Origin of the sequence: Enterococcus raffinosus, assembly GCF_019175485.1 — a bacterium.
Classification (GTDB): domain Bacteria; phylum Bacillota; class Bacilli; order Lactobacillales; family Enterococcaceae; genus Enterococcus_A; species Enterococcus_A raffinosus.
In genome coordinates this window covers 1,442,399-1,557,741 of sequence record NZ_CP072888.1, presented here as the reverse complement: position 1 = coordinate 1,557,741, position 115,343 = coordinate 1,442,399, and the positions used below count along the sequence as shown (strand labels likewise).

The 115,343-nt window shown below is 39.0% G+C and carries 117 protein-coding genes, 1 tRNA gene, 1 other RNA gene, 1 pseudogene and 1 other annotated feature (1 of these 121 cut by a window edge); of the genes and pseudogenes, 31 read left to right on the top strand and 89 right to left on the bottom strand.

The window, feature by feature from the left end:
- Positions 1–35 precede the first annotated feature (35 nt).
- From pyrE to J9537_RS20595, 21 genes are all read right to left on the bottom strand, one after another.
- The gene (gene pyrE / locus J9537_RS07680; protein WP_218255500.1) at positions 36–662 is read right to left on the bottom strand and encodes an orotate phosphoribosyltransferase; all 627 of its coding nucleotides are present in this window, start codon (positions 660–662) and stop codon (positions 36–38) included.
- Complete coding sequence (gene pyrF, locus J9537_RS07675) at positions 663–1,379, bottom strand: orotidine-5'-phosphate decarboxylase (protein ID WP_218255498.1); 717 nt, start codon at positions 1,377–1,379, stop codon at positions 663–665.
- A 133-nt stretch (positions 1,380–1,512) separates the two neighbouring features.
- Positions 1,513–2,439 carry a dihydroorotate dehydrogenase gene (locus J9537_RS07670; RefSeq protein WP_218255496.1) on the bottom strand — a complete coding sequence of 309 codons (927 nt, stop codon included), beginning with the start codon at positions 2,437–2,439 and terminating at the stop codon, positions 1,513–1,515.
- Positions 2,439–3,227 carry a dihydroorotate dehydrogenase electron transfer subunit gene (locus J9537_RS07665; protein WP_425333179.1) on the bottom strand — a complete coding sequence of 263 codons (789 nt, stop codon included), beginning with the start codon at positions 3,225–3,227 and terminating at the stop codon, positions 2,439–2,441. The genes J9537_RS07670 and J9537_RS07665 overlap by 1 nt, the downstream gene beginning before the upstream one ends.
- Before the next feature lie 33 nt (positions 3,228–3,260).
- Positions 3,261–6,443, bottom strand: coding sequence for a carbamoyl-phosphate synthase large subunit (gene carB / locus J9537_RS07660; RefSeq protein WP_218255492.1), 3,183 nt, complete (start codon positions 6,441–6,443; stop codon positions 3,261–3,263).
- Positions 6,444–7,523, bottom strand: coding sequence for a carbamoyl phosphate synthase small subunit (locus J9537_RS07655; protein ID WP_010744830.1), 1,080 nt, complete (start codon positions 7,521–7,523; stop codon positions 6,444–6,446).
- Between the two features lie 4 nt (positions 7,524–7,527).
- Positions 7,528–8,808 carry a dihydroorotase gene (locus J9537_RS07650; protein WP_218255490.1) on the bottom strand — a complete coding sequence of 427 codons (1,281 nt, stop codon included), beginning with the start codon at positions 8,806–8,808 and terminating at the stop codon, positions 7,528–7,530.
- A gap of 13 nt (positions 8,809–8,821) precedes the next feature.
- A complete protein-coding gene (locus tag J9537_RS07645; RefSeq protein WP_218255488.1) occupies positions 8,822–9,748 on the bottom strand; it encodes an aspartate carbamoyltransferase catalytic subunit in 927 nt (308 codons plus the stop codon).
- A gap of 89 nt (positions 9,749–9,837) precedes the next feature.
- The gene (locus tag J9537_RS07640) at positions 9,838–11,109 is read right to left on the bottom strand and encodes a solute carrier family 23 protein (RefSeq protein ID WP_218255486.1); all 1,272 of its coding nucleotides are present in this window, start codon (positions 11,107–11,109) and stop codon (positions 9,838–9,840) included.
- A gap of 32 nt (positions 11,110–11,141) precedes the next feature.
- Entirely contained in the window at positions 11,142–11,684 is a 543-nt protein-coding gene (pyrR, locus tag J9537_RS07635) for a bifunctional pyr operon transcriptional regulator/uracil phosphoribosyltransferase PyrR (RefSeq protein WP_010744826.1), read from the bottom strand.
- A 364-nt stretch (positions 11,685–12,048) separates the two neighbouring features.
- Complete coding sequence (locus J9537_RS07630; RefSeq protein WP_218255484.1) at positions 12,049–12,957, bottom strand: RluA family pseudouridine synthase; 909 nt, start codon at positions 12,955–12,957, stop codon at positions 12,049–12,051.
- A complete protein-coding gene (lspA, locus tag J9537_RS07625) occupies positions 12,950–13,411 on the bottom strand; it encodes a signal peptidase II (protein WP_218255482.1) in 462 nt (153 codons plus the stop codon). Before lspA ends, J9537_RS07630 begins: the two co-directional genes overlap by 8 nt.
- Before the next feature lie 2 nt (positions 13,412–13,413).
- Positions 13,414–14,115: a CBS domain-containing protein gene (locus J9537_RS07620; RefSeq protein ID WP_010744823.1), complete on the bottom strand. Its 702-nt coding sequence runs from the start codon at positions 14,113–14,115 to the stop codon at positions 13,414–13,416.
- A gap of 266 nt (positions 14,116–14,381) precedes the next feature.
- Positions 14,382–14,933: a DUF2922 domain-containing protein gene (locus tag J9537_RS07615; RefSeq protein ID WP_218255480.1), complete on the bottom strand. Its 552-nt coding sequence runs from the start codon at positions 14,931–14,933 to the stop codon at positions 14,382–14,384.
- 45 nt (positions 14,934–14,978) lie between these two features.
- Complete coding sequence (locus tag J9537_RS07610; RefSeq protein ID WP_218255478.1) at positions 14,979–15,365, bottom strand: hypothetical protein; 387 nt, start codon at positions 15,363–15,365, stop codon at positions 14,979–14,981.
- A 359-nt stretch (positions 15,366–15,724) separates the two neighbouring features.
- On the bottom strand, positions 15,725–16,876 hold the full coding sequence (locus J9537_RS07605; RefSeq protein WP_218255477.1) for an acetylornithine transaminase: 1,152 nt from the start codon (positions 16,874–16,876) through the stop codon (positions 15,725–15,727).
- Positions 16,873–17,622: an acetylglutamate kinase gene (argB, locus tag J9537_RS07600; protein ID WP_218255475.1), complete on the bottom strand. Its 750-nt coding sequence runs from the start codon at positions 17,620–17,622 to the stop codon at positions 16,873–16,875. Before argB ends, J9537_RS07605 begins: the two co-directional genes overlap by 4 nt.
- A 32-nt stretch (positions 17,623–17,654) precedes the next feature.
- Entirely contained in the window at positions 17,655–18,848 is a 1,194-nt protein-coding gene (argJ, locus tag J9537_RS07595) for a bifunctional glutamate N-acetyltransferase/amino-acid acetyltransferase ArgJ (protein WP_218255473.1), read from the bottom strand.
- 22 nt (positions 18,849–18,870) lie between these two features.
- Positions 18,871–19,902, bottom strand: a complete 1,032-nt coding sequence (argC, locus tag J9537_RS07590) for an N-acetyl-gamma-glutamyl-phosphate reductase (protein ID WP_010744817.1) — start codon at positions 19,900–19,902, stop codon at positions 18,871–18,873.
- 209 nt (positions 19,903–20,111) lie between these two features.
- Positions 20,112–20,768, bottom strand: a complete 657-nt coding sequence (locus J9537_RS20600; RefSeq protein WP_245001245.1) for a Gfo/Idh/MocA family oxidoreductase — start codon at positions 20,766–20,768, stop codon at positions 20,112–20,114.
- Positions 20,765–21,286: a Gfo/Idh/MocA family protein gene (locus J9537_RS20595; protein WP_245001244.1), complete on the bottom strand. Its 522-nt coding sequence runs from the start codon at positions 21,284–21,286 to the stop codon at positions 20,765–20,767. Before J9537_RS20595 ends, J9537_RS20600 begins: the two co-directional genes overlap by 4 nt.
- 132 nt (positions 21,287–21,418) lie before the next feature.
- On the opposite strand from J9537_RS20595, the gene J9537_RS07580 reads away from it, so the two are divergent.
- A complete protein-coding gene (locus J9537_RS07580) occupies positions 21,419–22,303 on the top strand; it encodes a LysR family transcriptional regulator (protein WP_218255471.1) in 885 nt (294 codons plus the stop codon).
- A gap of 29 nt (positions 22,304–22,332) precedes the next feature.
- On the opposite strand, the gene J9537_RS07575 is transcribed toward J9537_RS07580, so the two are convergent.
- Positions 22,333–24,006: a formate--tetrahydrofolate ligase gene (locus J9537_RS07575; protein WP_218255470.1), complete on the bottom strand. Its 1,674-nt coding sequence runs from the start codon at positions 24,004–24,006 to the stop codon at positions 22,333–22,335.
- 174 nt (positions 24,007–24,180) lie between these two features.
- On the opposite strand from J9537_RS07575, the gene J9537_RS07570 reads away from it, so the two are divergent.
- Positions 24,181–24,381, top strand: coding sequence for a cold-shock protein (locus tag J9537_RS07570; RefSeq protein ID WP_010744813.1), 201 nt, complete (start codon positions 24,181–24,183; stop codon positions 24,379–24,381).
- Between the two features lie 9 nt (positions 24,382–24,390).
- Here the strand turns inward: J9537_RS07570 and J9537_RS07565 are convergent, their stop codons facing one another.
- On the bottom strand, positions 24,391–24,822 hold the full coding sequence (locus J9537_RS07565) for an EbsA family protein (RefSeq protein WP_218255468.1): 432 nt from the start codon (positions 24,820–24,822) through the stop codon (positions 24,391–24,393).
- 35 nt (positions 24,823–24,857) lie between these two features.
- Here J9537_RS07565 and J9537_RS07560 point away from each other — a divergent pair, with 35 nt between their 5' ends.
- On the top strand, positions 24,858–25,244 hold the full coding sequence (locus tag J9537_RS07560) for a ribonuclease HI family protein (protein ID WP_218255466.1): 387 nt from the start codon (positions 24,858–24,860) through the stop codon (positions 25,242–25,244).
- Here J9537_RS07560 and cls read toward each other — a convergent pair.
- The 3 genes from cls to J9537_RS07545 form a co-directional block, all read right to left on the bottom strand.
- Entirely contained in the window at positions 25,239–26,699 is a 1,461-nt protein-coding gene (gene cls, locus J9537_RS07555; RefSeq protein ID WP_218255464.1) for a cardiolipin synthase, read from the bottom strand. The genes J9537_RS07560 and cls overlap by 6 nt on opposite strands.
- Before the next feature lie 145 nt (positions 26,700–26,844).
- Positions 26,845–29,478: an alanine--tRNA ligase gene (gene alaS / locus J9537_RS07550; RefSeq protein WP_218255462.1), complete on the bottom strand. Its 2,634-nt coding sequence runs from the start codon at positions 29,476–29,478 to the stop codon at positions 26,845–26,847.
- A gap of 266 nt (positions 29,479–29,744) precedes the next feature.
- Positions 29,745–30,797 carry a DUF7278 family profilin-like fold-containing protein gene (locus J9537_RS07545; protein WP_010744808.1) on the bottom strand — a complete coding sequence of 351 codons (1,053 nt, stop codon included), beginning with the start codon at positions 30,795–30,797 and terminating at the stop codon, positions 29,745–29,747.
- Between the two features lie 69 nt (positions 30,798–30,866).
- Here J9537_RS07545 and J9537_RS07540 point away from each other — a divergent pair, with 69 nt between their 5' ends.
- Positions 30,867–31,307: a GNAT family N-acetyltransferase gene (locus J9537_RS07540; RefSeq protein ID WP_218255460.1), complete on the top strand. Its 441-nt coding sequence runs from the start codon at positions 30,867–30,869 to the stop codon at positions 31,305–31,307.
- An 18-nt stretch (positions 31,308–31,325) separates the two neighbouring features.
- On the opposite strand, the gene J9537_RS07535 is transcribed toward J9537_RS07540, so the two are convergent.
- Both J9537_RS07535 and J9537_RS07530 read right to left on the bottom strand, forming a co-directional pair.
- The gene (locus tag J9537_RS07535; RefSeq protein WP_218255458.1) at positions 31,326–32,675 is read right to left on the bottom strand and encodes a DEAD/DEAH box helicase; all 1,350 of its coding nucleotides are present in this window, start codon (positions 32,673–32,675) and stop codon (positions 31,326–31,328) included.
- 1 nt (position 32,676) lies between these two features.
- Positions 32,677–33,825: a VanZ family protein gene (locus tag J9537_RS07530; protein ID WP_218255457.1), complete on the bottom strand. Its 1,149-nt coding sequence runs from the start codon at positions 33,823–33,825 to the stop codon at positions 32,677–32,679.
- 120 nt (positions 33,826–33,945) lie between these two features.
- Here J9537_RS07530 and J9537_RS07525 point away from each other — a divergent pair, with 120 nt between their 5' ends.
- Entirely contained in the window at positions 33,946–34,260 is a 315-nt protein-coding gene (locus tag J9537_RS07525; RefSeq protein WP_218255455.1) for a hypothetical protein, read from the top strand.
- A 12-nt stretch (positions 34,261–34,272) separates the two neighbouring features.
- On the opposite strand, the gene J9537_RS07520 is transcribed toward J9537_RS07525, so the two are convergent.
- The 6 genes from J9537_RS07520 to J9537_RS07495 form a co-directional block, all read right to left on the bottom strand.
- Complete coding sequence (locus J9537_RS07520; RefSeq protein WP_010744803.1) at positions 34,273–34,620, bottom strand: hypothetical protein; 348 nt, start codon at positions 34,618–34,620, stop codon at positions 34,273–34,275.
- 112 nt (positions 34,621–34,732) lie between these two features.
- Entirely contained in the window at positions 34,733–35,380 is a 648-nt protein-coding gene (locus J9537_RS07515) for an HD domain-containing protein (protein WP_218255453.1), read from the bottom strand.
- Positions 35,367–36,533: a THUMP domain-containing class I SAM-dependent RNA methyltransferase gene (locus J9537_RS07510; protein ID WP_010744801.1), complete on the bottom strand. Its 1,167-nt coding sequence runs from the start codon at positions 36,531–36,533 to the stop codon at positions 35,367–35,369. The genes J9537_RS07515 and J9537_RS07510 overlap by 14 nt, the downstream gene beginning before the upstream one ends.
- A 129-nt stretch (positions 36,534–36,662) precedes the next feature.
- Positions 36,663–37,035, bottom strand: an RNA gene (gene rnpB / locus J9537_RS07505) — RNase P RNA component class B.
- 14 nt (positions 37,036–37,049) lie between these two features.
- Complete coding sequence (gpsB, locus tag J9537_RS07500) at positions 37,050–37,451, bottom strand: cell division regulator GpsB (protein WP_010744800.1); 402 nt, start codon at positions 37,449–37,451, stop codon at positions 37,050–37,052.
- A gap of 68 nt (positions 37,452–37,519) precedes the next feature.
- On the bottom strand, positions 37,520–38,077 hold the full coding sequence (locus J9537_RS07495) for an SLOG family protein (RefSeq protein ID WP_218255451.1): 558 nt from the start codon (positions 38,075–38,077) through the stop codon (positions 37,520–37,522).
- A gap of 80 nt (positions 38,078–38,157) precedes the next feature.
- Between J9537_RS07495 and recU the strand changes: the two genes are divergently transcribed.
- Both recU and J9537_RS07485 read left to right on the top strand, forming a co-directional pair.
- Positions 38,158–38,763 carry a Holliday junction resolvase RecU gene (gene recU / locus J9537_RS07490; RefSeq protein ID WP_218255450.1) on the top strand — a complete coding sequence of 202 codons (606 nt, stop codon included), beginning with the start codon at positions 38,158–38,160 and terminating at the stop codon, positions 38,761–38,763.
- 4 nt (positions 38,764–38,767) lie between these two features.
- The gene (locus J9537_RS07485) at positions 38,768–41,080 is read left to right on the top strand and encodes a PBP1A family penicillin-binding protein (RefSeq protein ID WP_218255448.1); all 2,313 of its coding nucleotides are present in this window, start codon (positions 38,768–38,770) and stop codon (positions 41,078–41,080) included.
- Positions 41,081–41,095: 15 nt separating this feature from the next.
- On the opposite strand, the gene nth is transcribed toward J9537_RS07485, so the two are convergent.
- From nth to J9537_RS07460, 5 genes are all read right to left on the bottom strand, one after another.
- Positions 41,096–41,749 (bottom strand): endonuclease III, encoded by a 654-nt coding sequence (nth, locus tag J9537_RS07480; RefSeq protein ID WP_218257296.1) that lies wholly within the window; start codon positions 41,747–41,749, stop codon positions 41,096–41,098.
- A complete protein-coding gene (locus tag J9537_RS07475) occupies positions 41,742–42,452 on the bottom strand; it encodes a DnaD domain protein (RefSeq protein ID WP_218257295.1) in 711 nt (236 codons plus the stop codon). Before J9537_RS07475 ends, nth begins: the two co-directional genes overlap by 8 nt.
- Positions 42,453–42,565: 113 nt before the next feature.
- Complete coding sequence (locus tag J9537_RS07470; RefSeq protein WP_218257345.1) at positions 42,566–43,909, bottom strand: NADH oxidase; 1,344 nt, start codon at positions 43,907–43,909, stop codon at positions 42,566–42,568.
- A gap of 231 nt (positions 43,910–44,140) precedes the next feature.
- Positions 44,141–46,135 (bottom strand): transketolase, encoded by a 1,995-nt coding sequence (gene tkt / locus J9537_RS07465; RefSeq protein WP_218257294.1) that lies wholly within the window; start codon positions 46,133–46,135, stop codon positions 44,141–44,143.
- A 92-nt stretch (positions 46,136–46,227) separates the two neighbouring features.
- Positions 46,228–46,470 carry a DUF896 family protein gene (locus tag J9537_RS07460; protein WP_218257293.1) on the bottom strand — a complete coding sequence of 81 codons (243 nt, stop codon included), beginning with the start codon at positions 46,468–46,470 and terminating at the stop codon, positions 46,228–46,230.
- Between the two features lie 132 nt (positions 46,471–46,602).
- Here J9537_RS07460 and lexA point away from each other — a divergent pair, with 132 nt between their 5' ends.
- Together lexA and J9537_RS07450 are read left to right on the top strand one after the other, a co-directional pair.
- A complete protein-coding gene (gene lexA / locus J9537_RS07455; protein WP_010744791.1) occupies positions 46,603–47,226 on the top strand; it encodes a transcriptional repressor LexA in 624 nt (207 codons plus the stop codon).
- Positions 47,227–47,328: 102 nt separating this feature from the next.
- Positions 47,329–47,595 (top strand): hypothetical protein, encoded by a 267-nt coding sequence (locus J9537_RS07450; protein WP_010744790.1) that lies wholly within the window; start codon positions 47,329–47,331, stop codon positions 47,593–47,595.
- Positions 47,596–47,771: 176 nt separating this feature from the next.
- Here J9537_RS07450 and J9537_RS07445 read toward each other — a convergent pair whose 3' ends face one another.
- From J9537_RS07445 to obgE, 8 genes are all read right to left on the bottom strand, one after another.
- Positions 47,772–48,284: an adenine phosphoribosyltransferase gene (locus tag J9537_RS07445; RefSeq protein WP_218257292.1), complete on the bottom strand. Its 513-nt coding sequence runs from the start codon at positions 48,282–48,284 to the stop codon at positions 47,772–47,774.
- A gap of 14 nt (positions 48,285–48,298) precedes the next feature.
- Positions 48,299–50,578 (bottom strand): single-stranded-DNA-specific exonuclease RecJ, encoded by a 2,280-nt coding sequence (gene recJ / locus J9537_RS07440; RefSeq protein ID WP_218257291.1) that lies wholly within the window; start codon positions 50,576–50,578, stop codon positions 48,299–48,301.
- A 90-nt stretch (positions 50,579–50,668) separates the two neighbouring features.
- Complete coding sequence (locus tag J9537_RS07435; protein ID WP_218257290.1) at positions 50,669–51,097, bottom strand: LapA family protein; 429 nt, start codon at positions 51,095–51,097, stop codon at positions 50,669–50,671.
- Positions 51,098–51,105: 8 nt separating this feature from the next.
- Positions 51,106–51,894 carry an SDR family NAD(P)-dependent oxidoreductase gene (locus tag J9537_RS07430; RefSeq protein WP_218257289.1) on the bottom strand — a complete coding sequence of 263 codons (789 nt, stop codon included), beginning with the start codon at positions 51,892–51,894 and terminating at the stop codon, positions 51,106–51,108.
- Between the two features lie 44 nt (positions 51,895–51,938).
- Positions 51,939–52,862: a ribonuclease Z gene (rnz, locus tag J9537_RS07425; RefSeq protein WP_218257288.1), complete on the bottom strand. Its 924-nt coding sequence runs from the start codon at positions 52,860–52,862 to the stop codon at positions 51,939–51,941.
- A 90-nt stretch (positions 52,863–52,952) separates the two neighbouring features.
- Complete coding sequence (locus tag J9537_RS07420; protein WP_010744784.1) at positions 52,953–53,498, bottom strand: DUF456 domain-containing protein; 546 nt, start codon at positions 53,496–53,498, stop codon at positions 52,953–52,955.
- Between the two features lie 225 nt (positions 53,499–53,723).
- Positions 53,724–54,458 (bottom strand): winged helix-turn-helix domain-containing protein, encoded by a 735-nt coding sequence (locus J9537_RS07415; RefSeq protein ID WP_010744783.1) that lies wholly within the window; start codon positions 54,456–54,458, stop codon positions 53,724–53,726.
- Positions 54,459–55,179: 721 nt separating this feature from the next.
- The gene (gene obgE / locus J9537_RS07410; RefSeq protein ID WP_010744782.1) at positions 55,180–56,493 is read right to left on the bottom strand and encodes a GTPase ObgE; all 1,314 of its coding nucleotides are present in this window, start codon (positions 56,491–56,493) and stop codon (positions 55,180–55,182) included.
- A gap of 245 nt (positions 56,494–56,738) precedes the next feature.
- Between obgE and gap the strand changes: the two genes are divergently transcribed.
- Positions 56,739–57,749, top strand: a complete 1,011-nt coding sequence (gene gap, locus J9537_RS07405; RefSeq protein WP_088932521.1) for a type I glyceraldehyde-3-phosphate dehydrogenase — start codon at positions 56,739–56,741, stop codon at positions 57,747–57,749.
- Between the two features lie 154 nt (positions 57,750–57,903).
- Positions 57,904–58,653: a peptidylprolyl isomerase gene (locus J9537_RS07400; protein WP_218257287.1), complete on the top strand. Its 750-nt coding sequence runs from the start codon at positions 57,904–57,906 to the stop codon at positions 58,651–58,653.
- A 59-nt stretch (positions 58,654–58,712) separates the two neighbouring features.
- On the opposite strand, the gene fabZ is transcribed toward J9537_RS07400, so the two are convergent.
- Positions 58,713–59,162 (bottom strand): 3-hydroxyacyl-ACP dehydratase FabZ, encoded by a 450-nt coding sequence (fabZ, locus tag J9537_RS07395; RefSeq protein ID WP_010744779.1) that lies wholly within the window; start codon positions 59,160–59,162, stop codon positions 58,713–58,715.
- A gap of 162 nt (positions 59,163–59,324) precedes the next feature.
- On the opposite strand from fabZ, the gene fabI reads away from it, so the two are divergent.
- Positions 59,325–60,080 (top strand): enoyl-ACP reductase FabI, encoded by a 756-nt coding sequence (fabI, locus tag J9537_RS07390; RefSeq protein WP_218257286.1) that lies wholly within the window; start codon positions 59,325–59,327, stop codon positions 60,078–60,080.
- Between the two features lie 270 nt (positions 60,081–60,350).
- Here the strand turns inward: fabI and J9537_RS07385 are convergent, their stop codons facing one another.
- The gene (locus J9537_RS07385; RefSeq protein WP_218257285.1) at positions 60,351–61,364 is read right to left on the bottom strand and encodes a branched-chain amino acid aminotransferase; all 1,014 of its coding nucleotides are present in this window, start codon (positions 61,362–61,364) and stop codon (positions 60,351–60,353) included.
- A gap of 154 nt (positions 61,365–61,518) precedes the next feature.
- Between J9537_RS07385 and J9537_RS07380 the strand changes: the two genes are divergently transcribed.
- A complete protein-coding gene (locus J9537_RS07380) occupies positions 61,519–62,433 on the top strand; it encodes a mechanosensitive ion channel family protein (protein WP_218257284.1) in 915 nt (304 codons plus the stop codon).
- Positions 62,434–62,471: 38 nt separating this feature from the next.
- Here J9537_RS07380 and J9537_RS07375 read toward each other — a convergent pair whose 3' ends face one another.
- The 6 genes from J9537_RS07375 to racE all read right to left on the bottom strand — a co-directional run bounded on the left by J9537_RS07375 (position 62,472) and on the right by racE (position 66,837).
- On the bottom strand, positions 62,472–63,062 hold the full coding sequence (locus J9537_RS07375) for a DJ-1/PfpI family protein (protein ID WP_218257283.1): 591 nt from the start codon (positions 63,060–63,062) through the stop codon (positions 62,472–62,474).
- Positions 63,063–63,151: 89 nt separating this feature from the next.
- Positions 63,152–63,421 (bottom strand): 30S ribosomal protein S14, encoded by a 270-nt coding sequence (gene rpsN / locus J9537_RS07370; RefSeq protein WP_218257282.1) that lies wholly within the window; start codon positions 63,419–63,421, stop codon positions 63,152–63,154.
- Positions 63,422–63,593: 172 nt separating this feature from the next.
- Positions 63,594–64,076: a cyclic-di-AMP-binding protein CbpB gene (cbpB, locus tag J9537_RS07365; RefSeq protein ID WP_218257281.1), complete on the bottom strand. Its 483-nt coding sequence runs from the start codon at positions 64,074–64,076 to the stop codon at positions 63,594–63,596.
- Between the two features lie 91 nt (positions 64,077–64,167).
- A complete protein-coding gene (locus J9537_RS07360) occupies positions 64,168–64,680 on the bottom strand; it encodes a metallophosphoesterase (RefSeq protein ID WP_218257280.1) in 513 nt (170 codons plus the stop codon).
- Positions 64,677–66,014, bottom strand: a complete 1,338-nt coding sequence (gene rph, locus J9537_RS07355; protein WP_218257279.1) for a ribonuclease PH — start codon at positions 66,012–66,014, stop codon at positions 64,677–64,679. Before rph ends, J9537_RS07360 begins: the two co-directional genes overlap by 4 nt.
- Position 66,015: 1 nt before the next feature.
- Positions 66,016–66,837: a glutamate racemase gene (gene racE / locus J9537_RS07350; RefSeq protein WP_278758400.1), complete on the bottom strand. Its 822-nt coding sequence runs from the start codon at positions 66,835–66,837 to the stop codon at positions 66,016–66,018.
- A gap of 143 nt (positions 66,838–66,980) precedes the next feature.
- Here racE and J9537_RS07345 point away from each other — a divergent pair, with 143 nt between their 5' ends.
- Positions 66,981–67,211, top strand: a complete 231-nt coding sequence (locus tag J9537_RS07345) for a hypothetical protein (protein ID WP_010744768.1) — start codon at positions 66,981–66,983, stop codon at positions 67,209–67,211.
- Between the two features lie 110 nt (positions 67,212–67,321).
- Here J9537_RS07345 and J9537_RS07340 read toward each other — a convergent pair whose 3' ends face one another.
- The 4 genes from J9537_RS07340 to J9537_RS07325 are packed head-to-tail and all read right to left on the bottom strand — an operon-like array spanning position 67,322 to position 70,218.
- Positions 67,322–67,972 (bottom strand): amino acid ABC transporter permease, encoded by a 651-nt coding sequence (locus tag J9537_RS07340; protein ID WP_010744767.1) that lies wholly within the window; start codon positions 67,970–67,972, stop codon positions 67,322–67,324.
- A gap of 19 nt (positions 67,973–67,991) precedes the next feature.
- Positions 67,992–68,636, bottom strand: a complete 645-nt coding sequence (locus J9537_RS07335; RefSeq protein ID WP_218257278.1) for an amino acid ABC transporter permease — start codon at positions 68,634–68,636, stop codon at positions 67,992–67,994.
- Positions 68,636–69,469, bottom strand: a complete 834-nt coding sequence (locus J9537_RS07330; protein ID WP_218257277.1) for a transporter substrate-binding domain-containing protein — start codon at positions 69,467–69,469, stop codon at positions 68,636–68,638. The genes J9537_RS07335 and J9537_RS07330 overlap by 1 nt, the downstream gene beginning before the upstream one ends.
- Before the next feature lie 11 nt (positions 69,470–69,480).
- Entirely contained in the window at positions 69,481–70,218 is a 738-nt protein-coding gene (locus J9537_RS07325) for an amino acid ABC transporter ATP-binding protein (RefSeq protein ID WP_010744764.1), read from the bottom strand.
- A gap of 260 nt (positions 70,219–70,478) precedes the next feature.
- Here J9537_RS07325 and trpS point away from each other — a divergent pair, with 260 nt between their 5' ends.
- Entirely contained in the window at positions 70,479–71,489 is a 1,011-nt protein-coding gene (gene trpS / locus J9537_RS07320; protein ID WP_218257276.1) for a tryptophan--tRNA ligase, read from the top strand.
- A 70-nt stretch (positions 71,490–71,559) separates the two neighbouring features.
- On the opposite strand, the gene J9537_RS07315 is transcribed toward trpS, so the two are convergent.
- Entirely contained in the window at positions 71,560–72,768 is a 1,209-nt protein-coding gene (locus J9537_RS07315) for an NAD(P)/FAD-dependent oxidoreductase (protein WP_218257275.1), read from the bottom strand.
- Positions 72,769–72,782: 14 nt separating this feature from the next.
- Positions 72,783–73,685: a prenyltransferase gene (locus J9537_RS07310; RefSeq protein WP_218257274.1), complete on the bottom strand. Its 903-nt coding sequence runs from the start codon at positions 73,683–73,685 to the stop codon at positions 72,783–72,785.
- A gap of 181 nt (positions 73,686–73,866) precedes the next feature.
- Between J9537_RS07310 and J9537_RS07305 the strand changes: the two genes are divergently transcribed.
- From J9537_RS07305 to J9537_RS07285, 5 genes are all read left to right on the top strand, one after another.
- Positions 73,867–74,841, top strand: a complete 975-nt coding sequence (locus J9537_RS07305) for a polyprenyl synthetase family protein (protein WP_218257273.1) — start codon at positions 73,867–73,869, stop codon at positions 74,839–74,841.
- A gap of 169 nt (positions 74,842–75,010) precedes the next feature.
- Positions 75,011–75,580 carry a glycerol-3-phosphate responsive antiterminator gene (locus J9537_RS07300; protein WP_010744759.1) on the top strand — a complete coding sequence of 190 codons (570 nt, stop codon included), beginning with the start codon at positions 75,011–75,013 and terminating at the stop codon, positions 75,578–75,580.
- 176 nt (positions 75,581–75,756) lie between these two features.
- Positions 75,757–77,205 carry an NAD(P)/FAD-dependent oxidoreductase gene (locus J9537_RS07295; RefSeq protein ID WP_218257272.1) on the top strand — a complete coding sequence of 483 codons (1,449 nt, stop codon included), beginning with the start codon at positions 75,757–75,759 and terminating at the stop codon, positions 77,203–77,205.
- A gap of 1 nt (position 77,206) precedes the next feature.
- Positions 77,207–78,469, top strand: a complete 1,263-nt coding sequence (locus tag J9537_RS07290; protein ID WP_218257271.1) for an NAD(P)/FAD-dependent oxidoreductase — start codon at positions 77,207–77,209, stop codon at positions 78,467–78,469.
- On the top strand, positions 78,466–78,819 hold the full coding sequence (locus tag J9537_RS07285) for a DUF1667 domain-containing protein (RefSeq protein ID WP_218257270.1): 354 nt from the start codon (positions 78,466–78,468) through the stop codon (positions 78,817–78,819). The genes J9537_RS07290 and J9537_RS07285 overlap by 4 nt, the downstream gene beginning before the upstream one ends.
- Before the next feature lie 143 nt (positions 78,820–78,962).
- On the opposite strand, the gene pheT is transcribed toward J9537_RS07285, so the two are convergent.
- The 6 genes from pheT to lepB all read right to left on the bottom strand — a co-directional run bounded on the left by pheT (position 78,963) and on the right by lepB (position 91,070).
- Positions 78,963–81,380, bottom strand: coding sequence for a phenylalanine--tRNA ligase subunit beta (gene pheT / locus J9537_RS07280; protein WP_218257269.1), 2,418 nt, complete (start codon positions 81,378–81,380; stop codon positions 78,963–78,965).
- Between the two features lie 6 nt (positions 81,381–81,386).
- Complete coding sequence (gene pheS / locus J9537_RS07275) at positions 81,387–82,430, bottom strand: phenylalanine--tRNA ligase subunit alpha (RefSeq protein ID WP_218257268.1); 1,044 nt, start codon at positions 82,428–82,430, stop codon at positions 81,387–81,389.
- Between the two features lie 161 nt (positions 82,431–82,591).
- Positions 82,592–82,796 (bottom strand) — a binding site (T-box leader).
- Between the two features lie 47 nt (positions 82,797–82,843).
- Positions 82,844–83,188: a winged helix-turn-helix transcriptional regulator gene (locus tag J9537_RS07270; RefSeq protein ID WP_010744753.1), complete on the bottom strand. Its 345-nt coding sequence runs from the start codon at positions 83,186–83,188 to the stop codon at positions 82,844–82,846.
- 66 nt (positions 83,189–83,254) lie between these two features.
- Positions 83,255–86,938 (bottom strand): helicase-exonuclease AddAB subunit AddA, encoded by a 3,684-nt coding sequence (addA, locus tag J9537_RS07265; RefSeq protein WP_218257267.1) that lies wholly within the window; start codon positions 86,936–86,938, stop codon positions 83,255–83,257.
- Complete coding sequence (locus J9537_RS07260) at positions 86,928–90,410, bottom strand: PD-(D/E)XK nuclease family protein (protein WP_218257266.1); 3,483 nt, start codon at positions 90,408–90,410, stop codon at positions 86,928–86,930. The genes addA and J9537_RS07260 overlap by 11 nt, the downstream gene beginning before the upstream one ends.
- A gap of 117 nt (positions 90,411–90,527) precedes the next feature.
- Complete coding sequence (gene lepB / locus J9537_RS07255) at positions 90,528–91,070, bottom strand: signal peptidase I (RefSeq protein WP_010744750.1); 543 nt, start codon at positions 91,068–91,070, stop codon at positions 90,528–90,530.
- A 184-nt stretch (positions 91,071–91,254) separates the two neighbouring features.
- Between lepB and J9537_RS07250 the strand changes: the two genes are divergently transcribed.
- Positions 91,255–91,851, top strand: coding sequence for a nitroreductase family protein (locus J9537_RS07250; protein WP_218257265.1), 597 nt, complete (start codon positions 91,255–91,257; stop codon positions 91,849–91,851).
- 79 nt (positions 91,852–91,930) lie between these two features.
- Here the strand turns inward: J9537_RS07250 and J9537_RS07245 are convergent, their stop codons facing one another.
- Together J9537_RS07245 and J9537_RS07240 are read right to left on the bottom strand one after the other, a co-directional pair.
- Positions 91,931–92,425 carry a hypothetical protein gene (locus tag J9537_RS07245; protein WP_010744748.1) on the bottom strand — a complete coding sequence of 165 codons (495 nt, stop codon included), beginning with the start codon at positions 92,423–92,425 and terminating at the stop codon, positions 91,931–91,933.
- Positions 92,426–92,437: 12 nt separating this feature from the next.
- The gene (locus J9537_RS07240) at positions 92,438–92,641 is read right to left on the bottom strand and encodes a hypothetical protein (RefSeq protein ID WP_010744747.1); all 204 of its coding nucleotides are present in this window, start codon (positions 92,639–92,641) and stop codon (positions 92,438–92,440) included.
- Positions 92,642–92,803: 162 nt separating this feature from the next.
- Between J9537_RS07240 and J9537_RS07235 the strand changes: the two genes are divergently transcribed.
- The 3 genes from J9537_RS07235 (at position 92,804) to J9537_RS07225 (ending at position 93,919) form a co-directional block, all read left to right on the top strand.
- Complete coding sequence (locus J9537_RS07235; protein ID WP_218257264.1) at positions 92,804–93,331, top strand: HdeD family acid-resistance protein; 528 nt, start codon at positions 92,804–92,806, stop codon at positions 93,329–93,331.
- A 61-nt stretch (positions 93,332–93,392) separates the two neighbouring features.
- Entirely contained in the window at positions 93,393–93,788 is a 396-nt protein-coding gene (locus J9537_RS07230; protein ID WP_010744745.1) for a hypothetical protein, read from the top strand.
- Positions 93,789–93,846: 58 nt separating this feature from the next.
- Positions 93,847–93,919, top strand: a tRNA-Gln gene (locus J9537_RS07225).
- A gap of 66 nt (positions 93,920–93,985) precedes the next feature.
- Here the strand turns inward: J9537_RS07225 and J9537_RS07220 are convergent.
- Entirely contained in the window at positions 93,986–94,417 is a 432-nt protein-coding gene (locus J9537_RS07220; protein WP_218257263.1) for a universal stress protein, read from the bottom strand.
- Between the two features lie 282 nt (positions 94,418–94,699).
- Here J9537_RS07220 and J9537_RS07215 point away from each other — a divergent pair, with 282 nt between their 5' ends.
- The 3 genes from J9537_RS07215 (at position 94,700) to J9537_RS07205 (ending at position 96,029) form a co-directional block, all read left to right on the top strand.
- Positions 94,700–95,410: an AzlC family ABC transporter permease gene (locus tag J9537_RS07215; protein ID WP_218257262.1), complete on the top strand. Its 711-nt coding sequence runs from the start codon at positions 94,700–94,702 to the stop codon at positions 95,408–95,410.
- The gene (locus J9537_RS07210; protein ID WP_218257261.1) at positions 95,403–95,723 is read left to right on the top strand and encodes an AzlD domain-containing protein; all 321 of its coding nucleotides are present in this window, start codon (positions 95,403–95,405) and stop codon (positions 95,721–95,723) included. Before J9537_RS07215 ends, J9537_RS07210 begins: the two co-directional genes overlap by 8 nt.
- An 87-nt stretch (positions 95,724–95,810) precedes the next feature.
- Positions 95,811–96,029, top strand: coding sequence for a hypothetical protein (locus tag J9537_RS07205; RefSeq protein ID WP_010744741.1), 219 nt, complete (start codon positions 95,811–95,813; stop codon positions 96,027–96,029).
- 112 nt (positions 96,030–96,141) lie between these two features.
- On the opposite strand, the gene J9537_RS07200 is transcribed toward J9537_RS07205, so the two are convergent.
- On the bottom strand, positions 96,142–97,437 hold the full coding sequence (locus J9537_RS07200; protein WP_218257260.1) for a glycoside hydrolase family 73 protein: 1,296 nt from the start codon (positions 97,435–97,437) through the stop codon (positions 96,142–96,144).
- Between the two features lie 339 nt (positions 97,438–97,776).
- On the opposite strand from J9537_RS07200, the gene J9537_RS07195 reads away from it, so the two are divergent.
- Positions 97,777–98,046, top strand: a complete 270-nt coding sequence (locus tag J9537_RS07195; RefSeq protein ID WP_218257259.1) for a hypothetical protein — start codon at positions 97,777–97,779, stop codon at positions 98,044–98,046.
- Between the two features lie 100 nt (positions 98,047–98,146).
- Positions 98,147–98,464 carry a hypothetical protein gene (locus J9537_RS07190; protein ID WP_218257258.1) on the top strand — a complete coding sequence of 106 codons (318 nt, stop codon included), beginning with the start codon at positions 98,147–98,149 and terminating at the stop codon, positions 98,462–98,464.
- Between the two features lie 259 nt (positions 98,465–98,723).
- Here the strand turns inward: J9537_RS07190 and J9537_RS07185 are convergent, their stop codons facing one another.
- The 16 genes from J9537_RS07185 to J9537_RS07110 form a co-directional block, all read right to left on the bottom strand.
- On the bottom strand, positions 98,724–99,488 hold the full coding sequence (locus J9537_RS07185) for an ABC transporter permease (RefSeq protein WP_218257257.1): 765 nt from the start codon (positions 99,486–99,488) through the stop codon (positions 98,724–98,726).
- Entirely contained in the window at positions 99,485–100,420 is a 936-nt protein-coding gene (locus J9537_RS07180) for an ABC transporter ATP-binding protein (protein WP_218257256.1), read from the bottom strand. The genes J9537_RS07185 and J9537_RS07180 overlap by 4 nt, the downstream gene beginning before the upstream one ends.
- Positions 100,417–100,629 carry a PLD nuclease N-terminal domain-containing protein gene (locus J9537_RS07175; protein ID WP_218257255.1) on the bottom strand — a complete coding sequence of 71 codons (213 nt, stop codon included), beginning with the start codon at positions 100,627–100,629 and terminating at the stop codon, positions 100,417–100,419. Before J9537_RS07175 ends, J9537_RS07180 begins: the two co-directional genes overlap by 4 nt.
- Positions 100,622–101,749 carry a helix-turn-helix domain-containing protein gene (locus tag J9537_RS07170; RefSeq protein WP_218257254.1) on the bottom strand — a complete coding sequence of 376 codons (1,128 nt, stop codon included), beginning with the start codon at positions 101,747–101,749 and terminating at the stop codon, positions 100,622–100,624. The genes J9537_RS07175 and J9537_RS07170 overlap by 8 nt, the downstream gene beginning before the upstream one ends.
- A gap of 135 nt (positions 101,750–101,884) precedes the next feature.
- Positions 101,885–102,559 carry a TVP38/TMEM64 family protein gene (locus tag J9537_RS07165; protein WP_218257253.1) on the bottom strand — a complete coding sequence of 225 codons (675 nt, stop codon included), beginning with the start codon at positions 102,557–102,559 and terminating at the stop codon, positions 101,885–101,887.
- Positions 102,560–102,585: 26 nt separating this feature from the next.
- Positions 102,586–103,458 carry a nucleoside hydrolase gene (locus J9537_RS07160; RefSeq protein ID WP_218257252.1) on the bottom strand — a complete coding sequence of 291 codons (873 nt, stop codon included), beginning with the start codon at positions 103,456–103,458 and terminating at the stop codon, positions 102,586–102,588.
- On the bottom strand, positions 103,455–104,120 hold the full coding sequence (locus J9537_RS07155) for a TIGR04282 family arsenosugar biosynthesis glycosyltransferase (protein WP_218257251.1): 666 nt from the start codon (positions 104,118–104,120) through the stop codon (positions 103,455–103,457). Before J9537_RS07155 ends, J9537_RS07160 begins: the two co-directional genes overlap by 4 nt.
- The gene (locus tag J9537_RS07150) at positions 104,113–105,108 is read right to left on the bottom strand and encodes an aminoglycoside phosphotransferase family protein (RefSeq protein WP_218257250.1); all 996 of its coding nucleotides are present in this window, start codon (positions 105,106–105,108) and stop codon (positions 104,113–104,115) included. The genes J9537_RS07155 and J9537_RS07150 overlap by 8 nt, the downstream gene beginning before the upstream one ends.
- Positions 105,109–105,121: 13 nt before the next feature.
- Complete coding sequence (locus J9537_RS07145) at positions 105,122–105,802, bottom strand: TIGR04283 family arsenosugar biosynthesis glycosyltransferase (RefSeq protein WP_218257249.1); 681 nt, start codon at positions 105,800–105,802, stop codon at positions 105,122–105,124.
- Positions 105,799–106,794: an ABC transporter ATP-binding protein gene (locus J9537_RS07140; RefSeq protein ID WP_218257248.1), complete on the bottom strand. Its 996-nt coding sequence runs from the start codon at positions 106,792–106,794 to the stop codon at positions 105,799–105,801. Before J9537_RS07140 ends, J9537_RS07145 begins: the two co-directional genes overlap by 4 nt.
- Positions 106,778–107,572, bottom strand: a complete 795-nt coding sequence (locus J9537_RS07135; protein ID WP_218257247.1) for an ABC transporter permease — start codon at positions 107,570–107,572, stop codon at positions 106,778–106,780. The genes J9537_RS07140 and J9537_RS07135 overlap by 17 nt, the downstream gene beginning before the upstream one ends.
- Entirely contained in the window at positions 107,566–108,423 is an 858-nt protein-coding gene (locus J9537_RS07130) for an ABC transporter permease (protein ID WP_218257246.1), read from the bottom strand. Before J9537_RS07130 ends, J9537_RS07135 begins: the two co-directional genes overlap by 7 nt.
- Entirely contained in the window at positions 108,416–109,654 is a 1,239-nt protein-coding gene (locus J9537_RS07125; protein ID WP_218257245.1) for an ABC transporter substrate-binding protein, read from the bottom strand. The genes J9537_RS07130 and J9537_RS07125 overlap by 8 nt, the downstream gene beginning before the upstream one ends.
- Positions 109,655–109,663: 9 nt before the next feature.
- A complete protein-coding gene (locus J9537_RS07120; RefSeq protein ID WP_218257244.1) occupies positions 109,664–110,419 on the bottom strand; it encodes a heterodisulfide reductase-related iron-sulfur binding cluster in 756 nt (251 codons plus the stop codon).
- Complete coding sequence (locus J9537_RS07115) at positions 110,416–110,775, bottom strand: 4Fe-4S dicluster domain-containing protein (protein WP_218257243.1); 360 nt, start codon at positions 110,773–110,775, stop codon at positions 110,416–110,418. Before J9537_RS07115 ends, J9537_RS07120 begins: the two co-directional genes overlap by 4 nt.
- A 375-nt stretch (positions 110,776–111,150) precedes the next feature.
- Positions 111,151–112,182 (bottom strand): sulfurtransferase, encoded by a 1,032-nt coding sequence (locus J9537_RS07110; RefSeq protein ID WP_218257242.1) that lies wholly within the window; start codon positions 112,180–112,182, stop codon positions 111,151–111,153.
- A gap of 481 nt (positions 112,183–112,663) precedes the next feature.
- Here J9537_RS07110 and J9537_RS07105 point away from each other — a divergent pair.
- A pseudogene (locus J9537_RS07105) lies at positions 112,664–113,044 on the top strand (PH domain-containing protein).
- A 154-nt stretch (positions 113,045–113,198) separates the two neighbouring features.
- On the opposite strand, the gene J9537_RS07100 reads toward J9537_RS07105, so the two are convergent.
- Positions 113,199–113,687 (bottom strand): TIR domain-containing protein, encoded by a 489-nt coding sequence (locus J9537_RS07100; protein WP_010744716.1) that lies wholly within the window; start codon positions 113,685–113,687, stop codon positions 113,199–113,201.
- A gap of 254 nt (positions 113,688–113,941) precedes the next feature.
- Between J9537_RS07100 and J9537_RS07095 the strand changes: the two genes are divergently transcribed.
- The gene (locus J9537_RS07095; protein ID WP_218257241.1) at positions 113,942–114,496 is read left to right on the top strand and encodes a GNAT family N-acetyltransferase; all 555 of its coding nucleotides are present in this window, start codon (positions 113,942–113,944) and stop codon (positions 114,494–114,496) included.
- A gap of 59 nt (positions 114,497–114,555) precedes the next feature.
- Here J9537_RS07095 and nox read toward each other — a convergent pair whose 3' ends face one another.
- Positions 114,556–115,343 carry the 3' portion of a H2O-forming NADH oxidase gene (gene nox, locus J9537_RS07090; protein WP_218257240.1) on the bottom strand. Its footprint extends 544 nt past the window's final position, so 788 of the gene's 1,332 nt are visible here — the last part of the coding sequence; its start codon lies beyond the right edge, outside the window; its stop codon occupies positions 114,556–114,558.

Genomic DNA, 115,343 nt, shown 5'->3' with positions numbered 1-115,343 from the left:
ATAAAAAAAGCATCCAACGATGCTTTTTTTAATCATTAATTCAACCAGTTTTCTGGATCTTTGCGCCATTTCTTCAATAATTCAAGTTGTTCTTGAGTGATGTATTTTTCTTGAAGCGCACTTTCGATCAAAGTAGAATAATTGGTCAAGGTAACTAATGGCATCTCTGCCGCTTCGAAATTATTTTTTCCTTTAGCTAATTCATAAGTGAAGATCGCTGCCACTCCTAGAACATCTGCGCCTTCTCTTTTAGCTGCCGCCGCTGCTTCTAAGACGCTGCCTCCAGTAGAGATTAAGTCTTCAATCACGACCATCTTCTGGCCATCTGTGATGCGTCCTTCGATCTGATTTCCGCGTCCGTGATCTTTGGCTTTGCTGCGAATATAAACCATTGGTAGATCTAAAATCTCAGCGACCCATGCAGCGTGAGGAATTCCTGCTGTTGCTGTTCCTGCGATTACCTCGACATTTGGAAATTCTTCTTTAATTTTTGCTGCTAATCCTTGAGCGATCGCGCGACGAACTTCTGGATAGCTCATCGTTACACGATTGTCACAGTAAATTGGCGATTTTAGTCCGCTTGCCCATGTAAAAGGTTCATCAGGACTTAAGGACACTGCTTCAATTGATAATAAATCTTTGGCGATTTGTTCTGCGATCATCTATGTTTCACCGTTCCATTCTTTTTTGATTTGTAAATAACTTTGATAAGGATCTTCTGCTTGGGTAATCGGTCTTCCAACAACAATATAATTAGAACCAATCTTTCGTGCTTTTTCGGGTGTCATCACGCGTTTTTGATCCCCCACACTGGCTCCTTGCGGACGAATCCCCGGTGTTAAGCAGATAAAATCATTGTTTGTCGCTTCATGGATTTTTTTCACTTCATGTGCCGAGCAAACAACCCCGTTTAGTCCTGCTTTTTCTGTGCACTTTGCATAATGCAAGACACTTTCTTCTAGGCTAACCGAAATTAGCTGATCCTCATGCATTTGCTCTTCACTAGTTGAAGTAAGCTGCGTCACTGCAATCAATTCCGGTACGTTTTGATTCTCTTTTGTTCCCTCGAACAAGCCCTGCTTAGCCGCCTGCATCATTTCTATGCCGCCAGCTGCATGAACATTCGTGATTTTTACACCCATTTTTGCGATTCCGCGCATCGCTTTTTGTACAGTATTAGGGATATCATGAAGCTTCAAATCAAGGAAGATATCATGTCCCTGCAGACGTAAAAATTTAACGATTGCTGGCCCTTCTTGATAGAAAAGCTCCATGCCGATTTTTACGAATAATTTTTCGTCAAGCGGAAAGTGAGTCAAGAATTTCTCGATTTCCTGCTTTGAAGCAAAGTCAAAAGCGATAATCGGTCGTTTTTCCATTAAGACCCTCCCTTTCTCATTTTGATGTATTTATTTTTCTTTGCAGAAAAAATCTGATTTTCGATCCGCATATCATTCAACTAGATTTCTGTCGCTGATCTTGGATAAACGAATCGTTGGATTTCGCTCTATGTTAACCGCGAAAAGTTGAACTGGCAACTTCTTGTCTTAGCTGCTCTAAGGATTCAATTCCCAGCTCCGCCATACGGATTGGCAACTCTTCGATTAGTTTCGGGCAAATATATGGGTCAGTAAAGTTAGCAGTTCCAACTGCGACCGCACTAGCACCTGCCATAAACATTTCCAGCACATCATCCACTGTTTGAACACCGCCCATTCCGATGATCGGCAACTCGCTGACTGCGGCCACTTGATTAATCAGGCGGATCGCTACAGGTTTGATTGCAGGACCTGACAAGCCACCCGTCCGATTCGCCAAAATTGGCTGACGAGTTTTTAGATCAATGCGCATACCCAATAACGTATTGATCATAGTAAAGCCATCTGCTCCGCCTTTTTCAATCGCCTTTGCAATAGGTACGATATCTGTAACATTTGGACTTAGCTTGACATAAACCGGAACCGTCGCCACTTCTTTAACTGCCTTCGTTAAACGATAAGCCACTTCTGGATCTGTTCCAAAAGCAATCCCTCCGTGTTTAACATTTGGACAAGAAATATTTAATTCGATCGCTTTGACGTTAGGAGCATCACCGATTTTGGCGCACACCTCAACATAGTCCTCTTCACAAGCACCTGCTACATTTGCAATGATTGGCAGCTCTTGGTATTTTTCCAAACTCGGTAAAATATCCTTCAGCACGACCTCCATGCCAGGATTTTGCAGACCAATAGCATTCAACATGCCGCTTGGTGTTTCTGCAACTCGAGGTGTCGCGTTTCCAAAGCGTTCTTTGGGCGTGGTTGCCTTGATCATGATGGCGCCTAATTGATTCAAATCGTAATAATCTGCATACTCTTTACCGAATCCAAAGCAGCCGCTTGCCGGCATGATTGGATTTTTCAAGTCTAGTCCTGGTAATTTGACTCCAATACTCATTAAAAGATGACCTCCCCTGCTTGGAAAACGGGACCGTCTTCACATACTTTGACACTTTTATTTTCATCTTCAGGTACATGACAGACACACGCGTAGCATGCGCCCATCCCACAGGCCATACGAGATTCTAGCGAAAGTTGTACATTTCCGACGTTTGAATATAATTGTTCCACTGTTTTTAACAAGCCGTTATTTCCACAGGCAAAGACAGCATCTGGCTGCTTAGACTCTGCCATTAAAAGATTTCCAACATTCCCCTGAACACCAAAGGTTCCGTCATCCGTTGAAAAGTGTGTCTCACCAAGCAGCTGAAATTCCTCGTCATAATAAACGACTTCTTGTGTACCAAAACCTAGAAAGTGTACCACCTTCACGCCTTTTGCTTTTAACTCTTTAGAAAGCTGATACAAAGGTGGAACGCCAATCCCTCCACCGACAACGAATGCTGTATCCCCGGCCTTCAGCTCGTCGATCTCAAAGCCATGACCTAATGGCCCCATGACATCTAGCTTTTCTCCAGCCGACATTTCAGCAAAATATTTCGTTCCATCGCCTTCAACACGATAAATGATCGTACAGGTTCCCGCTTCTTGATCATATTGATTGATGCTGATTGGGCGACGTAATAACAAATCACTTCTCGGTACACGAATATGCAAGAACTGCCCTGGCATAGTCATTTGCTGAACCAATTCTCCAGCTAAAACCAACTCATAGATTCTCGGTGCTAACTCTTGTTGACGAACAATCGTCATCATTTCCTGCTTCATAACGGCCTCCCTATAAATCGACAGAGTGAAGCGTGCTTCACTCTGCAAAAATTAAATTTCTTGAATTGAAAACGCCCGTGATTCCATCACTCGTAAAATTGCGTCCGCTGTGTCTAGTGAGGTGAACAACGGTACGCCATGCTCAACGGCCTCACGACGAATGATAAAGCCGTCTTCTGACGCGTTTTGGCGATTTTTATCCATGGTATTGATTACAACCTGTGCTTCACCGCTGCGAATCAAATCAATGACATTGTTTTCGTCTGATTCGGAAATTTTGGCGATTGTTTTTGCGTTTAAACCATTTTCTTCTAAGAATTTAGCGGTGCCTGCGGTAGCACTTAAGCTATAGCCCACATCTTTGAAGCGTTTCGCTAAGTCTAAGGCCTCTTCTTTGTTTTCGTCCGCTACTGTAAATAAGACAGCGCCGAAATCAGGTAAGTGTAAGCCTGCCGCAGCAAAAGCTTTATAAAGAGCTTTTGCCAAACTTCGATCAGTTCCCATGACTTCACCAGTGGACTTCATTTCAGGTCCTAAGTAAGTATCAACCTTCTGTAATTTCGTGAAGCTGAAGACTGGTGCTTTGACATGTACCATCTCGCTTTCAGGATACAATCCGTCTTGATAGCCTAATTCCTTCAAGCTTTGACCAAGGATGGCTTTCGTTGCGATTTGAGCCATCGGAATATTTGTAATTTTACTTAAGAATGGTACTGTACGGCTAGCACGCGGATTCACTTCGATCACAAAGACTTCATCGTTGTGGATGACGAATTGAATATTCATCATACCGATACAGTTCATACCAAGTGCTAGACGACGAGTATAATCTTCGATGGTCGCCTTCAACTCATCTGAAAAAGTTTGCGGTGGATAGACGGCCATTGAATCGCCAGAGTGAACCCCAGCACGTTCGATATGTTCCATAATCCCTGGAATCAGAACCGTTTCACCGTCACAAATCGCATCGACTTCACATTCTTTTCCGATTAAGTAGCGATCCACTAAAACTGGGTGCTCAGGTGAGGCTTTCACAGCATTCGCCATGTAATCTTCTAAGTCTGATTGATTCTCAACGATTTCCATTGCTCGTCCACCTAGTACATAGCTTGGACGTACTAAAACTGGGTAGCCGATTTTTTCAGCGATCTTCACTGCTTCTTCAGCACTTGTCGCCGTGTCACCTGGCGGCTGAGGAATTGATAAGCTTTGAAGAACTTGCTCGAATTGATCTCGGTCTTCTGCTCGGTCCAAGTCCTCGATAGTTGTCCCTAGAATTTTGACACCGTTGTTTACGAGCGGCTCTGCTAAGTTAATCGCCGTTTGTCCGCCAAATTGGACGATAACACCAATTGGCTGCTCCAACTCCACAACATTCATTACGTCTTCTAGCGTCAAGGGTTCGAAGTACAGCTTGTCTGAAACTGAGAAATCTGTTGAAACTGTCTCAGGGTTGCTGTTCATAATGATCGCTTCGTAGCCAGCTGCTTGAATGGCTTTTACTGAATGGACTGTCGCGTAATCAAACTCCACTCCTTGTCCGATTCGAATGGGACCTGATCCTAGAACTAGGACTGATTCCTTATCCGAACGAACACTTTCATTTTCGAACTCGTATGTGCTGTAGAAGTAAGGCGTTTGTGATTCAAACTCAGCTGCACAGGTATCAACCATTTTATACACTGGAACAATCTTTTCAGCGATTCGGAAATCGCGAACTTCTGTCGCAGTCATGTTCCAAAGCTGGGCGATTTTCACATCGGCAAAGCCATTTTGTTTTGCTTGCTTCAGCAGGTCTATGTCCTTCTTATTTTTCGCTAATGCCGTTTCAAGCTCAACCACATGGAGCAGTTTGTCTAAGAAGAACAAATCAACTTTAGTCAGCTCATTGATTTCTTCGATGGAATAGCCGCGGCGAATTGCTTCGGTTAAGTAGAACAGTCGATCATCCTGGGCTTTCACCATTTTTTCTGTCAACTCATCGTCGGTAACGTCGCTTAATTCTGGTAATTCCGCGTGATAGGTTCCGATTTCCAATGAACGAACAGCCTTCAACAAGGATTCTTCAATGTTACGACCGATCGCCATGACTTCCCCTGTGGCTTTCATTTGTGTACCGAGCACTCGTTCGCCGCTTTCGAACTTATCGAAAGGCCAGCGAGGAATCTTTGCAACTACGTAATCTAATGCTGGTTCGAATTCTGCGTAGGTCGTTTCAGTTACTGGATTTTTCATTTCATCCAAAGTCAAGCCTACCGCGATTTTTGCCGCAAGCTTCGCGATTGGATAACCGGTGGCTTTACTTGCTAAAGCAGATGAACGAGAAACCCGCGGGTTCACTTCGATGACATAATAGTTGAAGCTATGTGGATCGAGCGCTAGCTGCACGTTACAGCCGCCTTCGATTTTCAATGCGCGAATGATCGATAATGACGCATCTCGCAGCATTTGATATTCATAATCCGACAAGGTTTGACTTGGTGCAAAGACGATCGAATCACCAGTATGAACCCCCACTGGGTCGAAGTTTTCCATATTACAAACGACGATTGCATTATCTGCGGAGTCTCTCATTACTTCGTATTCAATTTCTTTAAAGCCAGCGATTGATTTTTCAATCAAGCATTGAGTGGCTGGGGAAAGTTTTAAGCCATTTTCAGCGACTGTCCGAAGTTCTTCTTCATTGTCGCACATACCGCCGCCGGTTCCGCCTAAAGTAAAGGCTGGACGCACGATGATCGGATAGCCGATCGTATTGGCGAATGCCACTGCCTCTTCGACTGTGTTGACAATCTCAGATTCAGGAATTGGCTGGTTCAATTCTTCCATCAGCTGTTTGAACAAGTCGCGATCTTCCGCTTGATCAATTGCCGATAATTTTGTTCCTAGTAATTCGATCTTCAATTCATCTAAAATGCCTGAATCGGCTAATTCCATCGCCATGTTCAAGCCTGTTTGTCCGCCAAGTGTTGGCAGAATCGCATCTGGCAGTTCCTTGCGCAGGATGCGGGAAACAAATTCTAAAGTAATGGGCTCGATATAAACGGTATCCGCGATTTCTTGGTCGGTCATGATCGTCGCAGGGTTTGAATTCACTAAGACAACTTCATAGCCTTCCTCTTTTAACGCTAAGCAAGCTTGTGTGCCGGCGTAATCAAATTCCGCGGCTTGTCCGATCACGATCGGTCCAGAACCGATCACCATGATCTTTTTAATATCTGTACGTTTTGGCATTTATGCTTGCTCCTTCCATGCATCCATCATTTCCATAAATTCGTCAAATAGGTGAACCCCATCATGAGGACCTGGTGCAGCGTCTGGATGATACTGCACGCTGAAAGCTGGATAATTGCGGTGTCGAACACCTTCAATGGTTCCATCATTGACCTCTACGTGTGTAACCATTAATTTCTCTGGATCGATCGTTGCTTCATCGACTGCAAAACCATGGTTCTGTGAGGTGAAGTCGATTCGTCCTGTTGCGATTTCTCGTACTGGATGATTCAATCCGCGATGGCCAAATTTCATCTTGTAAGTATCCGCGCCATTTGCTAATGAGAACAGCTGGTGACCAAGACAGATGCCAAAGATCGGAACCTTTCCTTGAATTTGCTTGATCATTTCGATTGCCTCTGGAACATCTTTTGGATCGCCAGGGCCATTCGTCAGCATGACACCGTCAGGACAAAGATCCAAGATTGTTTGCGCATCCGTGTTGTAAGGCATCACCGTCAAATTACATTCGCGACGTGATAGTTCCCGCAGGATACTATGTTTTAGACCGAAGTCAATGACTACTACATTGCGTCCAACACCTGGGCTGGGATAAGGCGTCACTGTTGAGACTTGTGCAACCTGATTGGTCGGTAAGACGGTCGCTTTTAGTTGATCAAAGGAGTGCTCGAATTGATCGGCTGGGTCTACGATACTGCCTTTCATTGTTCCCACACTGCGTAATTTTTTTGTTAAAGCTCGTGTATCGATCCCGGCAATACCAGGAATGCCTTTACGTTTCAAAAATTCATCAAGAGTCATTTGATTCCGCCAGTTGCTAGCTAATCGTGCATGCTCTTTAACGATTACGCCCTTACAGGTCGGCGCAATTGACTCATAGTCATCACGATTGACTCCGTAATTTCCCACCATTGGATAGGTGAATGTGATAATTTGTCCATTGAAACTTTGATCGGTAATGGTTTCCTGATAGCCTGTCATACTTGTTGTGAAGACAACTTCACCTACGACATTCGCTTCAGCGCCAAAGCCTTCCCCTTCAAATACCGTGCCATCTTCTAAAATTAAAAGTCTTTTCAACGTTTTAGTCCTCCTTGTTGTATACCAACTGACCATCCACGAAGGTCATCAGTGTCGCACCCTTGACTGACCAGCCAGTGAAAGGTGTATTCACTCCTAGTGATGCAAATTTTTTATCATCAATTTTTTCTTCATGATTTAGATCAAATACCGCGATATCCGCTGGCTGACCGATATTTAAGGTGCCAACAGCTAATCCGAAGATTTCCGCAGGCTTAACTGCCATCCAATCAATCACTTGTTCTAATGTAAAGCGTCCTGTTTCAACAAAGTGAGTGTAAATCAATTGGAAAGCTGTCTCACTGCCGACGATCCCGAATGGCGATTTCAAAAAGCTTTGGTTCTTTTCTTCAAAGCCGTGTGGGGCATGATCCGTGGCGATGCAATCAATGGTTCCATCAAGCAGTCCTTCAATCAAAGCTTCACGGTCTTCAACTCCCCGCAGTGGCGGATTCATCTTCCAATACCCGTGATCCTCAGGGATATTTTCATCGACTAAGATCAAATGATGTGGAGATACTTCAGCGGTCACATGTACGCCAGCTTTTTTTGCATCTCGGATCACACGAACACTTTCTTTCGTAGATACGTGACACACGTGATAATGAACACCTGTTTCTTCCGCTAGGATCAAATCTCTTGCGATTTGTGAGGACTCTGTTGCACTTAAGATACCAGGTAGATCCAGCTTCTCACTGATTTCTCCTTTGTGCATTACCCCGCCGAATAATAAGGATTCATCTTCTGTGTGGGCAACCAATGCCATATTGTTTTCTGCTGCTTCCTTCATTGCTAGATACATGGTTCCTGCTGTCTGTACACCCACTCCGTCATTGGTAAAGGCGAAGGCCCCTGCGGCTTTCAGACCTTTTTGATCGGTCAAGGTCTCGCTGCGAAGCTCTTCTGTAATCGGAGCGTATTGGTGAACTTTTACCACAGCATCCTTTTCAATGATTGCTTTTACATCGTTAAACTTTTCTACTGTATCAGGAACTGGGTTAAGGTTAGGCATTGCGCAAACGGTAGTATAGCCGCCGCGAGCCGCTGCTTTTGAACCATCCTTGATTGTTTCTTTATAAGTAAAGCCGGGTTCTCTTAAATGGACATGAACATCAACTAAACCTGGTGTAATCAACTGATTGTTTGCGTCGTATGTTTGATCAAACGTGATGTTCGAAAAATCTTTCCCGATTCCAGCGATAATCCCATCTTCCAGCCAAAGATCGCAGGCCATTGTTTGATTGTCTTTTGTTACGATCTTGCCATTTTTAATTAATGTTTTCATTTTATCTGCCCCTTTACGATTTTCCTCTTAGTACTGCTTCTAAAATTGCCATCCGAATAAATACGCCATTGGTCATTTGTGGTACGATTCGTGACTGTAAGCTTTCAACTAAACTATCTGCAATTTCCACATCGCGATTCACTGGTGCGGGATGCATGATGATGGCTTTCTCCTTGAGCTGCTTGCCTCGTTGGATCGTCAAGCCGTACTTCTCGTGATACTCTTCTTTCGAGAAACTTTCCTGACCGTCATGCCGTTCGTGCTGTACACGCAAAAGCATCATGACATCGACTTCTGGTACAAGCTCATCCAATGGACGATAAGTGCCGTAAACGTCGAAGCTTTCGTCATACCACTCCTCCGGACCAGAGAAGAAAACTTCTGCGCCAAGTCGCTTCAACATTTGCATATTTGATTTAGCAACTCGCGAGTGCGTGATATCTCCTGCGATCGCCACCTTCAATCCGGCAAAACGTCCAAACTCCTGATAAATTGTCATTAGGTCGAGCAGACATTGTGTTGGATGCTGTCCGCTGCCGTCTCCACCGTTTACAATCGAGCATTGGATCGTTTTACTTTGGATTAATTCATCATAGTAGTTTTCATCCCCATGTCGGATGACTGCCACATCCACCCCTAAAGCAGACATCGTCAAGACAGTGTCGTACAAGGTTTCACCCTTTTGAACCGAGCTAGTTTTGGCGTCAAAGTCAATTACATCTAGTCCGAGTTTTTTCTCAGCGACTTCAAAGCTCTTATGGGTCCGGGTACTGTTTTCAAAGAAAAGATTAGAGACAAAATATTGGTCCTTGTACGGCGTCCATCGCGCCCCTTGCTTGAATTGCTGCGCTCTTCGAATGAGTCCCATCACTTCTTGATCGGTCAATGCTTCGACTGTCAATAAATGCTTCAGACTAATTTCTTCAGACTGGATGATCATGAAATTTCCTCCTATTCAAAACGTTCGCTTGTTTTTTAGTTGTATCTCATTGATTTCCCGTGCAATGCATGAGGGTCAATCAATTCCTATTATTTTTCACTACGTGCTTTCTCGGGCAAGATCAGATTCAGGATGATACCTAAGACAGTCGCTAAGGCCATCGCTGATAAAGTAAACGTTCCTGCTTCAAAAACCAATCCGCCGATACCGATAACTAGAATGGTTGAAGCAATCAACAGATTCTTTTTGCGGTCAAAATCGATTTTGTTTTCGATTAGAATTTTTAGACCACTGGCAGCAATTACGCCGAACAAGATGAAGCTGATGCCAGAGATTACTGGCCCAGGAATACTTAGAATTAACGCACTTAGCTTACCTACAAAGCCTAGCAAGACTGCGAAGACCGCTGCGCCGCCGATAACGAACACGCTGTGAACCCGTGTGATAGCAAGTACGCCGATATTTTCACCGTAACTAGTTACAGGTGGTCCGCCGACAAAGCCGGCAACGATTTGAGCCAAGCCGTCGCCCATTAATGTCCGATCCAATCCAGGATCTTCGAAAAAGTTTCGTTTCGTTAGTTTATTCAATACCATTAAGTGTCCAATGTGTTCTGTCATCGTTACAAAAGCAATCGGCGCCATGGTGGTGATCGCGTTAACGTACAGTTTTGGCTGGTAGCTGACAAATGGCACGCTGAAAGCAGGCATCGCCAGCCATTTAGCATCAATAATTGGTTGATAGTCGATGATGCCGAATATCATGGCTGTGACATAGCCGCCGATGATCCCCAGTAAGATAGGAATCAGTCCTAAGAAACCAGTGAAGAACATGTTGAAGAATATCGTTAAAGCCAAGGTAATCAAAGCAACCATTACATATTTAAAGCTGTACTCACCATTGTTATACATTGCATTTTGAGCCGCGTTACTGGCTAAACCTAGCCCGATGACCATAACCACTGGTCCAACGACAATCGGCGGTAAGATTTTATCCAACCAGCCAGAGCCGATCTTTCGAATAATGAAGGAAACAATTAAGTAAACCAAACCGCAGGTCAGTGCGCCTTGCGCAACTGCTGGGTAGCCATCGCTCTTCATCAATAGCTTCATCGCCGCGATAAAAGCGAAGCTGCTTCCTAGATAGGCGGGTATTTTCCCCTTTGTAACAGTCAGGTATACCAAGGTTCCTAAACCTGAACTTACTAAAGCGATACTTGGATTAATGCCGACTAGAATCGGTACTAAAACGGTCGCGCCGAACATCGTGAATAAATGTTGAATACTTAATCCGACCCAGTGACCTGCACTTGGGCGGTCGTGAATATCTAAAACAACGTCATCATTGTGAAACTCTGCCATGAAACTTCCTCTTTCTAGTGTCTAAACAGTGATTATTTTTCGTCTTCTTTTTGAATCAAGATGCGATCTTGTCCATCGTTTTCTTCCATTTCAACGACGATTTCTTCTGTTAAGGCCGTCGGGATATTTTTCCCAACGTAGTCTGCACGGATCGGTAGTTCACGATGCCCGCGGTCTACTAAGACTGCTAAAGAGATGCGGTTAGGACGACCTAAGTCAATCACAGCATCTAGCGCTGCACGAATCGTTCTGCCGGTGAACAATACATCGTCAACTAAGATCACTTCTTTTCCTTCGATCGAGAATGGAATGTCTGAAGAATGTAACTCCGGTTCCGCTTCTGATACCTTCACGTCATCACGATACAAAGTGATATCTAATTCTCCCACCGGTACCTCGATGTGTTCTAATTGTTTTAGGCGTTCTGCGATTCGTTGAGCGATGAAGATACCGCGTGTTTTAATCCCGATCAAGACAATATCCTGAACCCCTTTATTTCTTTCGATGATTTCGTAAGTGATTCGAGTTAACGCTCGTTTCATTGTTACCTCATCTACTACCTCTTTTTTATACATCCTGTCTCCTCCTTATTCGTTTTAAATGAAATCATTTTTCAGGAAAAACTAGTTCAATTCGAATGTCGTATACCCTTCAACTAAAATGTCTACTCGGAGGATCAGCTCAGCTTCTAAAAACTGGCGTTCCTCTTGAAGAAGTAAAAGGTGAATTAACATCCTATTTTTACAATAAAAAAACTCCTACCCGTAGTTAGGTAGGAGGAATGTTATCGACTTCGTCAAAATGATAGTGTTCACCTAGGCGCACCTAGTCCAAACCACTATCTACTTCCTTCTTAGCCTCACGGGACTACTCTTAAAGGATCAATATTAAGTTATTTATTTCTTGCTAAAGACACTATACTATTCCTTAATTAAGAAATCAATCTTTTTCTTTCAACTGCTTCAAAGTTTTTTTGAAGATCTCTGGTAACGGTGCTTCAAAGACCATCATTTCACCAGTTGTCGGATGTTCAAAGCCTAGTAATTTCGCGTGAAGAAACTGACCGTTTCCCTTTAATGTTTTTTTCGGTCCATACAATGGATCGCCTGCTACTGGATAACCAATGTATTGCATGTGTACTCTGATTTGATGCGTTCGCCCAGTTTCAAGCTGCAGCTCGATCAAGGTATACCCTTCAAAACGCTTCAATACTTCAAAATGTGTCACCGCTGGTTTTCCATCTTCGATCACTGCCTGCATCTTACGATTGACCTTTGAGCGGCCGATCGGTGCTTCAATTCGACCTTTTTCATGAGGAATCTCACCATGAACCAGCGCCACGTATTTCCGCAAAGAGGTCTTATCCTTGAGCTGCTTCGCTAACGCTTCGTGGGCTTGGTCATTTTTTGCTACCATCAGCAATCCGGAAGTGTCCTTATCAATGCGGTGCACGATCCCCGGTCGAACCACATCGTTGATAGTAGACAGATTTTTAATTTGATACAATAAGCCGTTGACCAAAGTTCCTTGAGAATGTCCAGCAGACGGATGAACCACCATGCCTTGAGGTTTGTTTACGATGACCACATCCTCGTCTTCATAAACGATATCTAACTCAAGATTTTCTGGCACGAGATCCAGTTCTTCCGGTTCTGGAATCTCGATCAAGATTTTATCCCCAGCATTAACCTTATAGTTTGCCTTGATCACTTTTCCATCAATTGATACATGCTGTTCCTTGATCCATTGCTGAATTTGTGAACGAGAATAGTCTGCTAAGCGATCATTTAAAACCTTATCGATTCGACCTGTTTCATTTTTTACGATTATTTCAATTTGATTATCCATTTTTCTTGTCTCTCTCATCTAATAGAATATAAATAAAGATCATGATTACTCCCGCTACCAAAGCCATGTCAGCGATATTAAAGATCGGAAAGTTAATAAAATCTAACCGAAACATATCTACGACATACCCCAAACGAAAGCGATCAATGAAGTTTCCAATGGCACCGGCCAAAAAGAAACTTAAGCCTAAAGTCAACCACTTGCTCTCATGCAGATGCTTTACTAAATAATAAACAACAGCAACCACTGCCACTATAGTAATGATGATAAAAAAGATTTGCTGTCCTTCAAATAAGCTAAAGGCACCACCCGTATTCCGAATGTGCGTCAGTGATAAAATATTTGGAATAATGGTTTGGCTATCGCCAAAATTGTATTGGTTGACGATCCACCATTTGAACCATTGATCCAGTGCGACGATTCCCGCACTAATAAGTAAGTAAATGCCTAACAAAACTATTGCTCCCCTTCTTGACTAAAAATATCTCTTGGACGGATAATCCCCAGCAGATTTCCATCTGAATTGCCGTTTTTCGTAATTAGAAGCGCTTCTAGAACCGCTTCTGTTTGAAACATTTTCTCCGCTTCAGATACCGTTGTATCTCCAGCAATAAACTTAAAATTCGCCCGTTTTCCGTTTGCCAACAATAAATCTTCGGCTACTAACCCCTTAAGACTGACAGAACCATTCAAACTTGCTTGAGCGAAATAGAACCCGATGGTACGCAGAGTGATCAAGCCCATGAATTTTCCTGAATCATAGACGGGAAATTGAGAAAACCGCTTCTCTGTAATGATCTTCATCAGTTCGACTAATGGCAAATCACGTTCAAAGCCAGTAACCTTTTTACCAAAGCGAGGCAGCACTTTTTCTGGCCTTAGTAGCTGCTCCTCAATTTTTTTAATCCGATCAACCGCCCACTCATTAGGTTCCGCGATTACAAAATCGTCCGCGACTTGATCATGGACGATTGCATTTCTCAACTGTGCCAATTGGAGCAAATCATTTTCACTGTCTCCAATCAAATTATCATGGCGTTTTGATAGACGGCGCACGGCTTCACTGAAACTCATGTTAACGGGATTCCCCAACTGACGTTTCAATTCCTTCTCAATCCGATTAAATGCACTTAAAAAAATATCTGCTCGTTCTCCCATTCCGTCTCTCCTTGTTTTGAAAGAATACACCTTTTCTTAACTTTAGTAAAAATCCGATAGCTTCAGTATAAGTGAAAAAAAGCGGGATGAAAAGCCTGAGGTAATATGAAACGCGTACTGGTCGTTCTGATGATTAAAGAAAGCTTTACTAGACAAGACTTGAAAACACGACAAATAGCCCGTCTTTTATACGGACTCAACGTTTATTTATTTTTTCTTTATCAAGTGTTCACTTCGACAGAGTAAACACTTTATTTATAGATTATTTAGTCTGGTGGTTGTTTTACTCGATCGGCTTCATCTATGTCGTCTTTCAATTGAAGAATCAAAACAATTTTTGCAGGATTGGTCTGATCATCAATTCCAGCATCCTTTAAAATAGCATCGTCTGGAATAACCGAAGAGATGACGGCTAATAATTGCTCTTCCTCCAGCTTAAAGGGATCGATTCCCTGAGGCATTTCAATTGAACGCATAAAAAGACCGGATTCGATGGTTTCCTCTGAAATGATTAAATCTTCTGGCAGGTTAAGTGTCGTCGGGGATGGAACTGCATTGAGTTCTTCAGTCCTTTCCATCGGCTCCTGCTGTGTTTCTGTTGTTTTATCAAAAATAACCGTTTCGATTTTTTCGACAAATTTTGCAGTGACCACATTTTCAAACAGTTCAGCATCTTCCTTATCAAAAACCGTTAGCACGGTCAATTTTTCTAAAGACTTTTTGATTTCTTCTGGTGATTTATCCAGATTTGGATTTTTTAAACTCCAGCGATGATTCTTACCGTTGCTATTTTTAAATGTAGCCGCTAATCTATGCATGTCTATTCCTCCCTCCATTTACGTATTTTTGAATCACTTAAACTGTCATGAACCGACTAATCCCTTCAAAGGCATTTTGAAAAACCGCGTATACAATTTTTCGATCTTCTCTTTGACAAATGTTTTAACTGGAAAGAGTCGAATCGAAAGAACGCGCCACTCCTTTAATGTAAAATAGTCCTTGAAAAAAATATAGTAGCTGCGCAGAGCACGTGTCGGTTTACTCTCAAGAAAGATTTTTCTAACAAGATCCCTTAATACAAAACGGAAATCCTCTTTTCCAAGTTCATCTCTTACTTGAAGCGCTATCAAAAATTGAATCGTATCTTGCTCATCCCGGGTTTGATAATAGTAAGTTTTGATTCTTTTTTCTAAGGTTTTCCGTTTTAATGTGTAGACTTGATGGCAGCTTAATAATTTTACTTTTTCCACATGAGTTCCTCCTTTCCATCAATTTATTTATATAAAACAGCTTAAATGCTGGATAATAGTCTTTTTAAAATCAGAGTAGTTATTTACAAAGCTACTTTACCTCTTTTTCTTCAAAAAATTAATTCCTAAAAATTAATAATTATTTAAGTATAGTAATTTTTACGTTAGAATCGTTGATAGATTAAGGATATGGGCAATACAAAAAATCCTCAAAAATGTATTGACTTCCCATGTACTGAGCATTAAAAGTCAAAAAAGCCTCAAGAATAACAAAATTCCTAAGACTTTTCTTTCTAATTTGATGGCTATCAACGATTTTATATGAACGAAAATGAGTGAACAGTAGATATTAATTGGTGCTATCCGTTATTTTTATTTAGTACAGACTGAATAATCTCGATACCATCCTTCAGCTCTTGTTGACTGATAGTTAGCGGCGGTAACAACCGCAATACATTTTTTCCTGCTTTGATTGCTAATAAGTGTTGCTTTTTTAATTCTTGTACTGTTTGCTGCAAGGTTTCTGGTGAATCTAACTCGATTCCAACCATCAAGCCTTTTCCACGTACATCTAGAACTTTTTCTGACGTATCTAATAGCTTTGAAAGTTCTCTCATTAGATAGCTACCCTTTTCTGCTACTGAAGCAAGAAATTCTGGTTGATTAATCTCACTCACAACGCAGTCAGCAACATTCATGGCCAGATTATTGCCGCCAAAGGTCGTTCCGTGTGTTCCTGGTCCAAAGGCGTCAGCTAGTGTTGCTTTTCCAAGCATCGCACCGACGGGAATCCCATTAGCCAACGCCTTCGCAATCGTGATGATATCTGGTTCGATTTGATAATCTTCAAAGGCGAAAAAGGTTCCTGTTCTCCCCATTCCGGTTTGAATCTCATCAATAATCAATAGACTGCCATTTTCCTTGCACAATTGCGCTACTGCTTGCAGCCATTCCTTTTCGGCAGGGATAATGCCGCCTTCGCCTTGAATCACTTCTAGCATTACCGCCGCAACCTGTTCATTTAGTTGCTGCTTCAACGGTTCGAGCTGATTATAGGGAAGATACTCAAACCCCTCAACGATAGGGAAAAAGCCCGCCTGCAATGCCGGCTGTCCGGTAGCACTCAAAGCGCCATATGTGCGCCCATGAAAAGATTGCTCAAAGCTCAAGATTTTCGAGCGACCTGTGGCTTTTCTGGCTAATTTGATTGCCGCTTCGTTTGCTTCAGTTCCGCTATTGCAAAAAAAAGCGAGATAGTCTTTGCCCATTGTCAGTTTTTCTGCCACTTTTTCTTGTAAGCTGCTGGTATATAAGTTTGAACTGTGCCATATTTTTTCTGCTTGTTGAGTAATGGCGGCCATCACTTTAGGATTCTTATGCCCTAGATTACTGACAGCTATTCCGCTCATAAAGTCTAAATATTTCTCGCCATTCTGATCGAAAACATAACTGCCAGAGCCGTCGACTAAGTCAATCTCATCACGGGCATAGTTGGGAAATAAGTGGCTCATGCAAAAACCTCCTCCTTTGTGATGATTGTTCCTGCCTTTTCAATACAGTTGGTGATATGAACCTCCGCTACACCGTTTTCTAAAGCTGAGATAGCACTATCTAATTTAGGAATCATTCCTCCAGTGATGACTTTCTCGCTTTTTAGGTGCTCGACCTCGGAGCAAGAAATGTTTTCAAGCCATTCTCCCTCCTGTTTCACTCCTGGAACATCCGTCAATAAATACAACGCTTCAGCTTCTACTGCTTCAGCAATCTTACAAGCAGTATCATCCGCATTGACATTTAGCCATTGTCCACAAGAAGTCATTCCTAGCGGGGCAATGATGGGAATATAATTTTTATGCAGCACACTTTCGATGGCCGTGGGATTCACTTCTGTAATCTTTCCAACATAACCTAACTTCTCTTGATCAATAAACGTTCCTTGAATCATATTATCACTGGAAGCGTTAAGCCCAATTGTCGCAAATCCTTGTTGCTGAAATAAGGTCGTAATGGTCGGCTGCACCTGTCCAATCAACACCATTTGAGTAATCTTTAACGCCTGCTCTGTCGTCACACGCAGACCGTCTTTGATTGTGACTGGAATATTCAAACGGTCCATCATTTCAGTGATATAATAACCACCGCCATGAACCATAATCACCTCATGCCCCTCAGACTGCCAAGCTTCAATTTGTTCGAAGAAATTTTTTGTTAAATTATCACTGGCAACACCGCCTATTTTAACCACGATTTTTCCCATAGTTTTTCGCTCCTTCATTTGTCTTGCTTTTCTTACGTGTGATACAATGCGTTCACTTCGACATATTTATATGTCAAATCGCATCCCCAAGCTTTTCCGCTTTGCTCACCGATATTCAAATCAACAATGATACATATTTTTTCTTTCTCAAGTGTTTGTTTCATCGTGATTTCATCAAATTCCTGAGGCTGACTGTGCTTCAATAATTGCTGATCTCCAATCCACATATCGATTTTTTCTGGATCTGTATGGGACCCCGCATATCCTACAGCGCAAATGATTCGTCCCCAATTAGGATCTTCGCCGAACATCGCGGTCTTTACTAAACTTGAGCCAACGACTTTTTTTGCGACTAGTCTTGCCTCTGTTTCATTAAGGGCGCCAACGACTTGGACTTCGATCAATTTGGTCGCTCCCTCACCATCTTTTGCAATCATCTTGGCTAATGTTTCGCTGACCAATTGGAACATCTCAAGAAATTTTTTATAGGCTTCGGTATTCTTTTCGATCACCGGATTTTCTGCTAGCCCATTGGCTAAAAGAAGAACCATGTCATTGGTAGACGTGTCACCGTCTACTGTAATTTGATTAAACGTGGTTTCTGTTTTGTCAGCTAACATTTCCTGTAGCAGAGTTTCTGAAATTTGAGCGTCTGTTGTAATAAAAGCTAACATCGTCGCCATATTTGGATGGATCATGCCTGATCCCTTTGCTACTCCGGCCATCGTTACTGTTTGACCGTTAATTTCATCAGTTACCACGATTTCCTTAGTTGCTGTATCCGTGGTTAAAATGGCTTCATGAAACGCATATGGTGCTTGATTCTGCAAATCAATCTGACGAATTCCAGCTTCAATCGTTTCCATCGGCAGCTGTTTACCAATAACCCCGGTAGAAGCTACAGCAACATTTTCTTGCGAAACACCTAAATGTAAACCCGTGAGAGCTTGCATTTCTTTCGCATTTTCTAAGCCGAGTGTTCCCGTACATGCATTAGCAATCCCCGAATTTACAACGACTGCTTGAATCTTTTGATCCGTCATTGCTTCTTTTGTAACAAAGATTGGTGCAGCTTTTACTTGATTGGTGGTATAAACAGCCGCTGCGTTAGCTGGTACTTCAGAGAAAATAACACCTAAATCTTTTTTTTCTTTTTTTAATCCTGCATGTAAGCCAGTTGCCTTAAATCCTTTCGGGCTGGCGATTGTTCCATCAATGATTTGCATACTCTTCACACTCCGACTTTTTTTATGGATAAATAGGTACAAGGTTCAAACCGGTTGTCTCCGGCCAGCCTGCTAAATGATTCAAATTATGAACCGCCTGTCCAGCAGCTCCCTTTACTAAATTGTCTAATACCGTTACTACTGTGATGATGCTGGTCACCTCGTTATAGGCGACGCCGATGTCACAGAAGTTTGATCCGATAACTTGACGCAAATTAGGATAAACATTTTTATTCTGTACACGAATAAATGGCATATCTTGATAAAAAGTTTGATAATTTTCCCATAACTCCGTTTGCGTCAACTTTTTCTTGCTTCTAGCATAACTGGTGATGAATATCCCTCGGGTCACAGGAATCAATGAGGTCGAAAATTGGATGGCGGGAATGTTCTCATCCCACCTTTGTAATTGCTGCATAATTTCTGGTATATGTTGATGACTATTCATCTTATACAAAGTCATATTCTCATTTGCATTCACGAAATGTGTAGACTCAGATAGATTCTTTCCTGCTCCAGACAGTCCAGACTTTGCATCAACAATGATCGAGTCTGTTTCAATCATCTTTTGCTCTACTAGCGGTGCTAATGATAATAAGGCACCAGTAGCATAACAACCAGGATTTGCAATCAAAGTAGAGCTCGGTTTTGAATAAAAATCAGCTAATCCGTAATGAGAATTCTTTAGAATATCAACGGGAGCACCTGTATTTTTATACCATTTCTCATATTGACCTTCGCCTTTTAAGCGAAAATCACCCGATAAATCAATCACGGGGAAATCCGCATCAACAAATGCGGTTGCAATTTCCTTTGAAATACCTGATGGAGTGGCAAAAAAGACCAGTTCTGCTCGCTTCATAATATCTGCTGGATCGATCGGTTCTAAAGGAAGGTCTAATAATTGCTTTAGGTGTGGCAGATAGTCATTTATTTGCTGACCGTTCTGAGAATGACTATGAATAGAGACAATTGTTACTTTAGGATGCTGCAACAAAAGACGAACTAGTTCTATTCCACTATATCCAGTCACTCCTATTATCGAAACTTTCATACGAACCCTCCTTGAAAATGTATAATAATACGAATAGAAAACTACTATTTCTGATGATTATACGTGTAGTACTTATACAAGTCAATGGTTTTTTATAAATAAACATCCGTATATACGAAATATTATGCACGTTTTGCTCATTTTATGCAAAAACACGCTATGGAGCATTGATTTGTCTGTCAATGCCCCATAGCGTGTTGATTATTTTTCTAAAAATCGATTCTTCTTCCTTCTTCGGCAGATTGATAAGCCGCATAGATCACTTTGATTGTATCGTAAGCCAAGTCTAAATCAGATAAAGGCTGACGATTATAGGCGATCGCTTCAACAAAATCTTGGAACTGATTTAAGTATCCTCGTAATACATCTTCAGCAACAAAGACTTTATTCCAGCCTGTTTTTTCAGTCAACATTTCTGAAATATAAACATCCTCTAAGCCATCTTCATCTAAGAAGTAAGTGGATAGATTGTCCGCAGGTGTAATGTTGTTGATTAAAGCACTATCGTTTGTGTAAACTTCTACGTAGTTTTTCACGCCGCCCAAGGTGTTATCATTTGAGATAGAGATCGCTTTTGTTCCATCACTAAAGGTAATGACCACACTTGCGAAATCTTCAGTATCGACAGAATTTGCCGGAAAGTAACGTTTATCATGGGGATTCAGATTTGGCGCTAAGCGTCCAGTTTCTGCAGTTACGCTTTGGATTTTAATTTCCTCTCCATGGGCTTTCGCTTCCACCTGCTTAAGAAACAGCATGCCGCCAATTGGATGGCTGCCTAATCGGATCAATGAACCACCGCCGGCTAACTTCCAGTATGCAGAGGCAGGGGATGTAGAAGAGCGAATGCTTTCTTCCCCCTTCATATACATAATTCTGCTTTTTTCTCCTCAAGGATCTTAGCAGAATGTAAGATATTTGGTGAATATACATAGTTTTCAGCATACATGAATAAACGATCGGATGCCTCAAATTTCGTTTTAAATTCTTCGATTTCCTTTAGCACACTTTGATACATTTTTTCTTTAGGTACTTTTAGTCCAATCGGTTTCTCATCGCCCTCTTCGCCAAAATAGCCTGTTAACGGCTTTTCACAGATGACATGTTTGTTCGCTACTACAGCCTGATACGCAAGTGCTACGTGTGTAACTGGCGGTGTGATGATATCAATTGCTTCCACTTCTGGATCAGCAAGTATTTCCTCATACGTGTCTGCTACTTGTTCAATGATAGGCCATTTATCGCAAAGTTCTTGCGCTTTTGCACGGTCATTATCATAAACATATTTAATTTTTAAGTCTACCCCGCTAACCTTTGAATAAGAATTGGTATGAAAGTTTCCAGCGAATCCTGCTCCGATAATGGCGATACACACTTTTTTCATTTTATACCCCTTTCGACTTTTGTTACTATTACTATAGGAAGAAAAACAATCAGAAACAATCGCTTTCATTCTAAATATTCATAACAAAAGTGGTATGATTACAGTAAATATAGAAACAGTTGGAGGCAGTGCATGAATACTCATCACTTAGAAATATTCTGCCGCTTAGCAGAAGTCGAGCATTACGGTCAAGTATCGGAGGAATTTGGAATCGCTCAACCCTCCTTAAGCCGAATTATTCATCGCTTGGAAGAAGAGCTTGCCGTTCCCTTGTTCGAACCTGTGGGAAGAAATGTCAGGCTTTCTAAAGCAGGAAGAATGTACTATCCGCGAGTGAAGCAATCTCTAGAAACCTTAGACAAAGGCATGAATGAAATTCTAGACTTTGTTGACCCTTTACATGGAACCATTGATTTAGGATTTATTTTTTCTATAGGTCCAGAGATTGTCCCGAATATTTTACAAGCATTCCGAAATATCGAGGCCAATCAGCAGTTCCAATTTAGATTCTGGCAAGGAAATACCCCACGTCTGATTCGTTTTCTACATAACGAAATTTGTGATCATGCTCTTTGTTCCTATTTAAAGGATCAACCAGAGATAGCATTTACCCATCTTTTTGACCAAGAGCTGGTAGCGATTGTCGCAAATGACCACCCACTAGCACAAAAAGAGTGTATCGATTTTGCTGAATTGGCGAATGTCCCTATGGTTTTAACGAGAGACAAGACTTTTTATATTGAGAACTTATTTCGTCAACAAAAAATCCCACTTGTTACAGCTTGCCACGTTGAAGAAGATCAATCGCAGGCTGGTCTCGTATCGGTTGGGTTTGGTGCTGCGATCCTTCCCTACAATGAGTTAATGTCTCATTTTGATATTAGTGTCTTAAGATTTACAGTTCCCCTTGTGAGACCGGTCTATTTGGCGGAGAAAAAAGGTATTCGACTTAATCAAGCAGCCAATACCTTCCTTCATTTCTTAAAGACAAAAGATTTCCAAGAAAAAAAAGACTGAATCGTTGTATGATTCAGTCTTTTGTATCGTTAAAACAGGCCGATTGCATTGCCTTTTTCATCGACATTCATATTTAGAGCCGCTGGTTTTTTCGGCAATCCAGGCATAGTCATCACGTCTCCGGTTAAAGCTACTACAAAACCGGCTCCAATTTTTGGTACGAACTCACGAATCGTCACATCGAAATCAATCGGTGCACCCAATTTGCTTGGATCATCTGATAAAGAATATTGAGTTTTTGCCATGCAAACAGGCAAACGATCCCACCCATATTTTTTAAAGGTTGCTAATTGTTGTTGTGCCTTTTTACTATAGATAACTTCATTTCCACCATAAATTTCACGGACGATTGTCTCAACTTTTTCTGTTAGGTCATCGTGTTCTCTGCTGAAGATTGAATGAAAGTCATTTTCTTCGTTGGCAATTGTATCGACTAACGTTTTGGCCAAATCAATCCCGCCATCCGGTCCTTTTTCCCAAACACTAGCCAATTCAACTTTAACATCTTCCTGCTCACAAAGTTCTTTCAACAGTGTGATTTCCTTTTCTGTATCACTAACAAATTCATTGATTGCCACAACAACTGGTAAGCCGTATTTACGCATATTGCGAATGTGCTTAGCAAGATTGCTAAACCCGACTTTTAAGGCATCAAGATTTTCAGCACTTAAATCCGTTTTTGCAACGCCTCCGTGCATTTTCAAGGCACGAATAGTTGCAACGATGACTACGGCATCTGGTGCTTTTCCTAAGCTTGGCACCTTGATATCTAAGAACTTTTCACCACCAAGATCAGCGCCGAAGCCTGCTTCTGTCACCACATATTCTCCACAATGTAAAGCAGCTCTTGTAGCTAAAATACTGTTGCAGCCGTGAGCAATATTAGCGAAGGGGCCACCATGTACAAAAGCTGGTGTTTGATAGATTGTTTGAACCAAGTTTGGTTTAATCGCGTCTTTAAGTACCAATGCCAACGCTCCTTCTACCTTCAGGTCACCCACTGTCACTGGCTCACGATCAAACGTGTAGGCAACTACGATATTGGATAGGCGACGTTTGAGATCTTCGATATCTGTTGCAAGACATAAAATGGCCATAATTTCACTTGCTACGGTGATATCAAAACCATCTTCACGAGGAACCCCGTTGATTGGTCCACCTAAACCTACAGTAATATGACGAAGTTCACGATCATTTAGATCAACGACACGTTTCCAGATCACTCGACGTGCATCAATGTTCAAATCATTTCCTTGATGAATGTGGTTATCAAGCAACGCCGATAATGCATTATTAGCTGTCGTGATCGCGTGCATGTCTCCTGTAAAATGGAGATTGATGTCTTCCATCGGCAACACTTGCGCATAGCCGCCGCCAGTTGCGCCTCCCTTGATTCCCATAACGGGCCCTAATGAAGGCTCACGTAGGGCAATCACTGTTTTCTTTCCGATTTTATTTAGTGCATCCCCTAAACCGATAGTCACAGTTGATTTGCCTTCGCCTGCCGGAGTTGGATTAATAGACGTTACAAGAATCAATTTTCCTTCTGGATTTTTTTTCATCCGTTCTAAAGCATCAAATTCAATTTTTGCTTTATACTTGCCGTGTAATTCCAGATCATCAAATGATAAGTTGATTTTTTCTGCGACCTCCGTAATAGGCGCTAAAGTCGTCGCTTGAGATATTTCAATATCCGTTTTCATAAAAACTCCCTTTCCCGAACGTTATTCAGAAAAACACACTTTTTTATTCGTTCCTTCTTATTATAACGAATTATCCTGAGAAAAACATCACTTAGATTCGGTAATCTTATTGATTCGCAATTTTTGTTCCCATCACGTATAATAAAACCAGCAATTGCAAAGGGGTGTTGTGTAATGAATAATGGCATTGTTAAATGGTTTGATGAAAAAAAGGGGTATGGCTTTATTACCTATGAAGAAAATCAAGAAGTTTTTGTGCATTTCACCGCTATTGAGGAAGATGGATTCAAAAGTTTGGACCCTGGTGACGAAGTAACGTTTGTAATTGTAGAAGGCGCTCGCGGGATGCAAGCGGCTCATGTAAAAAAGAAATAAACGAAAAGATCAGTCATGACTGATCTTTTCGTTTTCTTTGATGTCAATTTCAGGATAAAATGCAGCAAAATCTTTCAAAAAAGCGTCTCTTCTTTTTTTTCTCATTGCAAAATGAAACGTTGCTCCACTTAGTCCCTTCCGTTGAATAATGATTCCATCTTTACAAAGGGCTAAATAATCAATGTGTTCTTTAAGAAGTGTTTCTCGTCTCCAAAGTCTAGAGTACCTTACCTTTATTCCCGTCTCTTCTAAAACTAAATAGCGATGGAGACCAACCACACCACTCAAGACGGCGATACCAATAACGATATTTCCCTGCAAGTAGGGATGTGTCTTTTCTAATGTCAAGATTAAACCATAAAAAAGAATGATAAAGGTCACCGACCAATAGATGATACTGATCGATAGTTCCGGTTGCCAAAAATAGCGTTTTTTCTCCATTCATATACTCCTACTCTAAAAAAAGGATGATCCTTATGTTAAAAGTTTATACCGATGCTGCCACGAATCTAGAAAAAAGCGGCGGCGGTGTTTTAATCATTTCTGAAAAGCAACAGCAGCTAGCATTTTCATTACCTGAAACAAATAATCATCAGGCTGAACTAGCTGTCATTCTCTATGCGCTACATTATCTGATCGATCACAAGTTAAATGATCAATCGGTTATGCTTTATTCCGATAGTAAAACTGCAATAAAAATTTTAGACCAAGGACAGACAAAAAACAAGCTCTTCCTGCCATATTTATCAGAGTTTAATGAAATTGCTCCGCAATTTCCACTATTGGTGCTTCAATGGATTCCTGAAGCAAAAAATAAAGGGGCGGACAATCTTGCCCGCCAAGGTTTACGAAAAAAATTATAAAACCGGTGAAAGCAAACGAGAAAAGCGTTGTTTGAAGTTCAGCCAATGGGACTGACTCGCGATCATCTCATCTGTTAATTCGATACATTCCTTCATGTCTTCTTCAAAGATCGTACGGAACAGCTGGGCAATCTCTGGATCATAGATAAAGCTGCTGACTTCAAAGTTCAGTTCGTAACTGCGAATGTCTTGATTCGTTGAACCGAAGGTGGCTAATTCATCGTCGACCACGATTGTTTTTGAATGAATAAAGCCATCAGCATAATGGTAAATCTTGACTCCGCGTTGATGTAAATAGTTAGCATAATACTGGGTTGCCCGATAAATAAAAGGATGGTCTGGCATATTGGGAATCATAATCCGGACATCAATACCGGAGCGTACAGCAATCAAAATAGCTGATATCATTGTTTCATCGGGGACAAGATATGGACTTTGAATCCAAACACTCTTCTCTGCTGCTAAAATCAAGCGGACAAACCCATCTTTGATGATCTGTTCGCTGGAATCTGGACCATCTGCCACGATTTGCATAGGGACACCCTTTTCAATCTTTTTCTGTGGCAAAACAAAATATTCAGGTAAATAGCTCATGCGCTCCGATTTACTAGAAACGGAAGCATTCCAGTCACGAATAAAGATTTCTTGAAGGGTAAAACTTGCCGTTCCTTCAATTCTGCCATGAGTATCTCGCCATCTGCCAAAGCGTTTTGATTCTCCCAGGTACTGATCCCCTACATTAAATCCACCGGTCCAGCTGATCTGTCCGTCAATGACAACGATTTTTCGATGTAAATGATAATTTAAGCGGGTTTTTGCTAAAATGTTCTTTGATGTGATAAACGGAGTGACTTTACCACCGTTTTTGATAAGCGTTTCAAAAAACTTTTTGTTGGTTTTTGGAGAGCCCCAAGGATCATAGATCATTTTGACTTGGACACCTTCTGCCGCCTTCTCCTCTAAAATACGCAAAAAACGATTACCGATTCGGTCATTGAAGAATGCATAGTACTCTACATGAATCGTACTTTGAGCAGCTCGTAAATCTTCAAATAAATGTTCAAACTTCGCTGTCCCATCTAAAAAGAACTCCAGCTCATTGCGAACAGCTAAAGGCGATTCGTCCAAATTTTGGAAATACTTTACTAAAGATTTCGCCGCCGGATACAATTGATCCGGTTCATTGTAATCCACATGACGATTGTCCTCTTGAATGATCTCATTGATTTCCTTTACGCGCTTTTCATCCTCTTGTTCAAACCGATACATAGTCTCACCATCGATTCCCCGTCCACAAAAAGCATAAATTAAAAATCCGATCACAGGTAAAAAAATCAAGGTTAATAGCCAGGCCCAGATCGTTGTAATATTACGCGGTTTACGAAAAACGGTAATAATCGCACCCACAGCATTGGCAATAAAAATTAAAAAAATAATTTGCTCAATAATTCCCAAGTGGTCCCCTCTTTTCAATAAATAAATTCTCTCATTTGAATTATACCCAAATCACAGTAGTAATAAAAGAAACACGCTACAGAATAGTCATTTTCTCATAAAAAAAAGACAACATCACTAAGATGCTGTCTTTAGACGTCGGTAATTATGCCAACCAGTTCGCTACTTCTGCTAGTGCATCAGATAATCCAGCTGGATTCTTTCCGCCTGCTTGTGCCATGTCTGGACGACCGCCACCGCCACCGCCAACTTTTGGTGCGATTGCTTTGATCAAGTCGCCAGCCTTCAACCCTTTTTCATTCGCTGTAGGACTCATAGCCGCTAATAAATTCACCTTTTCCCCTTGAACTGTTCCAAGAACTAAGACGTCGGATAAGGCTTTTTGTTTCCATTGATCCGCCAATTGCCGCAGCTGATTCATATCTTTGACGTTAACTTGTGCTGTAATCACAGTGGTTCCATTGATTTCCTTCACGTCTTTGAAGACATCTCCGGCCTGTTGGTTCGCCAATTTTGTCGCTAGTTTTTCATTTTCTTTTTGTAATTCTTTTACTTGCTGTTGTAGCTGTTCTGTTTTGGTGACTACTTCTTTGATTTGTGGTGATTTCACGATTTGTGCAACCTGCATCAATTGTTCTTCTTCATCTCGGAAGGCTTCATAGGCTTCTTTACCTGTTAACGCTTCGATCCGACGAACACCGGCACCAATGCCTGATTCAGAAACGATCTTGAATAGGCCGATGTCTTCAGTGTTCACCACATGCGTTCCGCCACATAATTCGATAGACCAGTCACCAATATTTACGACACGAACATCGTGACCATATTTTTCGCCAAACAGGGCCATCGCACCCATATTCTTGGCAGTATCGATATCTGTTTCAATCGTTACGACTGGAATAGCCTCCCAAATTTTTTGGTTAACGATTTTTTCCATTTCTTTCAGTTCAACTGCCGTAACCTGACCAAAGTGAGTAAAGTCAAAACGTAAGTGGGTATCTGTTACTAATGAACCCGCTTGGTTCGCATGATCGCCTAAAACTTCTTTTAGTGCTTTATGCAATACGTGCGTCGCCGTATGGTTTTTTATCACTTTATTACGAAAAGCAGCATTTACTTGTAGGAAGTATTTATCTCCTTCGTTTAATGATTCAAGAACTTCTACAGTGTGCAACGCCTGACCATTTGGCGCTTTTTGCACATCTGTTACATGGGCAATGATTTTGCCTGATTGGTCAACAAGGATTCCTTTATCCGCAATCTGTCCACCCATCTCAGCGTAAAAAGGTGTCTCAGCAAAAATGACTTTGGCTTCTCCTTCCTTCACTGTGGAGACCATCGCATTGTCTTGTAGGATAACAAGTAATTCACTTTCAATTTCTAAATGATCATACCCGACAAACTTGCTGTCAACTTTGATATCACCTAATAACGCTGTTTGAACACCCATGGATTTTTCTGTCGTACGAGCTGCACGAGCACGTTCTTTTTGAGCCTGCATCTCTACTTCGAAGCCTTCATGATCAACTTTTAAGCCTTCATCTTCAGCAACCTCTTCCGTTAATTCCACAGGGAAGCCGAATGTATCGTAAAGCTTAAAGATGACTTTTCCATCAAGCGTTGTCTCGTTTTTGTCCTTCAGATCCGCTAAAACATCATTCAACATGGTCAAGCCATCGTTGATTGTTTCATGGAAACGTTCTTCCTCAGTACGAACAACTTTTTCGATAAACGCTTCTTGTTGTTTAACCTCTGGATAGTAGCTCACCATAATTTCACCGACAACAGGAACTAATTTATACAAAAAGGCTTGGTCGATCCCAAGTTTTTTTCCATGCATGACTGCCCGACGTAATAAACGACGTAGGACATAACCGCGTCCTTCATTTGATGGAAGCGCACCATCGCCAATTGCGAATGCTAAAGAGCGAATGTGGTCAGCGATAACTTTAAAGGAAATATCTAATAATTTATCTGTTCCATATTTTTTTCCACTTAATTCTTCAACTTTACCGATAATCGGTAAGAACAGGTCTGTTTCAAAGTTAGTTGGTGCATCTTGGATGATCGAAACCATTCGTTCAAGCCCCATACCCGTATCAATGTTTTGATGAGGCAATGGTTCGTACGTCCCTTGTGGCGTATGGTTAAATTCTGAAAAGACCAAATTCCAGATTTCTAGATAGCGTTCATTTTCTCCCCCTGGATAGTTTTCTGGATCATCTTCAGCTAAGTCATTGAATGATTCTCCGCGGTCGTAGAAAATCTCTGAATCAGGACCGCTCGGACCAGCGCCTAGATCCCAGAAGTTGTCTTCGATCTCAACAACATGATCTGCTGGAATACCAACTTCTTCTAACCAAATACGTTTGGCTTCTTTATCTTCTGGATAAACCGTAACGTACAACTTGTCAGGATCAAACCCGATCCAATCTGGCGAAGTCAAGAATTCCCATGCCCATTCGATCGCTTCTTCTTTAAAATAGTCGCCAATAGAAAAGTTTCCAAGCATTTCAAACATCGTATGGTGACGGGCAGTTTTCCCGACATTTTCGATATCGTTTGTACGAATGGATTTTTGTGCATTCGCGATACGTGGATTTTCAGGAACGACACTTCCATCAAAATATTTCTTCATGGTGGCAACACCTGAATTGATCCACAATAATGTTGGATCATTTACGGGAACCAATGAAGCACTTGGTTCAATCATGTGCTCTTTGGTTTTAAAGAAATCTAAAAACATTTGGCGCACTTCAGCGCTTGATAATTTTTTCATCTATTCTCCTCTTTTCTAAAAAAATAAAAACTACCACTGCAGTCAAGGACGAAAACTCGCGGTACCACCTTGATTGCAATGATAGTTTGATCATTACCTCTTCAGCTCGTTAACGCTGAGCAGCGTTGATTTTTCAATCAAATAATTGTGGGAGCAATTTATTCTTCGCCACGTGCAGCTTTCAGCAATCGTGCACTTTCTGTGGAGGCGTAAGGAACAAACCATATCCTTTTATGAGTATAGGAAAAAGTTTGCCAAAAGTCAAACTAGATCTTGATTAAAATCGCTTTACGATACAAATAATCACTCGGCGATAAAACTTTTTCATGGAGCATCGTCGTATTGTTGCTAAAATAGCTCGACAAAGGAAGAAAATCAACAATTGGAATGCCCACATTGTTTTTCTTATTCGTCAATTTTAAAACACCTGGATCTTCCGTGATCTCAAAACGTTCCATGGAAGTATCGAAATACAGGCCAAACATATTCTCCCGTTCCATCATCTTGCGAACCTTTTTTCCTCGGTAAGGGTCCTTCACATTCAAATCATTTCCCCAGCGGAATAGACGGCGGCTGCCCGCCCCGTTGACATACTCCCACTGATCCTCCGTCAAAAGATCAAAATTCTTCTTCCGAACTTTTTTCCTCAAGCTGCTATAGGTATGTTGCTCATGACTAAAAACAAAATAACTGTCTGAATGGGGCACCATTTCAATATACCAACGGTCTTCTTTCAAGACATTTCTAGGGAAAGACCACGTCATGCTCTCTTCTGGTGTTAAATTCGGAGAAAGTACCTCTTTGATTTCTTCCTCATACATAGAAAATTGATCGGCCTCACCAGAAAAACTTCCTGTTACTGCATCGTAGATTCCTAAGTAATTAGTTCCAGCAGGTAACGCGTGTCGTTGAACGAACATTGGTGGAATTTTAACTTTTCGCAGACTTGTGGTTTTATCATTGATTAGTTCCCCCAAAGAATCCACGTCAAAAAAATTGTACTGTCCACGTAACTCTTCAGGAATTGTGATTTCCTGAGAGTTTGGTGCAGTTTCTAATAGAGACAAGCCCTTAGTGCCCAAATTCCATCCTAAAATGGCATCTTTATTTCCAGGAATAAAAACAAATTCCTCTTCATCAATTAACAATTGGAACGTTTGACACTTAATCCCGTATAAATCAAAATCTTTTAATTCAATATCTGAAATCTTCATCAGCGGGTTAACAAAATGAAGTAATAACTGGCTTAGTAAGGTGCGTTTTTCTTTCGGATTCAATCGTTTCCAATAGGACCAGTCTAGTTGATCGAGTAAGTTCATAATTCTTTCTGCCTCCTCCAACATCATATGCTAAAATTATACCATTATCATAATGAAATGAGGATTAAGATGAAAAAATATTTTGACGCAATACCAGAACTTCAGGCTGCTGCTTTTTATTTGCGCTATCAAGTTTTTGTTTTAGAACAAAATATTTTACCAGAATTGGAATTCGATCAATTGGATACAACAGATCGACAATATCTTGTTTTCTTTGATGAACAGCTACCAGTGGCAACCGTTCGTTACCAAAAATTGAATTCTTTCACCTTGAATCCCGATCGCTTATGTGTCCATCCCGATTATCGAGGTCGCGGATTGGGTGCTGAATTGCTGCAATATATTGAAAAGCAAGCTAGTAAGGAAGGATGTTGTTATTCCGTTCTCTCTGCGGAGATCAGCGCACAAAAATTTTACGAACAACAAGGTTACCAAGTTGTTTCTGACGTTTTTGAAGAAGATGGGATTCCATGTATCAAAATGCAAAAAGAGCGACTATCCACAGATTAGCGGACGTCGCCCTTTTTGTTAAGAATTCGAGCGCTTTTTATTTTTCCGTACACTGCGCTCTTCCTGCCGGCGTGCTTGCCGACGTTTTTGTTTGTTTGATTCTGAAATTGCTCGATCAATTTTCTTTTTGTATCCAGGTTTGATTTTTTTCTTGGATTTTTTTACTAAACCGATTAATGTTGGGTCTAGCTCATCCTTTGATTTCTCACGTTTCTTTCGTCGATTGCGGTCGTAGGTATCGACGATTTCTCCATTTTTTATTTCTTTTGGTTGGAAAGTAACACCAGTATTTTCTATCAGACTAACGTCGTTTTCATCACTTGGGCCATACAAAGTAATCGCTGTGCCTGAAAGTCCATTTCGACCCGTTCTTCCAACACGGTGAATAAAGAAATCTAAATCTTGAGGGATTTCAGCATTGATAACATGTGACACCCCTTCAATATCGATTCCCCGTGCGGCTAAATCGGTTGCCACAACATATTGGAAGTCTAAGTTTTGTACTTGACGCATTACTCGCTTACGTTCTCGTGGTGAAATATCCCCGTGAATCTTCGCTACTTTTAATCCTTGAGATTTCAAATATTCGCTGATTTCATCGACATGCTGTTTTGTATTCGCGAATACAATGGCCAAATAAGGGTGCCCAATGGTTAATAACTGATAGATCAGACGATTTTTATCTTGCCCTTTTGTTGAAATCAACCAGTTTTCAATTGTATCGGAAATCACAGCTTTAGACTTGATTTCTTCAATCACTGGATTTTCCATATATTTCAAAAGAAACGGACGTAACTTCTCAGGAATCGTTGCAGAAAAAACTAGCATTTGAAGATGTTTCGGTAACCGACCAGCGATTTGATCTACTTCAGCCAAAAAGCCCATATCCAGAGTCATGTCTGCTTCGTCAACAACAAAATATTCTGCTGTATGAACCTTCAATGCCTGTTCGTTCATCATGTCTAAAATTCGACCGGGTGTCCCAATTGCTACATGAGGCTGATGAGTGGATAGCTTTTCTATTTGGCGTTGTTTATCAGTGCCGCCAACAAAATTAGTCACGCGAATTTCAGTTGGTGAAAATTGGGCGATTTGAATCGCTGCCTGATAAATTTGTGTTGCCAATTCACGACTTGGAGCCGTAATAACAATTTGTACCTCATCTTTTTCAGGATCAATCTTATCCATCAAAGGCAATAAAAATGTATGTGTTTTTCCTGATCCAGTTTGTGATTGTCCAACAACATTTTTTCCTTTTTTGACTAAAGGAATTAATTTTTCTTGAACCGCCGTTGGTTCAGTAAACCCTTTATCCTTAATAGCTTCAAGAATAAACGGCTGGAAATTGAATGATTCAAAAGTTCGCATGTTATACCTCTTTCTTTAACGTACTAATCGTATACGTGTGACTCGCTTTATCATGGAATAGGCGGTTTTTTCTTCTTATGAGAGCATACAATAAGTTGAAAAGAAATAAAAGCAAAATTCCTAAACTCATAAAGCCAAATGTAACATAAGCAATAAATATCGAGTGATTGGCTGTTGATAGATGGTTCATCGTAAAATTAAAAATCTGCAGAAGTCCATTAAGGAAAAGATAAAAGGCGCTATACCGCTTCACTAAACTCCAAAACCGAATATGCTCTCTGTTCTTTTCTACCACTTTGATACGAACCACTTTTTTTCCAATGGTTTGCCCATTCCAAAAATACATAACCAGCATGAAGTATAACACAACTTCCAAAGTGAAGCTGACAAATGGATAACTTAATAATACTTTTATGTTACTAGGTAGATTGGTTCCAATAAGACCAACAAGACTACTGATAAAACCAATAACCATCCAGTCAATCACCATTGCGACAAAGCGCCGCAACAGAGAAACTTGCTGTCCTTTAATATACGATTCTGAATCAAGCTCGTTCCTTGTTGGTAGAAAGAAAGTAAAGAGTGGCGCACAGGCGAAGCCGAAGGTTCCACCTAATGTGTTGTGAAATAAGTCATTGACATCAAATAGACGATACGGGCGTGGATAAATAAAGTATAATCCACTCAATTGAGTCAATTCGAAAAATAAGGACAAACAAAAACTAGCCAAAATCGTCTTCCAAAGTGAAAATTTGAAATAATACCGACAGTACACACCAAATGGAAACAACAGGAAAATATTAAAGACCGGTTCAAGAAACACACTTTGTTTCATCGCTTGCAAATACGTGCTTGGATTATTCAATTGCAGTACTGTTTGATTCATGAAGTTGTGCCAAGATTGAAAAAGATGAAGCTCGTATCTCGGACCGGTCATCTGTGCTACTGCATCAATGCTCGGAAGAGGCAAAATGACCAAATAATAAGCAGATAGTAAATAGAAGACAAAGGAATAAAGAATCAGACTTCTCAATTTACCTAATTGTCCATATTTGCGATAGTAATAAATTAAAAATGGTGCAGTAATAATCATTGCCAAAAAGGGGAAAGTTATCACTGCTGCTTTAATAGGAAAAAAATAATTGTTCATAAAACTCCCTCATCTTATAAAGGACCTGCCGATTATTCGAATCAGCAATGCTTTTTTTTGTGTTGTGGTAAAATGGAATCAGCTCTGATTTATCATGAATTTTCAAGGAGGTTTTTTTATATGCTTAATCCGCTTTTTGCGTTTGGCGTTCCCGCAGCCCTGATGGTTGCCTATATGATTTTCTATTTTTTAAAACGGATGAAAAGTAATGAGTATCGACGGTTTGCCTTGACATTGATTTCAGTTTTTTTGACAACTTTTAGTTATCAAGTTTACAACTACAGTCAAACTGTGATCTCACTTACTTCAGCAGAAAGTTTTCAAAAGAACTTTGGATACAGTCAAGGTCGCTTAATCGTCCCATTCGCTCTCGGTGCAATTCTTACGGTCATCAATGTTTACTACCTTTTCCGTCAGTTTAGAAAAAAAGAATAACAGGGACTCCTGTTATTCTTCCAAATCAAAGAATTTGATTTCGACATTCTCTAGTAACTTCAAGGTATTCAAGTCTAAGTTGACCCACTCTTTTGATGCTGGTTGATAATTATTATCCTCAAACGACATTTCGATTTCATTCAAAAGTTGTTCGGGTGTTCCAAAAAAGCTTCGTTCTTTTTCAAGTAAAAGACTAATCAATGCTGGATTTTCTACTAAGAAATAATCCTCTTGGTATTTATATAAAATTACCTGGTAGGTCTTATTCGTAAGCTTGCAACGAATAGCGAATAATCCTTCAGACAATTTTGGCATTTTTTCTAAAACTTCTTCGGGACTCAAGAATTCACGATGTAGCATTCAGAGTTCCTCCTAACCAAGAAACATTATAGGAGAAAAAGAAGAACACTGGAAATAATATGTCTTGTCTCAAGGATTTTTTTACTTTTTTCTGAAGATTCTCCCTTTACTATTATGATAAATTCCACTCGGTATAAAAAACTTCTAAAAAATTTTCCATAAATTTTTTTCTTCGTTCTGCTTCTAATTTTCCAGCTTTTGTATTCATCGTTTCTGGTAATTTGAAAAGCTTCTCATAAAAATGATTAATTACCGTACTTTTTTTACGATACTCCTGTTTACTCTTGAACTCTTGCGGTAATATAGCCGGATCATATAATGGGCTATCAGTATGCCCCCCATAATAAGCCGTTCGTAAAATACCGATCGCTCCTAAGGCATCAATACGATCCGCGTCCTGAACGATCTGTCCGGCTACAGTCAAATCAGCTTTTCCTTCTTCGATCTCCTTCGAGAAAGACATATTTTCAATGATTTCAAAAATTTCTTGAATCTCTTTTGTAGAAAAATCGAGTTCTTTTAAAAACTTTTTAAGGTTCCTTTTTTCCAACTCTACGTCAGCGACGACTTTATCATCGATAATATCATGAAGATAGCTCGCAGCTTCAATAATCAAAGTATCAGATATACCTTCTTGTTCAGCCAGTTGATTGGCTATTTTGGCCACGCGCTCCACATGATAAAAATCATGCCCGCTATGGTCGCCCCCCAGTTTTTCTATCGAATAACGGCGAATTTCTTCTACTTTATTCTTCTGCATCTAATCTCGGCTTTCTGGGTGGACGTTCGCCCCAATATTGAAATAGATCTGTTCGTAACGCCCCATTATATAATTTTCTTTTTTTGGTTGCTTTAGCGCCATAGAACTCTTCAAAGGCCAGATCACTCGTGAGAATATATTTGCTCCAGGTTTTTAGCGGACGAAAGACATCCCCCATCTCTCGATAAAGTTCACGTACCTGTTCTTCCTCTCCTAGACGCTCGCCGTATGGTGGATTTGCTACAATTACACCGTAGTCTTTTTCGGTCTTAAAGTCTTTGACAGCCTGTTGCTTAAATTGGATCGAATCCCCTAAACCAATTTCTTCTGCATTTGCTCGAGCAATTTCGATCATGCGACCATTGATATCTGATCCAGCAATATCCAATTCGATATCATAGTCAGCAGCATTATCAGCCGCTGCCCGTACTTTTTCAAATACAGAGGAATCAAACCAATCCCACGCCTCGCATGCAAAATCACGATTGAAGCCAGGAGCGATATTGTGTCCAATCAAGGCAGCTTCGATACACAATGTTCCAGAACCACAAACAGGATCATAAAAAGGACGATCTTTACGCCAATTTGTCAGCATCACTAATGCTGCAGCCATATTTTCTTTCAGTGGCGCGCCACCCTTTTCTAACCGATAGCCGCGTTTAAACAAACTTGGTCCAGTAGTATCTAAAGTCAGGACAACATGATCCTTTAATAAAGCTACCTCTAATTGGAACAACGCCCCTGTTTCAGGTAATGGTACACGAGCTGGACGATGATAGACCTCACGCAAACGCTCCACGATAGCTTTTTTAGTGATCGATTGGCAGTCAGGGACGCTGTACAGCTTCGATTTTATTGAGCGTCCCGCAACTGGGAATTCTGCATCCAACGGTAAATAGTCTTCCCACGGAATCGCCTTTACTTTTTCAAATAATTCATCAAAAGTAAAAGCGTCAAATTCATCGACAATAATTTTTACACGATCCGCTGTTCGTAACCATAAATTAGCAGTGGCGATTGTCTCCAAGTCTCCTTTAAATCGTGCCCGTCCATTTTCCACTTGACACTCGATGCCAAGTCCTCTTAATTCTTTGCCCACTAGGGCCTCTATACCAGCGGCAGCTGTGGCAATCAAATTGTATTGTTTTTCCATAATATCTCCTTTGAACCTCTTCTTAGTTATCATTTATTGTTTTTGTTATCTATGAGGGGCAATCTTGAATTTTCCAATAAAAAAACCTTCACAACAAAGTTGGAAGGCACACCCTGAATTGCTGCAATTTTCTGTAAGCCATGTTTTGTACGGCGATCAACTCAGGGAAGCGTGATCGTCGTGGTAATCATCTATCTCCGACATAAATGCCGTCTCTTTCATCGTTCATTTCCTTAGAAAAAGCGCCCCTACCATTGTTTGGGTTGCTCGCTCGAGGGGTTTACCGCGTTCCACCATTTTGATTTCTCAAAATGCTTCGTCACTGTGGCACTTTCAAGAATACTCAGGCATAGATTCCTCCTTAGCCTTTTTTTCTGCCGTTACTTCAAAAGAAGTACCTTAGCTTATGGTTTCGCTAAGCACGAACACTACAGACATCTCAGTCTGTGCGAGCATGGACTTTCCTCAGCCTGCGCAAAGCAAACCGCGATCACCCAAAAATTGCATCATTCAAATTTAAAATTGACGAGTTTTTTCAATGTCGCTCTCATCTTGAGTATAATTTTGACCAAAGTCCGAAGATGTTTGTGCAGAGGCTTGTTGGTCAAGCTTCTTACCAAATACTTCTCTTTCAAGATTCGATAAACGTTTCAAGATGTCAAAGTTTGTTACCGCTGAACTCTTAGGCGCAGCTTCTTTTACACGTGAAGGTGCTGGCTGAGCTTTTGACAGTTGTTCAACTTTTGCTTTCAACCGATCGTTTTCTTCTCTCAACGTTAATAATTCTTTGTTATAAGCTTCATAATCTTTAATTACATTGTCCAAAAATTCATCAACTTCGATTGGATCGTAGCCGCGCATTTTTGTTTTAAATTCTTGCTCCAAAATATCGTTAGGAGTATAGATTACATTCGCCATTTTTCCACCTCATTAGCTCTAATCTTAATTTACTTTCCTATACATTCTAGCTGATATACCAAAGGAAATCAAACACTATCCCCAAAGTATGAGGAATTTTCTAAATCATCCATCGTGATCGTAAGTAAATCATAAGAATTTCTCTCCTGAAATTTCTCTACATCCTTTAGAAAAAATTTGGTTTTACCAGGATACTCTGTATCATAAACGATAAGCGCTGCGTCCGTGTGCTGAAGCAGAAAGTTTACATGATTTTTAAATTGTATTGGATTTTGATACGGGTGATGACTGACAGAATCAACGAAATCAGCCGTTTGTACCAGCTCATTCAAAAATAATTGATTGTGTTCTTTCCAGTTACTTCCGAATCCTTCAAAGGGAAAAATAATGGCTAATTTTATCTGAGAATAGTCCTGTTTGAGTTCATTGACGATTTGCCCTGTCCAAATCTCTGTGCCAAGACTGCCGCTAATCATCACCCATTCCAGACCGTTTTCAATTAACGCAATCAGTTCTCGTTTTAAAACATTCTTAATGACTTGTACCTTTGGATCTTTCTCATTGAATATTCCCAATTCATAGCTTTGATATCCTGTTACGTATAATCGCTCTATTGTTTCATTCATTGCATTTTCCTTACTTTCACTTAAAAATAAAATATCTTTCGAAAAAATTTGCTATAATAGCTAGCAGGAGTGTGATAAAAATGACCTTTCATTACCCTAACGGTCAGTTGTTTTCACAAAAAAATCCACGAGAACGTACATTAAAAAAGGAGACGACGTTTGCGAATCGCGGGATGCGCTTTGAAGAAGCAATTAATCAAAGCAACGAATACTACTTAACTCATGATAAGGCAGTTGTCCATAAAAAGCCAACGCCGCTTCAGATTGTTAAGGTCGACTATCCCAAACGAAGTGCAGCAGTCATTAAAGAGGCCTATTTTAGACAGCCTTCTACTACTGATTACAATGGCGTTTATCGCGGATACTATCTAGATTTTGAAGCGAAGGAAACGAAAAACAAAACCTCATTTCCGCTGAAAAATTTCCATCAGCATCAAATCACTCACATGCAGCAATGCATAAAGCAAGAGGCGATTTGTTTTGTTTTGCTATGGTTTTCAAGCTTGAATCGTTGCTTTTTTCTTTCTGCTCAAGAACTGGTAAACTATTGGAACGAGCAAGAGAACGGCAAAAAATCAATACCACTTACAGTAATAGAAACAGTTGGTATCGAGATCACACCGCAAATTGCCCCAAGAATCCCTTACTTGGCAGCGGTGGAACAATATCTTGAAAAAAGGAGTTAATCAAATGGCTAATCCCTCACGTTCGCAAAAGAAAATGCGAACTGCACAAGGAAAAAAACCTGCATCAAAGAAGACAAAAAATCGCCATATTGGGTTGAAAATCGCGATTGCAATTGTGGGGTTACTTTGTGTAGCTTTACTAACGGGCATCGGCGTCTTCTTCTTCTACGTGAAAGATGCGCCAACTTTAAGCGAAAAGAAATTGGACGCAACAGTATCTTCAAAACTATATGACAAGGATGGCAATATTTTTGAGGATTTAGGTGCTGAGAAACGCGAAAAAGTCAGCGCCACTAAAATACCGCAGGAATTAGATGATGCGATTGTTTCAGTGGAAGACCGACGCTTCTTTAAACACAACGGCGTTGATCCAGTTCGAATCATGGGTTCGTTATTCCACAATATTACGAATAAAGGCGGACTTCAAGGCGGTAGTACGTTGACGCAGCAGCTTGTAAAGCTTTCGTTCTTCTCTACAAAAGCTTCAGATCAAACACTAAGGCGAAAAGCACAAGAAGCCTGGTTAGCAATACAGCTTGAGAAAAAACACTCGAAACAAGAAATCCTTACTTACTATATTAATAAAGTTTATATGGCAAATGGCCTCTACGGGATGGAAACTGCTGCTGAAACCTATTTCGGAAAAGAACTACAGCATTTAACTATCGCTCAGACCGCCTTGTTAGCTGGTATGCCGCAAGCACCCAATTCATATGATCCTTATAAACATCCTGAAGCGGCGAAAGATCGACGAGATACAGTGCTTTACACGATGTTAAATAATAAGAAGATTACTCAAGACGAATATGATAAAGCAACAAAAGAACCGATTGATCAAGGTTTACTACCATTGGAATCTGACAATCAGGAACGAAAAGTTGCCGATAATTATGTCAAAGAAGTTATTGCTCAAGTAGAAGATAAAACAGGGAAGAATGTTTACACCGACGGTTTAGATATTTACACGAATTTAGATACGGATGCTCAAAATCGTCTTTACTCGATCGTAAATGGTGATGAATATGTTCAATACCCGGATGAAGAGTTACAAATTGCAGCAACACTCGTTGATAGTAAAACTGGAAATGTGACTGCTCAAATTGGTGGTCGCAATATCGCAGACGATGTCTACTTGGGGATGAACCGAGCAGTAAATACCAATCGTGATTTTGGTTCGACAGTTAAACCAATTACCGATTACGGACCTGCCTTTGAATACTTGCAAAAGTCTACAGGTGACCGGATCGATGATAAACCTTACTATTATGAAGGTACGAAAACAGAGGTCAAAAACTGGGACAACAGTTACCAAGGAAATATTACACTGCGTCAAGCGTTGTATGACTCAAGGAATGTGCCTGCCGTGAAGCTCTATAACGAGGTTGGTCCTGAAAATGTATCAAAATTTTTGAAAAAGTTGAATATACAATACAAAGATATTCAGCAAGCTAATGCCATATCAAGTAATACTGAAGCGCAGGATGGTACCAAATATGGTATCTCTACTGAAAAAATGGCTGCTGCCTATGCAGCCTTTGCTAATGGCGGTACTTATAACGAACCGCTTTATATTAACAAGATTAAATACCAAGATGGTTCTGAACAAACATTTGAAAATGAAGGTAAAAAAGCCATGGAACCTTATACGGCCTATATGATTACTGACATTTTGAAAGATGTGATTACTAAGGGAACTGGATACAAGGCTCAAATTCCGAACTTGTTTCAAGCTGGGAAAACTGGGACTTCAAACTATACAGATGATGAACTAGCCAAAATCCCTCATTCTGGATCAATTTCTCCAGATGTAATGTTTACTGGCTATACACCTCATTATTCATTATCAATTTGGGCCGGCTATGATAATAGAATGACACCAATCACCACTCAATCTGAAACTATCGCCCAAGATGTTTATCGCGAAATGATGAGCTATGCCTCAGAAAATGTTTCAAATGAAGATTGGGTTATGCCAAATGATGTTCTAAGAATTGGAAATGAACTCTATGTAAAAGGAGCGTCTTCCGTTCCAGTACAACCTAGCTATTCTGTCCAAGGTTCTTATTACAATAACAACAGCTATTCCAGCGAAACGACTACTCAAAGCAGTAGTGTTGAATCTGAAACCAGTGCATCGGAGTCATCAACAGTGGTTCCACCAGCAAGCAACAGCGAAGCACCAACAAGTTCTGCACCTGATCCTACACCAACACCGTCTTCGTCTGCTGAACAGCAACCATCACAGCCGTCATCAAGTGCTAATCAACCTGACCCGGCACAGGCACAACGAAATTTACAGCCTAGTTCTGGTAATTAAAAAAGGCCACTCGAATTATTTTCGAGTGGCCTTTAATCTCTCTTTCCCATCTTGGCACATATCTAATAACGGACAAATTTCGCATTTAGGTGCGCGTGCGGTGCAGTGATAACGTCCGAAGAAAATGAGTGTGTGATGACTTTTAACCCATAAGTCTTTTGGTATTTTCCGCATTAATGTGGCTTCTACTTCCGTTACAGAAGCGCTTAATTTACATATCCGTAAACGTTTAGTTACTCGTTCTACATGGGTATCCACAGCTATGGCAGGTACACCAAACGCATCCCCAAGCACTACATTGGCGGTCTTACGGCCAACCCCAGGCAGCTTAATTAACTCTTCGCGAGAATCAGGAACAACGCCGCCGTAATTATCTAACAGCATCTGTGCACAAGCCTTAATGTTTTTTGCCTTGTTCCGATACAAACCAATTGTTCTAATCTTCGCAATAATCTCTTCAATAGGTGCTTGAGCCAAAGCTTCAGGTGTCGGATAGGCCGCAAATAGTGCCGGTGTCGCTTTGTTCACAGAAACATCTGTTGCTTGCGCACTTAAAATGACTGCAATTAATAATTGAAAAGGTGATTCAGAATGGAGCTCTCCCACCGCATCGGGAAACATTTCGTACATTCTTGACATGGCTTCCATTGTTTTCTCTTTGCTAAGCATCTGGATCTTTCCCTTCTAACCAGTTATACAAAGACACTTTAGGAAGTTCTTCAGAATGATTTTGTTCTTCCTTTTGAAGTAAAATTTGTTTTCTTCGGCGCTGTTCCTCTTCCACCTGCACTTTTGATCGAATATTTTTTTTCTCCCAACTTTGTAAGACTGTTTCGATATATTTAAAATTATACGCCTGATTTAAAACAGCTTCTTGTAATGCCAACTCAATCAATGATGGCGAGTAATGATCCTCATTCAACCAATAACCAATTTTTTGGTATTCGATGGGTGACAATGGTCGGCCAAACTCCTGCTCGAAAGAACGCAACATTTTCTTTTGTGCGGCCAAATCATTCTTCTCCTCCGCTTCAAAACGCTCTTGTTCTTTTAGTATGTTTAATTTTTCATATGCTGGCATCAAATTATAACGATCACTTTGCTTTCCAGATTCGTCCAAAGCTGTTTCAAGGGTGACAAACTCTTTTTCAACCAAGCTATTTAACACACCATAAATTTTTTCAATGGTATTACCCATATTTTTAGCGATTATTGTTAAATCCGGAAAGTCTTCTCCTGCTTGATGTGCAGCATGAAGCTGAAGCCAGAGCATAAATTCGTTTGTATCTAAACCAAGTTTTGTATAATTTTTTAAGAGCAGATTTGAGATGGTCGTTTCTCCTCCTGCTAAATATTCCTCTAATGAAATCATTTTAAATCCTCCGTTCCCATTTTTAGTTTACACTAAAAAAAAAAGAAGTCCAATCCTGGAAAACGAATTATAAAGAAACAAAAAAACAGGAAGGTTCCCCTCCCTGTTATGGGTTATTCTGCTTCTGCTAAGGCTGCTTGAGCTAAGATATTTAAGTAGTTCCATGGACGATCGAAGTGTGGTTGGAAGAAGAAATCTTGTAATGCTAGGTCTTCCAAGGTCATGCCATTTTGGATAGCTACTGACAATGTATTCGCTGATTGTGTAATATCGTATTTAGAAAGGAACTGTGCACCTAAAATTTTGTTTGTTCCCTTTTCAGAGACAATCTCCATTAAGACTTTTTCAGTCGTTGGCATAAATTCTGGACGATAGTTGTCTTCAATGACAGTCACATTTGCATCAATTCCATTCAATGCAGCACTTTCTTTTGTCAATCCAGTTGAACCAATCGTCCAACCAAATAGATATAGCCCGGATGTTCCTTGTGTTCCACGATACTTCATTTTTTGTTCAACTAGATTTTGTCCAACTAGCATCCCTTGACGCACAGCGTTTGTTGCTAACGGAATATATTGTTCTTGTCCTGTTGGATTGTAATGAACAACCGTAGAGTCTCCAGCAGAGAAAATATCAGGATTGCTTGATTGCATGTATTCGTTCACTTTGATTGCGCCGCTTGGCAGCATATCAACCTTATCCTTCAATAAATCTGTATTTGGTCTGAAGCCGACACATAAAATGACCATATCTGCATCAAACTCCTGACTTGCTGTCACTACTTTTGTCACCACTCCAGATTCGTCAGCAACAAATTCATTGACGTTTTCACCCAAAGCTAATGTTACACCCCGATCAACTAATTCTTTTTCTAAAAGATTTGTGAAGGGTTCGTCCAAGTATTTGTTTAAAATTCTAGATAGACCATCAATCAAGGTTACTTGTTTACCGGATTCAGCAAAAGCCTCGACTAATTCAATTCCGATATATCCTCCACCTACTACTACTACTTTTTTAGCATCCTTTGCTTGCTCAATGATGACATTTGCCTGGTTGTAGTTTTTACATAGCAATACATTTTTAGATTCAATTCCTTTGATTGGCGGAATAATTGGCCAAGAACCTGTTGTTACTACTAATTTATCATAATCTACTATTTTTTCTTCGTTTGTTTTTAAATCCTTAGCTGTTACTTTTTTAGCATCTGTATCAATATTTGTTACATCGTGTTCCATGTTCACTTTTGCACCTAGAGAGGTTAATTCTTCAGGATTTGAGTAAAACAATCCTGCTGGATCCTTCACTACTCCTCCGACATATAAAGCGATTCCACAAGATAAGAAAGAAATATTATCGTTCCGCTCAAATACAGTAACCTCTGCATCTGGGTGGTTTGCTAAAATATTTTTAACGGCTGCAGTGCCGGCATGTGTACATCCTACTACTACTACTTTCATCATTGTCCCTCTTTCATTTAATAATTTTTGTTTGCAATCTTTTGCACAAGGACAGTATAACAGAATTCAAATTCTGTCTAAATAAATTTGCTCACGAATAAACATTTTTATCTTCCTAAGAGAAATTATGTAAGCGCAGTTAGTAAAAAATGCTTTAAAAGCCAGTAAGATAAAGAAAAAAAGCTGAACAGAAATTCTGTTCAGCTTTTTCATTTTAAATGAAAAAAATGATTATAGTTCGTTAAATGTATTTACAACATTTTCAACAGTGAAACCGAACTGTTCTAGTACGTAATCACCAGGTGCAGAGGCTCCGAAATGATTGATTCCGATCATTTTACCTTCTGAGCCAATGTAACGTTCCCAGCCAAATGGCGAAGCAGCTTCAATTGCTACGCGTTTTGTTACTGCTTTTGGTAAAACGGATTCCTTGTACGCTTCATCTTGTGCTTCGAATAGATCAAAGCTTGGAAGAGAAACTACAGAAACATCTTTCCCTTGAGCCTTTAATTCTTTTTGTGCTTGAACAGCTAGATTTACTTCAGAGCCCGTTGCGATCAAAATACCATCCGGTGTGTTTGATTCAGCTTTAGATATGACATAGCCACCTTTAGCGACTCCATCTTTAGCCATTTCTTTGCTGTTTGGCAAGACTGGTAAGTTTTGACGACTTAAAACTAAGATAGTAGGTTTATTTTTTGTTTCTAATGCTTGAATCCATGCTGCAGAAGTTTCATTACCATCAGCAGGACGAATGACTTGGACATTTGGCATGCAACGAACACTAGCCAATTGTTCGATTGGCTCATGTGTTGGGCCATCCTCCCCAACAGCAACAGAATCATGCGTCAATACATAAATAACTGGTAATCCTTGAATCGCTGACATTCTAACGGCAGGGCGAAGGTAGTCGGTAAAGACGAAGAATGTTCCGCCGTATACACGGGTACCACCATGTAAATGAATACCGTTCATAGCACTTGCCATTGCAAATTCACGAACACCAAACCAAATATTGCGACCTTCGTAAGATTCAGGTTGGAATTCAGCTTCATCAGCAATTGTCGTGTTGTTTGAACCAGACAAGTCAGCTGATCCGCCCCAAATGTTTGGAACTGCTTTTGCAATTGCCTGAATTGCATCTTTACTTGACACGCGACTCGCTTGAGCTGTACCTTCTTCGTAAACTGGCAAAGCTTTTTCCCAGTCTTTAGGTAAATCGCCTGCAAAGGCCATTTTAAATTGCTTCGCTAACTCAGGATGAGCTTTTTCGTAATTTTCGAACATCGCATCCCATTCTGCTTCTGATTTCGCGCCCTTATCATTGATTTGCTCTTTGAAACGTTTGGCAACATCTTCAGGAACAGTAAAGTCAGGATATTCCCAGCCATAAACAGTTTTTGCCACGTCAATTCCTTCTTGACCGAGAGGAGCTCCGTGGACTGCAGAAGTCCCTTCTTTAGGTGAACCAAAACCAATGACTGTTTTAATTTCGATTAATGTAGGTTTTTCAGTTTCAGCTTTTGCTTCGTCAATTGCTTTTGAGATGGCTTCTAAATCATTGCCGTCTTTTACTAAGATATGTTGCCAACCATAAGCTTCGTAGCGTGCACCAACATTTTCAGTGAATGCCTTTGAAGTAGGGCCATCCAAAGAAATATCATTTGAATCATATAAAACGATTAATTTGCCAAGCTTCATGTGACCTGCCATTGAACTTGCTTCGCCGGAAACGCCTTCCATTAAGTCCCCATCGCCACATAGTGCGTAGGTGTAGTGATCCACAACGTTAAAGCTGTCACGGTTGTATGTCGCAGCCAAGTGTGCTTCGGCCATTGCCATTCCGACAGAAGTTGAGATACCTTGACCTAAAGGACCTGAAGTTGCTTCAACCCCATCAGTATGATGAAATTCTGGGTGTCCTGGTGTTTTACTTTCCCATTGACGGAAATTTTTCAAATCATCAATCGTTACCTGATAGCCTGCAAGGTGTAACAAGCTGTACAGCATTGCAGACCCATGACCTGCCGATAAAATAAAACGGTCGCGGTTTGGCCAGTTTAATGAAGTCGCTGGATTAACATTCAAATGTTTAGTCCATAAAGCATAGGCCATCGGTGCCGCACCCATTGGTAACCCTGGATGACCTGAGTTTGCTTTTTGGATTGCCTCAATACTTAACGTTCTGATTGTGTTTACACCTAGTTGATCGATATTGTCGAACAAATTACTTCCTCCTTTTTGGTCATAAATACTTTAATTACAGATTCATTGTAACCGATTTATTTTGACTTTTCAATCACTTAACAACAAAAGATTTACTTTCTGTTGTGCAATCCTTTTTTCTTTTGAATCTCTTTTAATTTCTCGGGGGTTACATCGTTTCCCTCTGGATCGACAACCTTCATCCCTTCAATATGATGTCGCATGCCACTACGGAATGAAGAAATGTATTCTTCGCGAAGAACCTTCTGTTCGTGTGCCTCTGCATCAGTTAAGCCCTCTGTTTTCTTTTTCTTAGCTAATTCGTTGATCCGTGCAATTGTTTCATCATTAATCATCTTAAGCACCTCTTTTCCCTCTTTAATTATACATAAAAAAAAATAAGTTGAAAGCACAAACAAATACGAACGCTTGTTTGATTTGTTGCAATAACTATGCTACACTAAAAAAAACGAAAGAAGGTGCGGGCATTGGCAAAACGAACGGAAACAAAACAACTAGAAGTTTTACGTTTCATTCATGAACGCGTTGAAGATAAAGGTTACCCACCCACTGTTAGAGAAATTGGAGAAGCTGTGAATCTTTCATCTACATCTACTGTTCATGGCCATTTATCCAGATTAGAAAAAAAGGGTTGGATTCAACGAGACCCAACAAAACCAAGAGCAATCGAATTAACCATTACAGGATTAGAGAAAATCGGAGCGACACCTCAGGTTATTCCAATGTTGGGAGTCGTTACTGCAGGTGAACCTATATTAGCTGTTGAAGAAGCATCAGATTTCTTCCCGGTTCCTCCGGATCTATCTAGCGAAGAAGGCAGCTTGTTTATGCTGACAATTCGCGGTGAAAGTATGATCAACGCTGGAATTTATGATGGGGATCATGTAATTGTCAGAAAGCAATCGACAGCGACAAATGGTGAGATCGTGATAGCGATGACTGACGAGAATGAAGCGACCTGTAAAAGATTCTATCGAGAATCGGATCATATCCGTTTACAACCTGAAAATGATGAGTTAGCGCCGTTAATTTTTGACAATGTATCCATACTTGGAAAAGTCGTTGGCTTGTACCGCAATCATATTTATTAATCGGAATTCATTTCCGATTATTTTTTTCTTTACAAATCGAACAAACATTCGTATAATGAATATACAAACACACGTTCGCGTATTTATTAGGAGTGATTATTGATGAAAGCAGTAAGAAGATTTGGTTTGATTATCGCTGTATTGTTACTAGGATTATTGATTGGTAAGTTAGGTTCTTTAGCTACGATCGTCATTTTTTCTGGTTTGTTCCTCGTTTGGTTTATGTTATGGGATGAGCGCAAATATGCACAACACTATGCTGAACGTTACTCTGATGAAGAAGATACTGAAGAAGACATTTATTATAAAGAACCTGCTGAAGATTTTTATTATGTGACTTATGACCATCATTATCATAAGTCTGCTTAACTTACTATACGAGCTGCTAGAGAAATCTAACAGCTTTTTTTGTTGGTAAAACACAGTTCATTTGGTTTATAGAACTATTAAAAGAAGTGGGTATGACAAGATGTTTGTCATACCCACTTCTTCCAAAAATAGGTTATTGCAGAAATTACTTCTGGAATAACCTATTTTTCTGATTATTAGTAGTCCATTAAGGTTAAAATATCGTATCCTTTAATTTTATCTCGTCCACGCAACTCTTCCAACTCGATCAAGAAAGCACAACCAACAACAATTCCCCCAAGTTTTTCAACTAATTCGATTGTCGCCTTAATTGTACCACCAGTAGCTAATAAGTCATCTGTAATTAATACACGCTGACCAGGCTTGATCGCATCACTGTGGATTGTTAAGGTATCGGTGCCATACTCTTTCTCATATTCGACTTCAATTACTTCGCGAGGCAATTTTCCTGGTTTACGGACAGGAGCGAAACCTAAGCCTAATTCAAAAGCAACTGGACAGCCCACGATAAATCCACGTGCCTCTGGACCCACGACCATATCGATTTGTTTTTCTTTTGCATAGTTAACAATTTGTTTAGTAGCTTCACGGTACGCTTCACCATCAGCCATTAATGGCGAAATGTCGCGGAAAATGATTCCTTCTTTTGGATAATCCGGAATACTGGCAATATAATCTTTCAAATTCATTTTGGTTGTTCCTCCTAGCTTTTCAGCCAATTTCTAATTGTTTGAATATCATTCATCAGTAAAAATTCTTCACTATCAATACGAGAGATACGACTTTGATAAATCTCACTCTCTTCAAATGCACGTGTCTGTGGAGACTCGACCATTTGTAAAACGCCGTCGTCTATTGTAACAAATTTCAACTCAGAAAACACGTGAATCATGAATACTAATAATTTTTCTGGAATTCTTAAATAATTCGAAACAAATTTCAATTTAAATCGAATGTCTACACGCGGCTGCTTCATAAAGAATTTATATAGCTTAGTAAATTGATCACGAGTAGGCAAGCCATTCAAATACGCATCATCTGGACTATATAAATAAAGATAGATTCGTTCAAAATTTCCGGTAGTTGAAATTTCTTTTAATAGTTCCTTATGGTCAGGACAATCTAATACAACTAGTTGATCATAATTTGACCATTCGATTGCTGGATTATATAAAGTAATCGACTCCTGTAATTCTTTGGAGAAAAATTTCTGACTAGTTGATTGGAAGGCCAAATACAGAATTCGACCGTTTTCTATTCTTTCATTCCAGGTATATTTTGCTCGACGATCAATCACTTGAAGTCCTTCAGAAGCAAAATCAATCAAACGAAGCTGTACTTTCTTCTTACCATTCCATTCATTGATCTCTAAGTCACCGATAAAGCGTGTATCTGGTTGTTGAATTTCTTCACTGTCCTTGCCAAAACCAAATCCGATAGCATCTAATTGACTCTCTTCATTCTTCAATGAAAATTTGACGTGCTGTTGTTCACTGCCGATTTGTTTAAAAGAATCTACATGCCCCTCCACTAAAAAATTAGGCGCTGGATTATCTGTTCCGAAAGGAGCTAGTTTCTTCAATTCTTCAACGAATTTCAGATTGATTTCTGATAATGCTAAAGACTTATCAATCAACAAAACAGACCCCTTGGTCAAATCGATTTTCTGTGCAGCGATGTAATCATTCATCATTTTTCTTAAGGTATCTATGTTTTCTGATGGCATAGTTAATCCTACTGCAGCAGCATGACCGCCAAAATGAGTGAATTCAGAACGCATCGTGTTTAACATGCTGAATAGATCCAACGCATCAATACTTCTACCAGAACCTTTTGCTACACCGTTTTCATCGATAGACAGAACAATTGTCGGACGTCCCGTTTGCTTTAGAATGTTTCCGGCAACGATTCCTAAAACACCTGGATTCCATCCCTCTTTTGCAATTAAATGGACAGCATCACCAGGATTGACTAAGGCGAGAGCCTCAGCAGTAGTTTCTTGGACTATCGTTTTACGATCTTCATTGATTTTATTTAATTTTTCAGCTAAGTTTTGAGCGACTTCATCATCAAAGGTAGTCATCAACTCTACTGCTGGATTTGGGTCTCCTAATCGACCGATCGCATTTAATCGTGGGCCCAAACTGAAACCAATACTCGTTTCATCAACTTTCTGTAAATCAACTGAACTAACTTTTAATAATTCTAGTAAACCTAAACGTTGTGTTTGCTTGATTGCCTGCAGTCCTAATTTTACTAAATTCCGATTTTCTCCAGTCATTGAAACTAAATCGGCGACAGTACCTATAGTGACTAAATCCAGCATTTCTAAAGGAACTTCTTCTAATAGAGCCGTAGCTAACTTGAAGGCCACGCCTGCTCCAGCTAGTTCACCAAAGGGATAACTGCCTTCTGGATGACGAGGATGGATAATACAATACGCATCTGGTAAAACTGGCGGCATCTCATGATGATCCGTAACAATTACGTCAACCCCTTGAGAATTAGCAAATTCAATAGCTTCATTTCCAGCCACTCCATTATCGACAGTGAGAATTAACTGGACACCTTCATTGATTTTTTCAGCAAAAAGCTCTTTGTTCGGACCATAACCATGAATAAAACGATTCGGCAAAACATATTGTACGTTTGCGCCAATCATTTCTAAGGTTTCTAACATGATCGAAGTGCTGGTGATCCCGTCTGCATCATAATCACCATATATTAAAATAGGCTGTCCTTCCATAATCGCAATCTGAATCCGATCAACGGCCTTATCCATATCATGCATTAAAAAAGGATCGTGTAGATCATCGATATTTGCCTTCATCAACTGCTTGAAAGCTTCTAACGTATGTATATCTCGATTCCATAATAGTTCAGCAAATGTCTCACTGTATCCTTGATTCGCTAGTTCCGCTTTAAAAGTTGAATCAATTGAACTAGATTCTCTGAACTGCCAATCGAAGCTTGATTTTTTCACTGTATCACTTCCCAACCGTATCAGTATAGCAAAAAAAAATCAGACAAGAAAGAGAAGAAGACCTTAGTTTCGCAACTAAAGTCTTCTTTCTCAATCATAGTAATCAATTGGTGGATTGTTTTTTTTGTCTGACTGTCCATTCTCCATTGCCGCTAATGCTTGATCTTTATCTTTCAGTAAGCTTTCGTAGTTAGCCTTTAGCACAGCTATCTCGTTTTCTTTTTCTCGCTGATAAGCCGCTTTTTCTTCTTCTAACTTTTGTTCATTGTTCGTTTCATACCCCTGAATTGTTTCTTTAAGCTGTTTGATTTCCTTGCGCTGTTGAAATAAGGTAGCACCAGAAGTTAATAGAACAACCAAAGCTCCAATCAAAGCAGAGCCGATAATGACTAAAACTAATGATAAATAGATTTTTTTAATCAAGAAATTAACCGGAACTTCCTGACTATTAGAAAGGGCAAAGATCACAATCAGCAAAACTAAAATAAATCCTAGTAGTACTTTCCATTGTTTTTTCATATGCCTTCCTACTTCCTATTAAATAATCCACCCGCTAAAAAATCCCCAATTTGTGGGAACAACCCATAAAAGCGACTTGCTCCTTCCATTATTAGTGGACGATTGATTTCACGAGTCGGTTTCCCCATTTTGTTGACGATTGTCTTTGCCAGCTTATGCGGGTCTAGGACAATTCCACCTAGGTTTTCTAAATAACTTCCGCTTGGATCTGCTTTATCAAAAAATTCTGTTGCAATTGGCCCAGGGTTGATTGTTGTGACAAAAACGTTTGCCGGACGCAATTCTAAACGTAAAGCATTAGAAAAGCCAAGAACCGCAAATTTCGTTGCCGAGTAAACCGTTGATTTAGGAGTCGCCATCTTCCCAGCCATTGATGCGACATTAAAAATGTGTCCTTGTTTATTATTCACCATGGCGATCGCAATTTTTTGAGTAAAGTACATCATACCTAAAACATTGACATTAAACATATTTTTCGCTATCTCTAAGTCAAAATCTACGAAGTTTTCGAACATACCAAAACCAGCGTTGTTCACTAAAACATCCACTTCACCGACTTCATCTGATATTTTTTCAATCACTGATTCTACACTATCTGGATCTGAGATATCTAATTGAAAGGCATATGCAGCCTTACCGCTTAATTCACTACAATGTTCCTTTACTTGGCCAATTAAGTTAATCCGACGTGCACAAGTAACGACGATTGCACCACGTTTTGCTGCTTCGTAACAAATCTGTTCGCCTAAACCGGCTGAGCCACCGGTCACAACGACAACTTTATCTGTTAAATCCATGAGTTAACCTTCTTTCTTTATAATTTGGGTAAAAATTTTAAAAGCTATGAAAATGGAATATCAATGATGTCGAAATCTCGCGCAAGCTGCGTATTGGGAAAAATCTCCTGTGCTTCGGCTTCCAATTCCTTTGCTTCCTTCGCAAGATACCTTGCAGAAATATGCGTCAACATAAGTTTTCTTGCCTTTGCTTCTTTCGCAATTGATGCTGCCTGCTGCGTCGTTGAATGGAAGTACGCGCGTGCGAGTTTTGCTTCATTTTTATTAAAGGTGCTCTCGTGAACAACCACATCACTGTTTTTCGCAAATTCGCTAGATCTAGCTGTGAACCGAGTATCACCAAAAATAGTGACCACTCGTCCGTGTTTACTTTCACCAACAAAATCTTTTCCGTTTATCGTCCGGCCATCTGCCAATGTGACGGTTTGGCCTTGTTTCAATTTTCCGTATATTGGACCAGCAGGAATGCCTAATTCAGCAAGTTTGTCTACCTGAAGCATGCCTTCGTGATCTGCTTCTGTTACACGAAAACCAAAGCTTTCAATTCCATGATCCAGCAACATGCACTCCACAGTAAATTGCTTATCTTTGAAAATTACGCCCTCTTTCAACTCGACAAATTCTAACGGATAAGCCAGATGAGTCTTTGTTACCTGTAAGGATGTACGCACATATTTTTCTAAACCAGCAGGACCGTATATAATAATCGGTTCCTCGCCACCTTGGAAGGAGCGACTACTCAATAATCCAGGCAAACCAAAAATGTGGTCCCCATGTAAATGAGAAATAAAGATCTTTTCTATTTTTCGAGGTTTAATGTTTGTTCGTAAAATTTGCATTTGAGTTCCCTCGCCGCAGTCAAATAACCAAATGGCATTTCGCTCATCTAGCAATTTCAATGCAAGACTGCTGACATTTCGATGTTTCGCAGGCACACCTGCGCCTGTTCCTAAAAATTCTAGTTCCATATTTCTCCTGACTTTCTATCAAACTATTATTATTCTAGAAGAAAGTCTAGCTTTCCGCAATCTAAATAGGAAAAAACTCATTCGAACCGATTAATTTTCAGAATTATCTTCCTTCTCAGCCTTTTCTTTTGATGCTTTCGCCATTTCTTGAGTCTTTTTCACTTCTGCTTCAACTTCTTCGTATTCCAAACGTGTGATCTCGCCGCCTAATTCCATCATAATTAATTGATTTAAAGGGCGATTATCTTCTTCCTCAGCGATTAACAATAAGGCGGTATCACCTTCACCAATTTTATCTATCAAAAATTCAAATACTCCCGTAGCTTCTCGAACTTCTTTCGCGTCTTGAGTAGCTCCGATCATTCCGCCGGTAAACCAGCCGAGCAAAATACCGATGGGGCCGCCAAGTATTCCAACCATCATACCGATCAACCCACCCGTTGAACTTTTGTTGCTGCCAGTAAAGTCTAAAAAGTCTTCAATTTCAAATTTGTGTTCACCGTCATCTGAATGATGGACTACTGCCATTTGTTCGCCTTTAAAAGACTTGTTCATATGAAGACGTTTAGCCTTAGAAAACGCCTCGTACGCCTTGGACTCTACATCAAAATTCATAATGATTACTCGTTTTTCCATTTAAAATCGCTCCCTTATTCTTTTGACTTTAGTTTAGCAATAAATAAGGGTTTTGGAAAACAGAACGAGTTTTATCCGCATAATTAAATTATGTAAACAACGTTACTTCAATAAGCTCAGTTGAACTTTTGGTTTTTATCTATAAATTCATTGATTAACAATAGAAAAAAACAAGTACCCTCTTTTGGAAACAAAGGAGGATACCTGTTTTCATTCACTGTAAAACTAATTTCCAGTTTTAATTTCTTCCATAATACGATCATCAACTACATAGTGATCAAAGAATACTTTGGATAATTGATATCCTTCGCCCCAATTTGTACGAATAACATCGTATTCTACACCATCAATTTTCAGTTTATTCCGCAAATGTTTAATTATAGTAGATAGACGTGTCATGTGACTTGCTGAATCACTATCACCCCAAATTTTAACAGCTAAATCATTTCGGCTAATTGGAGCTTCTTTAGTAGAGATTAAAGTACTTAACATCTCACGTTCTGAACGAGTCAAATTCCATAATGGGATCGGACGTTTTTCCTTTTCGCTTTCTTCTTTTTGAGTTCTCATTCCAAAACCAATTGAATAAACAGATTCCTTTAACGTTTTCTCAGCAAGTTTCTCTCTTAACCCGCTAAGTGTTTCGTCTTCAAGTAACCACTCATCAACGCCTTGTGATTCCCATTCTGATTTCTCCTCTTTTTGAGGCATCCGATCAGTTTCACGGATAATCGTGAACTTCTCGCCAACTTCTTCAAGAATGACAGTTAGTTCCTGATCAGAAATTGTTTCACTAACGATTAATACATCAAAAAAGTTCATTACTTCTAATGGCACTTGTTTTGCTTGGAGCATCGTTAGTAATTTAGCTGAACTTAAAACTTCAATGTTTAATCGTTGTAGTTTTTCAACTAAAGGTCTCTCAACTAAGATATTGTGCGTTAAAATTAATACTTGCATCACATTATTCCCCTTTTTTATTATTAAAAATAAGTTTCCGACAAATTGCGTAAGGAAAGTTTTATTAATTAACAATATAATTATTACTTCTTACACTGTTAGTTTACACTGCCATTCACTCGAGCGCTACCGAAAAGCTTATATTTCACCACTCACAATTAGAATTATTGATAAAATTTTTGGGTTAAAAAAACTTTTCCTAGATAAAATAATTCAATTATCATTTTTAAACAACACTTTTTTCAATCATTCATAAAAATTTAGAACATATAACATTCGTATTTTTTTAGGGGCTTTATTAACAAAATAAATTGATAACGTAAGATGAGTATCGTTTTCATCCCTGTATACCTAACTTTCATTTTCTGTTCAATATAATTCATGAAAAATTCAATTAAATTTTTTAACTATTTTCAAATCGAGATAGTGTCGAAATAGTTCGTAAAATGTTTGTGAAAAAATATAGATAAATAACAGTAAAAATAACACCGATTTATTATCAAGAATTTCGAATTATGTTTTTTTAACTTGTCAAAATTCTTCAATCAAAAATTTCTCTTAAAAATAAATTAATATTTTAGCAAACCTTTATCCCGGATTTTCGAGAAACACGTCAATTATCGATAATTAAAAACACTTTCATTTTATTTTCAGCACACAAAAAAGTACTGCAAAATGACTTGCAGCACTTTTATAAGTTATTAGTATTGTTTCTGAATACTTAGTCAACAAACTCGAATTCAAATTTATCTATGCGGACAAGGTCTCCATCCTTAGCTCCACGAGCACGTAGAGCTTCGTCCACTCCCATGGAACGAAGTTGACGCGCAAAACGCATAACTGTTTCATCATGATCAAAGTTCGTCATTTTGAAGAGTTTTTCTAATTTCTCTCCGCTTAATACCCAAGTAGCATCTGGTTCGCGAGTAATAGTAAACTCTGGTTCATTGGATTGGAATCCATAATTTACAGTATCTTCTTCAACTTCTTCATCATATAATAAAAATTCTGGTGTAACTTCTAATAAGTCAGCCGTCGCGTTCAGTAAATTGTCTAATCCCTGTTTTGTAATGGCTGAGATAGCAAAAACTGGAATATCCTCCGCGAATTCATCTTCCTTATCCTTCTTAAGCTGTTCCTTGAACTCTTTCAGATTATCTTCTGCGTTGGGCATGTCCATTTTATTCGCAACAATAATTTGTGGACGTTCCAATAAACGTAAATTGTGTGTGCTTAACTCCTTATTGATTGCTTGATAATCTTCATAAGGATCTCTGCCTTCCATTCCACTCATATCGATTACATGTAGAATGACTCTCGTACGTTCGATATGGCGTAAGAATTGCGTACCTAAACCAACGCCCTGAGAGGCTCCTTCAATCAAGCCGGGTAAGTCGGCCGCTGCAAAGCTGCGACCATCACTGGTAGTAACCATCCCTAAGTTAGGAACTAATGTGGTAAAGTGATAGGCGCCGATTTTAGGACGTGCAGATGAAATCACAGAAAGGATGGTTGACTTTCCAACAGATGGAAAACCAACTAATCCGACATCCGCTAAAACCTTCAATTCTAATTCTATATTTCGCTCTTGTCCGGGTTCGCCGTTTTCGGCTAACTCAGGCGCAGGGTTCCGAGGGGAGGCAAAACGAGTATTTCCTCTTCCTCCTCTTCCACCGTGTGCAACAATCAACTCTTGACCGTTTTCAATTAAATCACCGATCAAAGCTCCTGTGTCGGCGTCGCGAACAGTAGTCCCCGGCGGCACGCTCACATAAGTATCTTCTGCACCTCGACCGTGCATTCCTTTACTCATTCCATTTTCACCTGGAGTTGCTCTGAAATGGCGATTATAACGGAAATCCATTAATGTACGCAGTCCTTCATCAACGACTAAAATGACATCGCCACCGCGGCCGCCATCACCGCCTGCAGGGCCGCCATCTGGAACATATTTTTCTCGACGAAAGGCGACCATCCCATCCCCGCCTTTACCGGCTTTGACATCAATGGTTACTTGATCTAAAAACATGGACATTTGGTGTCCTCCTTATCTCTATATATTATTGACTACTGAATCTCCACACTAAACAAAGTCTTGTATATTGTAGCTAGATTGAACGAAAAAGTCCATTCTTATTGATAGAAGCTTAAAAAAATTATTGAATTCTCGCGTTTTTTTGCTTCCAAGTATTATCTTTTGACAAAAATTTTGATGCGTTGCACAATAAAAAATGTAAGGCGTCAAGCTTTGCTTGATATAAAAAGGAGGAACTTTTGGTTATGACAGTAAAAGTAGGTATTAATGGATTTGGACGTATTGGTCGTTTGGCTTTCCGTCGAATCAAAGAAGTGTCTGACGATATTGAAGTAGTAGCAATCAACGATTTAACAAGTCCTACAATGTTGGCACAATTATTACAATTTGATTCAACACATGGCACATACCCTGGAACAGTTACTGCAACAGAAGATTCAATCGTTGTTGACGGCGAAAAAACTCGTGTATATGCTGAACCAGATGCAAGCAAAATCCCTTGGGTAAAAGAAAACGGTGTTGACATCGTTCTAGAATGTACTGGTTTCTATACATCTGAAGAAAAAGCACAAGCTCACTTAGATGCTGGTGTAAAACGCGTCGTTATTTCAGCTCCTGCTGGACAAATGAAAACAATCGTTTATAACGTAAATGATGATACTCTAGATTCAAATGATAAAATTATTTCTGCTGGTTCTTGTACAACAAACTGTTTAGCACCTATGGCTTATTTCTTAAATGAAGAATTTGGGATTGAAGTTGGTACAATGACAACTGTTCACGCATACACATCTACTCAAATGTTACTTGATGGACCAGTTAAAGGCGGAAATCTACGTGCTGCACGTTCTGCTGCAGACAACACTATTCCTCATTCAACTGGCGCTGCTAAAGCAATCGGCTTAGTAATTCCAGAATTGAATGGAAAATTACAAGGTCATGCTCAACGTGTTCCTGTTGTTGATGGTTCATTGACTGAATTGGTTTCTGTACTTAAAACTAAAGTAACTGCAGACCAAGTAAACGAAGCAATCAAAAAACACACCGTTGATAACCCATCATTTGGTTATGATGATCGTGAAATCGTTTCTGGTGATGTTATCGGTACAACTCAAGGTTCAATCTTTGACCCAACTCAAACTGAAGTAACTTCAGCGGGCGACTACCAATTGGTTAAAACAGTTGCTTGGTATGACAACGAATATGGTTTTACTTGCCAAATGATTCGCTTGTTAGAAAAATTTGCTAACTTATAAAAGTTTGCTCAATTTTTAGGAGATCTTTTAGATCTCCTTTTTTTATTGCCCTTATTTAATAAAATTTTTGAAGCAAAAGTCACTGATTTTTCATAGGAAGTGAGTTAAAAGTTTGTTATCATAAGAATGATAATAAGTTCAAAAGGAGAATACTATGCAATTCAAAAAATTAATGATTGGTGCAACTCTTGCTTTATCAATCGGCTTACTCGCAGCTTGCGGAAGCGATAACTCTACGAAAGATACAAAGGACAGTGCCGCAAAAACTACTGAATCTAGTGTAGACTTAAACAAACTGGAGCTCCCTCAGCTAAATGACAAAGTAACTGATGATGAGTATTTGGTGGAACTTGTAACAACTGAAGGAAATGTTAAAATCAAGCTTTTCCCTAAGCAAGCGCCAAAAGCGGTAGAAAATTTCGTGAAGCACGCAAAGGACGGCTACTATAAGGATACCCCCTTCCATCGTGTGATTAAAGACTTCATGATTCAAGGTGGCGATCCTAAAGGGGATGGCACCGGTGGAGAAAGTATTTGGAAAAAAGGATTCAAGACAGAAGATTCAAAACAGCTCTATAATATTCGTGGCGCACTTTCCATGGCACGTGCAGAATCTCGAAACAGCAATGGGAGCCAATTCTTCATTGTAACCAATAATGAAGATGTTAGTGATGGCTTAGCGATTCAATATTATCCAGAAAAAATCATTGAGCAATACAAAAAAGGCGGCGCCCCTCAATTAGATGGCGAGTATACAGTCTTTGGTCAAGTAATTGAAGGCATGGACGTTGTTGATAAAATCGCAAATGGTGAGGTCAAAGATAGTGATTCTGGTGAGAAATCTACACCAGTGAACCCTGTCAAAGTAACAGAAGTAAAAGTTTTGCAAGAACCTAAAAAATAGTAGTAGCAAAAGAACCAAAAACTCTTCATTTAGAGCTTTTGGTTCTTTCTTTGTAATTTCTATTTTTTCTGTTCCTTATCTCCCACAATAAAAGTGAATTCACATTCAGTTACCACTTTATCCTCCACTGTTGCCCATGCTTTAGCAGTGCCTACTGGTCCCTTCACTTTTTGAATATCAAAGTTCAAAAATAGCGTGTCTCCTGGTCGAACAAATTCTAAAAATTTTGCATTGTTGATACCGCCAATGTAGGCAGTTTTCCCCTCAAAAGCCGCTGATTTTAAAATTAGCAAGGATCCTGCTTGAGCTAACGCTTCAACAATCAAGGTTCCTGGCATTATTGGCTCCCCTGGAAAATATCCCTGGAAAAAGTCTTCATTCATCGTCAAATTTTTGACGGCGGTGATATGTTTTTCATCCTCGAACTCTGTAACAGCATCTAAATAATAAATGGGAAAGCGATTTGGAATCGCAGCCATTATTTCTTCGACAGTCATAATTTTCTCCATTTTGCACCTCTATGAATATTTTATTTGATTATCAAACTATCATATTCTTACAGTTTAATCAAGGTCTATGCAAATATTCAAAAAAATAGTTTGACAATCAAAGCTTTTTCCAACATAATGAGAGCATATTATTTTTTATATTATTTAGGAGTGTGTCATTTAATGTCTATTTTATCTGGAAAGAAAATAATCGTAACAGGCGTAGCCAATAAAAAAAGTATTGCTTGGGGATGTGCAAAAGCTATCACCGATCAAGGCGCAGAAATCATCTACACATATCAAAATGATCGCATGAAGAAAAATTTAGTGAAGTTAGTTGGTGAAGATGCCAACATGTTTGAGCTTGATGTAGCTAGCGATGAAAAGATCGAAGCTGCCTTTGATTCTATCAAAGAAAAATTTGGTTCAATTGATGGATTGGTGCACTCTATCGCCTTCGCTAACAAAGAAGAATTATCTGGGAATGTAACTGAGATTACTCGTGACGGCTTCCAGTTAGCACAAGATATCAGTGCATACTCTTTACTAGCGGTTTCAAAATATGCGGCGCCTTTAATGACTGACGGCGGCAGCATCGTGACTATGACTTATATGGGATCTGAACGTTCTATTCCTAATTACAATATGATGGGAATTGCAAAAGCTGCTCTAGAAGCCGAAGTTCGTTATTTAGCGACTGAGCTAGCTCCTAAAAACATTCGTGTCAATGCGATATCTGCTGGAGCCATCAAAACTTTAGCAGTAACAGGTGTAAAGGACTATCAATCACTTTTGAATTTATCTGAAGAACGCACGCCCGATAAAGTTGCGGTAACCATTGAAGAAGTTGGAAATTCATGTGCTTTCTTACTAAGCCCATTAGCCACAGGTATTATCGGTGATGTTATCTACGTTGACAAAGGGGTTCATCTAAGCTAATAGCTTGCGACTCATTGTTTTTGAACACTGATAATTTTATTCCATGACTTAACAAAAAGCTGCCCATTATGCATAATGGACAGCTTTTTTGTTAGGTTAAAATATTTCCAATATCCCCATTAAAATCGCAAAAAAGAGACGCTTTACTGGGGATTTAATCGTACTTCTTACGTAGTGAATGTGCGCCAGACAATACCATAGAATAAAAAATAGGAAAAACAACACCCCTAAAACAACCCAAACAATACTCATTCTTTCTCCTTCAGAAAACTAAACTTCGAAAATCCACCCTTCTGGTGCTTCTACATCACCAAACTGAATACCAACAAGTTCGTCATATAATTTCTTCGTCACAGGTCCCGTTTCCGTCTCGCTATAGAAAACATGGAAATCATCGCCATTTTGAATTCCGGCTATTGGTGCGATTATTGCAGCAGTACCACAGGCACCTGCTTCAGTAAATTTGTCCAATTCATCTAAACGAACGTCTCCTTCGATAGCCTCTAATCCAAAACGTTCCTTAGCTAAATGTAACAACGAATATTTGGTAATACTTGGTAAGATTGATGGTGATTTTGGTGTAATAAATTCATTATCACGAGTAATTCCAAAAAAGTTCGCCGATCCGACTTCCTCTATCTTAGTGTGCGTCGCAGGATCAAGATAAATACAGTCAGAAAAATTGCGATCATGAGCGATTTGACCAGGTAGTAGACTTGCCGCATAATTGCCGCCGACTTTAGCCGCCCCTGTACCAAATGGTGCCGCACGATCATATTCCGATACAATAAAGTTACTTGGTGTCAGTCCACCTTTAAAGTAAGGTCCTACTGGCATACAAAATACCCCAAATAAATACTCTGGAGCTGGGACGATTCCAATATTTGGGCCTACTCCAATCAAATATGGACGAAGATACAATGTTGCACCAGTTCCATATGGAGGAACGTATTCTTCATTGGCGCGTACAACCTGCTTAACTGCATCGATGAATTTATCTTCTGGAACAGCGGGCATTTGCAGACGCTCCGCGCTCTTATTCAACCGCTTTGAATTTTCGTCTGGACGGAACAAATTGATTTTTCCATCTTTGCGCCGATAAGCCTTTAATCCTTCAAAGCATTCTTGTCCGTAATGGAGACATGTCGATCCTTCATTAATGGTGATCGTATTATCCTCAGTTAATACGCCCTCATCCCATTGACCATTTTTCCAACGAGAAATATAGCGGAAAGGTGTTTTGATATAATCAAACCCCAATTCTTCCCATTTTATATTCACCATTCTATCATCCCCTTCTTATTTAAATGTTAGTCTATCACTTTCTCTGATCGTTGTCATGAGTTTTTTCAATTGGGAGGAAATTATGGTTTTTTCCTTAGTCGACAGAATAGAGAAAGATTGTTACACTATTTTTATTACTTTATTGAGGTGACCTATGTTTTTATTTACAACACAAACAATCGACTCTAGCAATACAAATGTTGTTGACCAAGCAACGGAGCAATTGTCTGCATGGCAAAAATATTGGCAGTCAATTGATTGGGATCGCGTATTTTCTATTTTGATTCAAAAAGGACTGACGATTTTAGCGGTTCTTATTCTGTTTTACTTGATTCGAAAAATCGGTAATTTTTTGATCAATCGATCCTTTGATCGACAAAAGAAAAAAATCGCAGACAATGTAACTAGGATCGAAACCATCCATACTTTGACACTTAATGTTTTCTCCTATACATTATTTTTCTTCTTTCTCTATTCTATCTTAGATACATTAGGTATTCCGGTGGGCTCATTATTAGCGGGAGCTGGAATTGCCGGCATCGCTATTGGTTTAGGTGCTCAAGGCTTCACCAACGACATTATTACTGGTTTTTTCATAATTATGGAGCAGCAAATCGATGTCGGAGATTATATTCGCTTGGTGAACCTTAATATAGAAGGAACTGTGACCTCTGTTGGTATACGAATGCTGCAAATGAAAGCGGCTGACGGAACTGTGCACTTTGTTCCTAATCGAAATATCACTACCATTAGTAATCTTTCTCGTGCTCATATGCAAGTAAAAGTGGATGTTCGTATTCAACCAGATGAAGGATACGATAAAATCAGTCAATTGATTGATAAAGCCAATCAAAAACTTGCGGAAGATTTTAAAGACGAGATCTTTGATGGACCCACACTCTTTGGTATGGTTGATTTAGGCAATAGCAACTACGCCATCCGTACGATTCTTTATGTCACAAATGGAAAACAATATAAGCTTCAAGAGGAATTTTTGACCACCTATGTAAAAGTTCTAAATCAGAATGGTTTTACGATTCCAAATAATCCAATAACAATAGGAAAATAAAAACATCGACCCATGATTAACTTCATAGGTCGATGTTTTTATTGAGTAAATGGGTTTCCATATTTGTCACGATAGCCATAATAACCCAAACGGTATAAATCAACTTCTTTTTTTGCTTGAATCAGACTATCGCCGGTCAATTGAAGTGCATATTCTGTGAACTCTAACGAAGCTGTTCCATTTGCTGTGACCAGGTTACGATCGCTAACAGCTTGTCTTTCATAAAAATTGTCTGGAGTTTGATAGTTAGGAAAATCATGCCATAGGAAACGTGCATTTCCAGTGTGCTTGTACCCCTCAAGAAAACCATGCTGGGCCAAATAATCAACTGCTCCGCAGATTGCAGCAACAGGTAATCCGCGTGTCATTTGATTTTGAATGATTTGATAAAGCTCTTTGCTATGAATGTTCCAAGAGTTGCCACCAATCAATACTAAAAGATCATAAACTTGATCGATTTTTGAAAAATTCAAATCAATTACTGTTTGCAAACCGCCAATTGACTCTACTTTTGGTAAATTCGAAGCCGTTTTTATTTGCCAATCCTCACGCTGGTTAAGCAGACTCAGTAAATAGGCACCTTCCCAATCGGCATATTGATCTAGCAAAACAAATAATGCTGTTTTCATACTATCTCTCCCTTCCGCTTTGTTTAGTATCTTCAGTTTAACAAAATCGGAAAGGGAAATCTCTGAGATTTTATTAGTTTATTTCTTTTTTACCAACTAGCCTTTTTTACACCAGGGATTTGTCCTTTATGAGCCAGTTCTCGGAATTTGATTCGAGACATACCAAATTTACGCATATACCCTCTTGGTCGTCCATCAATCAAATCGCGACGCTTTAATCGATTAGGGTTAGAATCTCGAGGTAACTTTGCTAACCCTTCGTAATCACCTGCCGCCTTTAAAGCCATGCGTTGTTCTGCATATTGTTCTATCAGTGCTTGTTGCTTCTGCATTTTAACAACTTTAGATTTTTTTGCCATTGCTTTCTCCTTTTTATTTACTATATCCATTGAAATTAATCGTAATCATTACTGTTTAAACACTATGACAAATTACCACGCTTAACAATTTTTGTCAATAAAACTATCTTTATCTAGTTAGGTCTTACTATAATTCGAATAAAAAAAGGACCTTTTTACAGGTCCTGTCGCTTTATGAATTTGCATGAATAATAATCTTAGCTTCCGGATTTTTTCGTTCAAACGAATGAAATGTATAATTCACTGCCTTTAATATCTCTCTGCGAGTAACAATCCCACAAAAGACACCCTCTTGGTCTAAAACAGGGAGAAAAGATGAATCTACTAAAAGATGTAAAATGTCTTCTAACTCAGCGTCTGGTCTCATCACAGAAACGTCTGTTTTCATCACATCAGCTACCGTTAATTCTTCTAAATTGGATGTATCAATACCATCGATTCCCAACATTTTTTTTACAATATCATTCAAACTCAATAAACCAACAAAATGATCCTCTTTGTCTAAAACCGGAATAGTTGAATAACCAGCTTGTGACAACAGTAATAGTGCATGTTCTAAAGGATGTTCCTTCATTACATTAGCAACATTCTCCGCGTGAATCATCATGGTTTCCTCGTGTTCTCTCATTAATTGTTCAATCGCGGGACTAATCATATGGCGCCTCCGTTCTAATATCTTCACTTTATTTTACCTTATCGATAAAAAGAAAGCGTTGTTTACCCAAATATTTAATAAAAATTAGGAACTAACGTTCAAAATTAGCCGCTAACTCCTCTATTGGTTGATGCGCGCGATTATAAAATTGTATAGAATAACCGTCTTTCTCACTATCAATAATCGCGTAGCTAGGAATTTGTATAGGGCCACGCGGTTGAGAAATACTACCAGGATTTAAAAATAATATATGATTATCAAGCTCAGCTACAGCTTGATGAATATGACCAAACAAAGCGATATTTGCTCCAGCTTCCTGCGCTTGCAACGCAAGCGTGGTTAATCCAAAACGTACATTTGATAAATGACCATGGGTCATATAGATAACGTCATCGCCGATAGAAAGGATTTGTTCTTTCTTATATGCAGGATCATAATCGCAATTCCCCGTAACAACAGTAAAATGCTGCCACAATTCATCATTAGCTTTTAATTCCGAATCACCACAATGAAACATTTGATCAACCATTCCAACATAGCGATTGACAATTTCCACTAAAATATTACGATCTCCGTGATTATCGCTGACAACTAAATACTTCATTTATTTTCCTCCAACCAATCTTTCCAAACTTTTTCCAGCTGTTTGACCGCCATTCCGCGATGACTCATCTCATTTTTTTCTTCACTTGATAATTCCGCAGAAGTCTTTCCATATTCCGGCACAATAAATAACGGATCGTAACCAAAACCATTATCTCCTTGAGGGATTCGACCAATACGTCCATTCCAATCAGCTTCAACTACTAAACTCTCCTTTTGGGGAGCAGCAAAAACCAGCGTGCAGTGGAAACGGGCAGTTCTTTTGTCATCTGATACATCGGTTAACTCATGCAATAATTTCGCATTGTTAGCCGCGTCACTTTTTTGTTCTCCGGCAAATCGAGCAGAAAAAATTCCAGGCATCCCATTTAATGCATCAACAACCAAACCAGAATCATCGGCCAGAACAGGCTGCTGTAATAGCTGGGCAATCGTTTCTGCTTTTAACCGTGCATTTTCTTCAAATGTTTTCCCTGTTTCTTCAACATCAGGCAATTCTGGGTAATCTAAAAGTGTTTTGGTTTGATACCCCTCTTTTGCGAACAAAGCTGAAAATTCCTTGGCTTTTCCTGGATTGCGAGTGGCGATAACGATAGTCTTCTCTTCTGTTTTAACTTCAGAAAAAAGTGCTTCTTTTTGATAAGCAATCAAATCCTCAATACCCGCTTTTCCATGTAAAATCAAGGCATTCAGTTCGTCGTCATCAAATGTCGCCTCTTCTCCAGTACCTTGTATTTCTACAAAGCGTCCAGATTCCGTCATGACTAAATTCATATCAACAGCTGCTGAAGAATCTTCTTGATAATCTAAATCTGTCACGACTGTTCCGTCAGGTAGTATTCCAACGCTAATTGCTGCTAAATGTTCCTTAATTGGATCTTCTGTTAACTCACCACTAGCTAACAACTTGTTGATCGCCAAACGTAAGGCGACAAATCCACCAGTGATACTGGCTGTTCTAGTTCCACCATCTGCCTGAATAACGTCGCAATCTACAATGATGCTTCGTTCACCCAATTTTTCCAAATCGATCACTGCCCGTAGAGATCGACCAATGAGACGTTGGATTTCCATTGTTCGCCCAGATAGTTTTCCTTTGGCACTTTCACGTCGATTTCGAGTATTAGTTGCTCTAGGCAGCATGCTGTACTCTGCTGTTACCCATCCAGTCTCGCTCCCTCTTAAAAATGGTGGCACAGATTCTTCTAGGGTTGCTGAACAGATCACTTTTGTGTCCCCGAATGAAATAACAACGGACCCCTCTGGATGCTTAAAAACGCTTGTTTCAATTTTTATCGGTCGCAATTGCTGAACCGTTCTTCCATCATGTCGCAAATTATTCTCCTCCAAGATTTATATGAGTCACATCTAAATTCGTAATATTTAACCATTCCCCTGCAATATCCTTAAACATTTTTGGAGAACCTGTCGTATAAAATTTCCGTGTTTTCGTTTCAGACTGTTCATAGTTATTTAAATTGAAATAGTCCAATAATGTACTCACATCATTAACAGTTTCTGCACCTGAATCAATCAACGTTACGTTCTGCCCGATTACATTTTGAATGATTGGACGTAACAATGGATAATGGGTACACCCTAGAATCAAAGTATCCAACTTTTCCTTTTTCAAAGGAGTTAATGTTTGAGAAACAATTTTTTTCGCTACCGAGCTATTAAATTGATTACTTTCAACAATCGGTACAAATTTTGGGCATGCTAAACTAGAAACATAAGTATCAGGAGCTTTTTCCTGTAGTTCGTGTTTATAAGAACCACTTTTTACTGTTCCGATGGTTCCGATAATTCCCACGCGCCCATTTTCGCTTGCCTTTAACGCTGCGCGAGATCCTGGCTGTATAACACCGATTACGGGAATATCTACGGTTCTTTTAATTTCTTCCAAAGCTACTGCCGTCGCTGTATTACAAGCGATTACTAGCATTTTTATATTTTTTTTCAATAAAAAACGAGTCATCTGCCAGGTAAATTCAATGACTTGCTCAGCTGGTCGAGGACCATACGGACAACGTGCCGTATCTCCAAGATATAAAATTTCTTCATTTGGCAACTGGCGCATTGCTTCTTTGACTACAGTCAAACCACCAACGCCAGAATCAATGAAGCCAATCGGTCTTTCATTTGACAAAACGCTCATCCCAATCTAGTTCAAAGTATCACCTTATTTTCCACTTTTTGACGAAATATTTCAAGCCCTAGAACCTACTTGGCAAAAAGCGTTTTCTTTTGAATGACTAACAATCGGTGCTAAACTTATATATAAGAGAGGCGGGGATAAAAATGGATAAAAAAGAACTTATGGAAAACTTGGGTAAAGTTTCTGCTGGGGATCGTAATCAAGATCCGGCGATTAAAGCAACCGAAAATAATACTGAGAAAAGAAAAAATGATGCGTCAGATGAGCATGAACCCGGTATCTTGGAAAAGCTTGGAAAAACTCAAGCCGGTGCTGTCTATGAAGATCCAGCGATGAAGGAAACTGAACGAGAAACAGAAAAAGAGAAGGAATAAGTTTCATTCACCAAGCAAACCAATGATTGTGAAGATTGACTTAATTTATCAGAACGATAAAAAGCGAAGATCACTGTTTAGACAGATCTTCGCTTTTTGGCATTTCTAAATTAATAATTGTATTTACTTGCCTCTAAAAAGTTAGAAAGAAGAGACAATAAGTAACAAACAACAAAATACATTGCTGTCATGGCAATAAACATTGGAATAACGTAATTCGTATTTTGTCCATAAATGATTTTTGCATTATGAGTCAATTCCGGTAATGAAATAATAACCGCTAGTGATGTATCTTTGATTAAAGAAATCAATTGACTTAAAATTGCTGGCAACATTGATTTAAATGCTTGCGGCATGACAATCATCGTCAAAGTTTGCACATATGTCAAACCAGAAGACATCCCCGCTTCTGTCTGACCGCTAGGCACAGCATTAAGCCCTGCACGAAAAATTTCAGATAACATCGCCGATTCGAAAATTGTCAAAGCTGCAACGGCTGCCCAGAAAATATTCAGTTTAATACCGATCTGCGGCAATGCAAAATAAGTGAAAAATATAATCAGCAGCAAAGGCAAGTTTCGAATAATATCCACAACTATTCCTAAGGCTTTTGAAAGAATAGGAATATCACTGTAACGAACGGTCCCAGCGATTCCTCCTAGAATCATGCTGAAAATGATTGAAACAACAGAAACTTGGATCGTTACCCACAGCCCGTCTAAAAGGAAACGCAAATTAATCCATGAAAAAGCATCACTCATATTTTATTCCCCTTCCTTTCTAGGCATTCGACCAATGCTTATCTAAATAGTTCATCAGATAAGACAGCGGCAACGTTAAAATTAAGTAAAATAATCCGACAATAATGTAAGTGTCGAAGGTATTGAATGTTGTACTCGCAATCAAATCCCCTTGATACATTAAATCTAAACCTGCAACCATCGCTAAAATAGAGGAGTTTTTAATCAAGTTGATGAATTGATTTCCTAAAGGTGGTACAACAATTTTAAATGCTTGTGGCAAAACGATAAAGCGCATCGTTTCTGTGTAAGAAAATCCCGAAGATAAGCCTGCTTCCATTTGTCCTTTCGGAACAGTCTGGATTCCAGAACGAACGGTTTCCGCAATAAATGCAGACGTGTATATCGTCAGCCCGATAGTTCCCGCCTGAAAACCATCAAAACTATAGAAATACATCGGTGCCACAACGTAAAAGAACATTACGATGATCAGTAGAGGAATGTTTCGGAAAAAAGCCACGTAGGCCTTTGCTAAGCTGCGAATGATCCGATTGTGAGATAATTGCAGGATCGCCATCAGGGTTCCAATGATTAAACTGAAGACCAACGCAAGTAAACTTGCATAAATTGTAAATTTAAAGCCGCTGATGAAATCAGCTGAAAAAGTTTGGAATAATTGTGCCATTAGAACTGTGCCCCCTTCTTCGCCCGTCCATCTGCATCCTCAGGGAACCATTTTTCAAAAATTTTATTATAAGTACCATTGTCATGCATCTTGTGCAAGGCAGTATTAACTTCCTTCAAGAAATCATCTTGTCCTTTATTAATAGCAATTCCATAGGGCTCATTAGTGAACGTACCACCAGTCAATTGGTAGTTATCATTCTCCGAGGCCATACCAAGTAAAATGGCATTATCCGTAGTCATCGCTTGTCCTTGTCCAGATTGTAAAGCTGTAAATGCTTCAGCATAGTTCTCTAATTCAAGAATCTTAGCCTCAGGAGCATGTTTACGAATATTGATTGTAGACGTTGATCCTTTAACCGCTAGTACAGTGTCATCAGCAGTCAAATCTTTAATATTTTTGATATGACTACCTTTCTTAACTAATAAAGATTGTCCTGCGTCAAAGTAAATATCGGAGAAATCAACTTCCTTTTTTCGATCCTCCGTGATTGTCATTGTAGCGATAATCGCATCAATATTTCCGTTTTTTAATAATGGAATTCGCGTTTTCGAAGTAACTTCAACGAATTCTGCTTTTCCATCCTTACCAAGAATTTCTTTAGTAATGGCCTTAGCAATGTCAATGTCAAATCCTTCGACTTTACGCGTTTTTATATCCATCATTCCAAATAGACGAGTGTCATATTTCACACCCCATGTGATGGTTGGTTCCTTTTGAATTCGTGTTGCAATATTCTCGTTTGCGACACTCTCTCCTTTACATCCTGACAGCACTATCACAAGCAGCATCGGAAGAAATAAAAAGGAGACTAATTTTTTTATCTTCGACATAAGCCGCCCTCCTAGTGATTGATTACTTTGCTGACAAATTGCTGTGCGCGTTCTTCTTGCGGTTTTTCAAAGAAGCCTTTGACGTCTCTTGTATCTTCCAATACCTCGCCATCGGCCATGAAAATGATCCGATCTGCCACCTCTTTCGCAAATCCCATTTCGTGTGTTACTACAATCATTGACATGCCATCGCGAGCGATTTTCTTCATTACATTCAAAACGTCGCCAATCATTTCTGGATCGAGTGCAGAGGTCGGCTCATCAAAAAGCAGCAAGTCAGGATTCATCGCTAATCCTCGGGCGATGGCGATCCGTTGTTGCTGTCCTCCAGATAACATAGACGGATAAGAATCTTTCTTATCCAGCATGTCCACTCGATCTAATAATTTTTCAGCAGTTCTTGTCGCTTCTTCTGTAGACTGCTTTAAAACCTTGATAGGTGCTAACGTGATATTTTCTAACGCAGTTTTATTTGGATAAAGATTAAAATGTTGGAAGACCATTCCGATATTTTTTCGGATATCCTTTAACTTGACTTCCTTACTATGTAAATTTTTGTCATTTACAAGCAACTCTCCAGAAGTTATGTCTTCAAGACCATTGATACAGCGTAACATGGTACTTTTCCCCGAACCAGATGGCCCGATTACTACGACAACTTCCCCTTTTTCAAAGGTTAAGTTAATATTTTTCAAGGCATGAAACTTTCCATAATATTTTTCTACATGCTTAAATTCAACCATTGGCATGTCATACCACCTCATTTTCCTTAGCGTTTTCTAATTTTTCCAACGTAAGTTTAATTATAAGCTAAGTTTTTTTACTTTGTAAAGAAAAAAACTCAACGTCAAAAACTTTTTTACGATTCCTACTATTTCTATGTTACATTTTATCACACGTAAACCGTTTGTACTTTTGATAAAAATGATGATTAGAGTTGTCATGTTTAGAAAAAAAAGGTAGTATTTGAAGAGACTATTGAAAGAATTTTTTACGAAAAGGTGAGTTAATGAAAAATATCATTTTGACTGGTGATCGCCCAACAGGACAATTACATCTGGGACATTACGTTGGATCACTAAAAAATCGTGTTCTAATGCAAGAGGACCCTGAAAATAAATTATTTATCATGATAGCTGATATGCAGGCTTTGACAGACAATGCCAAAAATCCAGAAAAAGTTTCCACGAATGTTTTGCAAGTCGCACTGGATTATTTAGCGGTTGGATTAGATCCTAAACGTTCAACCTTATTCATCCAGTCTCAAATCCCTGAATTAGCTGAATTAACAATGTACTATTTAAATTTAGTAAGTGTCGGTCGTGTTCGACGGAACCCGACAGTGAAGTCTGAAATCGAACAAAAGAAATTTGGTGAAAGTGTTCCCACTGGTTTCTTCATCTATCCTGTTTCTCAAGCTTCCGACATCACTGCTTTCAAAGCAAACCTTGTCCCCGTGGGAGAAGATCAAAAGCCGATGCTTGAACAAACACAAGAAATTGTTCAAAGCTTTAATCATACGTATGGAGAAGTTCTTGTTGAACCTAAAGGAGTCTTTCCAGAAAAAGGACAAGGTAGACTACCTGGCATTGACGGAAATGGTAAAATGAGTAAATCTCTTGGAAATGGTATCTATTTAGCTGATTCTGCTGATGTTTTAGCAAAAAAAGTCATGAGTATGTACACGGATCCAAATCACATCCATGTGGAAGATCCAGGTCAGGTTGAAGGCAATATGGTATTCACCTACTTAGATGTTTTTGGTACAGACAAAGAAAAAATCGCTGAATTAAAAGAACATTATCGTCGCGGTGGTCTTGGAGACGTGAAAATTAAACGTTACTTGATCGAAGTGCTTGAGGCTGAGTTTGGTCCAATTCGTGCTCGTCGAGAAGAATATGCAAAAAATCCAGATACGATTATGCAAATGTTAAAAGAAGGTAGTGAAAAAGCGCAAGCAGTCGCTGCAGATACCTTGACAGAAGTTAAGCAAGCGATGGGAATTAATTATTTCAATTAGTCAGATCAATTTTTAGAGGCTGGTTATAAATAGAAAAACACTCGCGAAATCGCGAGTGTTTTTATTCGGCTTAATGATAAAAATCGAATCGACCCTTCGCCATGACCTCTTTTACGCCGCCTGTCTCAAACAGCGAACGATCCATGATAGCCTTTTTAATAAATGAGGCAGGGTAAGCCGTCACTTCTGTTTTTCCTACAACACCAAATGCATGAGTATTCCCAATGGAGGCTACAGAACCAAGTGACTTAAATGAGAACGGCTTGCTTGGTTGTCCCTTCATTTGATTTAAAATATCTTTCCCAGCATATGACCCCATCTTTAATGCAATCTGTGCAGTTGTTGGGTAAGGTCGATTGCTTGATGGATCCATTACAGCAGAAACATCACCTAACAAATAAACGTCATCATGATTTGGGTCAGTTAAATTGGGTTTTACCATCACACGGCCACGACGTTCCTCAAAGCCTGAATCACCAATGACTTGACTTCCACTAACTCCTGTAGTCCAAATAATCGTTTTCGCTTTAAGTGCGACTAAGTCATTTTCATCTTCTTTAGAATTTTGATAAATCACTGCACCCGGTTCAACTTTTTTAATTGGTTTACCTGTTAGTAATTTAACATCCCACTTATTCAGATGATCAAGACAATACTGCCCTAATTTTTCGCTGAACATTGGTAAAATTTTGTCTACTGCTTCTACACAATAAATTTGTATATCTTCAGGTTTTACGCCGGCAATGTCCGCAAAAGACTTGCTGCCTTCAACCAATGCTCCGACTAATTCAATTCCTGTAAAACCTGCTCCACAAACGACTATTCGTAGATATTCTTCATTCTTCGTTTCTTTATATTGCTTCATTTGTTCAATAATGTGTTTATGAACTTGATCCGCTGTTTTTACGTCCACCATCTCAAGAGAGTTTTCTTTTACACCAGGGATACCGAAAGATTCAGATTGAAATCCTAGGGCTACAATTAAGTAATCATAAGCCAGTGTTTGATTTTCTAAGTAAACCTTCTTTTCATCGGCATCAATTTTTTCAACTGTGTCTTTAATAAAGGTGGTTTTTTTAGGATTTACTACGTCTTTTATTGCATAGCAAATTTTTTCATCAGGCTGCGTGCCAGCTGCTACTTCATGCAAACTAGTTGATTCATAATGATAATCATTCCGATCCACTAAGCTAATATGAATATCTGCTCCTGATTTTTGTAACACATGCAATGCTCGCAATCCTGCGTAGCCCGCGCCTAAAATGACTATTTCTTTCATTTCTATTTCCTCCTTTAAAATAAAAACGTCAATGCAAAACTAATAACTTGTGCAGTGGCACCTACCGCTAAAATACGTACAGCGCAAATGAACGTTTCACGTTTAACTTGCTTTTTTGTAAATATACGAACCTGCTTATAGATAAATGGTGCAACTAAAAATGTCCCCAGCATTGACCATGGGGCAATCTTGACGCTCACAGAAAGTAGAATCGCCAAAAAAGCAGCTATATTCATTCCTACAAATAAATGAATGGCTTGTGGCTTTCCTAGATAGTGAACCAATGTAAAGCGATTGTTCTTTTCGTCTTCTTCTACGTCACAAATATTGTTTGCCAGCATAAGATTTGCGATCCATAGTGTATTTGGCAGTGAAATAAGAAAGATCTCGCTCAAATTCGCGAAATTCCATTGAAATACCTCATACGTATTCAAATAGACACACAAAATAGTAATCATAAACCCCATTGTTAATCCTGAAAAAACTTCACCTAAAGGAAGACTGGATAGTGGCTTGGGACCAGATGAATAAAAAATTCCTACACCATAACAAAATAACCCCATCACTAAAAAAGGCCACCCGACTATAAAAGACATACCGATACCGATCAATGCAGAGACAATGATCATTCCCATCATCATTCGGAAAACCAGTTTTAAATCTAAGCCCTCTCTCCCAATGATATTGGTTTTTTCTCGATAGTCATGAATTTCCGTCGCATGGTGATAGTCATTATAGTTGTCCAAAATATCAACAGCCATGTTGAAAATGACCATTGCGACAAAATATAATAGGACTAGACCTAAATGAAGTTTGTGAAAATTATACAGGCTAAAACAAATCCCAATAAAAAAAGGCAGGATGCTCGCAGTTTTCGCTTTAAATTCCACGAGTTCCAAGAAAACGGTTAAATTCATCTCACCCAACTTTCTTAAATTTCTTTTTCATATTCATTATGCTATTTTTATACTTTTTGTTCAAAGGATTTGCTTGTCCTTCATGTGTTTTCTCTCACGAAACGCTAATTAAGCATTCTAGTAGTTTTTCTGGTACTCATAAGATAAAATGGAAATGAAAACGTTGTAAGAAGGAGCACCTATGTTGGACTACTGGAATGAATACCCAAAAATACAGGAAAATCTAATTCAAGTTAAGAAATTGATCTCGCAAAGACTTGTTATTAATAATAAATCGATTGAAGAGGCCATTACTAAATTTTCTTCTACAGGAGGAAAAATGATTCGTCCGGCACTCTTTTTTCTTTTTGCCGATTTTGGAGAGAAAAAACAACAGGAACAATTAATAAAAGTCGCAGCTTCACTCGAATTGCTGCATTCTGCAACACTCATCCATGATGATATTATAGATGATTCACCAACTCGTCGAGGGATGCCCTCTGTTCAATCTCGTTTTGGTAAAGACGTCGCAGTTTACACCGGGGATTTTATGTATACTAGTTATTTTGAGTTGCTTGCTGAATGTATGAGTGAGACCCCTTTTTTATTGAAAAACGCTCAAGCAATGAAAAAAGTGCTTCAGGGAGAACTAACACAAATGACTTGTACGTTTAATCCGGATCAATCAATTAACGATTATTTACGAAATATTAATGGAAAAACAGCTGAATTAATCCGACTTAGTTGTCAGGAAGGTGCCTACTTTGGTGGAGCAGATAAAAAATTGCAAGCTCGTGCAAAACGAATAGGTTCTGCGATTGGATTGGCTTTTCAAGTCTACGATGATATTTTAAACTTTTCTTTGGAGCTTGGTGATGAGCAAAAACCGATACTTACAGATGTACAACAAGGGATTTTTACATTGCCTTTGCTCATTGCAAGAGATAACTGCCCAAAGGTTGTCCGTCCATACTTAGAACAACCAGAAAACCTATCGCAAAAAGAATTGATCCAATTAGCCTTTTATGTCGATAATTTTGATGGAATAACTGGTGCATTGAAGTTTGCAAGAAAATTGACGAATAAAGCTTTAAATGAAATTCAAGAACTCCCTGATGGCGACAATAAAGAGATTTTAAAGAAAGTTGCCACACAATTGTTGGAACGTTCTTATTAATTAGAAGGCTCTTTATATTATAGTTTCCAAACGTATGAACACTGTCCTCCGTTTGTATGCTTGGATTCTTTTTTATTTTCTTTTGCATTCAATCATTCTAAACAATGCTTTTTCTTCCATTTTTTACATGGTAAAATAGGGAATGAATACGCATAAGGAGTAGTGATGGATGAATACGCACGAACTTTATCAAAAACTGGAGCTGTCTCCTGTCATTGCCGCAGCAAAAAATCCAGAGGAATTGGAGGCTGCCATAAATTCTGAAAGTGAAGTCATTTTCATCCTTCAATCCCACCTGATGGAGCTGTCAGAACTATCGAAAAAAATAAAGGACAGCGGGAAAGCAGCCATTTTACATGCAGATTTGGTTAAGGGTCTGTCTTCTGATGAGAAAGCGGTTGATTACATTAAACAATCTACTTCTTTTGATGGCATTATTTCCACAAAACCTGCCTTCATTCGTCACGCAAAAAAACATGGGATGTTAGCTATTCAGCGGTTCTTTCTTCTAGATTCTTCTGCTTTGGCAAATGTTAATCGTCAATTAAAATACACAGAAGCAGATTTAGTTGAGGTACTCCCGAATGTCTCACCAAAAATTATTAAGGAAATAGTTGCTCACTCAAAAAAACCAGTAATCGTTGGCGGACTAATTCGTGATAAAGAGGATATTATGGGCGCTTTAGGCGCAGGAAGTTTGGCTGTGTCAACGACAGAAAGTTCGATTTGGTCGATTTAACGATTGTTGAATATTCCCGAAGGTGTTATAATACAGGTAATTAAATAGTGGCTAGAGATAAAAAGAGTATAGCGATAAACGTCAACAGACATTGGCGTTTATTAACTGTACTCTTTTTTGTCGTCTTTCAAATGAGAATTTGTAACAAGTAGCTCAATTAATAGGAGGGAAAATCTATGTATGATGTAATTGTAATCGGTTGCGGAATTGTCGGTGCTGCAACTGCCTACGAACTAAGCAAGTACAAGTTAAAAACACTTGTTTTAGAAGCGGAAAATGATGTTAGTTTAGGAGCCACAAGAGCGAATAGTGCGATTTTGCATGCGGGCTTTGATCCGGAACCAGGAAGTCTCATGGCAAGATTGAATGTTGAAGGTGCAGAACGTGCAAAGGAACTATGTAAAAAGCTTTCTGTTCATTACAACCAAATTGGTTCGTTGGTCGTTGCTTTTTCTCCTGATGAACTTGAATTGATCCGTGAGCTTTACGATCGGGGCGTAAAAAATGGTGTAAAGGATTTAGAACTTCTCGATAAAAAGGCTTTGCATCAGATGGAACCAAATCTTTCTCGTGAGAGTCTTGGTGCTCTCTATGCCCCTACTGCAGCAATCGTCAATCCTTGGGAGTTTTGTATTGCACTAGCAGAAACCGCTGTAAGAAATGATGTAGAGCTTGCTTTAAATAGTCGAGTATGTGATATAAAGAAAACAGAGGACGGCTATGAAGTGATCACCAACAACGGTTCTTATCAAACACGCTACGTATTCAATGCTGCAGGTGTCCACTCAGATGAAATACACAACTTGATTGCTGAACCTAGTTTTGAAATTACACCAAAACGTGGAGAATACTATTTGCTAGATAAGTCTGAAGGAACCGCCGTTAATCATGTCATTTTCCAATGCCCTTCTAGTATCGGAAAAGGAGTATTGATTAGTCCAACTGTTCATGGAAACTTAGTCGTCGGTCCAAATTCAGAAGCAGTTGCGAAAAGTGATCTAGATAGCGGTAGAGATACTGGAAATACGCTTTCTGGCTTAAAAACAGTGGCTGATTTAGCAAGAAAATCTCTTCCTGATCTTAATTTGCGTCAATCTATTCGAAATTTTTCTGGGGTGCGGGCAAATAATAGTGCTGGAGATTTTATTCTTCAAGCGGCAGCTCCTGGCTTTATTGATCTTGCTGGCATCAAATCTCCTGGATTAACCTCTGCTCCAGCAATTGCAGTGTATGGTATTGAACTTTTAGAACAGTCAGCTAACAAGCGGTTTCCAAAAAAGGAGCATTATATTGATTCACGAGAAAAAATTGTCTTTAATGAATTGAGCCTCGAAGAAAAAAATAAAGTAATTTCAAGTAACAATTCTTATGGAAGAATAATTTGCCGCTGTGAAAGCATTACTGAAGGAGAAATTAGAGCTGCTGCAAATTCACCTATTCCTCCAGTCTCTCTTGACGGCATAAAAAGACGGTGCAATGCGGGAATGGGACGGTGCCAAGGAGGTTTTTGCGGACCTCGCGTTGTTGAAATCTTGGCTGAAGAGCTACACAAAACTCCACTAGATATTTTACAAGATCGTGAAGGAAGTAATATTTTAGTCGGTACAACGAAAGGAGGTCGTTAATATGCATGACTTGATTGTAATTGGTGGCGGTCCTGCAGGATTAGCTGCTGCTGTTGCGGCTTATGAAAATGGCGTCAACAATATTTTAATAATTGAACGTGATCAAAAGCTTGGTGGTATTTTAAATCAATGTATTCATAACGGCTTCGGCTTGCACTATTTTAAAGAAGAATTGACGGGGCCTGAATACGCGGCACGCTTTATAGATAAAGTTCAGTCTACAGATATTGATGTATTACTAGATACAATGGTTTTAGAAGTCACTGAAGATAAAGAAGTTCATATTGTGAATAAAGAACAAGGGTATCAAATTTTGAGAGCTAAGTCGATCGTGTTAGCTATGGGATGTCGTGAGCGTACTCGCGGAGCGATAGGTATTGCTGGCAGTCGCCCCGCTGGTGTATTTACCGCAGGTACTGCACAACGATATGTCAATATGGAAGGATACCTAGTTGGAAAAAAAGTAATCATTTTAGGTTCTGGTGATATCGGCCTTATCATGGCGCGTCGAATGACTCTTGAAGGCGCAGAAGTATTAGCATGTATTGAGGTAATGCCCTATTCCGGTGGATTAACCAGAAATATTGTTCAATGCTTAGACGATTATGACATCCCTCTTCTCCTTTCACATACGATTACTGAAATTCGCGGAAAAAATAGAGTAGAGCAAGTAGTAGTCTCTGAGGTCGATGAACAACGCCAGCCTGTTCCAGGTACAGAACAAATAGTTGATTGCGATACAATTTTACTTTCTGTTGGTCTGATTCCTGAAAACGAGCTTAGTCGCGATGCAAAGCTACATTTAGATTCCAGAACGAGCGGTCCCTTTGTTTATGAAAATATGGAAACATCGACTCCCGGCATCTTCGCCTGTGGAAATGTAGTTCATGTTCACGATTTAGTTGATTTTGTCACAGCTGAAAGTATAAAAGCAGGAAGTTCTGCTGCTTCCTATATTTTAGAGCAAGAAAAAGAACTGACAAAATGTCTTACTATAAAAAATGGGACTCACGTCACATATGTTGTTCCGCAGAAGATTCGTGATGAAAATATTGATCGCAGAACGGAGCTATTTTTCCGGGTCAATAAAGTATTTGACGAAAGTCAAATACTGATTAAGTCTCAAGGTGAAGTTTTGGCTAAACAGAAAAAGAGCTATATTGTACCAGGAGAGATGGAAAAAATAAAACTATCAAAAAAAGTGTTAGCTAAAGTTACCAACGGCGAAATAGAAGTTTGCGTTGAGGAGGTGTCAAAAGGATGAAACAATTCATTTGCATTATGTGTCCAAAAGGCTGCCATTTAACAGTTGATGAGTCCAACGATTACAAAGTGACAGGTCATAGTTGCAATAAAGGAGTCAAGTATGGAAAGGCTGAAGCCACGAATCCCGTGCGTGTGGTCACCTCTACTGTAACTGTAAATGGCGGAAATAGTCCCCTTTGCTCAGTAAAAACAGCAGATGGAATTCCTAAAAAAGCAGTACTGGAAGCGATGAAAGAAATAAATAATGTGGAATTAAAGGCACCTGTAAAAATCGGTGATATTGCAATCGAAAATCTTTTAAACACTGGTATCGATGTGGTTGCAACAAGTAATATTCAGGCGAGTTAGTCACTAAGCGATAGTTATTCCTTCAATGGAATTAAACTTAATTTCTGATAGGTAAAATAAAAAAAGGGACCGTGTATTGTCATTAGCGTACTTTACACAGCCCCTCTTTTTATCTTATTCATTTTTAACGCTATTCATTCTTTTTAACGAATAACCGCTTGAAGCTTATCTTCTAAATTCTTAGTGACCTTCGCCATAATGCGATTGATTTCTTCATCTGTCAATGTTGCTTCAGGATTTACGAAAGTCAAATTATAAGCCATGGATTTTTTACCAGGTTCAATATTCGCACCTTGATATACGTCGAAAACGTTCAATTTCGTCAAGAACTTGCCCGCTGCGGCTGTAATTACTTCGCTGATATCTGAGTTAGAACTAGATTCACTGACCAACATCGCGATATCACGACTGACTGCTGGATATTTTGATACAGCTTCATAGACCAATGGTGATTTTTCTAGTCCAATCAACGCTTCTAAGTTCATTTCGGCGACATAGGCTGATTTCAGTTCATAGTTAGCAGCAATTTTTGGATGAACTTGACCAACAAATCCAATCAACTCTTCATTCAAATAGATTCCAGCTGTCTGTCCTGGATGCATTTCATTCATTTGAATAGCTTTGTATGAAATCACATTAGTTAAGCCTAATCCCTCAATCAATGATTCGACCATTCCTTTGACTGTGTAGTAATCACAGGCTTCGGGTTTTGCGGCCCAAGATTTATCTACTACATTTCCCGTTACTGCGATGGCTACATGATTTTGTTCAATTGGTAAATCCTTTTTAGGATCGTGATTTTGACAAAAAACATGACCAATTTCATAAAAGGCAACATCATTATTCTTACGAGCCGTGTTATAAGATAAGTCCTCTAGTAAACCACTGATTAGATTTAATCTCATGGTTGAGCGCTCCTCACTCATTGGCCAAGCAACACGAGTCACTTTACTTTCATTTAACAGAAATTGTTGCGCTTTTGCTTCCGTTGTTAAGGCATAGCTAATGGCTTCGGATAATCCAGCACCTTCTAAAAGGTTTCGAACTTTTCTTACGGATTTTTGTGATTCAGTTAAAAAGCCTGCGACTGTTTGACCTTCTGGCAATGTCGAAGGTAAATTATTGTAACCATAAATTCGTGCGATTTCTTCCATTAAATCTGCTTCGATCGTAATATCCCAACGGCGAGGCGGCACACTGACAGTCGTTACACCATTCGTTTCTTGGGAAGAAAAACCAAGCGCTTTAAAAATATCATTTACTTGTTCTTGAGTCAGATCCGTTCCTAAGAAACGATTGACATTTTCAAGTGTTGTACTAACTTCAACATTTTGATGATGTACTTCGCTTCCTTTTACTGTCCCTGCCAAAACTTTTCCCTCCGCTAATTCAGCAATCATCGCGGCAGCTACTTCACCTGCTAAACTGATATCCCCTTGATTGATTCCTTTTTCAAAACGCATGGATGATTCGCTTCGTAAATTATAACTTTGTGAAGTGCGACGAACCAATGTATGATCAAACATTGCCATTTCCAACGCGACTGTTGTTGTTTCATCAGAAATTTCTGAATCCAGCCCCCCCATTACACCAGCGAGAGCAACTGGGATCTCACCATTCGTAATAACAATATTTTCTGGATTCAATGTCCGTTCAACGCTATCAAGTGTTGTGAAGGGTTCATTTTCTTTTGCCCGACGAACCATAATCTCGTTGCTGCCTAATTTATCATAATCGAAGGCATGTAAAGGTTGACCAAACAATAATAGAATATAGTTTGTTACATCTACGACATTACTGATTGGACGAATCCCTTCATTCATCAATCGATTTTGCAGCCATTGTGGACTTGGTCCAATTTTAACATCTTCAATAATACGAATTTCGTAGTGAGGAGCATCTTTCTTGTCGGTGACAGACACCTTTATTTTGTCACTAGCCTTTTCTTCTGCTTCTCGTAATTCTACAGCCGGGAAAGTTACTTCCTTATTATAGATTGCAGCCACTTCATGTGCCACACCACGAATACTTAGCGCATCCGCGCGATTTGGTGTAATAGATAAATCAATAATCGTATCATCCATTTCTAAATATGGAAAAACAGGTTCTCCTGCAATCGCGTTTTGTGGCAAGTAATAAATGCCTTCAGCATATTCTTTAGGAATGACTGAGTCGCTATAGCCAAGCTCTTGCAATGAACAAATCATGCCATTAGATACTTGCCCACGCATTTTCCCTTTTTTGATTTTTACATTTCCAGCAATCCGCGAACCAGGCAGTGCAACAATAACTTTGATTCCCGCTTTAATATTGGGTGCCCCACAGACAATTTGAGACAGCTCCTCAGCCCCGACATCAACCTGACAAATTGACAAATGATCGGAATCAGGATGCGGAATACATTCTTTTACATCCCCCACTACGATTTTTTTCAACCCATCTTCTGGTGATTCTAGCCCTTCAACTTCAATTCCAGTTAAGGAAAGACGATCCGCTAATTCTTTTGGTGCGACATCTTTCACATCGACGTATTCATTTAACCATTTATATGAAACTAACATTGCTACTTACTCCCCCTTGAACTGTTCCAAGAAACGAACATCGTTTAAATAGAAATTTCGAATATCATTTACTCCATAGCGCAACATCGCAATTCTGTCTGGACCCAATCCAAAAGCAAAACCTGAATACTCTTTGGAGTCGATCCCTGACATTTCCAATACATTAGGATGAACCATTCCAGCGCCCAGAATTTCGATCCAGCCAGTATACTTGCAGACGTTACACCCTTTACCACCACACTTAAAGCAGCTTACATCTACTTCGACTGATGGTTCAGTGAATGGAAAATAGCTTGGACGCAAACGAATACTACGATCTGCTCCAAATAATTCCTTCAATAATACTTCTAATGTTCCCTTTAAATCTCCCATCGTAATTCCTTTATCAACAACCAAACCTTCGATTTGATGGAATTGATGACTATGTGTCGCATCATCCGTATCACGACGAAATACCTTCCCAGGTGAAATCATCCGAAGTGCCCCTTTAGAAAAATCATGTTTTTCCATTGTACGTGCTTGAACCGGTGAAGTATGCGTACGCAGAAGTACATCATCAGAAATATAAAAAGTATCTTGCATGTCTCGTGCAGGATGATCCTTAGGTAGATTCATTCGTTCAAAATTGTAATGATCGGATTCGATTTCTGTCCCTTCGACAATTTGATAGCCCATACCGACAAATGTATCTTCTATTTCTTCCATGATTTGCGTCAAAACATGGCGTGTTCCATGAGCCGGTTGTTTTCCAGGTAATGTTACGTCTAAAGATTCAGCGGCTAATTTCTTTTCTAGTGCTAGTTCTGTTAAGGCCGCCTTACGTACCTCCACGGCTTGCGCCAAAAGATCGCGAATTTCGTTCGCAAATGCTCCTACTTTTGGTCGCTCTTCTGCTGAAAGATCCCTCATCCCTCTTAACACTTCAGTAATTGGTCCTTTTTTTCCAAGGGTTTCTACACGAATAGCTTCAACTGTAGAAAGTTCATCAGCTGCGTCAATTTTAGCTAACGTCTGACTTTTTAATGCTTCTAACTGCTCTTGTAAACTCATTGTTTTCTTCCTTTCCCTGTTGCTTAAAAAAGATAGAAGCTTCAAAATGAAGGTCTACCAAATTTTTTTAATACACTTAATAAATAATAAATTTGTATCAATCGGAGTGTTGTAACCTCTCGATAAGTATCAGTTAAAAATACAAAAAAGACCTCGTTCCACAAAGGAACGAGGTCTCGCGATACCATCCTAATTCGTCAATAGATTATAGCACATTGACGCTCTCACTTTTTAACGGCTATGCCGGTCTTTCGACAAGCTCCAGAAGTGAACTTCATCTTTTCTTTTCTTAGTCTGCTTCCAGTCAACGACAGACATTCCCTTGTAAGATCTAAAAAGATTACTCTTTTCCATCAACGCTTTTTCAACTATTCAATTGACTATCACAATACTACAAGAAATCTAAAAAATTATCAACTACATTCTTCATCTGTAATCCAAGTATCGCCCCATTGATGTATTTCGTTCATTACGTTTTTCAATGCCTCGCCTTTTTTCGTTAGACAATAATCCATCCGTTTTTGGCTTCCGCAAGCAATTACGCGACCAACAATGCCTTCTGCTTCTAATTCTTTTAAGCGTTCGGTTAATACTCGATCACTAACATCTGGAATCAGCGCAGCAATATCAACGAATCTTTGAGGTCCACCTTCTAACAATACATCAATAATTAAACCATTCCATTTTTTACCTAAAATTTGGAAACCTTTCTCAAATTTGGGGCAAAGTGAAAAGTCCATTACTTCTACTTGTTCCATAATTCTCACCTCGATAGAGAGAGTATAGCACATCACTTACCTTTTATAAGTATAACTTGCCTATCCCTAAGGAGTTTTTAACAAATCAACGGCCTTGTTACCTTGCAAAAAGATTAAGTAAGCTGCTTCAACTGGTTTTTGTTTTGCTTTTTCTAATGCATTCTTATATAAATTTATTTGTCCACGATAGCGGTTAACAAGCTGCTGTTCCCTTCCGGCCGTAAAATAATCGGTTTTTAAATCATACATAAATAGTTTGTCTTCAAATTCTAAATACCCATCAATAATCCCATGAATTAAAATCTCGTCTTGATTTTGATAATCGTTGAATAATTGATTGGCGGGCAGCAGCATGGCAAAGGGTTCTTCTCGATGCAATCGATCAGAATATTGAATCACAAATTTACCGATATCAGAACCAAGAAAATTCATAATAGAGTCAATCGATATTTTTTCCGCTATTTCCTTAGTCAAGGTCTGCCGTGAAACTAACTCAGAAATTAGAGACTCAACTATTTCTCGTTGTGGTTTTTCATGTAACGGCAGCAATTGCATGATTAGGTGAGTGGCTGTCCCTATTTCGGTGGCAGAGACTTCTTTTTTTGTCCCTAGAAATTTGGGTTCGCCTAGCTCGTTTTCAGTGAATCGATAGTGGGTTCCTACAGGTGTTGGAGTCTGCTCCAACGTCTCTCGATTGTCAGGGTCATCGTATAATCGCTTTAGCTCCGATACAGATTGATAACTCGTTGTTTTAGTCGCCTCAGGATACGGGTATTTAAACAGCAAGCGCTCTTTCAACGATTGGATGTTGATAGATCCTTGAGGGATTTCCAACGTTTTAATCTCTGGCAGATAGCTTTGTACAGCTTCCGCTATTGTTTGTGGATCAATAAAATCTAGCTTAAAAGCTGCCGGATGCTGCTTCAAAAGAGCAGGCTGAGTTACCGCATATTCCTTCTGATAGTTTTCCATATCTGGGTGTCTAAATAGAGTCATTCCAACCCAATCAAAGAAGCTATCGTTTTGACCCTCTCGGAGCCCTGCATCAAGTACCACGTTTTCATTTAGAGCACTTTTACTCCAAGTTTTATAGGCTGCTTCTTCATCATCATAAGAACCAACTAGAAACAACTTTTGCTCTGCACGAGTCAAAGCTACGTAAAGTTTTCTCATTTCTTCTGACAACAGCTTGTTCAAATTTTTCTGCTTCACCGTTTGGAACAAAAGTGTATCTTTTCTAATCCTTGTATCGGGAGTCAATAGTTTCACACCTAATCCTAAACGTTCGTCAAAGACATAGTTTCTTCGCGTATCCTGTACATTAAAGCTTTTGCTCATATCCATCAAAAAGACTACTGGAAATTCTAGACCTTTACTGCCATGAATTGTCATTACTCGTACCGCATCCTGCAGCTCTTCTGTTGGCGGTTCTCCCAGGTCCTTGTCTTTTTCCTGCATTTTTTCAATAAAACGAATAAATTGATACAATCCTCGGAAACTACTGCGTTCATAATCCTTTGCACGTTCGATTAGTGCTAACAGGTTGGCATGTCGCTGTTGTCCAGCAGGCATCCCTAAAACATAGTCCAAATAAGCGGTCTCGTTATAGATTTTAATTAGTAAGTCTGCTAACGCTTCTCTTCGAGCAAACTCACGCCATTCATTCAATTGGGCCAAAAAGATCGTCAATTTTTCTGCTGTCGCATCCTTATTGTTTTGCAGATAGCTTTTAACCGCTTGATAATAGTCCTTTTGCGGTAAAGCTAGACGAACCTGTGCCAGCTCTTCTTCCTGCAAGCCAACGATTGGTGATCGTAAAACGGCGGCTAAAGGAATATCTTGATACGGATTATCGATGATCTGCAATAAGGAAATCATCACCCGCAATTCAGTTGATTGAAAATAATTTTGTGTATCATTAATAGATAGGGGAATCCCTAATTGTTTAAAGACTTCTAAAATCGTTAAATTATTACTTCTAGTAGGCGTCAATAATACGATGTCCTCGTACTGTAAGGGGCGCATGGCTTTTTGCTTTTTATCATAAATTTCGAACTTCTGATCTATCAATGAGCGAATCTTAGTAGCAGTCATGAAGATCTCGCCCATTGCTTTATCTTCAATCCATTCAGGAGCTTCTCCATTTTTTTTATAAACCAACAGCTCCGGAGAGAAAGAATCGGTCTCGGGAAATCCAGTAAAACCATTGATCAATTCTGCTTGCTTATCGTATTCAATTTGTCCAACCGCCTGATCCATTAATTGAGTGAAGATCAAATTCGTAAAATCCAACACTTCTTTGCGTGAACGGAAGTTTTCAGCTAGAATAATTCGACGACCGCCTTCTTCATCGGCAAAATCATGATACTTCTGAATGAACAAGGTAGGGTCTGCTAAACGAAACCCATAAATTGATTGCTTCACATCTCCAACCATAAAGAGATTTCCAGGATTTTCAGTACTTAATTGACGTAAAATAGTTTCCTGCAGCTGATTGATGTCTTGATATTCATCCACTAAAACCTCAGCAAATCGCTTCTGATAATAACTTTCAGCCGGTTTGTGTCCATCTATTTCCGTTTGCAAAATCTGCAGGGTAAAATGCTCTAAATCATTAAAGTCAAGCATGCCCTTTTCTCTTTTTTTGGCTGAGTACTCCTCAATAAATCGTTTTTCAACTCGAACCAGTTCTTCTACAAGTGGCAGTGCTTCTTGCATTCGTGTTACCTGTTCTTCCGGTGAGACAGCAAAATACAGCTCTTTGAGCTTTGTCAATCCTTGCTTTGCTTGGTCACGATAATTTTTGCACTCAACAATAATATCGCCATAAAGCTCCTTGACCTCTTTTTTTCTTGGTGAAGGATAGGCTGGGAATTTCATCGTCTCAAAGATCTTAAACGCATCAATTAAATGGTCTTCAACTATTGCCTGTTCAATCTGTTTGACGATCCCTAATTCATTCTGGGCCAAATCAGTAATTTTTTTTAATTCTTCCGTTCCTTCACTCGCACGAATCATCCAATGATATGTCTGGCTGATTTCTCTGAGTGTATTCAATACTTGAGGGCGAATCAATTTACGATACAAATCTGATTCTGACAAATCTTCTACGCGATAATTTTCAATCAAACCCTCTAGCCAATGAAAAGGCGCAGGATTCGCGCGAGCAAAATCATACATTGAAAAGATTAAATCTTCTAGTCCGCTATCACTGCGATCATTTGAGAAATTTTCTGTTAATCGATAAAAAATTTCCTGATTTTCTTCATAAAAAGATTCTCGCAGCTCATCCCAAACATCTTCTTTCAACAAAATGGTTTCAGTATCATCCGTTAACATTCGATAGCTTGGATCTAAATCAATCAAATAGAAAAAGCGTTGAATAACCTTTGAGCAAAATGAATGTAAGGTTGAAATATTCGCCATTGGTAACAATGTTAATTGACGGGTGAAATGATTTTTTAATGTCTGATCCGTCTCTTCATTGATTGCTTCTTGTAATGCGGACTGGATTCGCTCTTTCATTTCACTAGCAGCAGCTTCGGTAAATGTCACAACAAGAAGCTGATCGACTGAAAGCTGTTGTCGCTTAATTTTTTCAATCACCCGTCGAACAAGCACCGCCGTTTTTCCAGATCCAGCAGATGCAGAGACTAAAAGATTCGTTCCTTGATCAAAAATCGCCTGCCACTGAGCATCGGTATACATTTCATTTGGTGCTTTTGGAGGGATAGGAAAATTAGTTGTCATGCAGTTCTTCCTCCATTCGTTTCAAGACTTCTTCTTTCGAAAGCTTCTCTAATCGATGATAATTATTTTCCTTCAACATAGCGTCAAATTTGCATACACTGCGGAACGGACAGTATTGGCAAGCAATGCGCTGATTGTCTTTATAAGTCGGATTCAACTTGATCTCACCTGAGACAATTTGATTTCCTGCTTCTTGAATTTTTTCTCGATTGTATTTTCGTAGCAGCTCAATTTCAGACAAGTCATAAAATTTATCTCTGGATTGAGGCACAGCCACAATTTGCCCATTCTTATCTTTCTTAATAGGAAACAGCAGAGAGTTTTCTTTTTCCTCTAGGCTTTGATCCAACTGATCATAAAGCTCTGGTTCCTTTGCAAATAAGCCATCATATTGATAAGCCTTTAGCATATCCCTTTCTATGTTCTTAGGTTCTTTTAGAACAGGATTATGAACATGCAAATAGTATGCACCAGCGGGCTTGATGGCTTTGCCGCTCGACTGACTGAAATCTGTGACTGCGACATCAAGATAAGTAATTAACTGAAGTGCAATTCCGTAATAGGCATCTGCCACATTAAAACTATGTGGACTTGACTTGTAGTCAATAACGCTTAACCAATCATTTTCAGCACTTTGTAGTTGATCCAAACGATCGATTTTTCCACGGATAGCCACTTCTCCGCCATTCGACAAGGTCAAATTAATTCCAGGGATTCCCTTTTGTCCGTCAATCGAGCCAAAGATAACCTCCGTTTGCTGCGGTTCAAATTTTGTTCGGGCTCCTTGGTTTACCAATCCCCAACTTACTTTTTGAATCGTTCGGGATAATTGATAGCGAATATAATTCATTCGCGCCGAACTAGATAATATTGCAAATTTTAGTTCGCCGAAAATTTCCTTTAAAACCTGATCTGCTAAATTTGTCCGCTCTTCTTCATTTAACTCAGCAAGACGCAGGCCTTGTTCCTTTATCAACCGGAAAAAATAATCCAACGCTTCATGATAAAAATCCCCAGCCGCAGCAGGCGTCAATCCATACACAGTACGTTCTTTTAATCCAAGGCCGAAATTAGCAAAATACTTGTACTGACAGTTATAGAAGTTTTCAATTCTCGAAACAGAAACATATAGATTTTTCCCATACAAACGCTCTGCTGTCTCCGGTAATAATTCACGAGGAACGTTTAGATCCTGTAAACTTTTAAAGACTCGCTGCGCCATTGAAGACAATGAACTGTTTTGAATAAATTTTTGCAATTCTCGCCAAGCTGGCAAAAAGGCACGATTCTCATCTTGAGCAAACCGGTTTAAGGCAATCAAATCAGATAGCAATGTTCGCATTGTTCCTAGATGATTCTCCGGATCACTCATAAGTCTTAACGGCTCATTTTCTTGAATCGGTAGTTTCAATCCTTGACTAAGCTGTCTTAAAAAAGGAGATATTTCCAGTTTCTTTTCACCTTCAACTGTTGTAGCCATGCTCAGATACAGCTTTTCACTAGCAGAAAGGAATACTGAATATGCTAAAAAAGGTTCGCGATTAACTTTTGACCCATTGCTTTCTGGTAAAAACTTTCCTTCTGGCAGATTTTGATTGAAAGCAGAACGCTCCTCTGCTGTTAGTAATCCCTTGTCATCAAAACGAGCCGGAAAATCATTGCTGTTCAATCCGATTGCAAAAGTAACTTTCGTTTGGTCAATTCGAGCCAATTCTAAATCATTGACTCGCACCTGATCTATGGCCGTAGGGATTTTTCCATAAGTCACATTCATCAAACCAGCCAAAAATATTTCCTGGAACGTTTCCCAATCAAAGGAATCTTCCCCATAAATAAGTACATACTCATCCAATAAATCTAGCAATGCCTGCCACGTCTGCTCGTGATTTCGCGCTTTGTCTAAGCTTCCTTTGGCAACCTCTTGATCACGCCAAAAGAGTAGCTGACGTTTCACACCACTGGCTTCTAAAAAATGATAGAAAAACGTCGCCGCTTCTAACCCATTTTTCGAATTTTTTATTTTTTTGAAGAACACTGGAATCACCTGCTGTACAGAACGTCGTACCTCATTGGTTGTTGCTTCTAATTCCTTCGCGTCATTAAAAACATCTGCTTCAAAATCATAATCAACAAATTCCCAATCAGCTTCCTTTGTCCAAGCGCTCCCGCGAAAGTTATAAGCTAAACAAACATTTTCTGTTTGATCAATCTTTTCCCTGTATTCTTGTTGCAGATTGAACCAATTATCCGCTGTCCAATCAAATGGGGCAAATAGCTCCGTACGCAACATGCGAAATACATCGTTGATCCGATAATGATAACTATCAATCAAAAATAATGCTTGTAAGAATTCTATGAGAGGATGAGCGGCCATCTCCTGTGTCTCATCTAAATAAAACGGAATATCTAATTTATTGAACATATCCGGTAAAATACTATTATAAGCTTGTGAGTTGCGCAATAAAATTTGAATATCTCTATAACGATACCCTTCATCTCTAACTAATCGACGAATTTCTTCACCTGTTTTACGAATCTCATCAGCTAGGGTACTAAATATTTTTATCTGAACTTGATCATTTTGTCCTAAGTTCCTTCTCTTTTGATTGGCCCAAAATTCACCCACCTGATTGAAAACGGTTTGGTTCATTTGTGCAAACTGATCGGGACGCACAGGAATTTTATACGCATCAGCACTCTTTTTTAATTGAAAATATGTTTTGCCTGGTTCAGCAAATAAGTTCAAAGGATTGGGTTCTTCACTTGGATAAGGCCGATCTAATTCTAAGGAAACCAATAGTTCCCCACACACCATTAACTCATTCAAAACACCAAGTTCGCGTGCGTTAAAGCGTGTGAACCCACTAATAATAAAAAGATTATTTGACATTTTTTTAGTACTCAGATACTGCTGCAATAATTGCAGTGGGTCATCATTTGCTACTTTGTACTTGAACAGCGCCTCTTCATATGCGGAGAAAACTTTTTTTAAGTCCTGTAGTTTTAATACCTGATCCTGATCGTTTCCATTTTCAACTAAATCTTCTACAGTTACATTTCCAATCTGCATCTCCTGATAAAAATGAACGAGCTGTTGAATGAAGCCTGTTTTGTTGACTTCGCCACGAAAAATTGTTAACTCCTCTCGCTGTTCATGAAGAATTTTTCTTAGAATCATAGCATTTCCAGCTTCTGATAAGATATTCCCAGGAATCTGACCGTTCTTTTGCAAAAAATACCATGCTAGTCGTTGAAAGCTGAATACCTGCGTACGAATCGTACTGAATTCAACCGCTTTGTCGTCTTGCTTCATCGCAGCTAAAAGACGAATTTCTTGCTCAAATTTATTGTAATTGGGGACTAAAAAGAACACTCGATTTTCTGAATTCTGTTCTAGCCAAGCTCGCGCAGTCTGAATCATTCGTTCTGTCGCGTCGTTCTGTCCAGCACCTAACAAAAATTGTAATGGCATCGTTTCCCCTCATTTCTTTTGAATAGATTACTCGTATATTATAACAGTTCAAACAAAAAGTCGCATGACGAAAGATACAGCTGGAATATTCCATAGTAAAAAAAGACTAGCTATTTGCTAGTCTACAGTACCGAATCGGTTAAGTGGCCAAAAAACAAATTTAACATCAGCCATGATGTCTTTTTCTTTAATCATTCCAATAATACGACTATCCTTCGAAATCCGACGATTGTCTCCTAAAACAAATAATTCACCATCAGGAACCTTCTCAGATCCTGTTAATTCTTTCAAATTGAAATCATACGTTAGTGGCTGTCCATCAGTTAATTTTCCTTTGAACTCATCTAAATATGGCTCATCATATTTTTTGTTGTTGATATAAAGCTCATCATTTTTATATTCTATGATATCCCCTGGTAAACCGATAACACGTTTGATATAATTCTTTCCTTCATCATCAGGTGCCGGAAAAGTCACAATGTCAAAACGTTTAATATCAGTATTTTTTAAGGCAATGACTCTTTCTCCGTCTATCAATGTAGGATCCATTGAATCTCCTTTAACTACGACGGGGGTAAAAACAAAATGACGCAAACCAACTAAGATAACTGCTAAAATTAAAAACCAAATAATTGATTTTCCTACTTCCTTTATATTCATTTATGAGCCTCCATTATACTCTTCGTTAATTTAGTTTATCATATTCTTAAGCACTTATTGAAAAGTATTCCCTTCCCCTTAAAAAAAAATTACTCTTCTGTGAGCATATTCCTTTTCTTACTTTTTGTAAGATGTTAAAGTATTCCTTGTCAACAAGAACAAAACAAGAAAAGGTGGAATTATTATGTCTCAATTTTTAGACTCATTAAAAGATCGTCGTTCATTTTACTCTTTAGGACGTGACGTTCAACTAACAGAAGAAGAAATCACAGAATTAGTTAAGGACTCTGTTAAAAACAGTCCTACCGCTTTTAATGCACAATCACCTCGTGCAGTCATTCTTTTTGGTGATGCTCATGAAAAATTATGGAATATCGTTGAAGAAGCGTTAAAACCATTAACACCAGCAGAAGCATTTCCTAACACACAAGCGAAAATTGCCAGCTTCCGTAATGCTTTTGGAACAGTAATGTTCTTCAAAGAAACAGATACAGTGAAAAACTTGCAAGAACAATTTGCTTTATATGCAGATAACTTCCCAGACTGGGCAGAACAATCAAACGGTATCGCAACTGCAAATACATGGACTGCGCTTAATGCAGCTGGTCTTGGAGCAAACTTACAACACTATAATCCAGTAATTGATGATGCTGTTGCAAAAGAATGGAATATTCCATCAAACTGGCAACTACGTTCTCAATTAGTCTTTGGGTCTAAAGATGGCGAGGCCAACGAAAAAGAATACTTGGCAGATGATGAACGCTTCCGCGTATTCCATTAATCGAAATCTTAAAAGGAGCGATGCAGATTTATTCAGCATCGCTCCTTTTTTACATAAAAAAGATGGCGTCTCCGCCATCTTATTTCCCATTCTTGTCTTGATCGTCTTTTGTCAAGATTTCTAATGTGCTGCCCTCATTAAGGTGTGTGGAAAGAAAAACGACAAATTCAGTCAATGAATAGTCAAAGGTCAATATCGGTCCACGACGCTCTTTGCGAAAATAATTCAACTTAATCAAACCGTTTTCTTCTTGAAATAATACGACTCGTTCGATTTCATTTAATGGAATGCCTCGATTATCTAGACTAAAAAGGATTAAACTGTCTTCTGTAAACCCTTTTTTATCTAATAAAAAACTTAACATGACCAAGGCGGCCAAGACTGTCTGCACTCGACCATTTAAATCTTGCCAACTTGTAAAGCCAATCCATAAAATCAATACTGTTAAAAAAAGATAAAAAGGATATTGCCTGCGCTGCTTAAAAACTGGAACAATAATGTCTCTACGTGCCAACAATAAGAACACATACAAAACGATCGTAAAAACGCCTAATAACAATGTAAATATATTCAAAAGAACCGCCTTCTAACTTGGAATGAAATTAGAATATTTTACCACGACCATGTTAGATTTGTCATCTCGCTGCTCTTGATCAACCTCTTCGCATTGATTTATACGTACAACAGCACAATTTGTCATCTTGGAAATAACTTCGCCTTCCACGCATTCTTCGAAACCAATCGGATGGCAACGATAAGTTCTTCCAAGTTCAATTTCTTCTTCATTCATAAGTAAGCCCTCCAGTATCGACATTCATTTGTTCGTCTAGCTTTTGGATCAATGTTATTCGCAATTATACCTAAGTCTGGAATGGTTTACAATCGAAAATTTCACTTCATTAGCAAAAAGAAAGTAAATCAGGTAAAATTAGCTACAGAGGGGGGATCTTTTATGTCAAATTTTATCGATTCAATTAAGAAATACGGTTATTTAAGAAGTGCTTGCTATTTGGTTCTTGGAATCGCTATTCTCTTTTCACCACGGAGCGTTTTTAAAGGAATTGTTTACATTATTTTCTTCTATTTATTGATTATGGGGATTTTACAAATCATCCGTGGCCTACAAGCAAAAAAATATACTGGTAATGTCGGCTTTGAGACGACTAGCGGAATCCTACGAGTTATAGTTGCTTTTGTCGTTCTTTGGTTCTCAAAAGGGATCATAAGCATTTTACCGATGTTTTTGGGATTCATTATCCTAATTTTTGCTATTGGTCAGTTTATGCAAAGTTGGACGGCAAAAAGAAATGGTTTTCCAGTTACTGGTCAGGTTGTCTATAGTGCCTTGATGATTCTTGCTGGTATTTTTCTTCTGTTCAATCCTTTTAGTAGTTTAATGATTCTCTTCCAAATTTTTGGCTTCTTGTTAATTACGATGGCTGTTTCAGAATTTATTAACACTCGCCGTTTTAATCAATAAAGAATTGTTTCTATTATAAGAAACATTTATACTGAATGTATCAAAAGAGAACGAGGTCATTATGAATACTGCTACTGAGCTTTATCAATTCACTAAAAAATACGGTATTAACTACAACACCAATGAAGAAAAGGGAATTCGTTTGTATAACAATTTTTTACAAGCCTTTCCCAAAATAAACTTTTCCTTTTCTTTCATTGGCTTTCACAAGTATGAGAGTCTTAAAAATCAAGAAGGTTTAACTGCTTATGGCATCTCCGGCAACACATTATATGCTTTAAGCAAACAAAAATCCTATAAATACAATCTTTATCAATGTAGAGAGATTAGCGGTAAGAAGAAACTAAACGGCATCCGACTGTCCTTAGTTTTTGATGCTGAAATCCTTTCTATCAATTTAGGTTTCGCTGATGGGAATCTTGTTTTGAATGCTTTGAAGCAAGCTGGAAATAAGTAGTCGAGACATTTTATTTGAAGAATAGAGAAACTAGCGTTACAATATTTTCTGTTCTTACTGGGATATGGCCAAACTGGTAAGGCGCCTGACTCTGAATCAGGAGAGTGTAGGTTCGAGCCCTACTATCCCAATAAACTCATTTAAAAAAACGTTTTTGCTTTTTTAAAGCAAAAACGTTTTTTTATCTGGAAAAAATTTTAAGATTTCACTACCATTACATTGCAATTCGCATGATTGACTACATACGCTGTTGTTGAGCCGACTAAAGCCTGTTCAACAGCCCCTCTACCTGTTGCCCCCAGCATGATAAGATCCACTTGATTTTCTAGCGCATAATCAATGATTTTTCGTTTGGGATTTCCTGAGTCAATCTTTGTCTCATAATCAAATTGACTGACGTTTGAATTGGCAATCAATTGCTCAAGCTCGATCTCCGCATTATTTAGATGAAACTTAAGGGAATCATTGATAAATGCTGGATCGCCAATCGAGAATTTATAATCGACTACTGTAAGAATAAATAATTTTGCGTTATTTCGTTCTGCGACACTTAATGCTTCCTTAAATGCGTCCGTTGATGATTCTGAACCGTCAACTGCCACAAGTATTTTCTTATAACTTTCTTTCATTGAAATCGCCTCCCATACCTTCATTATACCTCAAGTCGCTCCTTCTAGAAAATTAAAGAGCGTGATCATTCTTTTTGCTAATTACGAGTTATTTCCCTAACAAAAATTATTTTTTTAGTATTTCCTGTAATATTTTTATGATAAAATAAATTGAGCAACAACTTCCCCGCCAGTCACTAGTTTCAACGACTGGAATTGTTGCTCTTTTTTTAGTCATCTAACCTCTTGTTTTTTTATTAGTTATGGTCTAATATAATTAGAAAAAAATGAGAGGGTGAGTATATGGATAATCGCCTGACACAAACCTCCAGTTTTACTGATGGCGTTAGGGCCTGTCTGCCCACGATTATGGGGTATTTAGGAATTGGAATTGCCATGGGAATTGTTGGAAAATCAGCGCATCTTGCAATTTGGCAAATATTTTTGATGTCCACGCTAGTTTATGCTGGCAGTGCGCAGTTCATTTTATGCGGCTTATTATTGTTAAGCGCCCCAATTCTTTCAATTGTATTCACTGTTTTCCTTGTCAATTTACGTCATCTTCTCATGAGTCTCTCTGTCGCACATTATTTCAAAGACGATTCTTTGTTAAATGGGATGGCTATTGGGACATTACTGACCGATGAATCTTACGGGGTGCTAATGACGACTCTGGCACAAGAAAAAAAAGTATCGAGTAACTGGATGCATGGCTTAAATATCACAGCCTATCTAGTCTGGATACTATCAACTGTTATAGGGGCGTTACTAGGAAATTTCATTCCTGACCCAACTATCTTTGGGTTTGATTTTGCACTCACCTCGATGTTTCTTGGCTTGTTCCTTTTTCAAGTACAACTGCCATTAAAAAAGCAACGGGCAAAGACCGTACGAATTTTAGCTGTGACAATTATTACCTTATATCTGTTAATGCGGATTGTTTCAGCTGAATTATCAGTTATTTTAGCAACATTGCTAGGCTGTTTAACGGGGGTGATGAGTAAGGATGAGTAATTATTACTATTTATTGACTCTCTTAGGTTGTGCAGTCGTCACTTGGGTTCCTCGCGTATTGCCTTTTGTTTTAACAAAAGCAATAACACTGCCGTCCGCTTTCGAAAAATTTTTAAGTTATTTGCCGATGACCATTTTAACGGCATTACTTATGCAAAGTTTACTTAATTTTCAATCAGGTCAATTTCCGACATTGCGTTTTCCTGAAGTTTTTGCTTGTATACCAGCACTCATTGTCGGTATTCGCACGAATGATCTAATGAAAATTGTCTTGACAGGTGTTCTTGGCATCGCTCTTTTACGATTGCTTTAAATGACGCCTGTTATAGAGCTTATTTCTGGTTTTACTTACATCGCTGATGTAATATATAACAAAATAATAGAAAAAGGAGTAATTCTCATGAAAAAGATCGCTGGATATTTCTTTGAAAAGCCCTTAGTTTTAGAGGAGAAAAAGCCTTTCGAAATCCATCTTCCAACGGACACTTTGTATGATGGGAACGAACCTATTTTGGAATCAGATCAAAAGATTCTATCTGAAATAGGGAAAAAGTATGACTACCCAACAGAGCAGCTTCATAGTTTTTTTGTTATTTCAGAAATTACTGATGCCAGCTAAAAGGGCTTTTAATGCTTAGTCAACTCTGGGGTACTTTTTGGGTAAAGTTTATACTTTTTAACCTTTAAAAAAGCTCCCGATGAATTTTAATTTCATCGAGAGCTTTTTCATATTATTGTCCGTACCAGCCGATGCCTTCGTTTCGCCAGCCTTGTTTGATCAAGTTATTACGCTCACTCTGCAATAATGTATAGTGATGAGCGCCTGATTTAGCATTTGGATTATACAGACGGTACAATGGCTTGCTTCCTCCAGAATACCAACTGATTCCTTCGTATCGCCAGCCTACTTTTACTAAATTATTTTTTTCAGATACATGAGGTGTATAGTGATGATCTCCAGCATTTGGATTATACAAACGGTATACAGGTGTACCACTCTTTGGTGCCTGCCATCCTATTCCTTCGTATCGCCAACCAGCTTTCCTAACCTTGTCTCGTTCAGCAGTGCTTGCTGTATAGAAATGCTCTCCGCTGTTTGGATTGTACAAACGATACATTGCACTTGTCTGAACTGGCGCAGGAGTCGAGCCGCCATTATTTCCTCCACTGCTGTTTGAATCATACTGGGTCAGCTTATAAGTTTCAATGACGTTGTTCAATGTTGCTCCGTAAGTCGGAGCAGTCGCGTACCTGCCAGTTAGATAAGCGGTTGCATCTTTATAAGATTTCGTATTGCTCTTCCAAGCACCAGAATAGTAATAATTCCCTGGTGAAAAAGAAGTTGTTTTTAATACAGTTACGTTGTCTCCAAGAGATTCTTTATAAGAAGGATATTTCCGAAATTTCGCATTGATCGTAATCGGTTTTCCATTAACATATTCTTGAGTCGGCATCGTAACGGACTGTCCATTATACTCCCCTTTAATTCCAAACAAATTATAATTTGGCGCTTTGGAAAGCGTACTTCCTCCCCAACCGCTTTCAACAATCGCTTGGGCAATCATCACCGAAGCATACAAGTTGTTCGCACTTGCTAATGTTCTCGCAGAAGGAGCAATCTGATTGATAAAGGCCTGCTGCGTATTCACAGCTGCTCGTGCAGCCCTAAAGGCAGGCGGCTCAATCGTAAATTCATCAAACGGGATTGGATGATGAAATTGCAGATTCCCCTGCGCATCATATTCTTCTTCATCCACTATCATACTTTCTTCACTAGTGCTGCTCTCTTCTGTTTCTTTTTCAGAAGATAAGGTAGATTCTACGTCCTTTTTCGACACAGATTCTTGCGTCTCTGAAGTTCCAACTGCTTGATTATTTGTTGGCGCGATTGAACTTGAAGATTCTTGTATCGTCGTGCTTTCTTGAGTTTCCGCTAAATTCGATGTTTCCTCTCCGTATGCAACAAATGCTGAACTTCCCAAACTGCCTAACAACACCACACTACATAACAGTTTTTTATAATTCATGTCATCCCCCTCTAACCACCATTAATCGATGGTTATATTTAATGCTTATTCTCTTACCTCTCTGTATATAAAGTAACAAAAATTAATCATAAAGTAAAATTTTTTTATTTTACTTTGAACTTTGAAAACATTGCAATAACAGGCGTTCTTCAAAAGTTTCCGATTTTTTTAAATTAAAGAAAGTTTTAATTAGAATTAACAGTATATTTATATATAAAACGTTGTTGTTACGCGCTGAAATGATGTTTTCAAATTAAGAAAAAGCCACGATTTCTCATATTATTGTTATTTATTGACTCTGGCCAATCTGCTATAATGACCTTCAAGGGAGGGAAATATATGGATATCGGCGTTGTAGTTTCAATTGTGATTTACTTTATCTTCTTTTTGATGACCATTGTCTATTTTTATCTTTTTAAAAACGACCGTATTTTGCTTCATCTATATTTCTCCTTAATCCCTACTTTCATATGTATTTACTTACTTATAAATTACCATCATTATCAACCGGTCGAAGGTGCTTGGACATTAGCAATTCTTATGTTTGTTTCACTTATCAGCTTCATGCTTTACTGGATTATCTATTCAATACTGAATCGTAAAGAGTGAGATATTTAGTTTCATCCTTCACAAATATTTCGTAATTTTTTAATTAGTTATATGCTATAATAAAATTTGTCTATTCTAACCTATTCAAAGGAGCTTTATTATGGCGCTTTTATTAACACTTTTTTTTGATCTTCTAATGATTGTTCTATTTTTATTTAGAATCGTTAGAGGCGATCAAATCACCTATATTGTTAGTATTGCATTACAAGGATTACTATTTATTGATTTATTAGCTGTCGTACTTTTACGTACATCCAAATCGGACATACCAACCAATGAGCAAATGGAAATGACGCGTAGACAATCACGTAAATCATCCAAACCTGCACGTGGTGGTTTTTTAGCTAAGTTATCCTGCCTTGTTTCATTAGTTCTACTTGCATACTATGTCTACTCTGTTATATACATTTTTATTTAACGAATAATGGTATCGACAACTATCGATGCCATTTTTATTACTAGCCGGAGTAACTCTAGCCTTTAAAATTCTATTCTCGCTAAGTAAATTGAGCAAGGCAAATGAGAATTATTACACAAGTTAGTCCCTTCTCTAGACAGAAAAGGCTTAGGAAACGACTTCCCAAAATGATGTGTTGCCTAATTGAATTGATTTATACAGAAATACGCTACCATTAAAAAGGCGGTTGTGACAAAAATCTTGTCACACCGCCTTTTAGCTATATTTTTTTTCGATTGAAAATGAGCACGCTGAATAGTAGAGAGAGAAGAATTAGGAGAATACTGATACCTATTGCTGGGTTATATTTTTCTAAAGCAGAAGCCTTCTGCAAAAAATTGATATTTTGAGTAATTAGCGAGATTGGATTATAGTATTTCACTTTATCAAACATATTCAGCAATATCATAATGACGACTGTTGCACCTGTCATTAGTAATCCTTCATAATTATTCCGTGCGATCGTTGAGGAACATACAATTATGCCTAATAATAACAATCCAAATAGCCACAAAGGAAATGCCGCTTGAAGAAGATAAGGGCTTTTGTTATCTGGAAAATAATAGGCGGTGTACCCCCACGTGACAAGAAATGTTAGTAAAAGACACAGGGTCCATTGTAAAATCAAGCTAATCATTTTTCCAACGATCACTGACCTACGCCGAAGTCCCTTCGTAACCAAATTAATCAATGTCCCTTTACTTATTTCATTACTAACCGTTCCGCTAAACATTAGGGCTATCACAATTAAACCAATTTGAGTAAGGTTCTTATAAAATTGTGTCCAAGAATCAAGAGAAGTCGGATCGGGAATCGTTTTGGCCATCGCTGCTCCGATAGTCATTTTTACAATCTCGGGGGTTAATTTTGCTAATAGCGGATTCATCAAGCCAAAAATAAGAAAGATAATGATCAAGAGTAACAGACGTGACGTTCGCCAGCTTTCTACTAATTCTTTTTTTGTAAAATAATATAAATTTTTCATTGAATAACCTCCAAAAAGATCGATTCTAATGAAGGATCAATTTTTTGAATGGATTTTGGGTAAATGTGAGAGTCTTCAAATAATTGAAAAATTGCTGATGCAACAGCCTTATAATCACAAGAATAGGTTAAAACAAAACGCTGCTTTGAAGAATCCACAGAATAATCTTTGATAACTTCTTGTTGTTCCAGTTTTTCTAACGTTCTAGTGAAAATCTCAACATCTTCTTCATTTGAAAATTCGATTTCCATTTGATCCCTCGCGTACCTCTCTTTTAGCGTATTCAATGGACCGTTGACCACTAATTCTCCCTGATCTAAAATACCAACGTAATCACAAATTCGTTCCACATCGCTTAAAATATGGGTAGAAAACAGGATCGTTGTTTTCCCCCTTAGCTTCGATAGCATTTCCAAAAACTCATTGCGGCCACTAGGATCTAAAGCAGAGGTTGGTTCATCACAAATCAACAGTTCTGGATCATTTAATAATGCTTGAGCAATGCCTAGACGTTGCTTCATTCCTCGTGAATAACCCTTAATCTTTTTTTTATTGTTTTCCAAACCAACGAGTGCTAAAATTTCAGGAATTTTTTGCTGTGATTGCTTCTTCGTCAGACCAGTGATTTCCCCACAGAATTTTAGATATTCTCTACCAGACATATAATTATAAAATTCTGGTACATCAGGCAAATATCCCGTTAAATGATTGGTTTGATTGTCTCCAAAATGAACCGGTTGCCCTTTTATAAAAATCTCGCCGCTGTTCTTTTCCTCCAGACCTAAAATCATCTTCATCGTTGTGGTTTTCCCGGCACCATTCTCGCCTACAAAACCATATATTGACCCTGTAGGCACACTCAAATTCAAATTTTTAAGAACACTTTTTGAACCAAATTTCTTTGAAACATTTTTCAATTCTAAAATGTTCATTCATTTTCTCCTCTTCCAAATACAAAATAGACTACTGGACCGACAATTTGGATAACTACAACTACGAAAAGCCATAAAACTTTGTTTCCAAAACGATAATTGGGATGTTTCAATATATGCCATACAGCCGTGATCATTAAAAGCAATTCTAAAATAATTAACGGTAGAAAAATCGGCAAATTTTCTTTTAAAAAATCAAAATTATTCATTTCCACTCACCCCCTGTTCTTTGAGATTCCGCAACTCCGAATAGATTTGCTTTAATTGTTCTTGATCGCTAAAGCTTGCAAAGGTTGGATTTTCAATTACAAAGTCGATCAAGCTGTCCTTGACCTTCATTGAATCTCGTGGTAATTGATGACCAAGTTCTAATTGTTCCAGCCAGTCGTCCACCTGATCAAAATAAGCATCTCCATGGAGCTCCACTGGAAATTGTGTTTGCTTCATTACTGTTAGAAAATCATTTAACAACGGAAAAACAGCTGCTTCATCCTTCATCTGGGCATAGCCAAAAACTGCAGACAGCTGAAAATTCATCAACGCAATGGGATGCAAGTTACTAAATTCAAAAACATCGGCAAATTGAAGACCACGCTTAACAGTTTGAGAGAACTTCTTATGATCTTTAATCAACAATTGTAAATAATTGCCTAGAAAACTCAGAAAGACAGTCGTATACTGATAAATCGCACTTTGCAAAGTAACGATCGCCTGATCTTCCTCTCCTTTTTGCTGCTGAGCGGCAGCAATCAAGCTTTCAATCGGAAATAAAATAGGAACCTGTTCTCCTAGAATATCTAAGACTTGATCAAATTCGTTTAATGTCAGAGAAGTATACGCTTCATATTTTAAAGCCTGTGTGATTAGTTCAGGATCCTTTGTCTGTGTTCTTACATGAATAAATAATTCTTGTGCTTCCTTTGTATAGGTTTGGACATTTTCTTCTCCTGGTAATAAATCAGCATGATTCAAAAGAAACAGCCCCATCTGCAATATAAATGGATAGCATGAATAATAGCGCCGAACAAAGCTGCGAATTGTTGCTAATACATCCTCCGGTGATTTTGTTTCCAATGATTTTTTTAGCATCAAGTAAATCCGCTGAATCTCATGATTGTCTAACTGCGGCTCATAGGTCAAGAGTGAGTCGATCGTAATGTCAAAATAGGCAGCTAACAATGGCAGCAAGGTAATATCAGGATAGGTTTGACCTGTTTCCCATTTTGACACTGAGGCCTTGGATACCCCTACAAAGTTTGCCAACTCCTGTTGAGTAACATGTTTCTCTTTTCGTTTTTCCATGATTATTGGACCGATATTCATTTCCATGATGCTTCCCCCCTTACTATTTATTTTAGAATGAGTCGTAATAGAAAACAATCGAGTCTTTGTTAACTTCTACGGATAATAATCAACCTACAAGAAACAAAAAAAGACTAGTGCTTTATACTAGTCTCATTAAAATTATTTATTTTTATATTCTGAAGTCAGCTGATTTATTTTTTTGCTTATTTTTTTTGGCAAATACGCCAACAAGGCTAATAGAACTCCTGCAACGGTCAGTTCCAGTAACAAACTCATGGAAACTCCCTTTGCAACGATCACTGAAGCCATGAATGCATAGATAAAGCTAGCAGGTATCATCGTTAAAAAAGAAATCAAACTAAATTTTTTTACACTCATAGGTGTCATTGCATAGGCATAACTTTGAATAGCAAAAGGGAAAATCGGGACTAAACGAGTAAAAATTAGAAAAGAAAGCCCATTTTCTCTTACCCCCTTTTCTATCTTTTGAAAGGTTGGGTCATTGCCAAAACGTTGGATAATATAGCCTCTCGCCACGTATTTTCCTATGATAAAAGAGAGGGTTGCTCCTAGTGAGGCGCCGATAACGGTTAGCGCACCGCCAATCAAACCGCCGTAGGCAAGACCTCCTACAATTGCTAAAACTTGTCCTGGTAATAAAAATACGGCCACAATCACTGACAGAAGAATAAAAATTACGTAGCCCCACCAGCCGAGATTCTCTAAATAAGCGCGCAGGTCAGAAATATTCGTTAGAAGATCAATCAAACCAAATTGATACGCTAGAAAAATTACTAACAACACAATAACAATAAATAGACTAATTTTTTTCAACGAATCACCTCTTCCTTGAAGTCGTTCTATTGGTATCTGAGTCCAGCAATCATCCCTTCAATTGCTAACTCATTAAATAACTGAACATCCAGAAGCGTCTTAGGCATCTTCACTACATATTTCGAATTCTTTACCAATGTCATTTGCCCTTTTGAAAGGTTTGGTTGATTCTCTGACAAAAAATAGTGTTCATCGCTAAAGAGTTCAGGAGCCTCTAAATAAACTGCTGTCGTCATATCCCAGTTACAAAAACTACTGAAATGAAACACTCTCTCATTCCAGATTATCCAGTTCTTTAGGGTGTCCTTTAGCCAAGTCATACTTTCCTTTTTTAGCATACCTGCTGCACGTTCGAAAAAGTGTTTCAGATCATTTTTTGAGAAAAATGCTGCCGCAGTCATATGACCATTCATGATGGTTATCGTTGCTTGGCTTAGCAAAACTTTTCGAGTAGCATCAGGATCACATGAAAAATTCAATTCGGATACCGCTTGTTGGTTCACTATTAAAGGTTCAGTTGTCCCGCCCATCAGCACGACTTCTTGTACCTTGGCAAAAAAATCTGAATCTATTTTTTGTGCTTCGGCTAAATTTGTCAACGCTCCGGTCGCGACGATTGTCACCTCATTTGGAAAACGATTAACTTGTTCTACTAGAAAAGCCGCAGCGAGATTGTTTTCTTTACTTCCTGAGAAAAAGTCAAAAGACAAGCCTAACTGTTCTTTCATTTCCTTTGTCATCTTATTGACTTCTTCGATACTCCCATTACCGTAAGTCAAAGTAACCCCCAGCAGTTCGACATGGGGTGCTCCTAAAAGATACAGGAGCGTTAACCCATCATCTACATCACGATCTATTAGTCCAAAAGTATTATCGCAATCAAAAATAATTTTTCTCATTCTAACAACCCTCTATTTTCTGTTAGCCAACGTTTGAAATAGTAATTCTCCTCTTTTAAGTCATGGCGCATCTCCTTCAGGTCGCTAGGAAAATCAACGTCCTGCAACTGGTTTAGCAATGCTACATCAAAATCGGTCAATCGTTTTAATGTCTCCGTCAACACTTTGCTTTTCCCCCAAGCCATTGTTGTTTCAAAGATTGGTGCTAAGTTGATCCCTTTAGTACAGCCCACCAAATAATACCCGCCATCTTGGGAAGGTCCCAGCACAACCTCCTTCATCTGATCGAACGCCGAAATTATTATTTCTGCAGTCAAATTCGGAATATCACTGCCTGTGAGGATCACTTTCTCATATCCTTTTTCTCTAACAAATTGTATGGCGTGATTCATCCGCTCACCGATCGTGTGGCCGACTTGCGAAAAAGTGGAGAAACTTGCGGGCAGTTCTGCGAGTAAATTTGACGGATCTCCTTCATCTGAATAAGCCAGATAAAGGTCTATCCCTCTATTATTCAGTTCAGCGAATTTCAAAAAGCTGTCTTGCAACATCTGTAGTTGAACCTGACAGGCTTCTTCACCGGTAAGCAATGTTTGCAAACGTGTTTTTACCTTATAAGGTACTGGAACTCGCGTAAATAAAATATAAGCATACTTATTCAAAAACCTGCTCCTTTAATGCTTGACGTAAAAAGTCCTCTTCTAAATAACTGGATACCTTGTCGAAAATCTCTTGATTTTTCAGCTCCTTTGTATCCGCTTGGTAGCTATGAAACGCCATCGCTGACCAAGCAAGAGCTCGTAACATCAAATAGGGGTGATAGATCTTTAGAGCTTCCTTAAAATTAACTGGATCAATTCCTGTCACCTCAAGATAACTAGATAGAAACAAATCCTTCTCCATTGGAGTCAAAACCAAATTACTTCGCCAAAGAGTGGTGGTTGAAGCTAAAAATTGCGAAATATCCTGCACTGGATGGCTGATCACGGGTTTTTCCCAATCAATCAAATACCCTTTTTCTCCAATAATAAAATTGTGTGAGTTTACTTCCGTATTATTGATACACCAGTGATCTAATTCAATAAAATAGCGCTGCTGTTCGACATTTTTTTCACAGCGATTTAGTGCCTCAGCGAATAACTTTTGTGCCTGTAATGGGACAAATTCACTAGTGAAAACGTACTCTAATAAGTAGCGACACTCATTGATGCGAGCGGATAAAATCGTTTCTTTTTCGTTTACAAAGAGTTTTTCAGCAGGTTCATCTATTGGTTGCTGATGGATCTCACCAAAAATATGCGCGGCTTCTTTTAAATCTTTCCGATAATTTAAAGGCTGACCGGCTAAATATTCCATAATCAGTAATCCTTGATTAAAGGTTTGACGGCTATCATCTAAATAATATGCTATCGGTGTTCTTCCTGTACGTTCTAGCCATTTCAAAGCTTGGTATTCATATTGGATTTGATTTTCCAACTGTAGTTGACTGCCATAATTGAGTCGAAAGACATAGCTTGTTTTCCCATCGGAGATCAGAAAATTTTGATTGTATTCTCCCTGAGCTAAAAATTCAATTTTATACGGCTCTTCCAAGTCCAACTTTTTTATTAGTGCCTGATCGTTTAAGTAACGGCGAATTTTATTAAGCATGAACGACTCCTTTTCATTTGTAGTAAAGCTTCACCAGTTTTTCTGGTGGCATTCCCATCACATAGAGGATTTTGATTTTATGCATCTTTAGATGTGTGCGAAGTTTTCCTTTGCTAAAGCGGCGACTGGAGGTCGTAAGTGAAAGAGGTAATGGATAAAACTCTCCCAACCGCTTCAATTGTCGACTTAGTTTCCAATCCTCCATCAATGGAATGGCTTCAAACTTTCCTGCCTGTTCGTAGAATTTCCTTGTCGTAAACAATCCTTGGTCACCAAAGATCAACCCCAAATGGCGTGCTCGTAGATTTGACGTAACAGCTAAATATCGATAAAACAGCTCTGACGAATCAAAGGCCAATTTGAAAAATCCAGCACTAAATCTTTCGTCATTCAATGCTGCTTGAATCTGCTCTAACAATTTGGGATATGTCTCGAATCGACTATCACTATGTAAAAACCACAAAATATCACCTGTACTTCTTTCCGCGCCATAGTTCAATTGCGCGCCGCGATTGGCATTCTCCAACTGATAAACGATCGCCGTCTTTTTTGCGATTGCAACGGTTTGATCTTGGCTTCCTCCATCTACGACGATCACTTCATAAGGAACCGTCCCCTCTAATTGGGTCAATTGATGCAATAAACGTGAGAGGTTCTTCTCTTCATTTAACACAGGGATAATAATTGAGATCATCGAGGCATCACCTGCAGATCATCATTGAATTTTAAGAATATTTGTCGTTGGTCGATTATTTTTTTTGATAAGTTTGTAAAAATGCAGCTTGTGTTTCCGATTTTCACCTGCGTACGCTGCCCATTCGGTGTCCACTCGTGATGTTCTACTAAAGCTGGCACCCCTGCTTCACAAACTTCTATTTCTGCACCATACGGTATAAAAAGCGATGCCGCTCCTTGAATATTCGTCGGGTTTCGAACGGTTAAATGCGTATTTTCTAAGGTAAAAATATGATCGCTGACAACTCCAGGAATGAAATTATTCTCCCCAATTGATTTAGCTACTTTTTTATTTCTCGGATAAAAATATATTTCTTGAGGCGTCCCGATTTGTTGAATCTTTCCATCAAGCAGTAGTATCATGCGATCAGCTAATTGAAAAGCTTCATCCCGATCATGAGTAACCAAGATCACGCTAAAGCAATAGGTCTTTTGCAGCCGACGTAAATACTCACGCATCGCTCCCTTTAAATGACTGTCTAGATTAGCGAAAGGCTCGTCTAGCAGTAACAGTTTGGGTTCTAAAACAATGGCTCTAGCTAAGGCTACTCGCTGCTTTTGACCGCCAGACAGTTCATCAGGAAACTGTTTCTCTAATCCTTTTAAATCAAACGCTGCTAGTATGTTATTAATTTTTTCTCTGATTCTTTCTTTTGAAAACTTTCTCGCCTTCAGCCCAAAAGCGATATTGTCTACCACATTCATATGAGGAAAGAGCCAAAAATCCTGAAAGACCAAAACAGTATTTTCCTGCGAATATCCTTCGGAAAAAATAATTTTTCCTTTATTAACTGGCTGAATGCCAGCAATCATTTTAAGCAGGCTAGTCTTTCCTACTCCTGATGGACCAAAAAGAGCGACAATCTCGCCATCATTGATCTCAAAAGAAAGCTCATCTAGTATTCTTTTTTTCCCATAAGAGAGCTGAACTTCGCTAACGTTTAGTCCCACGATGAATTCCTCCAATAACTAATTTCAATAAGCAGACACCCAACATAGTACAGACTAAAAAGACTAGGCTATAGGATGAAGCAAGACTAAAACGTCCATTATTCGCATAAGGAAGCAATAGCAAAGGCAAGGTGACAATTTTGCCGCCGCCTATAAAAAACGTTGGCAAATATTGACTAAAGGATACGATAAAAACTAGGCTTCCCGAAGCAATCACCCCTGGACGTAGTAAAGGCCAAGTGACTTGCCAAAAAATCACCCAAGGCTTCGCACCTAACGTTTGTCCCGTTAAGTGATAACCTTCCCCTAACTGACGATAACTTTCTAATAAGATTTGCATGGCATAAGGCAAACATAAATAGGTATGAATCAAAACAATTCCTATAAAGGTACCTGTCAAATGCAGCTGTAAGAATAAAACTTGACTAGAGGTGATAATGGCTATGGCGGGTAAAATCAAGGGTAAATAAATAATAATTTCAATGAATCCATGAGAAAGCTTTTTCTGAAAAGCAAAATATCGAGCCGCAAGCAGGGCAATACAGATACTTATCAAAGTGGTAATGATAGCAATAACAAAACTATTGATAACTGCCGGCCAAAAATTCGGTTCACGAAGCATTTGGCTAAAAGCTTTCACAGTCAAGCCTTGTGGCAAAATTGCCGGATACATCCAATGGTCACTAACAGACCAGATCACTAAAAGGACAATGGGCAACAGCACCAGAACAGCCGAAAATAATAGAAGCAGATAGGATTTTCTCGTTGAAGTTAGCACGATTTTTTTCTCCCTCCCGGCAAGAGACGACTAATGAGTAGTCCGCTTCCTGATACTGCTAGGCAGATTCCCGACATGACTAAATTTAAAGCAAAGGCCTGTGGGCGAGTGGTTAAGTCGGCTTGAGTAAATAAATCATAAGCGGTCAAAGCCACTGGTTGATTTGTCGGATTTCCTAATAAATAAGGCACTTCAAAAGAAGCAAAAGTGAAACAAAATAAGATAATAAACAAGGTTATCAGCGTTTTTTGAAGCATTGGCAGGATGACTGTGAAAAAGATTCGGGTCTTAGAAGCACCTAAGTTTCTTGCCACTTCAATGTAGCCCAATTGTAACTGTTGTAAAATTGCTAATGTGGTTACCGCAACATAGGGAATCTCTTTATATAGAAACACTAAAATGATCCCGATCCCGCCAGCATCATGGATTAATAAGGGAAATTGGTTGATTTCATCAATTACACCGATTTGAAATAATCCTCGAGAAATGATCCCCGATTGACTAATCAGCTGCATCACCATTAACGCAACAATGATATGAGGTAGCGAGATCGGCAGACTGATGATTTTATGCAACCAAGGGCTTTTCACTTTCAATAGTAGAAAGGCTATCGCTAGTCCAAATAGCAATGACAAAAAAGTCGCAGTCAGCGCTAAGTAGCAGCTGTAACCTAGCGACTTTTGGAAAAAAGGATCACTTAAAACTTGCTGATAATTGGTTAAACTGATTTTTTCAAGTCCAATTAGCGGATAATAGCCTAAACTAATTTGTATCCCTTTAAACAGTGCCGCAAAAATCACAACACTGTTTAATAAGAAAAAAGGGATGACTAATAATCTATTTTTATTCATTTAAAACATGCTCTTTCCACAGCGATTCAATGATTGGAATTTTTTCTGCTTGCACCTCAGGTATTTGCTTTTCCTGCATTTCTTCAAGTGATAGAACACCTTGGTTTTTGTACAAATCCGTCAGCTTTTGATTTGTTTCTTCTGAAAGTTTGTCCGGATCAAATGGTGGGATGCTGTATCCATATTTCGCCTCTGCCTTTTTCAGCTGAGCAGATTCACTTGTCATTTCATTGATCAAAAGCAATGCTCCTGCTTTGACTTTCGAAGTATTAGCAATGGCCAAATAACTTTGATTGGCAATCGTTCCTTTATCGAATAAGAAGGATTCTGTTGATTGCTTGAACTCATTGTCACTGCGTTTTTGAGCTACATGCATTTGAGAATAGCTATAGCTCATGTCGATTTGACCAGCCGCAAACATTTGGTCCAGCTCCGCAGTGGTGGTTGGATAAGTTTTCCCTTCTTGCCACAAATAGGGCTTGATTTCATTTAAATAGTCTAAGCCTGGTTTGATGACCTTATACAACTCTTCTTTCGTTGCTCCTGCCGCTTCAACTTTATCATAACCCACAATATCACAGATAATGTTGCGAACAAAAGCACTGCCGGTAAATTCAGGCGGCGCGGTATACGTGATCTTACCTGGGTTTTCCTTGGCATAGGCTAATAGGGCTTGAGTATCTGTAGGAAATCCATTCTTAAATGTCTCTTTGTCGCCAGCGAAGACTAATTGGGCACTGCCGTAAGGAACTTCATAGCCATTGATTTTAACTCCGAAATCATACTGCGAATTATGACCATCAATGTCCATTAGTTTTTCAAAGCTCTCAATGTTTTTGGCAATGGGTCCATAAAGCAGCTTCGCTTGTTTTGCGGTATAGAAATTTTCGCCATTGATCCAAATGACATCAATGTCTCCAGTTTTAGTACCGGCTTCCTTTTCAGTAGTCAGCTTATTCAAAATCTGATCAATGTCCATCGGCACACGTTTGACTGTGATATCATATTTTTCCTTCATTGCCGGCGTAACTACCTCATCTACCCATGCATTGGCTTTTTCGTCACCGCCAAACCCGTAAAAGGTCACTGTTTCACCTTTTCCTTGTTTTTCGGCATCAGAGAAGCTGGTGATTTTTTCTTCTGTTTTCGCTTCTTTTGTTTCATTTGTTTTACAGGCTGCTAAGGAAAAAAGCACCCCTAGCGTTAACAAACCCGTTAACCATTTCTTCATTATTCTCTCCTATGCTTTTGTTACTATTTTTTTTGACTGATACCGATTTTTCCACGCTCGCAAAGGATTGGCTAATGGATGTGTCTCACTCTTATCGCTCTGATGGACCACATCACCAAATATCAAATCTAATAAATGCCAAGCTTGACCGCCACCTAAAATCATTGCCGAAGTACAACTGGCACAATACGTGACAATGTGATCTGTCTTGAAATCCTGCACACGTTTTTCAGCGAAATCTTTTGCTAAATCTGGATTTGAAACCCCGCACATGCCTCCCATTCCGCAACATAAAGTATTCTTTCCAGACAGACGATTGCTTGCCACCTGATAGCCTAATTGTTCTAATAAAAATCGTACTGCTTGGTGAATCTCCGTCACTTCTTTTGTAGGACAGGAATCTTGAACAGAGAAAACGACATCACTGTTGTTCGCCTTACCGATCATCTCTTGTGGCAACCCCAGTTCCGCCATCTTTACCCATAGTGAAATAGTGGGAAACTGGTTTTGGATCGCCATTGTTTTGATGCAGCCTTGACAAGCAACAATCAATTGATCGATTTCAGCCTGATGAACTTGTTCTGTCAGGTGACCGAAGCGGTCTTGAAACAGTTGCTCCTGACCAATCATGCGTGTTGGTTTTCCGCAGCATCCTTGTATGACCGCAAGATCAGGGTAAAATCCTTTTAAGTAATCGATAATCAATTTTATTTGCTTTGGGTTGCTTGAGCTCAATGAACATCCTGCCATAAAGCCGTATCTCATTTTTGGTCCCCTCGATTCACTGCTGTAAATAATTTACTGGTGGAAAGTCTTTGATGCATCTCCACACTTTTTAGCTGTTTTAGTGGCAAGCCTTCTCTGATCAAATCTTGACGCATAGCTAAAAAAGCCTCATCTAATTTCAATTGTAGTGGACACACGACTGTGCAGCGTCCGCACAACATACACGAATAAGGAATGATTGGATCCAGCCCTTCTTCCAAAAATTGTTGAAATAATTTTTGCGGATCTTCACAGTATCTTTGTAAAAAGAGACAGTCCTTCATGCAGCGTTTACAGCTTATACAATTTTCTGCTATCAATTGAGCCATCTCAATGGTTCTTTCTGAGTAATCCATCTGACTAGCCCCTTTTCAAGAATACAATGATGAGCTGTACCATAAATCCAAAAAATAGAAGACCGCTCACCAAATAATAGATGGGCGTCGTATTCAAAGTGAATACGAGCTGCCAAACTAGAAAAAATAATCCTATAGCAATTAAAAGAATACTTTCGAAATTTCTCCTTTTTAAAGTCACTAAGACAGCGATCACTACCAGCAAGGCCGGCAGCAAAAATAACATGCTGCCAAATGTGCTGGCCTCAACCTTATGGGAATAAAATGAGACATTTCGCATAAAGCCTAGATGATTTTTGTAGAGATCGTCAACCAAATAAACGACATAGAGCAGTCCCAGTTGGATTAAATGCAATAAATATCGAAGAAGTTTCATTAGTTCAAGATTTTCACTTTATCTTCGTCTCGAGGATCGCCAACCTGAACAGGGTATTTACTTGGATCTTTTTGGTGTGCTTTATCCCAGTCATACCAGCCGCCATCGAACAATTTGACATCTTTCCAGCCTTCTTGCTTCGTGATAAAGAACGCAGTAGCCGCGCGCCAGCCTGTTCCACAATAGAAGGCGACTTCTTTATCTGGTGTGATTCCCCATTTTTTCCACGCCGCAAAAATTTTCGTCGGCTCCTTTACTGTGCCGTCATTGTTCATTAGTTGGGCTACATCCGCACTAGTTTTACTTGATTTGGCGTAAACTGCCCCTTCTGGTTCCCCAGCATTTTCAATGTAATCATAGCCGCTTGTTTTTCCTGTGAACTCTTTCCATGAACGAATACTTGCAAGAACTAAGTCAGGATTTTTTTCTTTGGCTGCTAATACATCTGCTGACGTTGAAATTAAGCTCTCAGGACGTCCTGGAACCTCAGCGCCAAAATCTTTAGCTGCTGTAGCTTCTTCATTGCCTTTTTCTACTTTGTAATCCGCTTTTTCCCAAGCCTTCAATCCGCCATCCAGAATCTTCACATTATCGACACCTAGCCAGTAGGCCACAAAAGCCACACGAGCTGCTGCGTTAATATCGCTTGAATACACCACTACTGGTGTTGTTTTCGTAACGCCACGCTTTAAGAACACTTCTTTACATGTTTCAGCGTCCAAGATATTCCAGTTGTTTTCTTCTGTTTCAATTTCCATCGTATCAATGTGAAGCGCTCCTGGAATGTGCGCTTTTTTATAATCTTTTCCTTCACCATAAGAAGCTTCAATTACGACCGTTTTATCGTCCTCTTTCATTTGCTTCTTTAGCCACTTTGCATCGACAAAGAAATCATCGTCCTTGATCTCTTTGCTTTTGACTAAACGTTGAACTTTAGTCTTTTTTTCGGCTGCATGAACCTCTTCTGTTTTTGAATAGACTACTAACGCTGTTAAAAGTAGACAGCTGATTACTGCGAAAATTTTTTTCATTGTGATACTCCTTCAAAGTTTATTTTTTCACTTGAAACGTTTTCAGCAATAACAATTATTTCTTTTGAACACAACAAAAAAACATACCGAAATAAGTATGTTTCCTCGCTGAGACTATTTTTTTGCGCGCCTAATAGCCCTTTTAGCAGGTCGCAAAAAAAGTTGAGCGGAGGAAAATGAATTGTTCTGCTAGCTTAGAAACTCTAAGTAATGATTGATTTCACAGTCAAAGCTGATAGTTCTTAAGCATGAGAACACCCCCTACCTCCCAATTTTGAAACCGGGCTCTTTTCCCTTCCGAGTATATCGAAACCCTATTAGATTATCAAGGGCATTTTAACTAAAAAAAACAAAAATTTTTTTTGTGAAGGAATGGTTTTTATTTAGAATTTATTCTTATTGTTTGAATCAGTATAAAGTGGTTTTTCCATTCATTATCCGCTAAAATTAGCTTAACAATTAAAAGAAGGAAGGTTGTTTTATGAGTATTTTTGATGGACTAATGGGAAATGCCAGTCAACACAATAACAAAACGGTTGAAGAGAAATTAGTGGATGTCTTAATTGCTGGGTAAACGGTGTCTCTTGCGTTTAAACTGGTTCGTGATTTGATCGTTTTCACTGATTTTCGTTTAATTTTAGTGGATAAGCAGGGAATGACCGGTAAGAAAGTTGAATACAAATCTATTCCTTATCGTTCTATTTCACGCTTTTCTGTAGAAACCAGCGGACATTTCGATTTAGATGCAGAATTAAAGATTTGGATCTCTAGCGGAGAACTACCAGCGGAGACGATTCAATTTCGTAAGGATAAAAATATTGTTGCGGTTCAAAAAGCATTGGCTTTGGCGTTGTCAAAATAAAACAGGACAAGATTTGAACATTTTGTTCAAGCTCTTGTCCTGTTTTTCTCCCCTAGTGAAGCTCTAGTGTTTTTCCCCTTTATTCTCTTCATTTTGCCTGTAATCTCCTTTAAAGTATTGCTTAAATACTTATTTTTCGATTGTGACAGATCACTTATCTTTCCTTCACTTTATCGACGTTTTCAATCCATTGCTCAAGGTTATTATAGCCATCATTTTTGATATAATCATATTCCCCATCTATGATCTCATCAAACCAAAGCAATTCACCATTGGCTTTTTTTCCAACGATTTTTACGACGGATTGACTGATTGATGTCTTCTGGCTCAAGTTTTTTACTTTTCCAATTTTTAGAGCAATGATGGCGTTCCCACGTTCATAGCTTTTTTCAATTTCGTATTGGACATACTCTGAATCTAGCGTTTCACTACCGATTAATACGACTGTTACAGATGTTCCTGCTAATTGCTTATCTATCCATCGCCTGATACTCTCCTCTCCGTCGCGCTTGATTCGCTCAAATTCACCTTTGTTTATAAAACCAGATTCTTCATTTTCCTTTAAAGCCCAATTATTTTTTACAACTAGCGCCCTTGACAAATCATTTTCATAGTAAAAACTAAAGAAAACCCTTCTTGCCATAAAACTACCTCCCTAACTTTTTCATTCCTCGGATTCTTTTAACAACATATTGACATGTCCCAAAAAATCTGAATTCAAATTTCTCTATTCATTATATAATACCCGCATCAAGCAATGGCTCCAATTTTTTTATAATAGATGTTTTTATGGAGAACAAGCGTTTTACTCTTGTCTGAAAAGAGTTAAAAACTTCGCTAGCTTTTGCTTTTCCTACATGATACGATTTTAATGAAAAAGAAAATGGAGGTTTTATTATGTTGGATAAGTCCGTTCCTTTTATTCCATTTACAATGTTTCGCCCTTCAGATGCACCGCCATTACCAGAAATTCAACTACCGAAAGATTACCGTATCGTTTTTTATCAACCGGGGGATGAAAAAGAGTGGTGCAAGATAGAAACCGCTGTTTTAGAGTTTGAGACAGAAAAAGACGCCATGGATTATTTTCAGCGCTCATTTGCTCCTTATCAGGACGAATTAAAAAAAAGGATGCTCTTTGTTGAAAATGCCGAAGGGAAAAAGGTGGGGACCTTTACTGCTTGGTGGACAGATGATCATTCTCCGCGTCTTCATTGGTTAGGGGTTCTTCCAGAGGAGCAGAGAAAAGGTTTAGCCAAAGCCTTAGCTATTCGTGTCACCCAATTACTGCACGAGTATTATCCTCACCAGGATCTTTACTTGAATACACAGACTTGGAGTCATCATGCGGTGAAGCTCTATGAAAAGTTGAACTATCAGATTTTTCAAAATCAAAATTATCAAAAAATTTTAGACGTTCTAAAGGAAGCAAACCAACCCCTGAAAGAATAATCGACAAAAAAGCCATAAAACAGCTCGGCTTTTAGCTGTTTTATGGCTTCGTTCATTTGTTATTCTGCACTTAATGCAGCCATCGTAATGTAATTATATGGCTGGTTGAAGTGTGGCAAGAAGAAAATATCTAATAATTTTAATTTATCAATCGTGACCTGTTCTTCAATTGCCAGTGAGAACATATGGATCACACCGGAGATGTCTTCAGTGGAGGCTAATTGTGCCCCAACCACGCGGCGAGAATCTGTTTCATAAACAATTCTAATTTTAACATTGGCATTGTGCTTCATGAAACCAGGGCGTTGCAGATCCTCAAAGTCCGTATATTTCACGTCAATACCATTTTTCTCTGCCGCTTCCACAGACAAGCCGGTCGAAACCATGTGCAGACCAAAAATTGAAATACCATTTGAACCTTGTACGCCTGTTGATTCCAGCCCAACACCGCCGACATTATAACCGGCAACAATCCCCGAACGAACAGCGTTGGTTGCTAGTGCGATATACGTCGTAGCTTGCAGCGCATTTGAATAAATCGTCGCACAATCTCCTACTGCGTAAACATCTGGATCACTTGTTTGTTGATGACGATCCACCAGATACGCACCGTTCTTGAACAGCTCTAGATGCTCTTTACCCAATTCGTTGTTTGGCAGGAACCCAATGGCATTGATAACTAAGTCTACCTTGTATTCGCCCTTGTCTGTCACAATCGCTTCAACTTTTCCATCGCCCTTATATTCCGTTGCTAATTCACCGAAATGAAGCTCGATTTCGTGCTCTTTCAAAACGGCATCCATATCATCGGTGAACCATTTATCATAGTAGCTTGGTAACGAGCGTG

Excerpts from the sequence above, each read along its gene's own strand:
- pyrE (WP_218255500.1), bottom strand. The coding sequence starts at position 662 with ATGATCGCAGAACAAATCGCCAAAGATTTATTATCAATTGAAGCAGTG.
- pyrF (WP_218255498.1), bottom strand. The coding sequence starts at position 1,379 with ATGGAAAAACGACCGATTATCGCTTTTGACTTTGCTTCAAAGCAGGAA.
- J9537_RS07670 (WP_218255496.1), bottom strand. The coding sequence starts at position 2,439 with ATGAGTATTGGAGTCAAATTACCAGGACTAGACTTGAAAAATCCAATC.
- carB (WP_218255492.1), bottom strand. The coding sequence starts at position 6,443 with ATGCCAAAACGTACAGATATTAAAAAGATCATGGTGATCGGTTCTGGA.
- J9537_RS07650 (WP_218255490.1), bottom strand. The coding sequence starts at position 8,808 with ATGAAAACATTAATTAAAAATGGCAAGATCGTAACAAAAGACAATCAA.
- J9537_RS07645 (WP_218255488.1), bottom strand. The coding sequence starts at position 9,748 with ATGATCATCCAGTCTGAAGAAATTAGTCTGAAGCATTTATTGACAGTC.
- J9537_RS07640 (WP_218255486.1), bottom strand. The coding sequence starts at position 11,109 with ATGGCAGAGTTTCACAATGATGACGTTGTTTTAGATATTCACGACCGC.
- pyrR (WP_010744826.1), bottom strand. The coding sequence starts at position 11,684 with ATGTATAAAAAAGAGGTAGTAGATGAGGTAACAATGAAACGAGCGTTA.
- J9537_RS07630 (WP_218255484.1), bottom strand. The coding sequence starts at position 12,957 with ATGGATAATCAAATTGAAATAATCGTAAAAAATGAAACAGGTCGAATC.
- J9537_RS07620 (WP_010744823.1), bottom strand. The coding sequence starts at position 14,115 with ATGGGAGAACGAGCAGATATTTTTTTAAGTGCATTTAATCGGATTGAG.
- J9537_RS07615 (WP_218255480.1), bottom strand. The coding sequence starts at position 14,933 with ATGCATAGATTAGCGGCTACATTTAAAAATAGCAACGGTAAGAATCAT.
- J9537_RS07605 (WP_218255477.1), bottom strand. The coding sequence starts at position 16,876 with ATGAGCCACTTATTTCCCAACTATGCCCGTGATGAGATTGACTTAGTC.
- argB (WP_218255475.1), bottom strand. The coding sequence starts at position 17,622 with ATGGGAAAAATCGTGGTTAAAATAGGCGGTGTTGCCAGTGATAATTTA.
- argJ (WP_218255473.1), bottom strand. The coding sequence starts at position 18,848 with ATGCAAATCATTGATGGAACAATCGCCAGCCCGAAAGGATTTAAGGCA.
- argC (WP_010744817.1), bottom strand. The coding sequence starts at position 19,902 with ATGAAAGTTTCGATAATAGGAGTGACTGGATATAGTGGAATAGAACTA.
- J9537_RS20600 (WP_245001245.1), bottom strand. The coding sequence starts at position 20,768 with ATGAAGGGGGAAGAAAGCATTCGCTCTTCTACATCCCCTGCCTCTGCA.
- J9537_RS20595 (WP_245001244.1), bottom strand. The coding sequence starts at position 21,286 with ATGAAAAAAGTGTGTATCGCCATTATCGGAGCAGGATTCGCTGGAAAC.
- J9537_RS07580 (WP_218255471.1), top strand. The coding sequence starts at position 21,419 with ATGAATACTCATCACTTAGAAATATTCTGCCGCTTAGCAGAAGTCGAG.
- J9537_RS07575 (WP_218255470.1), bottom strand. The coding sequence starts at position 24,006 with ATGAAAACGGATATTGAAATATCTCAAGCGACGACTTTAGCGCCTATT.
- J9537_RS07570 (WP_010744813.1), top strand. The coding sequence starts at position 24,181 with ATGAATAATGGCATTGTTAAATGGTTTGATGAAAAAAAGGGGTATGGC.
- J9537_RS07565 (WP_218255468.1), bottom strand. The coding sequence starts at position 24,822 with ATGGAGAAAAAACGCTATTTTTGGCAACCGGAACTATCGATCAGTATC.
- J9537_RS07560 (WP_218255466.1), top strand. The coding sequence starts at position 24,858 with ATGTTAAAAGTTTATACCGATGCTGCCACGAATCTAGAAAAAAGCGGC.
- alaS (WP_218255462.1), bottom strand. The coding sequence starts at position 29,478 with ATGAAAAAATTATCAAGCGCTGAAGTGCGCCAAATGTTTTTAGATTTC.
- J9537_RS07545 (WP_010744808.1), bottom strand. The coding sequence starts at position 30,797 with ATGAACTTACTCGATCAACTAGACTGGTCCTATTGGAAACGATTGAAT.
- J9537_RS07540 (WP_218255460.1), top strand. The coding sequence starts at position 30,867 with ATGAAAAAATATTTTGACGCAATACCAGAACTTCAGGCTGCTGCTTTT.
- J9537_RS07535 (WP_218255458.1), bottom strand. The coding sequence starts at position 32,675 with ATGCGAACTTTTGAATCATTCAATTTCCAGCCGTTTATTCTTGAAGCT.
- J9537_RS07530 (WP_218255457.1), bottom strand. The coding sequence starts at position 33,825 with ATGAACAATTATTTTTTTCCTATTAAAGCAGCAGTGATAACTTTCCCC.
- J9537_RS07525 (WP_218255455.1), top strand. The coding sequence starts at position 33,946 with ATGCTTAATCCGCTTTTTGCGTTTGGCGTTCCCGCAGCCCTGATGGTT.
- J9537_RS07520 (WP_010744803.1), bottom strand. The coding sequence starts at position 34,620 with ATGCTACATCGTGAATTCTTGAGTCCCGAAGAAGTTTTAGAAAAAATG.
- J9537_RS07515 (WP_218255453.1), bottom strand. The coding sequence starts at position 35,380 with ATGCAGAAGAATAAAGTAGAAGAAATTCGCCGTTATTCGATAGAAAAA.
- J9537_RS07510 (WP_010744801.1), bottom strand. The coding sequence starts at position 36,533 with ATGGAAAAACAATACAATTTGATTGCCACAGCTGCCGCTGGTATAGAG.
- gpsB (WP_010744800.1), bottom strand. The coding sequence starts at position 37,451 with ATGGCGAATGTAATCTATACTCCTAACGATATTTTGGAGCAAGAATTT.
- J9537_RS07495 (WP_218255451.1), bottom strand. The coding sequence starts at position 38,077 with ATGAATGAAACAATAGAGCGATTATACGTAACAGGATATCAAAGCTAT.
- recU (WP_218255450.1), top strand. The coding sequence starts at position 38,158 with ATGACCTTTCATTACCCTAACGGTCAGTTGTTTTCACAAAAAAATCCA.
- J9537_RS07485 (WP_218255448.1), top strand. The coding sequence starts at position 38,768 with ATGGCTAATCCCTCACGTTCGCAAAAGAAAATGCGAACTGCACAAGGA.
- nth (WP_218257296.1), bottom strand. The coding sequence starts at position 41,749 with ATGCTTAGCAAAGAGAAAACAATGGAAGCCATGTCAAGAATGTACGAA.
- J9537_RS07475 (WP_218257295.1), bottom strand. The coding sequence starts at position 42,452 with ATGATTTCATTAGAGGAATATTTAGCAGGAGGAGAAACGACCATCTCA.
- J9537_RS07470 (WP_218257345.1), bottom strand. The coding sequence starts at position 43,909 with ATGAAAGTAGTAGTAGTAGGATGTACACATGCCGGCACTGCAGCCGTT.
- J9537_RS07460 (WP_218257293.1), bottom strand. The coding sequence starts at position 46,470 with ATGATTAATGATGAAACAATTGCACGGATCAACGAATTAGCTAAGAAA.
- J9537_RS07450 (WP_010744790.1), top strand. The coding sequence starts at position 47,329 with ATGAAAGCAGTAAGAAGATTTGGTTTGATTATCGCTGTATTGTTACTA.
- J9537_RS07445 (WP_218257292.1), bottom strand. The coding sequence starts at position 48,284 with ATGAATTTGAAAGATTATATTGCCAGTATTCCGGATTATCCAAAAGAA.
- J9537_RS07435 (WP_218257290.1), bottom strand. The coding sequence starts at position 51,097 with ATGAAAAAACAATGGAAAGTACTACTAGGATTTATTTTAGTTTTGCTG.
- J9537_RS07430 (WP_218257289.1), bottom strand. The coding sequence starts at position 51,894 with ATGGATTTAACAGATAAAGTTGTCGTTGTGACCGGTGGCTCAGCCGGT.
- rnz (WP_218257288.1), bottom strand. The coding sequence starts at position 52,862 with ATGGAACTAGAATTTTTAGGAACAGGCGCAGGTGTGCCTGCGAAACAT.
- J9537_RS07420 (WP_010744784.1), bottom strand. The coding sequence starts at position 53,498 with ATGGAAAAACGAGTAATCATTATGAATTTTGATGTAGAGTCCAAGGCG.
- J9537_RS07415 (WP_010744783.1), bottom strand. The coding sequence starts at position 54,458 with ATGCAAGTATTAATTTTAACGCACAATATCTTAGTTGAGAGACCTTTA.
- obgE (WP_010744782.1), bottom strand. The coding sequence starts at position 56,493 with ATGTCCATGTTTTTAGATCAAGTAACCATTGATGTCAAAGCCGGTAAA.
- gap (WP_088932521.1), top strand. The coding sequence starts at position 56,739 with ATGACAGTAAAAGTAGGTATTAATGGATTTGGACGTATTGGTCGTTTG.
- J9537_RS07400 (WP_218257287.1), top strand. The coding sequence starts at position 57,904 with ATGCAATTCAAAAAATTAATGATTGGTGCAACTCTTGCTTTATCAATC.
- fabZ (WP_010744779.1), bottom strand. The coding sequence starts at position 59,162 with ATGGAGAAAATTATGACTGTCGAAGAAATAATGGCTGCGATTCCAAAT.
- fabI (WP_218257286.1), top strand. The coding sequence starts at position 59,325 with ATGTCTATTTTATCTGGAAAGAAAATAATCGTAACAGGCGTAGCCAAT.
- J9537_RS07385 (WP_218257285.1), bottom strand. The coding sequence starts at position 61,364 with ATGGTGAATATAAAATGGGAAGAATTGGGGTTTGATTATATCAAAACA.
- J9537_RS07380 (WP_218257284.1), top strand. The coding sequence starts at position 61,519 with ATGTTTTTATTTACAACACAAACAATCGACTCTAGCAATACAAATGTT.
- J9537_RS07375 (WP_218257283.1), bottom strand. The coding sequence starts at position 63,062 with ATGAAAACAGCATTATTTGTTTTGCTAGATCAATATGCCGATTGGGAA.
- rpsN (WP_218257282.1), bottom strand. The coding sequence starts at position 63,421 with ATGGCAAAAAAATCTAAAGTTGTTAAAATGCAGAAGCAACAAGCACTG.
- cbpB (WP_218257281.1), bottom strand. The coding sequence starts at position 64,076 with ATGATTAGTCCCGCGATTGAACAATTAATGAGAGAACACGAGGAAACC.
- J9537_RS07360 (WP_218257280.1), bottom strand. The coding sequence starts at position 64,680 with ATGAAGTATTTAGTTGTCAGCGATAATCACGGAGATCGTAATATTTTA.
- racE (WP_278758400.1), bottom strand. The coding sequence starts at position 66,837 with ATGAGCGTTTTGTCAAATGAAAGACCGATTGGCTTCATTGATTCTGGC.
- J9537_RS07345 (WP_010744768.1), top strand. The coding sequence starts at position 66,981 with ATGGATAAAAAAGAACTTATGGAAAACTTGGGTAAAGTTTCTGCTGGG.
- J9537_RS07340 (WP_010744767.1), bottom strand. The coding sequence starts at position 67,972 with ATGAGTGATGCTTTTTCATGGATTAATTTGCGTTTCCTTTTAGACGGG.
- J9537_RS07335 (WP_218257278.1), bottom strand. The coding sequence starts at position 68,636 with ATGGCACAATTATTCCAAACTTTTTCAGCTGATTTCATCAGCGGCTTT.
- J9537_RS07330 (WP_218257277.1), bottom strand. The coding sequence starts at position 69,469 with ATGTCGAAGATAAAAAAATTAGTCTCCTTTTTATTTCTTCCGATGCTG.
- J9537_RS07325 (WP_010744764.1), bottom strand. The coding sequence starts at position 70,218 with ATGCCAATGGTTGAATTTAAGCATGTAGAAAAATATTATGGAAAGTTT.
- trpS (WP_218257276.1), top strand. The coding sequence starts at position 70,479 with ATGAAAAATATCATTTTGACTGGTGATCGCCCAACAGGACAATTACAT.
- J9537_RS07315 (WP_218257275.1), bottom strand. The coding sequence starts at position 72,768 with ATGAAAGAAATAGTCATTTTAGGCGCGGGCTACGCAGGATTGCGAGCA.
- J9537_RS07310 (WP_218257274.1), bottom strand. The coding sequence starts at position 73,685 with ATGAATTTAACCGTTTTCTTGGAACTCGTGGAATTTAAAGCGAAAACT.
- J9537_RS07305 (WP_218257273.1), top strand. The coding sequence starts at position 73,867 with ATGTTGGACTACTGGAATGAATACCCAAAAATACAGGAAAATCTAATT.
- J9537_RS07300 (WP_010744759.1), top strand. The coding sequence starts at position 75,011 with ATGAATACGCACGAACTTTATCAAAAACTGGAGCTGTCTCCTGTCATT.
- J9537_RS07295 (WP_218257272.1), top strand. The coding sequence starts at position 75,757 with ATGTATGATGTAATTGTAATCGGTTGCGGAATTGTCGGTGCTGCAACT.
- J9537_RS07290 (WP_218257271.1), top strand. The coding sequence starts at position 77,207 with ATGCATGACTTGATTGTAATTGGTGGCGGTCCTGCAGGATTAGCTGCT.
- J9537_RS07285 (WP_218257270.1), top strand. The coding sequence starts at position 78,466 with ATGAAACAATTCATTTGCATTATGTGTCCAAAAGGCTGCCATTTAACA.
- pheT (WP_218257269.1), bottom strand. The coding sequence starts at position 81,380 with ATGTTAGTTTCATATAAATGGTTAAATGAATACGTCGATGTGAAAGAT.
- pheS (WP_218257268.1), bottom strand. The coding sequence starts at position 82,430 with ATGAGTTTACAAGAGCAGTTAGAAGCATTAAAAAGTCAGACGTTAGCT.
- J9537_RS07270 (WP_010744753.1), bottom strand. The coding sequence starts at position 83,188 with ATGGAACAAGTAGAAGTAATGGACTTTTCACTTTGCCCCAAATTTGAG.
- addA (WP_218257267.1), bottom strand. The coding sequence starts at position 86,938 with ATGACAACTAATTTTCCTATCCCTCCAAAAGCACCAAATGAAATGTAT.
- J9537_RS07260 (WP_218257266.1), bottom strand. The coding sequence starts at position 90,410 with ATGCCATTACAATTTTTGTTAGGTGCTGGACAGAACGACGCGACAGAA.
- lepB (WP_010744750.1), bottom strand. The coding sequence starts at position 91,070 with ATGAATATAAAGGAAGTAGGAAAATCAATTATTTGGTTTTTAATTTTA.
- J9537_RS07250 (WP_218257265.1), top strand. The coding sequence starts at position 91,255 with ATGTCTCAATTTTTAGACTCATTAAAAGATCGTCGTTCATTTTACTCT.
- J9537_RS07240 (WP_010744747.1), bottom strand. The coding sequence starts at position 92,641 with ATGAATGAAGAAGAAATTGAACTTGGAAGAACTTATCGTTGCCATCCG.
- J9537_RS07235 (WP_218257264.1), top strand. The coding sequence starts at position 92,804 with ATGTCAAATTTTATCGATTCAATTAAGAAATACGGTTATTTAAGAAGT.
- J9537_RS07230 (WP_010744745.1), top strand. The coding sequence starts at position 93,393 with ATGAATACTGCTACTGAGCTTTATCAATTCACTAAAAAATACGGTATT.
- J9537_RS07220 (WP_218257263.1), bottom strand. The coding sequence starts at position 94,417 with ATGAAAGAAAGTTATAAGAAAATACTTGTGGCAGTTGACGGTTCAGAA.
- J9537_RS07215 (WP_218257262.1), top strand. The coding sequence starts at position 94,700 with ATGGATAATCGCCTGACACAAACCTCCAGTTTTACTGATGGCGTTAGG.
- J9537_RS07210 (WP_218257261.1), top strand. The coding sequence starts at position 95,403 with ATGAGTAATTATTACTATTTATTGACTCTCTTAGGTTGTGCAGTCGTC.
- J9537_RS07205 (WP_010744741.1), top strand. The coding sequence starts at position 95,811 with ATGAAAAAGATCGCTGGATATTTCTTTGAAAAGCCCTTAGTTTTAGAG.
- J9537_RS07200 (WP_218257260.1), bottom strand. The coding sequence starts at position 97,437 with ATGAATTATAAAAAACTGTTATGTAGTGTGGTGTTGTTAGGCAGTTTG.
- J9537_RS07195 (WP_218257259.1), top strand. The coding sequence starts at position 97,777 with ATGGATATCGGCGTTGTAGTTTCAATTGTGATTTACTTTATCTTCTTT.
- J9537_RS07190 (WP_218257258.1), top strand. The coding sequence starts at position 98,147 with ATGGCGCTTTTATTAACACTTTTTTTTGATCTTCTAATGATTGTTCTA.
- J9537_RS07185 (WP_218257257.1), bottom strand. The coding sequence starts at position 99,488 with ATGAAAAATTTATATTATTTTACAAAAAAAGAATTAGTAGAAAGCTGG.
- J9537_RS07180 (WP_218257256.1), bottom strand. The coding sequence starts at position 100,420 with ATGAACATTTTAGAATTGAAAAATGTTTCAAAGAAATTTGGTTCAAAA.
- J9537_RS07175 (WP_218257255.1), bottom strand. The coding sequence starts at position 100,629 with ATGAATAATTTTGATTTTTTAAAAGAAAATTTGCCGATTTTTCTACCG.
- J9537_RS07170 (WP_218257254.1), bottom strand. The coding sequence starts at position 101,749 with ATGGAAATGAATATCGGTCCAATAATCATGGAAAAACGAAAAGAGAAA.
- J9537_RS07160 (WP_218257252.1), bottom strand. The coding sequence starts at position 103,458 with ATGAGAAAAATTATTTTTGATTGCGATAATACTTTTGGACTAATAGAT.
- J9537_RS07150 (WP_218257250.1), bottom strand. The coding sequence starts at position 105,108 with ATGCTTAATAAAATTCGCCGTTACTTAAACGATCAGGCACTAATAAAA.
- J9537_RS07145 (WP_218257249.1), bottom strand. The coding sequence starts at position 105,802 with ATGATCTCAATTATTATCCCTGTGTTAAATGAAGAGAAGAACCTCTCA.
- J9537_RS07130 (WP_218257246.1), bottom strand. The coding sequence starts at position 108,423 with ATGAATAAAAATAGATTATTAGTCATCCCTTTTTTCTTATTAAACAGT.
- J9537_RS07125 (WP_218257245.1), bottom strand. The coding sequence starts at position 109,654 with ATGAAGAAATGGTTAACGGGTTTGTTAACGCTAGGGGTGCTTTTTTCC.
- J9537_RS07120 (WP_218257244.1), bottom strand. The coding sequence starts at position 110,419 with ATGAGATACGGCTTTATGGCAGGATGTTCATTGAGCTCAAGCAACCCA.
- J9537_RS07115 (WP_218257243.1), bottom strand. The coding sequence starts at position 110,775 with ATGGATTACTCAGAAAGAACCATTGAGATGGCTCAATTGATAGCAGAA.
- J9537_RS07110 (WP_218257242.1), bottom strand. The coding sequence starts at position 112,182 with ATGAAAAAAATTTTCGCAGTAATCAGCTGTCTACTTTTAACAGCGTTA.
- J9537_RS07100 (WP_010744716.1), bottom strand. The coding sequence starts at position 113,687 with ATGGCAAGAAGGGTTTTCTTTAGTTTTTACTATGAAAATGATTTGTCA.
- J9537_RS07095 (WP_218257241.1), top strand. The coding sequence starts at position 113,942 with ATGTTGGATAAGTCCGTTCCTTTTATTCCATTTACAATGTTTCGCCCT.